The sequence below is a fragment of the Enterobacter cancerogenus genome, from assembly GCF_019047785.1.
GTDB lineage: Bacteria > Pseudomonadota > Gammaproteobacteria > Enterobacterales > Enterobacteriaceae > Enterobacter > Enterobacter cancerogenus.
This window is the reverse complement of sequence record NZ_CP077290.1, coordinates 3,545,817-3,661,159: the sequence shown is the minus strand read 5'-3', so window position 1 is coordinate 3,661,159 and position 115,343 is coordinate 3,545,817. Positions and strand designations below refer to the sequence as shown.

Genomic DNA, 115,343 nt, shown 5'->3' with positions numbered 1-115,343 from the left:
TCGAACGCGCTCATGTTGACGGTGATCGCCCCCAGCAGCAGCGGCTCGCGGATCGGTTTGATCATCTGGTTGCCGTGAATGCCGATCACCCAGAACAGCTGAGCCACGAACATCAGCAGCAGGATGCCAGGCAGGCTCTGCACCACGCGCTCCAGCGGCTGTTGCACCACCTGGTACACTGCGTCGTAGAGGTACATGCCGGTGGTTTGATGGAAAATAAAGCCAAAGGTCGCAATGGCCGTGGTGGTAATAATCGCCGGGATCAGTGCGGAGAACGAGGCCGCTACGTTAGGCGGTACGGTATCCGGCATCTTAATTTTTAGCCCTTTACGGTTTTCCAGCCAGCAATACACCTCTACGGAAAGAATGGCGATAAACATGCCGAGGAACAGGCTTCGGGTATCGGAGAACTGGCGCAGCAGCACGTCTTTCACCACGTGCATTTCGCCGTCCACCAGCATCTTGACCGTCGTCGGCGTAACGCAGATAAAGCAAATCACCGCCAGCAGCCCCGGGAACAGCGACTTAATGCCGTTAATGCGCCCGAGCTCCACGCCGATGAGAAACACCGCGCCAATGTTGAGGAAGTTCAGCGTGGCGTAGTTCAGCGCGCTGGTGATGGGCTTAAGTGCGGCGAGAAACGACAGCGACTGGAAGCTGGCCAGGCCGTTTTTTGGATCCAGCACCATGTTGGAGATCAGCACGGAGAAAGCCCCCACGATGATGACCGGCATGAGGGTGATAAAAGCGGATTTGATCGCCATGATATAGCGATAGCTGTTGAATTTGGTGGCGAAACTGCCCAGAGCGTCGATCAGTTTTTCCTGTAATGCCATAGGGTAATACCTCAGTAAAAGGGCTTTTATTGAAAAAGGTGTACAGCCGGCTACTATTGGCATACCAAAAATAGACGCATGACGGGTTTTGTTCTGTGATTCGGCTCTCAGTGCCGCCAGAGGTATTCCAGATTGCGATTTACTACCAATTTGGCATACCACTTACAGGCAATTATTCCGCTCAGGCAGATCGTTACCGAAAAGCGTGATCGTGATGGGGGTTTTGCCCTTGCCGCGTCGCTTATGCGCCGTGGGGTCTGTGTTAAACTGCAGGGCATTACGTGGAAGCAGGAATTACTCATGGCAACAATGCTGGATGTCTCATTACGCGCGGGCGTGTCGAAAGCCACCGTCTCGCGCGTGCTGAACGGCACGGGTCAGGTTAAAGAGAGTACGCGTCAGCAGGTGTTCACCGCGATGGAAGAGCTGGGCTATCGCCCGAACTTTCTCGCGCGTTCGCTGGCGAACCAGACCAGCAACAGCATTGGTCTGGTGGTCTCCACCTTTGACGGTTTTTACTTTGGTCGCCTGTTGCAGCAGGCCTCCCGGCAGACCGAAACGCACGGCAAGCAGCTGATCGTCACCGACGGTCATGATGCGCCCGAGCAGGAAGAGCAGGCCGTTCAGATGCTGGCGGATCGCAAGTGCGACGCCATCGTTCTCTATACACGCTACATGAGCGAAAAGGCGATCATGAAGCTTATCAACACGGTGCAAACCCCGCTGGTGGTGATCAACCGTGAGGTTAGCCAGGCGGCGGATCGCTGCGTGTTCTTCGAGCAGCAGGATGCCGCGTTTAAAGCCGTGGATTACCTGATAAGCCAGGGCCATCGCGAGATCGCCTGCATCACCGTTCCCATTCATACTCCTACCGGTAAAGCCCGCCTGATGGGCTACCGCAAAGCGCTGGAGAAGCACGGCATCCGTCTTGACGAACGACGGATTAAATACGGCGATGCGGGAATGACGCGGGGTTATGAGCTGTGCAAGGAGCTTATCGTCGACGCCGTGCCGTTCAGCGCGCTGTTTGCCTGTAACGATGATATGGCGCTGGGTGCGTTCAAAGCATTACACCAGGCCGGGCTGAAGATCCCGCAGGATATTTCGCTGTTTGGGTTTGATGATGCGCCGAGCGCGAAATGGCTGGAGCCCGCGTTGTCCTCGGTTTATCTGCCGATCGACAACATGATCGTCACTGCTATCGATCAGGCGATCCGGCTGGCGAAGAACCAGCCGGTGGAGGCGATCCCGCCGTTTACCGGCACGCTGGTCTTGCGCGACTCGGTGACGACGGGGCCGTATTTCACTCAGAACAGCTCCAGCGCCAGCAGTTCCTGAATGGTCTGGCGGCGACGGATCAATCTTGCCACGCCGCGATCAAACAGCACTTCCGGCAGCAGCGGGCGGCTGTTGTAGTTAGAGGACATCGACGCCCCGTACGCGCCGGTATCGTGCAGCACCAGATAGTCACCCGGCTTCACTTCAGGCAGCGCGCGGGTTTCCACTTTACCGCCCTCCTGCTGGGTGAACACGTCCCCGGATTCACACAGCGGACCGGCGACCACCGTCTCCACGCGCGGTGCGTTCAGCAGATCGCGCCCGTCGGCGGCGAGTGCCGTAATGTGGTGATAGCTGCCGTACATGGACGGGCGCATCAGATCGTTAAAGCCCGCGTCGATCAGCACAAAATGGCGCGATCCCATCTCTTTCACGCTGCGCACCTGCGCCACCAGCACGCCGGACTCCGCCACCAGGAAACGCCCCGGCTCAATTTCCAGCTTCACCGCGTGGCCCAGGTGGGCCGCAATTTTGTCGCGCGCGGCGCTCCACAGGCCGTAATAGTGATCGGTATCGATCGCCTCTTCGCCTTCGCGATACGGAATGGACAGGCCGCCCCCCGCGGAGATCGCCTCCAGATCCTGACCACACGCCAGCACCTGATCCACCATTGCGCCACACACCTGCTCAAGATGACCGTAGTCCACGCCGGAGCCGATATGCATGTGAATGCCAACCAGCTTCAGGCCGTAGCGCTGCAGTACCTCCAGCGCGGCAGGGAGATCGCCATGCCAGATCCCGTGCTTGCTGTTCTCGCCGCCGGTGTTGGTTTTTTGACTGTGGCCGTGACCAAAGCCTGGGTTGACGCGCAGCCAGACGCGATGGCCGGGTGATACCTGCCCCAACTGCTCCAGCATATCCACCGAACCGGCGTTAACGGGAATGCGCAGCTCATGAACGCGTGCGAGGGTTGCGTCGTCGATCAGATCGGCGGTGAACACAATCGCGTCGCTGTCGGATTGCGGATCAAACCCGGCCGCCAGCGCGCGCTCGATTTCGCCCAGCGAAACGGAGTCTACCTTTACGCCCTGTTCACGCATCAGTCGCAGAATATGAATATTGGAGCAGGCTTTTTGGGCGAAACGCACCACGTCAAACTGATGAAGGGCGGCAATTTTCTCGCGAATAATCTGTGCGTCGTAGACCCACACCGGGCAGCCAAATTCAGCGGGCAGGCGCAGCAGGTTGTCGGCGTTCAGATCGGTATCGGTCTGGTTGAGCGGGCGTGGCATGGTGGTACTCCGGATCATGACTGTTTTGTCCATTACGCCACAGCCGAAAGAGAATAAAAAATATCGTTTTATCGCGAGTCTATGCAAAAATGATATGGATAACGCTCAACGTTCAGGTGACTTATGCCCGCCGTTAACCTCCGCCACATCGAGATTTTTCACGCCGTGATGACGACTGGTAATCTCACCGAAGCCGCACAGATGCTGCATACCTCCCAGCCGACGGTCAGCCGCGAGCTGGCGCGGTTTGAGAAAGTGCTGGGACTGAAGCTGTTTGAACGCACACGCGGCAGGCTGCACCCGACGGTGCAAGGGCTGCGTCTGTTTGAGGAAGTTCAGCGCTCCTGGTACGGGCTGGATCGCATTGTCAGCGCGGCGGAGAGCCTGCGCGAGTTTCGCCAGGGTGAGCTGTCTATCGTCTGCCTGCCCGTCTTTTCCCAGTCCTTTTTACCCATGCTGTTACAGCCCTTTCTTGCCCGCTATCCCGAGGTCAATCTCACCATCGTGCCGCAGGAGTCGCCGCTGCTCGAAGAGTGGCTCTCTGCACAGCGTCACGATCTGGGCCTGACGGAAACGCTCGCTACGCCCGCCGGTACGGAACGCACGGAGCTGCTGGCGCTGGACGAAGTGTGCGTGTTGCCCGAAGGGCATCCGCTGGCCGCAAAAGAGGTGCTGACGCCTGCGGATTTCCAGGGGGAGAATTACATCAGCCTGTCGCAAACCGACAGCTATCGACAGCTGCTGGATACGCTGTTTGCCGAGCATCAGGTGAAGCGGCGGATGGTGGTAGAAACGCACAGCGCCGCCTCGATTTGCGCCATGGTGCGCGCAGGCGTGGGTATTTCGGTGGTGAACCCGCTCACGGCGATGGACTACGCCGGAAGCGGCATTGTGATCCGCCGCTTTAGCGTTTCCGTTCCGTTTACCGTGAGCCTGATCCGCCCGCTGCATCGCCCGGCGTCCGCGCTGGTCGAGGCTTTCACCGAACATTTAATTGAGCACGCGCGTCAGGTGGCGCTTCGCTTACCTGACCTACAGAACCCCTTATGACAGCATAAATTCCACCGCATCTGCGGCATGAATGGCGGCGGTATCAAACACCGGGATCGGGCTTTGCTCCACGGGAACCAGCAGGCCGATTTCGGTACAGCCGAAAATCACCCCTTCCGCCCCCTGACGCGCAAGCTTCTCAATGACGCTGACGTAATACGCGCGCGAGGTTTCGCTGAAAGTGCCAAGGCACAGCTCCTCAAAGATGCTCTGGTTGATGCGCCCCCGATCGGCTTCGTCCGGGATCAGGCTTTCAATGCCAAACGCGCTTTCTAAGCGGCCCCGGTAGAAATCCTGCTCCATGGTATAGCGCGTGCCCAGCAGCGCCACGCGCGACATCCCCGAAGCGGCAATCGCCCGCCCGGTCGCGTCGGCAATGTGCAGGAACGGCAGCGCACAGCGCGTCTCAATGTGGGACGCCACTTTGTGCATGGTATTGGTACAGAGCAGGATCCCCTCTGCGCCCGCACGTTCCAGCCCGAGCGCCGCCTGCGCCAGCATCTCTCCGGCTTTATCCCACTCCCCGCGAGACTGGCAGGCTTCAATGTCGTGGAAATCCACGCTGTGCAGCAGGAGGCTTGCCGAATGCAGTCCGCCCAGGCGTTGCTTGACCCCTTCATTAATCAGACGGTAATAGGGAATGGTCGATTCCCAACTCATGCCACCTAACAGACCGATCGTTTTCATAGACTCTCCTTAATGTTGCTCCCAGTGAAGCAAACTTGTGATCCTGTTTCCAGTTCTTTAGCAGCGCGTTTCTTTTTCATTTTTGCTGGGATAAATTAAATGAAACAATGTTTCACATTAAACCAAGGCGGAGATATGTTTGTTTTCCATAAAGAGACGACGCTGGACGATCTGGGCAACGGCGTCACGCGACGCATTCTGGCGCATAACGGTAAGATGATGGCGGTTGAGGTTAATTTTGAACAGGGCGCCATTGGCCCGATGCATAACCATCCGCATGAGCAGCTAACCTATGTTCTCTCCGGTGAGTTTGAGTTCACCATCGGGGAAGAGAAACGCGTGGTGACGGCGGGCGATACGCTGTACAAGGAGCCGCACATTATGCACGGCTGCGTGTGCCTGAAACCCGGCACGCTGCTGGATACCTTCACGCCGGTCCGCGAGGATTTCCTGAAATAAAAAGGGGCGCTGAAACAGCGCCCCTTCTCGTTATTACCGCAGGTTTATTCCGTGACCGGTTCAGGCAGCGGAGCGCGTGCAATCATGGCGCCGCGCAGCAGCACGCTGCCGCAGGCAAACAGGCCGCCAACCAGCGCGGCAAGAATCACAATCAACGCTTTACCCGGGCCGTCTTTTTTCACCGGCATTGACGGAGTAAGCTGATATTTAAACGGCTCCAGCTTGACGTCTTCAACGGACAGGTTTTGCAGCTGGGCCAGGAAGTATTCGCGGTTCTGGAAGTCGGCGTTCAGCTCGGCAACGTCTTTGAGGTTCTTTTCAATCTGCAGCTTTTGCGCGATACCGTCCGCCCCGAGCGCAACGGAATAATCCGGGTCATCTTTCACTGCCTGACCATTGCTGTAGACCGGTTTTTTGATGCCGGCCGCGTTCGCCACTTCCAGCGAATAGTTAAGACGCTGCAGATTAGTGTTATGCAGATTGGTCAGACGCACGCGATCCAGCGCCAGCTGCTGCTGCACCACTTTCGTTTTCAGCGCGATCTGGTTACGAATATTCTGCATCGTCTCCTGCTCAACGATATGGGTGATATAGTCAACGTAGCCCTCCAGCACCGTCTGCGCGTCACCTGCCGTCGGCGCGGTAAAGCTCAGCGTCCAGGAGACGTACGGCGCTTTATCCGCATCTTTCGCCAGGGTGTTATCCGTCGCTTTCATTTTTTCAGAGATATTCACCACCGCGCGGTGCAGTTCCAGCGGGTCCACGTTGGTGCCTTCCAGCTGCGACATCACATACGGGGAGTTCTTCATGTACTCTTCGAGCAGCGTCTGCGACTGAAACTTTTTGATGAACATATTAAATACGTCAGGACGGTCGACCTTCACGTCCACATCCAGTACCTGCAAGGCTACCATCATCTGTCGCAGCGGGTTCCACTGCGTCTGCTCGGCAGGGGTGATCACGGCTTTACTGGTCCACTTTTGCGGCATGAGATACGCAATGGCCAGGCCCGCCAGGGCAAAGGTAAACGTAATCGCAATGATGCGTTTTTTCGCCGCCAACAGGACGTCCAGCAGTCCCAGAAGGTCAATCTCTTTTGCGCTGTGAGCCGGGGAGGTATAGCGGGGGAAATCGAGGTCCGTATTTTTCTTGAAGTCCATTGCTGACATAACCGTTCTTCTTTTTAAGAGGCAGTAAATTTCTGCTCGATGGGTTCTCGTGAATCGATGATACAAGAAAGTAAGAATTATCTGAACGCGAGATTAGTCTAACTGTACACCGACTATCAGAATTAGTAGTTACCCTGTTCACAATTTCGTTGTTAATTATCCCTCCCTCATTTTTCGACCTTCCGCCGCAAAACTGGGTTCTGGGGCTTACTGAAAAGTCAAAAATGCCACCGCCCTCACCTTATTGAAACACCGTTTCGACATTGATCACATTTCCATCATTAAGCGAATGACGCGGAAACAAATCGCAATAAAATAAATTAAAACGACGCTTTAGTATTCAAAAACAGTGGTTCGTCTCTTTTGAAACTAAACCCGCGCGCAGCGAGCACAGCTCTACAAAATCCTTAAAAAACAATATGTCAATGAGTACAGCCGAGACGCGCAGCCCTAAGCATTCTCGCTCATGCCGCACTTAACAGGCGTGGGCGCGGTAACGAAACGCAGATTCCGTTTTAAACCATCGATCGCCAGGTAGGTATGTATGAATGAAAACAAGCTGCTGGGGTTAGCGTGGATATCGCCCTACATAATTGGGCTGATACTCTTTACGGCTTTCCCTTTTGTCTCATCGTTCTTTCTTAGCTTTACGGATTACGATTTGATGAGCCCGCCGGTGTTTAACGGCATTGAGAACTATCGCTACATGTTTACCGAAGACACGCTCTTCTGGAAATCAATGGGCGTGACGTTCGCGTATGTATTTTTAACCATCCCCTTAAAGCTCGCGTTTGCATTAGGAATAGCGTTTGTTCTGAACTTTAAATTACGCGGCATCGGATTCTTCCGTACCGCCTACTATATTCCCTCTATTCTCGGCAGTTCCGTCGCCATTGCGGTGCTCTGGCGCGCGCTTTTTGCTATTGATGGCCTGCTTAACAGCTTTATCGGGGTATTTGGTTTTGACCCGGTGAACTGGCTGGGCGAGCCGTCTCTGGCGCTGATGTCCGTGACGCTGCTGCGCGTCTGGCAGTTTGGCTCCGCGATGGTCATCTTCCTCGCGGCGCTGCAAAACGTGCCGCAGTCGCAGTATGAAGCGGCGATGATCGACGGGGCGTCAAAATGGCAGATGTTCATGAAAGTGACCGTGCCGCTGATTACCCCGGTGATTTTCTTCAACTTCATCATGCAGACGACCCAGGCGTTCCAGGAATTTACCGGGCCATACGTCATCACCGGCGGCGGGCCAACCTACTCGACCTACCTGTTCTCGCTCTACATCTACGACACCGCGTTTAAATACTTCGACATGGGGTACGGGGCGGCGCTGGCGTGGGTTCTGTTCCTGGTGGTCGCCGTCTTTGCCGGTATCGCCTTTAAGTCGTCGAAATACTGGGTGTTCTACTCCGCCGATAAAGGAGGCAAAAATGGCTGATATCCAACAACTCTCCACGGCGAGAAGCGTCGCCGAGCGCGAAGTGGCGCGCACCCTGCGCAAAGAGAAGATCAACGCCAGCATTCGCTACGTGATCCTGCTGTTTGTCGGCCTGCTGATGCTTTACCCGCTAGTGTGGATGTTCTCGGCGTCGTTCAAACCGAACCACGAGATCTTCACCACCCTGAGCCTGTGGCCTGCCCACGCCACCTGGGACGGCTTCGTTAACGGCTGGAAAACCGGGACCGAGTACAACTTTGGCCATTACATGCTGAACACCTTTAAGTATGTGATCCCCAAAGTGATCCTGACCATTATCTCCTCCACCATCGTGGCGTACGGCTTTGCCCGCTTCGAGATCCCGTGGAAGAAGTTCTGGTTCGCCACGCTCATCACCACCATGCTGCTGCCAAGCACCGTGCTGCTGATCCCGCAGTACCTGATGTTCCGTGAAATGGGCATGCTGAACAGCTACATGCCGCTGTACCTGCCGCTGGCCTTCGCCACGCAGGGGTTCTTCGTGTTCATGCTGATCCAGTTCCTGCGCGGCGTGCCGCGTGACATGGAGGAAGCCGCGCAGATTGACGGCTGTAACTCCATTCAGGTGCTGTGGTATGTGGTCGTGCCGATTCTGAAGCCTGCCATCATCTCCGTTGCCCTGTTCCAGTTTATGTGGTCCATGAACGACTTTATCGGGCCGCTGATCTATGTCTACAGCGTGGATAAATACCCGATTGCACTGGCTCTGAAAATGTCCATCGACGTCACCGAAGGGGCGCCGTGGAACGAAATTCTGGCAATGGCGAGCATCTCCATTTTGCCATCCATCATCGTCTTCTTCCTGGCACAGCGCTACTTCGTCCAGGGCGTGACCAGCAGCGGAATTAAAGGTTAAGAGGGAAATACCATGGCTGAAGTTATCTTCAACAAACTGGAAAAGGTCTACTCCAACGGCTTCAAAGCGGTACATGCTATCGACCTGAAAATCGCTGAAGGCGAGTTTATGGTGATCGTCGGGCCGTCCGGCTGCGCCAAATCCACCACCCTACGCATGCTGGCCGGGCTGGAAACCATCAGCGGCGGCGAAGTGCGCATCGGCGAGAAGATTGTGAACAACCTCGCCCCGAAAGAGCGCGGGATCGCGATGGTGTTCCAGAACTATGCGCTCTATCCGCACATGACGGTGCGTGAGAACCTGGCCTTTGGCCTGAAGCTCAGCAAGCTGCCGAAAGATCAGATTGAGTCTCAGGTGAACGAGGCGGCCAAAATCCTCGAGCTGGAAGAGTTGCTCGACCGTCTGCCGCGTCAGCTTTCCGGCGGTCAGGCACAGCGCGTGGCCGTAGGCCGTGCGATTGTCAAAAAGCCGGACGTGTTCCTGTTCGATGAGCCGCTGTCGAACCTCGATGCCAAGCTGCGCGCCTCCATGCGCATCCGCATCTCCGACCTGCACAAACAGCTTAAGGCGTCAGGCAAACCGGCCACCACCGTCTATGTGACCCACGACCAGACCGAAGCGATGACCATGGGCGACCGCATCTGCGTGATGAAGCTCGGCCACATCATGCAGGTGGATACCCCGGACAACCTTTATCACAAACCCAAAAACATGTTCGTGGCGGGCTTTATCGGCGCGCCGGAGATGAACATTCGCCCCTGCCGCCTGGTGGAAAAAGAGGGCCGACTGCATATCGCCATCGGGGCTGAATCCATGCCGTTAAACGCGGCCATGCAGGAGAAAGTCTCCGCTTATGCCGGGCAGGAGGTCTTCTACGGCGTGCGCCCGGAATTTGTTTCGCTCTCCGACGAGCCGTTCCCAAACGGCGGATGCAGCGGCGAGATGGTGCGCGTCGAAAATATGGGCCACGAATTCTTTGTGTACCTCAAAGTCGCGGACTACGAACTGACCGCCCGAATTCCTTCCGATGAAGCCAAACCGATGATTGATAAAGGCCTTCATCGCAAGGTGTACTTCACGTTTGACATGAATAAGTGTCATGTTTTTGACGCGAAAACCGAGCAGAACATCTCTCTTTAATGGAGTTATAAAAATGAAAAAAGTGCTTTTAAGCGCAGCAATCTCCGCGACTCTGGGCCTTACCGCATTGCCATCGATGGCGCAAAATGTCGATTTACGCATGTCCTGGTGGGGCGGCAATGGCCGTCACCAGGTCACCCTGAAAGCGCTGGAAGAGTTCCATAAACAGAACCCGGACATTAACGTCAAAGCAGAATACACCGGCTGGGACGGCCACTTATCGCGCCTGACGACCCAGATTGCAGGCGGCACCGAACCGGACGTGATGCAGACCAACTGGAACTGGCTGCCGATTTTCTCTAAAACTGGTGACGGCTTCTACGATCTGAACACGCTGAAAGACACCATTGACCTGACGCAGTTCGATCCGAAAGAGCTGCAGTCGACCACGGTTAACGGCAAGCTGAACGGCATTCCGATCTCCGTCACCGCGCGCGTTTTCTATTTCAACGACGAGACCTGGAAAAAAGCGGGCGTTGAATACCCAAAAACCTGGGACGAGCTGATGGCCGCCGGTAAGGCGTTCGAGAGCAAGCTCGGCAAGCAGTATTATCCGGTGGTGCTGGAACATCAGGACACCCTGGCGCTGCTGAACTCCTACATGATCCAGAAATACAACATTCCGGCGGTGGACGAGAAGACCAAAAAGTTCACTTATTCCAAAGAGCAGTGGGTTGAGTTTTTCCAGACCTACAAAAAGCTGATCGACAGTCACGTCATGCCGGACACCAAATACTATGCGTCGTTTGGCAAGAGCAACATGTATGAGATGAAGCCGTGGATCCAGGGCGAATGGGGCGGAACCTACATGTGGAACTCAACCATTAACAAATACTCCGACAACCTGAAGCCACCGGCAAAACTGGAGCTGGGTAATTATCCGATGCTGCCAGGCGCGACCGACGCAGGCCTGTTCTTTAAACCGGCGCAGATGCTGTCGATTGGTAAATCCACCAAGAACCCGCAGGCGGCGGCGAAGCTGATTAACTTCCTGCTGAACAGCAAAGAGGGGGTGGACACGCTGGGGCTGGAACGCGGCGTGCCGCTGAGCAAAGCGGCGGTGCAGTTCCTCACAGAGGACGGCACGATCAAGGAGAACGACCCGTCGGTTGCCGGCCTGCGCCTGGCGCAATCCCTGCCGACAAAACTCTCCGTTTCACCCTATTTTGACGACCCGCAAATCGTGGCGCAGTTTGGCACGTCGTTGCAGTACCTCGACTACGGTCAGAAAACCGTCGAAGAGACCGCCGCTGATTTCCAGCGTCAGGCGGAACGTATTTTAAGACGTGCGATGCGGTAAAAAAACAAAGCCGGGTGGCGCTTACGCTTACCCGGCCTACAGGCTATCGTAGGCCCGGTAAGCGTAAGCGCCACCGGGCAATAAAATCACACGCCTATGTTTTTTAACTTCTCCCCCGCCATCAGCTTGCGTTCAATGTGCTCCAGCGTCACCCCTTTGGTTTCTGGGATCAGCCAGAACGTTACGCCAATAAACGCCACGTTCAGCACCGTGTAGAGCCAGAATGTTCCCGCTGCACCAATGGCATCCAGCAGCGTCAGGAAGGTCGCACCGATAATCATGTTCGACACCCAGTTGGTGGTGGTGGAACAGGTGATACCAAAGTCGCGGCATTTTAGCGGCTGAATTTCAGAGCACAGGATCCACACCACCGGCGCGGCGCTCATTGCATAACCGGCAATGCACATCATGGTCATGCCGACGGAGAGCCAGGAAAGCCCGCTCGATGCCGTGCCCTGATCAAACTGCATCAGGCAGTAGCCGAGGATCAGCGTACCGAGCGCCATCACGCTAAAGCCAATTTTCAGCGCCGGTTTACGTCCGGCTTTATCGACGGTAAATACGGCAATAAAGGTGGCGAACATAAAGGTCAGCCCGACCACCAGGGTGGCGATCATCTGCTGCTCGGTCGTGGTGAAGCCCGCCATTTTAAAGATGCGTGGAGCGTAGTACATGATGATGTTCATGCCCGTAAACTGCTGCATCGCCTGCAGCAGCATCCCCAGAAACACGGCGCGGCGCACGTTGCGGTTGACCTTAAACAGCGCCCAGCCGCCCTGCTTCAGCTTCAGGCTTTCGCGGATCTCGTTCAACTCTTCACGCGCTTTTTCAGAGGTGTCACGTAGCATTCGCAGCACTTCTTCCGCCTCGACGTGGCGGCCTTTTTGCGCCAGCCAGCGCGGGCTATTCGGCAGAAAAATCACCAGCACCATCAGCAACAGCGCGGGCAACGCCAGCACGCCGAGCATGGCGCGCCAGTTACCGGTGTAGCTGAACCAGGTATCGGAAAGAAACGCCAGCACGATGCCGAGCGTCACCATCAGCTGATACATGCTGATCATCTTGCCGCGCACGTTCTCGCTCGCCATTTCGGAGATATACAGCGGCGCGGTGTAGGAGGCGATCCCCACCGCCACGCCAAGCAGCACGCGCGAGAGCAACAGCACCTCAACGCTTGTGGCAAACGCCGACCCCAGTGAACCGGCCACAAACAGGATCGCCCCGACCATCAGGCTGTACTTTCGTCCCAGGCGGAACGAGAGCCAACCGTTGAACAACGCCCCAATTGCGGCGCCCAGCATCATGCTGCTCACCACCCACTCCTGCAGGCGATTACTTAACGTAAAATGATCGGTGATAAACGGCAGCGCACCGGCGATAACGCCGATATCCAGCCCAAACAGCAGACCCGCTACGGCCGCCGCGACGGAGACAAACTGGTTCATGCGGCGGGTGTCGCGCAGCGCCGCGGGCATGAGGGTAGAGTCATTGAGAGATGTCATAGTTTCCTGCCTGAACAGCGAAATTCGTTCACTGAAATTACGAGATAGCGCGGAAAAGTGTCAGGCCGGAACTGGTGAAGATATGGATTATTTCGCTGCAAGGTAACGTTATGTGATGGACATTACACTTTCAACTAATCCTGAATAATCCTCTGCTTTTACTAATTTCTTAATTTACAACAGATTATAGTGTGACCAGCATCAACCCACATTTATCAATATGGATTTTTCATCTTTGGCGATATGGATAATGGGTATTTCGAGGCAAAAAAAACCTCCGCCCAAGGGCAGAGGTTATTACCGACTGGGGTATTAACGCGCCAGCCAGCCGCCGTCAACAGCCACGGTGTAACCGTTGATATAGTCAGACGCCGGGGAAGCCAGGAAGACAACCGGCCCCATCAGATCGCTCGGCAGGCCCCAGCGTCCCGCTGGGATACGCTCAAGGATAGCCGCGCTACGCTCTTCATCAGCACGCAGCTGCTGGGTATTGTTAGTCGCCATGTAGCCCGGTGCAATCGCGTTAACGTTGATGTTGTGCTGCGCCCACTCGTTCGCCAGCAGGCGGGTAACGCCCATTACCGCGCTTTTAGACGCCGTGTAGGATGGCACGCGAATACCGCCCTGGAAGGAGAGCATCGACGCGATATTAATGATCTTGCCGCCGTTGCCCTGGGCAATAAAGTGCTTCGCCGCCGCCTGAGACATAAAGAACACGCTCTTGATGTTCAGGTTCATGACGTCGTCCCAGTCGCGCTCGCTAAAGCTGATCGCGTCTTCGCGACGGATCAGGCCCGCGTTGTTGACCAGAATATCGATATGTCCGTACTCCGCCACCGCGCGCTCCAGCAGCTCCGGGATGACGTCAATTTGACGCAGGTCGGCGGTCAGGCTCAGGAAGCGGCGGCCCAGCGCGGTAACGCGCTCGATGGTTTCCGTTGGTTCAACGATGTTGATGCCCACGATATCGCAGCCCGCTTCCGCCAGGCCTAACGCCATCCCCTGACCCAGCCCGGTGTCACAACCGGACACGACAGCCACTTTACCCTGCAGAGAAAATGCATCCAGAATCATGTTTGTTCCTCACTCTATCAGCGCCTGTCACCAACAGGCAGGTTTAAACTTAACTGCCTGCGACTAGCGCAGATCTTTTACTGCGACGTGGTCCATGTCATCAAAGACCTGGTTTTCACCGACCATACCCCAGATGAAGGTATAGGCTTTCGTTCCCACGCCTGAATGAATCGACCAGCTCGGCGAAATGACCGCCTGTTCGTTATGCATCACGATATGACGCGTTTCTTGCGGTTGCCCCATCATGTGGAACACGCAGGCGTCGTCATCCATATTGAAGTAGAAGTAAACTTCCATGCGGCGTTCGTGGGTATGGCACGGCATGGTATTCCACAGGTTACCCGGCGCCAGCTCGGTCAGCCCCATGCTCAGCTGGCAGGTTTCCAGCACATCCGGCACAAAGTATTTGTTGATGGTGCGGCGGTTGCTGGTGAGGTCATCGCCAAGCGTGACCGGAGCCACGTCCGCCGGGGTCACTTTTTTGGTGGGATAAGAGGTATGGGCCGGGGCGCAGTTGTAGTAAAACTTCGCAGGTTTACCGCTATCGATGCTGGAAAACACCACCTCTTTGGCCCCTTTCCCCACGTACAACGCATCGCGATGGCCGATTTCGTAGCACTGGCCGTCGACGGTAATGGTGCCCGGCCCGCCGATGTTGATCACGCCCAGCTCACGACGCTCCAGAAAATAGCTCACGCCCAGCTGCTTACCCACTTCCCCGCCTACTGAGACGGTTTTTGCAACCGGCATGATCCCACCGACGATAATGCGGTCAATGTGGCTATACACCATGGTGTAGTTATCGGCTGTAAAAACCTGCTCAACTAAAAACTCACTGCGCAGCCCCTGGGTATCCAGCGTTTTTGCATGCGCACTGTGGATGCTTTGTCTGACGTCCACCTTAACCTCCAGAATTGATCGTGCCCGAAGGCAGAGATAATTAACGAAACGATGTTCCGTTTTGTTGATGAAGACATACTATCCCTTGAATCAGGGGTTTTCAATTACATTTAAAACAACGTTTCAATTTTTCTGTGAGTTTATAGCAAAAATGGCGTTCGGATCACGATTGTCCGCCACCAGCGAAATGAGACAAAGGGAACGAAATGAATATTTATGATAAGAAACAATGCATTATAAAACCTTGAACTTTTAACGCCGACAAAAACATTTCGCGTTAAAAATCAAAGATTGCGGCTTAGCAGTTACTCTTTATTACAAAGTGCGCGGCCAGTCACACACATTGAAACGATGTTTTGATAATTTAGAGGCAAGTTTTCAATTCAACTTTTCTCTTTTAAAGGAGTGCATTATGGCTAAAGGTATGCGGGTCAAGCTGAACTATGCGGTCAGCCGCGATCCGGATACGGGCGTGGAAGTCACCCGCCTGACCCCGCCCGAGGTAACCTGTCATCGCAACTACTTCTACCAGAAGTGCTTCTTTAACGATGGCAGCCATCTGCTGTTTGCCGGGGAATTTGACGGTCACTGGAATTACTACCTGCTGGATCTGAAAAATGCAGAAGCGGTGCAGCTGACGGAAGGTGCGGGTGATAACACCTTCGGCGGGTTCCTCTCGCCGGATGACACCTCGTTCTACTATGTGAAGAACGATCGCACGCTGCTGGAGGTGAATTTAAAGACCCTGGCCGAGCGCGAAGTGTACCGGGTCCCCGATGAGTGGGTCGGCTATGGCACCTGGGTTGCCAACAGCGACTGCACCAAACTGGTGGGGATCGAAATTGACAAAGCTGACTGGACGCCGCTAAACGACTGGAAAATTTTCCACGACTTTTTCCACAAAGGGCCGCACTGCCGCCTGCTGCGCGTGGACCTGAAAACCGGCGAAAGCACGACCATTCTCGACGAGAAAATCTGGCTCGGCCATCCGATCTATCGCCCGTTTGATGACAATACCGTGGCCTTCTGCCATGAAGGCCCGCACGACCTGGTCGATGCCCGCATGTGGCTGGTTAACGAAGACGGTAGCAACGTGCGTAAGGTAAAAGCGCACGCAGAAGGCGAAAGCTGCACCCACGAATTCTGGGTACCGGACGGTTCTGCACTGATATATGTCTCTTATTTAAAAGGGCAACAGGGGCGCACCATCAGCCGCTTTAACCCGGAGAGTGGCGTGAATGAAGAGGTGATGCAGATGCCCGCCTGTTCACACCTGATGAGCAACGCTGACGGCACCCTGCTGGTAGGCGATGGCTCCGGCACGCCGGTCGATGTGAAAGACACCGGTGGCTATACCATCGATAACGATCCGTATCTTTATGGCTTTAACGTGGCGGAAAAAGCCTGGTTCCGTATCGCCCGTCACGATACCTCCTGGGCGACGGTCGCGAACAGCCGCCAGGTCACCCATCCGCATCCCTCCTTTACGCCGGATGATAAGGCGGTACTGTACAGTTCCGATAAAGACGGCAAACCGGCGCTCTATATCGCGAAACTCCCCGAGCAACCCGACATGTTGCATGCATGATTTGAGTTTGTGTTTCTGTAACTGGCCTTGCCCTCCGCTACGGAGGGCTTTTTTTTAGCTGATTGCGCGATTATTTTTTGCCGGCCAGTGAAATGGAGGAAAAGAGCAGGCCGGGTAAGCGTTAGCACCACCCGGCGGTTTTTGGGGAAGGCGTTGAATGATTAGAACGAGTACGCCACGCCTAAACGGAAACGGGTCTGACGCTCATCGGTCTCTTTCACACCCACGTTGCCAACTTCAACATACGGCGCCCAGTTTTTATCCCATTTATACGCCAGCTTGGCGTTATATTCGTTGGAGTAATCTTTATTGTTATTACGAACCATGCCTTCTGAACTTTTCGCATAAACATAGTTCAGCTCGGTACGCCAGTCACCTAATACCCAGCCTACCCACGCATCGCCACGGTTAACTTTATCGTCTTCTTTATTTGCGCTGGACGGATAGCGAGTATATTCATAGCGGTAACGCGCAGCCACATAGAAGCCACTGTCGAAGCTATATTGCAGATGCAGATTCGGTTTATAGATAGTTCGGCTGTCATTGCTCTCAATAGTAAATGCAGGCGTCAGCGCAATATTGTCCGTGGCTTTCCAGCGCCAGCTAATTTGATCTTCATGACCGTTACCCACCATATCGGTAAATGGCCGGTCGGCCTTATCACCACCGGATTTCCATTTCGCTTCAACAGAAAAACCCAGGCCATTGGCAAAGCGATGCGAGACCGAGACGCGGTCCGCATTCGAGCCGCTATCGATGTATTCGTGGCGCAGGTCGACCGTGACGGCCTGTGCCGCGAATGACGCACCAATAAGGGAAGCAAGGACCAGAGATTGTTTAAACATGACAAAACCCTCAATTAAAATAACGTTTCGTTTTTATGAAACTGGAGTTTATTTTTTAAATAACGTTATTTTAGTGACCAGGATCGAAATTATTTGTTTCACTTTTTTTGGCAAGAATGGACGTGAAGCCCATCAACAAAACGCGGCGATTAAGGGTAAATTTCAGGAGAGAGATCACACAAAGCACTTAGCGGCGTTAATTATTTCGCGCGTAAGCGTTTTTAAATGCATCAGAAAGAGCTGATAAGGGTAAAAATAGATTTCCGGATGTCAAAAAAAAACCTCCCGGCAGGAGGTTTTCTCAGAGGCAGAACCGTCAGCGTTCAATCGCCAGCGCCACCCCTTGCCCACCGCCGATACAGAGCGTTGCCAGCCCTTTATGAGCGTTACGTTTTTTCATTTCGTGGACCAGGGAGACCAGAATGCGGCAGCCAGACGCGCCAATCGGATGACCGAGTGCGATTGCCCCGCCGTTAACGTTAACCCGCAGCGGGTCCCATTCCAGCATTTTGCCCACCGAAATCGCCTGCGCCGCAAAGGCTTCGTTAACCTCTATCAGATCGACGTCGGAAAGCTGCCAGCCCGCGCGCTCAAGGCAGCGTCGGGTGGCATAGACCGGGGCGATCCCCATCAGTGCAGGATCGACGCCTACGCTGGCAAAGGCTTTAATGCGCGCGAGCACAGGGAGATTCAGCTCCTGCGCTTTGCTTTCGCTCATCATCAGCACCGCCGCCGCACCGTCGTTAATGGACGAGGCATTGCCTGCGGTGACGGATCCAAGCGTTTCAAAAGCGGGATTGAGCATTGCCAGCCCTTCTGCGCTGGCGTCGGTGCGCGGCTGCTCGTCGGTGTCCACCGCAATGGCCTCGCCGTTCTGCCGCTGTGTGCTGACCGGGACGATTTCATCGCGAAAACGCCCGGAATCAATGGCGGCACGCGCCTTTTGCTGTGAACTCAGGGCGTAGGCGTCCTGAAGCTCACGGCTGATGCCGTATTCACGCGCCAGATTCTCTGCCGTTACGCCCATGTGATAGTCATTGAAGGCATCCCACAGCCCGTCATGCACCAGGCTGTCGAGCAGCTGGCTGTTGCCGAGTTGCGCGCCGGTGCGGCTGTCGGTCAGGACGTGCGGGGCGCGGCTCATGTTCTCCTGGCCTCCGGCAATCACCACCTCCGCTTCGCCACACTGAATGGCCTGAGTCGCCAGGTGGAGCGCCTTTAAGCCCGATCCACAGACATCGTTGATGGTTATCGCAGAGACGGTATTCGGCAAACCGCCCTTGAGCGCCGCCTGACGGGCAGGGTTTTGCCCCGCGCCCGCGGTCAGCACCTGGCCGAGGATCACCTCGTCTATTTCATGTGCGGCGATCCCGCTGCGTTCGACCAGCGCTTTGACCACCACACTGCCGAGATCGACCGCAGAGTGACGCGCAAGCGCTCCCTGAAAACAGCCGATAGCCGTACGCAACGCACCCACTATAACGACATCTTTCATCACGACCTCTGTGCAAAATGACAGGACGATAGTAGAGGATTGTTATCAACAATTGATGCAATTGTTTAAAAATAGTGAGTTTAATCACAAGGATTAGCGTGCGTCCTGCAAATACTGGCGCAGCCAGCTTCCCGCGACGCCAGGTGGCGATCGTTTATTCCACAGCAGATCGATGGCTATCGATCGCGGCCAGCCCGGCACGTTGAGTTGAACCAGCGATTTTGCGGCCGCGAATTCATCCACCAGCGCACAGGGCAACGCGCACCAGCCAAAACCCTGCACGGCCATACTCAGGAGTAACAGGTAATTCGGCGCGGACCAGACCGGCCCGCGCGCCCGCGTCGCCTCCCGCTCGAGGTAGGTGCTCAGCTGAAGCTCGCGCCAGCCGTGCAGCTCATCGGCTTTCGTCTCATGCTGACCCGCCAGCGGGTGGTTCGCCGAGACGTAGATTGCCATCCGGGTCTGCATGGGAAGCCGGGTCACGCCAATATCGGTCGGGTAGCTTTCCCGCGCTTCCGTCAGGCCAATCTGCGCCCGCTCCTTCTGCAGCAGGTCGATGACGTCCTCTTCCTCGCCAATCAGGCATTCGAATTCCGTATGGGGAAAACGCTGGTCGAACTGGTTCATCAGATCTTCCAGTACGTCCGGGTTGAGCGTATCGGAAAGCACGAACGTCAGGCGCGCTTCGGTCTGCGCGGTCAGCGACACCGCCAGCTCGTCCAGACGGGCGCTGGCGGCAAGAATCGACTGCACGTAGCCCAGCACCTGCTCACCCTGGCTGGTTAACACCGGCTGGCGCGCCGAGCGGTCGAAGAGATCAAACCCGAGGTCGGCCTCCAGGTTCGCTATCGAGGTGCTGATGGTGGACTGGCTTTTGCGCAGGCGGCGCGCGGCGGCGGAAAAAGAGCCGGCGGCAACGGTTTCAACAAAGGCGGTGAGAGCTTCGGGAGAGTAACGCATGAAGTATCTACTTTATCGATGGATACTATCTTTTATATATCATCTTTAGCGATAAAAATAGGCGGCATTAACGCCCCACCTGGCGAAATAACGAGGTCTAACGCTATGCAACATCAGGATGCACTCCAACGTAAACTGCCGGAGCGGATCTTTCATGCCGTCTGTTTTGAAGGGATTGCCACGGCGATCCTCGCCCCGACGGCGGCGTATTTTATGCAGCGCTCCGTCGTTGAAATGGGCGGGTTAACCATTATTCTGGCGACCACCGCGATGCTCTGGAACATTATCTATAACTTCGGCTTCGACCGGTTCTGGCCCGTTCACCGCATCAAACGCACGGCTAAAGTGCGCGCCCTGCACGCGCTGGGGTTCGAGTGCGGGTTTATCGTCATCGGCGTCTCCATCGTTGCTGCGGTGCTGGGCGTCACGCTGTGGCAGGCGTTGTCCCTGGAGATTGGGTTCTTCCTGTTCTTCCTGCCCTACACCATGTTTTATAACTGGGCGTATGACACTCTGCGCGAGAAAATCATCAAGCGACGCCAGCAGCGACGCGCCCTGGCAAACTGATTTCCCTCAGGCCGGCTTTCATCGCCGGCCAATCTCCTTCGAAGCAACTGCGCCCTCCGCTCACAATTATGGTAAATTGCACTTCTTTTTGTTCGTTTTACAGTTGATACGTTGCTCTAATGTCGAAAATTTGGTCAAAAGAAGAGACTCTCTGGAGTTTCGCCCTCTACGGCACTGCCGTGGGCGCAGGAACGCTGTTCTTGCCCATTCAGCTCGGCTCCGCAGGCGCACTCGTCCTGCTGATTACTGCCCTCGTGGCATATCCCTTAACCTACTGGCCGCATAAAGCGCTCGCGCAGTTTATCCTGTCCTCGAAAACCACAGGCAACGAGGGCATCACCGGCGCGGTGAATCACTACTACGGCAAGAAGATCGGTAACCTAATCACCACGCTCTATTTCATTGCCTTCTTTGTGGTGGTGCTGATCTACGCGGTGGCGATCACCAACTCCTTAACCGAACAGCTGGCGAAGCGCATGGCGATTACGCTCCCGGAGCGAATGCTGGTGAGCTTTGGCGTGGTGCTGGTGTTGAATCTGATCTTCCTGATGGGCCGCCACATCACCATCAAGGTCATGGGTTTCCTCGTCTTCCCGCTGATTGCCTATTTCCTGTTTGTGTCGCTCTATCTGACCGGCAGCTGGGAGCCAACGCTTCTGACCAGCCAGATGGCGTTCGATAAACATACGCTGCATCAGGTGTGGATTTCGATCCCGGTGATGGTTTTCGCTTTTAGCCATACCCCGATTATCTCGACGTTTGCCGTTGACCGTCGCGAAAAATACGGTGACGCGGCCATGGGTAAATGCAAAAAAATCATGAAGGTGGCTTACCTGATCATCTGCCTGAGCGTGCTGTTCTTTGTGTTCAGCTGCCTGCTCTCGATCCCGCCGTCCTATATCGTCGCCGCCAAAGAGGAAGGGGTCACCATCCTCTCTGCGCTGTCGATGATGCCTTCGTCTCCGGCCTGGCTGGGGGTCTCCGGCATTATTGTGGCGATTGTCGCGATGTCAAAATCGTTCCTTGGCACCTATTTCGGGGTGATTGAAGGGGCAACGGAGATCGTCAAATCGGGCCTGAATCAGGTGGGCGTAAAGAAAAGCCGCGCCTTTAACCGCGCGATTTCCATTCTGGGCGTGTCGCTGATCACCTTTGTGGTCTGCTGCATTAATCCGAATGCCATCTCGATGATTTACGCCATCAGCGGCCCGCTTATTGCCATGATCTTGTTCATCATGCCAACGCTTTCGACCTACCTTATCCCTTCGCTCAAGCCGTACCGCTCCATCGGCAACCTGCTGACGCTGATCGTCGGCGTGCTGTGTGTATCGGTAATGTTCGTCGGTTAAACACACGGTGTTCAGCGCCCGGCTGAACACCGCTTTTTATCAGAAGCGAATTTCCCCGCCCGCAATCCAGGTTCGGCCGCGCGCCGTGGTATTCAGCGACGCCCCTTCAACGGCATTGTCCAGACTCTGATTCATGCGGTTGAGCGCCTCGGAGTAATCGCGGTTAGTGACGTTCTGCACGCCCAGACGCAGCAGGACGTTATCCGTCACCTGATAGCTACTGTAGAGATCGACGATGGTCGGAATATCAGGCATGCTCTCTTTCGGGACCGTATTCGAATCAATACTGATGCCTTCGGTGCTCAGGCGTTTTGATTTCCCGGTGAATTTAAACAGGCTCCCCACCACCAGCTTTTCATCGAAAAAGCGAGCGCCAAGATCCAGCGTGGCGTAATAGTCAGGCAGATCGCTCATGTCGTCGTAGGCAAAGCTGTAGCTGGTGCTGGCGATAGAGGTAGGCTGATCCGTCTGCTGCTTGCTCCAGGTGACGTTGACATAGGCATAGCCGACATCGTATCCGGCTTCGATTTCATACCCCCGGGACGTTACCGGGGACGGCGTATTGATGTAGATATTGGCATTGAAGCCGCTCGCCGAGTTATCAATATCCTTGCAGCGCGACCCGTCGTAGCACAGGAAAAAGGATTCGCTGTTGATGTAATCTTTAATGCGCGACTCGTAGGCCAGCGCCTTCATGTGGAACGAATCCCTTTCCGTCAGCAGCCCCTCTTTGACGATATTGACGCCCGCCTGCCAGGTATCCGCCTTCTCCGGTTTCAGGAACGGGTTCATCGACGCGCCACCCTCGTTCGCGAAAAAGACCTCCTGCACGTTAGGCGCGCGGGAGGAGCGACTCCAGCCGACGAAAGGCTGCAGCCACGGCGTGACCTGGGCAGACAAGGTCGCGGACGGGTTGAGCGCTTTATCGTCCAGGTCGATCGTTGCCTCCCCCTGCGGGAAACATTTTTCGTTGGCGTCACAGGCCGGTTTTATGCCTGACACCTTGCTGCGGGTGTAGTTGAGGTTGAGATCGAGCTGGTAGATGCTTTTATTCAGGGTTAAGCCGGTATAAAGCGACGAAATCTTCTGCTTACCGGACGGCACAAAGGCGTTCCTGTCGGTATCGTTATCCTGCTCAAAACGGCGGGTGTATTCGGTGTCCATCAGCTTACCGCCGAACAGAAACGCGACGTCAATATCGGCGTAGCGGAACCGACTGGTGTTACTCATATCCAGCGCGTTCGATTTATTCTCCGTCGAGGCGTTATTAAAGTTGTACAGCGATTCCGGCTTGTAATCCTGCTCGGCACGGCTCGTGCTGGCCAGCAGGTTAAAATCGATCAGCTCGGTGAGCGGCGCAAAGTTGTAGCGCAGGTAATAATCGTCGCTGGTGATATCGCGTCGGGTAAAGACGTTTTGATAGTTACGCCCGGCAAACTCGATATGATGGTACGGATTAGGATCAAAGTTGAGCTTATACAGTTGGGAGCGTGGCTCCTGGCGCATATACTTCACGTCCTCGCCGATAAACTCACTGCTGCTGCGCCCGCCACCGTTATCGAAGGTGGCGTAGGTCCGGCTGCCGCTGATGCCCACCAGCGCGCCGATCAGCCCGCCGTTATCAAAGGGATCGGCCTTACCGGCCACCGTCACCATCCCGGTCCGCCCCAGGCCGTTATCGCCAACCGAAAAGCGCGAAAGGACGCCGGTTTGCCTTCCCGCTTTGATCACATCATCAATGCCCAGCGTGCGCATGTTGGCGCTGCCTGCCAGGGCGTTCACGCCTTGCGATCCGGCGCTGCTGCCGCGCGTGACGTCAACCCCGGCAAGAAAGTTAGGATCGATTAGCACGCCTGCGCCGTTATTTTGCCCGAAGTGATAGGTTGTGGGTGCCATACCGTAGTATGTCTGCGTCACGCCATCCACCATGGTATTAACGCGCCCCAGCCCGCTCATCCCGCGAATGTTAACGTTCACCGCCCCCTGTAGCGCATCGATTTGCGTATATGTCCCCGCCATGCTGCGCAACGAGGCGTCCAGGCTTTGCAGATTCTCGTTCAGCGTGCGCGAGCTGTAGGCACCCGGGCGCGTATAGGTTTCTGCCGACGAGCCGGGATGGTTCGTTTCTGCCTGTGCGTTATCCGTAATGGTCAATGTCGAAAATACCGATTCCCCTTCTTTCTCAGCGGAGAAGGTGGTAACGGGAACAATAAGACACCCTGTCAGCATATAGCCAACGACGTGTGTGCTTTTCAAAATACACCCCTTATTTATTTTTCTGGCTATCAACAAAAATGAGGAAACTAAACGCCTCGGCGGAGTCCTCAAGACGGGAATAACGACCGCTGCGGCCGCTATGCCCCGAATTCATATTGACGTTCAGGAGCTGAACGTTATTTTTTTGCGTATTGGTTGCGCGCAGACGCGCGACGTACTTTGCCGCTTCCCAGTAAGGCACGCGGGAGTCGTACAGCCCGGTGGTGACAAGCATCGTCGGCCAGGCGTTCGGCGTAATATTGTCGTAGGGGCTCCAGGCCCTGATGGCTTTGTAGTCTGCTGCCGTATTAGGATTGCCCCATTCGCCGTACTCCTGCTGAGTGAGCGGCAGGGTTTTATCCAGCATGGTGTTGAGCACGTCGACAAACGGCACCTGGAGCACCACGGCCTGGAAAAGATCCGGTGCCTGGTTCACCGCACCCGCAAGCAGCAGGCCGCCCGCGCTGCCGCCCATGCCGTAGACGCGACGGGCGTCGCCATAGCCCTGTTTCACCAGGCCCCGCGTGGCGTCGATAACGTCGTTGAAGCTGTTCTGCTTATTGGCTTTTTTGCCCGCCAGATACCAGCCCACGCCCTTCTCGCCGCCGCCGCGCACGTGCGCCAGCGCGAAGACAAAACCGCGATCCAGCAGGCTCATGCGCGGCACGCTGAACGCCGCGTCCAGGCTCATGCCGTAGGCCCCGTAGCCGTAAACCAGCAGCGGGTTATGTCCCTGCGTAAAGCGATCTTTTCGCCAGACAAGCGACACGGGAATGGACTCGCCGTCGCGCGCGGGAACAAAGATCAGCCTGCTGGTATAGGTGCCTTCCACCAGCCCGGGGACGGCTTTTTGATGGATGCGCGTGACCTTACCGCTCGCCAGATCCCAGGTGTAATACCCAAGCGGGCGGTCGAGCGAGGCGTAGATATAGTGAAAGACGGTGGCGCGGCCATCGCTATTATTGCCGGTCCGCGCCATATAGGTTTGATCCGGAAAATGTAATGACTGCCAGTGGTTGTCCGCAAAATTCAATTTGCGGTAATGGGTTTTCCCGTCGTAGCGCTCTGCGACCACTACCGCACGGTTAAATAAGGTAAACCCTTCCAGCTCATAATCTTTCTCAGGCGTCAGCACCCGCTGCCAGGCCGTTTTTCCGTCACCCTGATACAGGCCAAAGCATTTATTTTGGTGGTTACTGCGAATATAAAAGCGGCCATTGGCGTGATCGGCGTAATATTCCGTCCCGCTGCTGCGCGGGCGTAAGAGCTGCAAAGGCGCATCGCGATGATCTAAAGAGAGATAGCGCACTTCGGAAGTATCATTGGCGCTAAGGGTAATAAGTAAATACTTATCTGAGGCCGAACGCGCGATGCCGGTATAAAACTGGCCGTCTTTTTCCTGCCAGACGGCGTGCCTGTTTCCGGTCCTTAACTCCACGCGCATTACGTTGTCTGGCGTTAGCGTCTCGGGCTGAAGCGCCACGTAATAGAGCAGTTTGCCGTCGTTGCTGAAAACGATATCGTCAGAGGCCTGTTTAATTTGCGTTTTCAGCCATTGCCGATTCTGGCTGTCATAGACCGAAATACGGTACTGTCCGTCGCCGGTATAATCTTCCGCCAGCGCGATATAGCGATTATCTTCACTGACGGTAAAACGCCCCGGCGCATAATAGTCGTGATTTTTGCTGCGCCCGGCGGTATCCAGCACCAGTGCCCATTCCGTCTCGTCCTCTTTCTGGCGCAGGATCCGCGGGAAATTCGCCCCGCGCTGATAGTCGACTTTATAAAGGTAATGTCCCTTACGTACCGGCTGGGTATAATTATCCTCAACCTGTCGCGCCTGCATCTCTTTATATACCTGCGTTTTTAACGGCTGCCACCGGGCGGAAATATGCTGCGTGTAGAGATTCTCCTGACGCAGATAATCCAGCACCGTTTTATTTTGCCGGGTATCGTCGCGCATCCAGGCATAGTCGTCCTGACGCGTGTCGCCAAACATTTCCGTCGCATGGGGCACTTTTTTGGCCACCGGCGGCTGCGGCAGGTTTTGGGCAATAGCCCACTGTGCCGCAAGCAGAATGCCCGCGGCCATTAACCGGAAATAGTGCATTTGTCGTCCTTTCGGTTTTAAATCCTGAGAAGCGTAAACTCCACGGGTAACGTCACGTTATGAATACCGTTGCGCAAAATACTGGCCGGCGGCTGCGGGAGCGGCTGCGCTTTTTGCAGGGCATCCAGCGCGGCGCGGTCGAGCGACAGCGTGCCGGAGGAGTCCACCAGCCGACTGACCAGCACTTCACCCCGGCCATTCACGCTAAAGGCAATCACCACGGTGCCGGTGCGTTTGCGCCGTCGGGCATCTTCGGGGTAATTGCGCATGCGGTTGATTTTGCCTTTCACCAGCGCCTCCCAGCCGATTGTCTGGCGACTTTGCACGGCGGAGTCCGTATCAAGCGGCGCGGCGTTGCGCGTGCTGACGATGGCCTGCACGGGCGGTGCCGCGCGGCTGGTCAGGGTCGCGTTGCCCTTCTCTTCCCGCTGCTGCTGGTGAGATGTCTTTTTCACCTCGGTTTTTTTCACCGTTTTTTGCACGGGCTTGCGCGCCACCGTCTGGAATTCCGCCCCGTCGACGACCGGCAGCACCGGCATTTCTTTGCGCTGCGGCGCGTCTTCGGCGCTCATCGCCTCAACCTTCCGCTGCTGGCTGATGCCGGGGGGCAGCGTCGGGTGAAGCAGCGAGACTTCGAGCTCGGATGACCAGGCGACCATGACCGCCGCCGGGGAGGCCACCGGCGGCGGGCTGGCGAAATGCAGGATAAACGGCAGCGCAATGGCGGCGTGCGCAATGACGCTGGTGGCCGACCCTCTTACCCAGGGCGCGCGAATATCACAGTGCAGGTTCATGGTTTGCTGGCCGGCACAAACCAGACGTAATCCGCCTGCTTCGCCGTTATCGTGGTGCCTTCAGTCGCGAGCATCAGGACGACAGGCGCGGAGCCATTGAGATCCTGGATGTGCACTGGCACACCGATATCTTTCGCCGCATGGTAGCCACCGGCGAACAGAACGGCAGGCCTAGGCGCGTCGATCAGCGCCTGCGCCATCGCCCGATCGCGGTTTTTCTGGATAGCGACCATCGCCTGTATCTGCGCCGCCTGGATGTCGCCGCCGTGCATCAGGTAGATGATGGACGCCTGAGCGTCGCGGACAGTTTTCTGAGAGGAGTGTTCACCCGCCGGGAAAACGGGATTTTGGTAAATTTCGCCGATCCGTTCGCGCGTAATATTGGCCGCCAGCAAAGGGTAATCGGCCTTAAGCGCGGTCATCACCAGCGCGCCGTACAGCGGCCACGGCCACCCCGCGTTCCAGCGCAGCGCCTCCTGGATCCGCGGCTCGCGCATTGCGGCCCCGTCATGCAGCGCCTGTTTAACACGGTCAACCGCAGGCTGTTGGTCTGGGGTTAACATCTCCAGCAACACGCTGCCCTGCGGGCGTTTCTTGACCATGTTTTGCAAAAGCCAAAGCTCAATGGCGTGATGATCGGCGTTGGTGTGCTCTTCACCGACGATCGCCGTCGGCGCACGGCTCAGCACCGCCAGAAGTGCATCGGGCGTAAGCGTCTTGCCCGTTTGCGCATCAATAATGCGAGAGGTGAGAGGAAGTTGCGCAGCAAGCTGCGGTGGAGTATCCATTGACTGGCAGCCAGTCAGGACCAGAGTGCTACAGAACAGCAGCCATGCCGTAATACTTTTCTTTTTCATAGTGATCAATGTCTTACCTTCTATATTTGAAGGTTTCGCCCGTAAATTGAATAAACAACGAGCAAACATTAATGCCAATGAGAATGAATATCAAGATCATTCTCATTTACAATTAATCACCATGCTAATTAACAGGTCTTTATTTTTCAGGCTGTTACATGCGGATGGGTGTTGATGACGTCCCTGTCGACGGATCAGGCGCGAATATCGTCATACTCGCGGGTGTTATCAAACTCGTGTTTGGCAAACGGGCAGAGCGGGATGATTTTACGCTGCTCACCGCGCATTTTTTCCACCACTTTCGCCACCAGCTGTTTGCCAACGCCCTGCCCTTTCAGGCTTGGGTCAACGTCGGTATGCTCAATAATGCTAAGGTGCTCGCCGGTTGGCACGAAAACAATTTCGGCAACCTTATTCCCGTTCGCATCGTTCACGTAAAACATATTATGGCCTTCCAGAATATCCATGGTTCCTCACTTATTTTTGGCGATACTTCAGCGCACCGCTTGGGCAGGTATCAATGACGCGTACAACCGTTTCAGCGTCCACTTCATCAGGCATAATCCACGGTTTACGTTTCAGGTCGAACAGCGCCGCGCTGCCGCGCACGCAGTTTCCCGAGTGTTTGCAGATCCCTGTGTTAAAATAGACATCAATTTTTTCACCGGTATAGGCCCGGTACCCCGCTTCCAGGAGCTCTTTATCCATGACATTGCCTCTTCATTATTATGATGCAGGATGAAGCATAGCCTCAGGCGGTCGCTGTGGCTATAAGGTGGATAAACGTAAAGACAGTCACAATGCTGCTCACGTCGGATGCTTCATGTTTTTGTGCATATCATGCTCTGGTATGTTTCCTGCCTGACATTGTCAGACGGAACGAAAGGCAGGCATCATGAAGCGATATTTGATGCAGAAAAGCGCTTTTAAACAAGGCCTGGCGCAGGCGAAGCGGGGCGCCCACGGAGCGGGTTGTGAAAATGATTAGTGTATAAGTAGCTAAAGCCCTTTTTCTTATTATTATAAGCGAATTATCAGTATTGCTAATATCCAATTAAAATTTGTTGCTTGTCCTGTCAGCCACTACCTTACAAAACACCCCTCAAAATCATTACCACGTTAATAATCACATCTATAACAACAACCATGAAAATATACTTTGAGATTGCGGCACATCTTAGTGATGTGGATCGTCGTCGGCTGGATTTTTTGCCGGGCATGGATGCGAGGCTGCACTGGGGTATATAGGGGATACGAAAACAGCATTTACTTGTTTACGTTGGTGACTCGCTGGCAGTCCTGCCCGTACTCCAATACGTTTGGAACATCGGACAATGAAAAATAAAGAATTGCGGCGTGGAGTTTCAAGGTTTGATCATGTGTTCTTTCCGCTAAAATCAGATATTGGGAAATGTATTTCCTGTTGTCTCCGACCTTATTGCACGTAAAATGACCAGATACATTTAGGAAAGGAGGCTTTATGGATATCGCGCTGCTTAATAGGGGATGGAACAGAACATGGTCAGATACCATGGTGAATCTGGAAGCCCGGAAACTCGTCGAAACTGCAAACCGGCTGTCAGCATTCTATTTGCAAGATGGTCTTACGCGTATCAAGTTTGTTGGAGAGATAAAACAGGTTGTAGAGAAAGAATTTGAAACAGCACGACGAGCTAAAACCGATGAAGAATGCATTGTATGCATCAAAAATCTGCGTGCTGAAACAAACAGCTTGCTTGAACAAGAGCGTCTGTTAAGAACCAAGTCCGCACAGCTTTACGCGAAGGTCGAATTTGTTAAGAAAAATAATAAAATCGTCGGTTATGTTATATCCGCTGTAAATGTGGTGCTATCAGGCGTGGTTCTCTTTGGTGGCTTTATGATGTTATCCACTATGGGGCCGATTGGTATGCTGGCTGGGGCAGTCCTGATTGCCGATGGAATGAACGGATTAACGAAAGAAGTGCTCAACTTTGATCAGCCAGCAGGACATAAACCCTCGCAAGGTATCATTGCTGACTCCGCGATGCATACGGCCCAGTTCATGGGATTTAATCCTAACGCAGGCCTGGCTCTCTATAATGGTGTTACTCTTGGTGCCAGTGTGTACAGCATTGTAGGACTCGCTCGAAAAACTGGAGCCTGGAGATTATTCCGCTGGCTTCCACACGATTACTATCGCAAAGTCAGCACAATGAGCACTCCTAAGCTAACAATGAAGATTGTCGGTTATGGTGTTAAAGCAAAAGTGATTTTCGATCTGTTGACTACAGAAAATGGAACCAGTTAATCCTTGATAGTTTTTCGGTAACGCCAGGATTTATAGGAAATTACCGGCGGCTGTGCGAAAGACATAATGGCAGCCCCAAAGGTCATCGCCAGCCCCCATGCAACTGCTCTGTCAGGTGAGCTGAAGACGATAAGTAGCAGTAGGACTAAGGCACACACAGCCACCACTCCCGCCAAGGTAACAAATCGCCTAGCGAGGTCATTTATGGCCTCTCCAAGCGTTCCTCCATATTTTTCAATATTGCTTTTTATCTTCTGCAATTCGGGCTGCGTAAACCCTGAACGTAACAAAGCCTCATCAGTCACTTTCATATCGTCTCGTCCCTTATCTTCCAGAAGTGTTTTCCCAATCGCTTATTGTGCAAGCAATCATACTGATGAATTTTACAGCATTCCACATGATGTTTGTGCAATGTATCAGATTTCAGACAATAGCAGCATAAAGCCCCGTTAGTGGTCCAAGCAACAAGCGGAGCGTAGCGACTTCATCAGGCCAACCTGGTTGGTTTCGCTTTGCGAAAGTCACCAGTGACCAAATAAGATTTTCAGAGGGAGCACACCGTATCAGGATGCTCGTGTACCGTTAGGAGCGTGAGCGAAGCGCTGGCAGAGGCGGGCCTGTAACTACCGGATTACCACTATTCACCTGTTCACGTGGTTCATAGGGCCGCACATCGGGCTTGAAATGCATTGGATGAATCTGTCCAAAAGTAACTAACTGAGGGATAGTAAATTATTGATTTTCAGAAGACTGGAGCGGGCGAAGGGAATCGAACCCTCGTATAGAGCTTGGGAAGCTCTCGTTCTACCATTGAACTACGCCCGCTTTGAGGTGCGTAAGGCATTATAGACCTTACGCATTTTGAGACAAGCCTTCACAACGCTAACCGGCGATAAAATAATCACTTAGCACTTCGGTTTACTGCCCGGAGCCGGGAGATAACGCTGCGGATCGATGGCGGTGGCCTTATAGCGGATCTGGAAATGCAGTTTCACCGAGTCCGTTCCGGTGCTGCCCATCGTCGCGATCTTCTGCCCGGCCTTCACGTTTTGCCCGTTATTTACCAGCATCGTGTCGTTGTGCGCATAAGCCGTGATGTAGTCTTCACCGTGCTTAATCATGATGAGATTACCGTATCCGCGCAGCTGGTTGCCGACGTAAACCACCTTCCCGGCGCCGGACGCATAGACCGGGGTTCCGCGCGCCGCCGCGATATCAATGCCTTTATTGCCGCCCTCAGATAAGGAGTACGGCACGACCACTTTGCCGCTGGCTGGCCAAATCCAGCAGCGTTGCCCCACCGGCGGCCAGGAGGATTGCGGCACCGTGTAGGATGGCGTCACTTTGGCGGTTTTGCCTTTTGACGATCCCGATTTCTTTGCAGAGGAGCCGCCGTTAACCTTGAGCCTCTGCCCCACCTCAATGGTGTAAGGCGGCGAGATATTATTCAGACGCGCCAGTTCCTTCACGCTGGTACCCGTCGCACGCGAAATACGGTACAGCGTATCACCGCGCTTTACGGTATACACCGCGCCGGAATAACTGCCCATATCGGAGGATTTACTGCCGGAACATCCCGCTAACATTAGCGCAAGCGTCAGGCAGAAAACGGCGGTGATGGGCTTTCTGGTCAGGCTTCCTGCAAACAAATCAGATCCTCGTTCAGCGTGAATGGCGCACTATGATAACAGTCGATCCTCGTTTGGGTCATGCCCTTTTCCGCTCTGCGGGTCAAACCGTTCGTATAAGAATGCCGTATAATGATTCAGCCCTTTCCGGCAATTTGGTACTGGAGCAAGAATGAGTATTCAGGAACATGTGATTTTAGTGGACAATCAGGGAAAGACGATTGGCACGCAGGAAAAGTATGCCGCGCATACGTCAAACACGCCGCTACATAAGGCCTTCTCTTCCTGGCTGTTCAATAGCCGGGGTGAATGTCTCGTCACCCGACGCGCAATGAGCAAAAAAGCCTGGCCGGGGGTCTGGACCAATTCCGTATGTGGTCATCCACAAACGGGTGAAGAGATTGAACAAGCAATTATCCGCCGCTGCCGCTTCGAAGTGGGCGCAGAGCTCGTCGACATTACCCCCGTGGCAACGGAGTTTCGCTACTGCGAAACTGACCCTTCCGGGATCGTCGAGAACGAAATTTGTCCGGTCTATGCCGCGCGCGTTATTAATGACATCGCCCTCAACGACGACGAAGTGATGGACTGTCAGTGGGTTGAACTTGAGGCGCTGTTCCGCGCACTTGATGCCGCGCCGTGGGCCTTTAGCCCGTGGATGAACATGGAGGCAACGGTCGCGCGCGACGCGCTTCGGGCCTTCGCCGCACAATAAAAAAGCCCCGGCGAACATCGCTCGGGGCTTTTTTTAGTCTTTACGACTTATTTCACCGGACGCATCGCCGGGAACAGGATCACGTCACGGATGGTGTGGCTGTTGGTGAACAGCATAACCATACGGTCGATACCAATACCCAGGCCCGCAGTAGGCGGCAGGCCGTGCTCCAGCGCGGTCACGTAGTCTTCGTCGAAGAACATCGCTTCGTCATCACCGGCTGCTTTCGCATTTACCTGGTCCTGGAAGCGCTGCGCCTGATCTTCTGCATCGTTCAGCTCGCTAAAGCCGTTGCCAATTTCACGGCCGCCGATGAAGAACTCAAAGCGATCGGTGATTTCCGGGTTCTCGTCATTACGACGCGCCAGCGGAGAAACTTCAGCCGGATACTCAGTGATGAAGGTTGGCTGAATCAGGTGCGCTTCGGCCACTTCTTCGAAGATCTCGGTCACGATACGGCCCAGACCCCAGCTCTTCTCAACCTTGATACCAATACTTTCGGCGATCGTTTTCGCCGAATCGAAGTTATCCAGATCGGCCATCTCGGTTTCCGGACGGTATTTCTTGATCGCTTCACGCATGGTCAGCTTTTCAAACGGCTTGCCGAAGTCGAAGACCTCTTCACCGTAAGGCACTTCCGTGGTGCCCAGAATATCCTGCGCCAGGGTACGGAACAGGGATTCGGTCAGCTCGATCAGGTCTTTGTAATCTGCATACGCCATATAGAGTTCCATCATGGTGAACTCTGGGTTATGACGCACGGAGATGCCTTCGTTACGGAAGTTACGGTTGATTTCGAACACGCGATCGAAACCACCCACCACCAGACGCTTCAGGTACAGTTCCGGCGCGATACGCAGGTACATGTCGAGGTCCAGGGCGTTGTGATGAGTGATGAAAGGACGTGCAGATGCGCCGCCAGGGATCACCTGCATCATCGGGGTTTCCACTTCCATAAAGTCGCGATTCACCATGAACTGGCGGATACCGGCCATGATCTGAGAGCGAATTTTGAAGGTCTTGCGTGATTCATCGTTAGAGATGAGATCCAGATAACGCTGACGGTAGCGCGCTTCCTGATCCTGCAGGCCGTGGAATTTATCCGGCAGCGGGCGCAGGGCTTTGGTCAGCAGACGCAGCTCGGTGCAGTGGATAGACAGCTCGCCGGTCTTGGTTTTGAACAGCTTGCCTTTCGCGCCGAGGATATCGCCGAGGTCCCACTTCTTGAACTGCTCGTTGTAGATGCCTTCCGGCAGATCGTCACGGGAAACGTACAGCTGAATACGGCCGCCCACGTCCTGCAGCGTCACGAAGGAGGCTTTACCCATAATACGGCGGGTCATCATACGGCCAGCAACGGCCACTTCGACGTTCAGCGCTTCCAGTTCTTCGTTCTCTTTCGCGTCGAAGTCAGCGTGCAGTTGGTCTGAGGTGTGGTCACGACGGAAATCGTTCGGGAACGGCACGCCCTGCTCGCGCAGTGCAGCCAGCTTCTCGCGGCGGGTTTTCAGTTCGTTGTTAAGATCGACTACCGCGTCAGCGCCCTGTGATTGTTGTTCAGACATGTTGGTTCCTCATAACCCTGCTTTCAAACTTGCTTCGATAAATTGGTCCAGGCTGCCGTCCAGCACCGCCTGCGTGTTACGGGTTTCAACCCCGGTACGCAGGTCTTTGATGCGGGAGTCATCAAGGACGTAAGAACGGATCTGGCTGCCCCAGCCGATGTCGGATTTGTTATCTTCCATCGCCTGCTTCTCAGCATTTTTCTTCTGCATTTCCAGTTCATAAAGCTTCGCTTTCATCTGCTTCATGGCCTGGTCTTTGTTCTTATGCTGGGAACGGTCGTTCTGGCACTGCGTCACCAGCCCGGTTGGGATGTGGGTAATACGCACCGCAGATTCCGTACGGTTAACGTGCTGACCACCCGCACCGGATGCGCGGTAAACGTCGATACGCAGGTCCGCCGGGTTGATTTCGATATCGATATCGTCATTCACTTCCGGGTAGACGAACGCGGAGCTGAAGGAGGTATGGCGACGGCCGCCGGAGTCAAACGGACTCTTACGCACCAGGCGGTGTACGCCGGTTTCAGTACGCAGCCAGCCGTAAGCGTAATCGCCGATGATTTTAATGGTCACGGATTTCAGACCCGCAACTTCACCTTCGGACTCTTCGATGATTTCGGTTTTGAAGCCGCGCGCTTCCGCCCAACGCAGGTACATACGCGTCAGCATGCTGGCCCAGTCCTGCGCTTCGGTACCGCCGGAACCTGCCTGAATATCGAGATAGCAGTCTGCGCTATCGTATTCGCCGGAGAACATACGGCGGAATTCAAGCTGTGCCAGCTTCTCTTCCAGAACGTCGAGTTCTGCTACGGCTTCGTTAAAGGTCTCTTCGTCGTCGGCTTCGACGGCCAGCTCCAGCAGACCGGAAACATCTTCCAGACCCTGTGCCATTTGATCCAGCGTGTCTACGATGGCTTCGAGGGAGGAACGTTCTTTACCCAGCGCCTGCGCGCGTTCAGGTTCGTTCCAGACGTCCGGCTGTTCCAGCTCGGCGTTTACTTCTTCGAGACGCTCTTTCTTGGCATCGTAGTCAAAGATACCCCCTAAGAACGTCGGAGCGCTCCGTGAGGTCCTGAATGCGGTTTTTTACCGGATTAATTTCAAACATGGTCTGTTTTCTTTTATGAGCTTGTCAGAATGCGGTGATAAGAGCGGGATTGTACCGAATCCACGCCCTTTTTTGTAGCTTTACTGACGCTAAATTGGCCAGATATTGTCGATGATGATTTGCAGGGAGCGATTACCGCGAAACTCGTTAATATCGAGCTTGTAGGCCAGTTCTACCTCACGCACGCCGTTGTCCGGCCAGACGGAGGTGTCCACGTTAAACGCAATCCCGTCCAGAAGCGGGCCGCCGCCGACAGGCTCGACCATCACCTTGAGGTGACGTTCGCCGACAATGCGCTGTTGTAGCAGACGGAAGCGGCCATCGAACAGCGGTTCAGGGAACATCTGCCCCCACGGACCGGCATCGCGCAGCATCTGCGCCGTTTCCATGGTCATGTCGGCTGCCGGGAGTTCACCGTCAGAGACCACTTCACCGTGCAGTAGCGCCGGATCGATCCACGCGGTCACCAGTTCGCCAAACAGCCGCTGAAACTCGTCAAACTTCGCCTCTTCCAGCGACAGGCCCGCCGCCATTGCGTGGCCACCGAACTTAATCATCAGATTCGGATGAAGCGTGTGAAGACGCTCCAGCGCATCGCGCATGTGCAGCCCCTGAATCGAGCGGCCCGAGCCTTTCAGCGTGCCGTCTCCCGCAGGCGCAAAGGCGATCACCGGGCGGTGGAAGCGCTCTTTAATGCGTGACGCCAGAATACCGACAACGCCCTGGTGCCACTCGGGATGATACATTGCCAGCCCGCCCGGCAGCGTGTCGCCGCTGCGCTCCAGCTTTTCGCACAGGGTCAACGCTTCGGCCTGCATCCCCTGCTCAATCTCTTTGCGGGTCTGGTTCAGGGCATCCAGTTCGTTCGCCAGCACGCGCGCTTCGCCGATGTTGTCGCACAGCAGCAGCGCCACGCCGACGGACATATCGTCCAGCCGCCCCGCCGCGTTGAGACGAGGCCCAAGGGCAAAGCCGAGATCGCTGGCCGCCAGCTTGAGCGGATCGCGGTTAGAAATTTCCAGCAGCGCTTTGATCCCAGGACGGCACTTGCCCGCCCGGATGCGGCTTAAGCCCTGCCAGGTCAAAATGCGGTTGTTGGTGTCGAGCGGCACCACGTCCGCCACGGTACCGAGCGCCACCAGATCGAGATATTCCGCCAGGTTCGGCACGGCAATACCGCGCGATTCAAACCAGCCTTTATCGCGCAGCAGCGTGCGCAGCGCCAGCATCAGATAAAACGCCACGCCGACGCCTGCCAGAGATTTCGACGGGAAATCACAGTCGCGCAGATTGGGGTTAATGATGGCTTCTGCATCCGGCAGGGTATCCCCCGGCAGGTGATGATCGGTGACCAGTACTGGGATCCCCAACGCATGGGCACGATCGACGCCCGCATGGGAGGAGATCCCGTTATCCACGGTCATGATCATCTGCGCGCCGCGCGCGTGAGCCTGATCGACCACTTCCGGGCTGAGGCCGTAACCGTCTTCAAAACGGTTCGGCACCAGATACGCAACGTTATCGCAGCCCAGTGCGCGCAGGCTGAGAACGCTCAGCGCGGTGCTGGTTGCGCCATCGGCGTCAAAGTCCCCTACCACCACAATCCGCGTCCCTTCACGGAACGCGTTGTAGAGCATCTCAGTCGCTTTTTCGACACCGCTGAGCTGCTGCCAGGGCAACATGCCCTTGACGCTGCGCTCAAGATCTTCTGCCGCCTTGACACCACGGCTGGCATACAGCCGCTTTAACAGCGGCGGAAGATCGGCGGGTAAACCTGTCGTGTCAGCCGCGTCGCGGCGGCGCAATGTTATCGGGGCTTTCACGCGGATTATTTACCACCAGTCTGTTTCTGGTGCGCGTCGAGGAATGCTTTCATCTCTTTTGGCCCCTGATAGCCCGGCACAACGTAGCCGTTGCTCAGCACGATCGCCGGCGTACCGCTAACGCCAAACTGCACGCCAAGCGCGTAGTGATTAGCGATGTCGATATCACAGGTGGCAGGCTTAACGCCTTTACCGTTCATGGCATCATCAAACGCTTTGTTGCGGTCTTTCGCACACCAGATGGCCTTCATATCCTGCTCCGGCTGGCTCTGTACGCCAGCGCGCGGGAAGGCCAGATAGCGCACGGTGATCCCCAGGGCGTTGTAGTCTTTCATCTCTTCATGCAGCTTGTGGCAATAGCCACAGGTGATGTCGGTGAAGACGGTAATGACGTGTTTTTCCTGCGCAGCTTTATAGACAATCATCTCTTTTTCAAGCGCGTTCAGGTTTTTCATCAGCAGCTGGTTGGTCACGTTGATCGGCTGCGCGCCGCTCACGTCGTACATTGGGCCCTGGATGATGTGTTTACCGTCTTCGGTCACGTACAGCACGCCGCTGTTGGTCAATACCGTTTTCATCCCTGCAACCGGTGCAGGCTGAATGTCGCTGCTGGTCACGCCCAGTTTGGTCAGCGACTGTTTAATGGCGGCATCGTCAGCGTGGGCAAAACCGGTAAAAGAAGCTGCCAGCAAAGTGAACAGCGCGAAAGACTTTTTCATAGTTGATCCTGTTACAATTCGTCTGCACTCACGCACGAGGGTGGTGCTGTTGGTGTAGCTGCCGCAGGCGTTCCGTCGCGACATGGGTGTAAATTTGCGTCGTTGAAAGATCGCTGTGTCCTAACAGCATCTGCACCACGCGTAAATCCGCGCCGTGGTTTAACAGATGCGTCGCGAAGGCATGACGCAAAACGTGCGGCGACAGCTTTTCACTGTCTATACCTGCCAGTGTGGCGTAATGCTTGATGCGATGCCAGAACGTTTGTCGCGTCATCTGCTGCGCGCGCTGGCTCGGGAAGAGAACATCGATAGACACGCCGTTCAGAAGCCATGGCCGACCGTGTTCCAGATAGGTCTCCAGCCAGTACACCGCCTCTTCGCCCAGCGGCACCAGACGCTCTTTGTTACCTTTACCGATGACGCGCACCACGCCCTGACGCAGGCTGATATCGCTCATCGTTAGCCCAACAAGCTCAGAGACGCGCAGGCCGGTTGCATACAATAACTCAAGCATGGCTTTATCGCGTAACTCCAGCGGCAGGTCAACCGCGGGTGACTGTAATAATCTCTCAACTTGTGCTTCGCTGAGATCTTTAGGCAGCCTCTGCGGAAGCTTGGGTGATGCCAGCAGCGCGCTGGGATCGTCCGCGCGGATCTTCTCGCGGAAAAGATGCTGGAACAGGCGACGCATGGCGCTTAACAGGCGCGCAGAGCTGGTGGCTTTGTAGCCGCCGTCCACGCGCTCGCCCAGCAGCGCCTGCAGGTCGTCGTGTTGCACGGTCTCAAGTGAGAGTTTTCTGCGCGACAGCCATTCCACCAGCATGGTGAGGTCCCGTCGGTAAGCGCTGAGCGTATTTTCGGCCAGATTCTTCTCCAGCCACAGCGCATCAAGAAACTGTTCGACAAGTGCGAGATCCTTTTCCACATCGGCCCCTTTGATTCTGCAATCTTCCCATTATGCCTGATTGCCATCGGTTTCTGGTACACTACGCGCAATGTCATAGCAAGAATTGAGATAGTTACGCGATGAATATTGGTCTGTTTTACGGCTCCAGCACCTGCTACACCGAAATGGCGGCGGAAAAAATCCGCGACATCATTGGCCCGGAACTGGTGACGCTGCATAACCTGAAAGATGATGCCCCCGCGCTGATGGAGCAGTACGACGTGCTAATCCTCGGTATCCCGACCTGGGATTTCGGTGAGATCCAGGAAGACTGGGAAGCCATCTGGGACCAACTCGATACGCTCAATCTTGACGGCAAAATCATTGCGATGTACGGCATGGGCGACCAGCTGGGCTACGGCGAGTGGTTCCTGGACGCACTCGGAATGCTGCACGACAAGCTGGCACCAAAAGGGGCGAAATTTATCGGCTACTGGCCCACTGAAGGCTACGAGTTCACCAGTAAAAAGCCGATCGTCGCCGACGGCCAGCTCTTTGTCGGGCTCGCGCTGGATGAAACCAATCAGTACGATCTCAGCGACGAGCGCCTGCAAAACTGGTGCGAACAAATTTTGGGTGAAATGGCCGAGCAGTTCAGCTAGCGCGCCATTAATCCTGCGTCGGCTGCTGCAACATTGTCCGGCGCAGATCCCGCCACTCGGCAGCGTCCATACTGTCAGCCGCCAGCCACAGGTGCTGGCGACGCTCTCCATCCACGCTTCGCAAGCGCAGCATCATGCCGGAATTGAGCATCCACGGCGTACCGATGATGTCCCACTCTTTTCCCTGCCAGCGCAGGCGGGAATCCATCAGCAGTTTGATCTCACCCTGACGGGCATTAATCCGGCGCTGGCTGCGCACGCTGTCAAACACTACAAATGACAGCAGCAGCAACCACAGAGGCGTGTAGCTGAGGGGCCACGGCATCAGTAGTACAAAGGCCGCCACCAGGCCGTGGAGCAATAAAGACATCCACTGCGAGCGCCATGAGACGCGAAGTTCAGATTGCCACAGGACCACGTTCCCGATTCCGTGTTTGAATTAATTGCACCATCCGTTGCAACTCGGTGTCGGCGGGTTTGCCGTGATTCATCAGCCAGTTGAATAAATCCGGATCGTCTGATTCGAGCAGGCGCACAAAGAGCCGCTTATCGTCGTCGCTCAGGGTGTCGTACTCATACTCAAAGAACGGCATGATGGAGATATCAAGTTCACGCATACCGCGACGGCACGCCCAGTGGATACGGGCCTTGTTGTTAATATCCATGTTCTGTTTCCTGCATTACATTTGGCACAGTCGGTATCCCATTACAGGTGCTTTATTTCTTTGTGGGAACACTCGCTAGTGTAACGTGTTTTTGACCGTTTCTTTACTGGAATATTACGACCTGGAAGCGGGCTGCCAGATTATCCCCCACTAAGACAACGGATTACATAATTTTGCGTGGCACTACGCAGAAGTCTTCGATGGCACGAATGGCCTGCTGAAAGCACTTGCAATGCCGACAGTCTCTTTTACCATTAGGCATTATCAAAGCGTTAAGCAATTCAGGACATCCTTATGGCATTTACACCATTTTCTCCTCGCCAGCCTGCCGCCTCCGCGCGTCTGCCGCTGACGCTTATTAGTCTTGATGACTGGGCACTGGCGACGCTCACCGGTGCGGACAGCGAAAAATACCTGCAGGGTCAGGTGACGGCTGACGTCGCCCAGTTGACCGAGCATCAGCATTTGCTGGCGGCGCACTGCGATCCTAAAGGCAAGATGTGGAGCAACCTGCGTCTGTTCCGTCGTCAGGACGGTTTTGCCTTTATCGAACGCCGTAGCCTGCGCGATGCCCAGCTGGCCGAGCTGAAAAAGTACGCGGTCTTTTCCAAAGTCACCATCGCCCCGGATGATGAACATGTTCTGCTGGGCGTGGCGGGTTTCCAGGCGCGCGCCGCGCTGAAAAACCTGTTTGCCGCGCTTCCGGATGCTGACAAACCGCTGGTCAGCGAAGGCGTTACCTCCCTGCTGTGGTTTGAACATCCGGCCGAACGTTTTCTGCTGGTGACCGACGAGGCAACGGCTGAACGCGTTACCGAGGCCCTGCGCGGTGAAGCGCAGTTCAACAATAGCCAGCAGTGGCTGGCGCTGAATATCGAAGCGGGTCTGCCGGTAATCGACGCTGCAAACAGCGCCCAGTTTATTCCGCAGGCGACTAACCTGCAGGCGCTGGGGGGCATCAGCTTTAAGAAAGGCTGTTATACCGGCCAGGAAATGGTGGCTCGCGCTAAATTCCGTGGGGCGAACAAGCGCGCGCTGTGGACCCTGGCGGGACATGCCGGACGCGTTCCACAAGCAGGTGAAGATATTGAGCTGAAGATGGGTGAAAACTGGCGCCGTACCGGCACCGTATTAGCCGCCGTACAGCTGGACGACGGCCGCGTGCTGGTTCAGGTGGTCATGAATAACGATATGGAAGCCGACAGCGTATTCCGCGTGCGGGATGATGCCAATACCCTGAGCATCGAGCCGCTGCCGTATTCGCTGGAAGAGTAATGCCGTATCGCCCGGTGGCGCTGCGCTTACCGGGCCTGTGGTTTTGGTGTTCTCCCTCTCCCTGTGGGTGAGGGCAACCGCCCGGACGGTGTAAAAAAACTACACCTGCCCGACATACAAATAGATCGCCAGGAAGTGGCACACGCTGCCGCCCAGCACAAAGCCGTGCCAGATTGCGTGGTTGTACGGAATACGCTTGCAGACGTAGAAAATCACACCCAGCGAGTAGACCACGCCGCCCACGGCCAGAAGCGTCACGCCCCCTACCGCCAGCTTGATCGCCAGCTGATACACCACAATCAGCGATAGCCAGCCCATCGTCAGATAGGTCACCAGCGACAGCACTTTAAACCGGTGCGCGATGGTCAGCTTAAACAGGATCCCCAGCAGCGCCAGGCTCCAGATAACGATCATCAGCCCGCGCGACAGCGGCGAGTTTAATCCCACCAGCAGGAAAGGCGTGTACGTCCCTGCGATAAGCAGATAGATCGCGCAGTGGTCAAATTTCTTGAGCCAGGTTTTGGCGCGCTGATGCGGAACGGCGTGATACAGCGTCGAGGCCAGAAACAGCAGGATCATACTCCCGCCATACAGGCTGTAGCTGGTAATCGCCATCGCGCTGGCGTTGGTATCGACTGCCTGCACCAGCAGCAATACCAGTCCGACTATGCCAAACACCAGCCCGATGCCGTGGCTAATGCTGTTGGCTACTTCCTCAGCCAGTGAATATCCCTGTGCAATTGATGGTTTGCTCACCATAGGTAACTCCGGGAAAACGAAAGATGATTATTCATCGTGTAACCATGCTAACTGAGAATTTTTCCAGTGAACACCTGTTAGCTAAAATAAATGCACATTCCAGATTTATCTTTTAAAATCAGCGCAATGACAGATAATTTCACCTAACACTTGTTCTATTTATCGGTAAGCTATTGATAATCAATACCATAAAAGTGCATGCCCTCTCAGGGCTGCATGGTATGATTCTCATAAGATGTCTGAATATGAGTTTTACCATAGTGAGCATGTTTACCCACTCCGCCATAGCCAGCCTCAATAATCTTGAGATGATGGTCTACAACTATGTCATCAAAAATCGTGACAAAGTGATGTACATGACCATCCGTGAACTGGCGGATGCAGCTGGCGTATCCACGACCACCATCCTGCGTTTTTGCCGCAAGCTTAACTGTGAAGGCTACTCTGAATTCCGCGTGCGCTTTAAGCTCTATCTGGAGCAGAACGAACCGCAGCAGGCCAATTTCGGTGCCAGTGAAATCATCAGTTTCTTTAAGAGCGTAAATAACGAAGAATTCGACACCCTGTTAGATAATGCCGTGGATATTATTCTGACATCCGAGCGTATTATATTTGTCGGGGCAGGTACCTCTGGCTCGCTGGCTAAATATGGTGCTCGCTTCTTTTCTAATATTGGCAAATTCAGCAACCATATTGACGATCCTTATTTTCCGGTCACGAACGATATGGCAAAAAATGCCCTGGCAATCGTTCTGTCCGTTTCCGGCGAAACCGAGGAGATCCTCCGCTTTGCCAGCCAGTTCAGCCTGCACCGCTGCAAAGTGCTCTCCATCACCAGCCACGAACACTCCCGGCTGGCAAAGCTCGCCGACTTTAACCTTTCATGGCATGTGCCCCAGACGCGCATCGGCGGCGTGTACGATATCACCACGCAAATTCCGGTCATCTATATTCTGGAGTCACTCGGGCGCAAACTGGCGAAGAAATTAACGCAATAAAACACCCTGTTTTTTCGCTGTGACAAATCACATTTTGCTGAAATTGTTATATCGTGACATTTAATTTCGCTTTGCTAGACTCGAATTCAGTTGTCATTTATTGAGAATAGCATTGATGAAAAAATTGACCTTACCGAAAGACTTTTTATGGGGCGGCGCGGTTGCCGCTCACCAGGTTGAAGGCGGCTGGAACAAAGGCGGCAAAGGGCCGAGCATTTGTGACGTACTGACCGGGGGTGCCCACGGCGTCCCGCGCGAAATCACCCAGGACGTGGTGGAAGGAAAATACTATCCAAACCATGAAGCCATCGACTTCCACGGCCACTACAAAGAAGACATCAAACTGTTCGCCGAGATGGGCTTCAAATGTTTCCGCACCTCCATTGCCTGGACGCGTATCTTCCCGAAAGGGGATGAAACCCAGCCGAATGAAGAGGGGCTGAAGTTCTACGATGACATGTTCGATGAGCTGCTGAAATACAACATCGAGCCGGTGATCACCCTCTCCCACTTTGAAATGCCGCTGCATCTGGTGCAGGAATACGGCGGCTGGACCAACCGTAAAGTGGTCGACTTCTTTGTACGCTTCGCCGAAGTGGTGTTTGAGCGCTACAAAAATAAGGTCAAATACTGGATGACCTTCAACGAGATCAATAACCAGCGCAACTGGCGCGCGCCGCTGTTCGGCTACTGCTGCTCCGGCGTGGTCTATACCGAGCATGATAATCCGGAAGAGACCATGTACCAGGTGCTGCACCACCAGTTCGTGGCCAGCGCGCTGGCGGTGAAGGCAGCGCGACGTATTAACCCGGAAATGAAAGTCGGCTGCATGCTGGCGATGGTGGCGCTTTACCCGTTCTCATGCAAACCAGAGGACGTGATGTTTGCCCAGGAATCCATGCGCGAGCGCTATGTCTTTACCGACGTCCAGCTGCGCGGCTATTACCCGTCTTACGTGCTCAACGAGTGGGAGCGCCGCGGGTTCTCCATCAACATGGAAGCCGGCGACGAGCAGATCCTGCGCGAAGGTACCTGTGACTACTTAGGTTTCAGCTATTACATGACCAACGCGGTGAAAGCGGAAGGCGGCACGGGCGATGCCATCTCAGGTTTTGAAGGCAGCGTACCGAACCCGCACGTCAAGGCGTCTGACTGGGGCTGGCAGATTGACCCGGTGGGCCTGCGCTACTCCCTGTGCGAGCTGTATGAGCGCTATCAGAAGCCGCTGTTTATCGTGGAAAACGGCTTCGGCGCGTACGACAAGGTGGAAGAGGACGGCAGCATTAACGATGATTACCGTATCGACTACCTGCGAGCACACGTTGAAGAGATGATGAAGGCGGTCACTTACGACGGCGTCGACCTGATGGGTTACACCCCGTGGGGCTGCATCGACTGCGTCTCCTTCACCACCGGCCAGTACAGCAAACGCTACGGCTTTATCTACGTGAACAAGCACGACGACGGCACCGGCGATATGTCCCGTTCGCGTAAGAAGAGTTTTGAATGGTACAAAACCGTGATCGCCAGCAACGGCGAGCAACTTTAACGCCGTAACGCCGGGCGGCGCTACGCTTGCACCGGCCTACAAAACCTGCGAATCGTAGGCCGGGTAAGGCGAAGCCGCCACCCGGCGTTTATTTCCCGCCCGCCAGTTCAATAAAACTGCCCGTCACGTACGACGCCTTCTCGCTCAGCAGCCAGACAATCGCCTGCGCCACCTCTTCCGGCTGGCCGCCGCGCTGCATCGGCAGCATGGACTTGACCCGATCCACGCGTCCCGGCTCGCCGCCCGAGGCGTGAATATCGGTATAAATCAGGCCAGGGCGTACGCAGTTGACGCGAATGCCCTGTGCCGCCACCTCGAGCGATAAACCGGTAGTCAGCGAATCCACTGCCCCTTTGGAGGCCGCGTAATCCACATATTCACCCGGCGCGCCCAGACGCGAAGCTGCGGATGAAACATTCACTATCGCCCCGCCTTTGCCGCCATGTTTAAACGACATGCGTTTTACCGCTTCGCGACAGCAGAGAAAGTAGCCCGTCACGTTGGTGGCGAGCACGCGGTTGATGCGCTCGGCCGACAGGTTTTCGATGGTCGATTGTTCAAACAGTATGCCGGCGTTATTCACCAGCGCCATAAGCGGTTCGCCTTCGCGATCGATGCTGTCATACATGGCCAGCACCTGCGCTTCATCGCTGATGTCGGCGCGCACGGCAAAGGCTTTGCCGCCCGCCTCGACAATCTGATTGACCACGTCCGTCGCGGCCTGGATGTTGTGGTGAAAGTTCACCGCCACGGTGTAGCCCTCGCTTGCCAGCTGCAGCGCGGTGGCTTTACCAATCCCGCGGCTGGCGCCGGTAACCAGTGCAATTGCCATTGTCTTCTCCCAATAAAAAAGCCGGGTGGCGGCTTCGCCTTACCCGGCCTACGTTACTACAGCAACAGAATTACTGGTATTCGCTCATCGGCACGCAGGAGCAGAACAGGTTACGGTCGCCGTAGACATCATCAAGACGCTTCACGGTCGGCCAGTATTTGTTTGCCACGCCCGCCGGGAAGACCGCCAGCTCGCGGGAGTAACCGTGGTTCCACTCCGCCACCAGCTCGTGCTGAGTGTGTGGCGCGTTGACCAGCGGGTTGTCGTCGAGCGTCCACTCGCCGTCCTGCACGCGATCGATCTCCATGCGGATGGCCAGCATCGCGTCGATGAAGCGGTCCAGCTCGGCTTTGCTTTCCGACTCCGTTGGTTCCACCATCAGCGTGCCTGCCACCGGGAAGGACATGGTTGGGGCGTGGAAACCGTAGTCGATCAGGCGTTTAGCGATATCCAGCTCGCTGATGCCCGTCGCGTCTTTCAGCGGACGAATATCAAGGATGCACTCGTGCGCCACGCGGCCATCACGGCCGGTATAGAGCACCGGGAAGGCAGATTTCAGTCGCGTGGCAATGTAGTTGGCGTTGAGGATCGCCACCTGGCTTGCCTGCTTCAGCCCTTCCGCGCCCATCATGCGGATATACATCCAGCTGATAGGCAGGATAGAGGCGCTGCCGAACGGTGCCGCAGAGACCGCGCCCTGTCGGGTCAGCATCCCTTCAATCTGCACCACGCTGTGGCCCGGCACAAACGGTGCCAGGTGCGCCTTCACGCCGATCGGTCCCATACCCGGGCCGCCACCGCCGTGCGGAATGCAGAAGGTTTTGTGCAGGTTCAGGTGCGACACGTCCGCGCCGATAAAGCCCGGCGAGGTAATGCCCACCTGGGCGTTCATGTTCGCGCCGTCAAGGTAGACCTGGCCACCGAACTGATGCACCACTTCGCACACTTCGCGGATGGTCTCTTCATACACGCCGTGGGTCGACGGGTAGGTCACCATGATGCAGGAAAGTTTCTCGCCCGCCTGCTCGGCTTTCGCCCGCAGGTCGGTGAGATCGATGTTGCCGTTTTTGTCACAGGCGACCACCACCACGTCCATACCTGCCATCTGGGCTGATGCCGGGTTGGTGCCGTGCGCGGAGCTTGGGATCAGGCAGATATCGCGATGCCCTTCGTTGCGGCTTTCATGATAATGGCGAATCGCCAGCAGACCCGCGTATTCCCCCTGCGCGCCGGAGTTAGGCTGCATGCACAGCGCGTCGTAGCCGGTCAGCTTCACCAGCCAGTCGGAGAGCTGGTTGATCATCAGGTGATAGCCTTCCGCCTGCTCAGCCGGGCAGAACGGGTGCAGTTCAGAGAACTCAGGCCAGGTGATAGGGATCATCTCGGCCGCGGCGTTCAGCTTCATGGTGCAGGAGCCGAGTGGGATCATCGCCTGGTTCAGCGCCAGATCTTTGCGCTCCAGCGAGTGCATATAGCGCATCATCTCGGTTTCGCTGTGATAGCGGTTAAAGACCGGATGCGTCAGGATGGCATCATTGCGCAGCATGCTCTCCTGAATGGAGCGGCTGTCGTGCGCGACGTCTTTGTCCAGCGCGTCGATGTCCAGGCCGTGTGCATCGCCCAGCAGTACGTTAAACAGGTTAACGATATCGTCACGGGTGGTGGTTTCATCCAGCGTAATGCCGACCGCGTTGTGGATGTCGCTGCGCAGGTTGATTTCTGCAGCATCGGCACGCGCCAGCACCGCTGCTTTATCAGCGACGTCAACGCACAGGGTGTCGAAATAGTGCGCGTGGCGCAGCGTCAGGCCTTTCTGCTGCAGGCCGCAGGCCAGAATGTCGGCCAGACGGTGAATGCGGCTGGCAATGCGTTTCAGCCCAGCCGGGCCGTGGAAGACGGCATACAGGCTGGCGATGTTGGCCAGCAGCACCTGTGAAGTACAGATGTTGGAGTTCGCTTTCTCGCGGCGAATGTGCTGCTCGCGGGTCTGCATCGCCATGCGCAGGGCGGTGTTACCGGCCGCGTCTTTCGACACGCCGATAATGCGGCCAGGCATGGAGCGTTTGAATTCATCTTTTGCAGCGAAGAAGGCTGCGTGCGGGCCGCCGTAGCCCATCGGCACGCCGAAGCGCTGGGCAGAGCCAAAGACAATGTCTGCGCCCTGTTTGCCAGGCGCAGTCAACAGCACCAGCGCCATAAAATCAGCCGCGACGCTGACAATCACTTTGCGGGATTTCAGCTCGGCGATCAGCGCGCTGTAGTCATGCACTTCCCCGGTGGTGCCTACCTGCTGGAGCAGCACGCCAAAGACCTCCTGGTGATCCAGCACTTTATCGGCATCGTCGACAATCACGTCAAAACCGAAGGTTTCCGCACGGGTGCGCACCACGTCCAGCGTCTGCGGATGGACGTCTGCCGCCACGAAGAAACGGTTGGCATTTTTCAGCTTGCTCACGCGTTTTGCCATCGCCATCGCTTCGGCTGCGGCAGTGGCTTCATCCAGCAGAGAAGCGGAGGCAATGTCCAGTCCGGTCAGGTCCAGAGTTACCTGCTGGAAGTTCAGCAGCGCTTCCAGACGGCCCTGAGACACTTCCGGCTGATAAGGGGTATAAGCGGTGTACCAGCCCGGGTTTTCCAGCATGTTGCGCAGGATAACCGGCGGTAACTGCACGTTGGTGTAGCCCATGCCAATATAAGACTTATAGCGCTTGTTGAGGCCGGCAATCGCCTTCAGCTCCGCCAGCGCGGCGAACTCCGTCGTGGACTCCCCCACCTGAGGCGGCGTGGCAAGCTGGATGTCTTTCGGCACGATCTGGCCGATCAGTGCGTTTAATGAATCCGCGCCAACCGTCTCCAGCATCTCCTGCTGTTGCTGAGCGTCCGGCCCAATGTGACGTTCAATGAAAGCGCCACGGTTTTCAAGCTGGCTTAAAGTCTGTGTCATGAGCGATGGTTCCTGAAACGTGCAGTGAATTTAAGTTCCCTCACCCTCCGGGAGAGGGTTAGGGTGAGGGGAAAATGGATACCCTCACCCCGGCCCTCTCCCAAAGGGAGAGGGAGAAAAACGGTTATTCGTCTTCCAGTAATGCTTCGTACGCGGTGGCATCCAGCAGCGCGGCTACCTGCGCTTCATCGCTGGCTTTGATCTTGAAGATCCAGCCGCCTTCATACGGCTCGCTGTTCACCAGCTCCGGCGAATCGCTCAGCGCGTCGTTCACGGCGACGATTTCACCGCTTACCGGGGCATAAATATCAGAGGCCGCTTTAACGGACTCCGCCACGGCGCAGTCGTCGCCTGCGCTCACGGTGGTGCCTACGTCGGGCAGATCAACAAACACCATATCGCCTAGCAACTCTTGCGCATGCTCGGTGATCCCTACGGTGTAAGTGCCGTCCGCCTCTTTGCGCAGCCACTCGTGTTCTTTGCTGTATTTCAGTTCTGCTGGCACATTGCTCATAAAATTTCTCCTGATAAAAAGCGTTAAGCGACCGGCTTACCGGCGCGAACAAAAATCGGTTTGGTCACGTTGACCGGCATCTCGCGGTTGCGGATCTGCACCACCGCCGTGTTGCCAATGCCCGCCGGGACGCGCGCCAGGGCAATACTGTAGCCAAGCGTCGGGGAGAAGGACCCGCTGGTGATCACCCCCTCGCGGTGATTGCCGTCGGCATCGGTGAAGCGTACCGGCAGCTCGCCGCGCAGCACGCCCTTCTCGGTCATCACCAGGCCAACCAGCTGGTCGGTGCCCTTCTCGCGCTGCATCTCCAGCGCTTCACGGCCAATAAAGTCGCGGTCAGCCGGTTCCCAGGCAATGGTCCAGCCCATGTTAGCCGCCAGCGGCGACACGCCTTCGTCCATCTCCTGACCGTAGAGGTTCATACCGGCTTCCAGACGCAGCGTATCGCGCGCGCCCAGGCCCGCAGGCTTCACGCCCGCCTCTACCAGCGCTTGCCAGAACCCTGCGGCTTTCTCATTCGGCATCGCAATTTCATAACCCGCTTCACCGGTATAGCCGGTGGTCGCGATGAACAGATCGCCCGCCTGCACGCCGAAGAACGGCTTCATGCCTTCGGTAGCGTGGCGCTGTTCATCGGTAAACAGCGTGGCGGCTTTCGCCTGCGCGTTCGGCCCCTGCACGGCGATCAGCGACAGATCGTCACGCACGGTGATGTCGATGGCGTAAGGTTCGGCGTGTTGGGAAATCCAGGAGAGGTCTTTTTCGCGGGTGGCGGAGTTTACAACGAGGCGGAAGAAATCTTCGGAGAAGTAATAGACGATTAGGTCATCAATCACGCCGCCGGAGGCATTAAGCATGCCGGTATAAAGCGCTTTGCCCGGCGTTTTTAGCTTCGCGACGTCGTTTGCCAGCAGATAACGCAAAAACTCCCGGGTGCGGCTGCCGCGCAGGTCGACAATGGTCATGTGGGATACGTCGAACATCCCGGCATCCGTGCGCACCGCGTGGTGCTCATCAATTTGCGAGCCGTAGTGCAGCGGCATCATCCAGCCATGGAAATCCACCATGCGTGCGCCGCATAACACGTGTTGTTCGTACAAAGGAGTCTGTTGAGCCATCTTTTCCTCGTTGAATAAGCAGGGCTGTCTTGCGTTTCACAGGCAACAACATTGCCACGAAACCCGGCGCCGACCTCCGTTTCAGACGCCGACGCAAACGTTCTCTTTTACCTGAACTTACCACCGAAACCGGCGGTTAACCATAAGGTAAAACGGGTCATCACATTAGCTTATGGCCAAAAAACGCTAAAAAGCCTACAGAGTTATTCACTGGGAAAATGCGATTAAACCCGCATAAAATTAACAATGATCTAACAGTATTTAGCAGATGGTGATATTTCGTGCGGAAAAGCGGGCCGATTTTCCGTTCCAAAAAAAACGTAAGATTAGATTATCTAATGCGAAAAACGGCGTGAAATTAGATTATTTCAAACGAGGAGATTTTCCCGGCGTCAGCGCCGGGAAAATAAAGTGTGACGGGGGTCAAAATTAGCGTTTAGCGAAGCCAGTGAGGGAGATCGTTAAGGCCCATCGCCTGACGAAGAAGCTGAGGCTTAACGCCGGGAAGCGCGTCGGCGAGTTTCAGGCCAATGTCGCGCAGCAGTTTTTTCGCCGGGTTCGCCCCGGCAAACAGCTCGCGGAAGCCCTGCATTCCCGCCAGCATCATGGCCGCGCTGTGCTTACGGCTGCGCTCGTAGCGACGCAGATACATATGCTGACCAATATCCTTGCCTTCGCGGTGCAAACGGCGCAACTCTTCAACCAGCTCGGCCGCATCCATAAAGCCCAGGTTGACCCCCTGGCCGGCCAGCGGGTGAATGGTATGCGCTGCATCGCCAACCAGCGCCAGACGGTGCGCGGCAAACTGGCGGGCGTAACGGCCCGTAAGTGGGAAGACCTGACGCTCGCTTTCAAGCATGCACAGTCCAAGGCGGTTATCAAACGCGATGCACAGCGCCTGGTTAAAGGCATCGGGCGTCGCGTCCTGCATCTGCTGAGCTTTTTCAGGCACCAGGGACCAGACAATCGAGCAGAGATGCGGATCGCTGAGCGGCAGGAAGGCCAGTATGCCGTCGTTATGGAAAATCTGACGCGCTACGCCGCCGTGCGGCTCGGTGGTGCGGATCGTGGCCACTAACGCATGGTGGTGATAATCCCAGTACGTCAGCGGGATGTCAGCTTTATTGCGCAGCCAGGAGTTGGCGCCGTCGGCCCCGACCATCAGACGCGCGGTCAGCATATCGCCATTTTGCAGGGTGATAAACGCTTCGTTTTCACCCCACGCCACCTGCTGAAGCTGTGCGGGTGCAATCAGCGTAACGTCGCTACAGGCCTGCGCCTTTTGCCACAGCGCGTGGTGAACCACCGCGTTTTCGATGATATGGCCGAGATGGCTATAGCCCAGGCTTTCATCATCGAAAGTGATGTGACCAAAGCTGTCTTTGTCCCACACTTCCATACCGTGATAACAGCTGGCGCGCTGGGCCACAATATCTGACCAGACGCCAAGATGAGTCAGCAACTTCTCGCTCGCCGCATTAATGGCCGAGACGCGGAGTTCCGGCGGCGCATCCTGCGCGACGGGCTGAGGCTGATTTTGCTCAAGCACGGCCACACGCAGGCCGCTGCCCTGCAGCCCACAGGCCAGCGCCAGTCCAACCATTCCGCCGCCAACGATAGCGACATCAACATTTTGCACGGTGATAACTCCTTAACGCGCGACCCAACCAAGAGTCCGCTGCGCCAGCACGTCGCGTGCCGGAATGAACAGTTCCATCGCCATCAGCCCGAGGTTACGACCCGCAACCAGCGGCCCCCAGCGATTAGCAAACAGGTGTACCAGGCCATCGGTGACGCCAATGGTCGCCTCTTTATCGGCCCGGCGGCGGTTTTGGTAATGGCTCAACACGGCATAGCCGCCGACGTCTTTTTGCTCAGACCATGCCTGCGCCAGCGATTCCGCCAGGCTCATGACGTCGCGCAGCCCCAGGTTGAAGCCCTGCCCCGCAATCGGATGCAGCGTCTGCGCGGCGTTGCCGACCAGCGCCACGCGATGCGAAATACATTGTGATGCGGTGGTTAACGATAGCGGATAAACCGCACGTTTGCCTGCATGCGTGATGCGTCCGAGTCGCCAGCCAAAGGCTTTTTGCAGCTCGTTGCAGAAACGGTCGTCTGTCCAGCCGAGCACCTCGTCCGCCTTCTCCTGCGGATGGCACCACACCAGCGAGCAGCGCCCGTGCGACATCGGCAGCATCGCCAGCGGTCCGTGCTGCGTGAAGCGCTCGAACGCTCTGCCGTTGTGCGCACCCGCCGTGGAGACATTGGCAATCACGCCGACCTGCCCGTACGGCTCCTGCTGCCATTGCACGCCAAACCGGGTGGCAATGGCGGAGCGGGAGCCGTCCGCCGCCACCAGCACCTGGCCTTCAAGCGTGGTACCGTTCTCTAACGTCACGCTGACCGCCTCTTCACTGCGGCTCACGTTCGCCACGCGGGCCGGGCAGTGCAAGGTTACGCCCGGCGCGTCCTGCAACAGACGGAACAGCCGCAGCCCGACGTCGTGCAGTTCGACAACCTGGCCCAGAGCATCAATGCGATAATCATGGGCATCCAGGGTTACAAACCCGGCGTGTCCGCGGTCGCTGACGTGAACGGTCTTGATCGCTGTCGCACACTCGGCGATAGCCTGCCAGATGCCAATGCGTGAAAGTTGCTGACACGTCCCCTGCGCCAGCGCAATGGCACGCGAATCAAACCCGGGGTGGTTCGTCGTCTGCGGCGCCACGGCCTCGACCAGATGCACCGGCAGCTGGCCCTGGGTCAAATGCGAAATGGCCAGCGCCAGCGTGGCGCCATTCATGCCTCCGCCAACGATAATCACGCTCATCCGCGTGCCGCCGCCATCAGCGCCTCGATGTCGTCGGCATTTTTCACGACGCTCGCGGTCAGGTTTTCGTTGCCGGTTTCGGTGATGACGATGTCATCTTCTATACGAATGCCGATCCCACGGTATGCGTCTGGCACATCGGCATCCGGCGCGATATACAGCCCCGGCTCGACGGTTAGCACCATACCCGGCTCCAGCACGCGTGAACGATCCGGGCCGTATGCGCCGACATCATGAACGTCCAGCCCCAGCCAGTGGCTCAGGCCGTGCATAAAGTACGGACGATGGGCATTTTCGGTAATCAGTGTGTCCACGTCGCCTTTCAGGATGCCCAGCTTCACCAGGCCGGTAATCATGATGCGAACCACTTCCCCGGTGACCTCCTGAATAGAGGTCCCCGGACGGAACAGCGTCAGGGCGGTATTCAGTGATTCGAGCACGATATCGTAGATTTCGCGCTGCGCGGGCGAGAATTTGCCGTTCACCGGGAAGGTGCGTGTAATGTCTCCGGCATAGCCGAGGTATTCACACCCGGCGTCGATCAGCACCAGTTCACCGTCGCGCAGTTCGCTTTCGTTTTCGGTGTAGTGCAGGATGCAGCCGTTTTCGCCGCCGCCCACGATGGTGTTATAGGACGGGAAGCGCGCGCCGTGACGGTTAAATTCGTGGTGAATTTCACCTTCGAGCTGATATTCAAACATCCCCGGACGGCATTTTTCCATCGCGCGGGTGTGCGCCAGCGCGCTGATTTCGCCGGCCCGACGCATCACGTTCAGCTCTTCTTCTGACTTAAACAGGCGCATCTCGTGCACCACCGGACGCCAGTCGGTCAGCGTGGCGGGCGCGGACAGGTTCTGACGCGCGCCCTTACGCAGCTTGTCCAGCGCGGTGAAGACGATCTCATCGGCGTAGGCGTATTCGCCCTGAGCATGGTAGAGCACGTCCAGACCGTTCAGCAGCTGGTAAAGCTGCTGGTTGATTTCGCTGAACGCCAGCGCACGGTCAACGCCCAGTTTCGCAGGCGCCGCCTCCTGGCCGAGGCGGCGACCAAACCAGACTTCTGCGGTCAGATCGCGCACGCGGTTAAAAATGACGCTGTGGTTGTGGGTGTCATTGCTTTTGATCAGCACCAGTACCGCTTCCGGCTCGTTAAACCCGGTGAAGTACCAGAAATCGCTGCTCTGGCGATAGGGGTATTCACTGTCGGCGCTGCGCGTCACTTCGGGCGCGGCAAAAATCAGCGCGGCGCTGCCCGGCTGCATCGTTGCCAGCAGCGCCTGACGACGGCGAGAATACTCTTGAGTAGACATAACCATGACACCCTCCTGTGCGTTGTTTTTCTTAATGTAAGGTTGGCTTGCGCACTTCCGGCGCGGTGGGCTGCGAGCGTGTGAAGTTGTCGTGGCACAGCAGTGACGCTACGCGAACGTATTCAATGATCTCTTCGAGGGACATCTCCAGCTCTTCCTGATCTTCGTCTTCTTCGTAGCCCAGCTGCGCGATATTACGCAGATCGTCGATGGCCTCACCCGCTTCGCCGGTCACTTTATCCAGTTTAGGTTGGGTTACGCCCAGCCCCAACAGATAGTGGTTGACCCAGCCAGCGAGCGCATCGGCGCGATCGAACACGCTGACATCGTCGCCTTCAGGCAGATAAAGCTGAAAAAGGAAACCATCGTCTTCCAGTGAATCGCTGGTTGCCGCATGCATTTTACGCAGAGCTTCCGCCAGCTCATGACCAAAGGCCAGCCCTTCGTTCGTCAGGTCGTGGATCAGCGGCTGCCATGAGCTGTCGCTGTTTCCGCCGCACAGTATGCCACTGATCAGACCGTGCATTTCGGCAGGGGTTAAACCGACTCCCTGCTGGTTCAGTAACTGGTTTAAATCCTTGTAACCAGGCATTTCGTTCTGTATAGACATACGCATTCGTCATCAAAGGGAGGATATTCATGATATGCTACCACTTTGGACCCTGGTGATACCAGAAAAGGGCTTGTATCTTCACATCAGGGTAGCTATAGTGTCGCCCCTTCGCAGCCCCCGGGGCAGTAAGCGAAGGCAGCGCAGTCAATCAGCAGGAAGGTGGCATGTCTGCACAACCCGTCGATCTCCAGATTTTTGGCCGTTCACTGCGAGTGAATTGTCCACCTGAACAAAGGGATGCCCTGAATCAGGCTGCGGACGATTTGAATCAGCGGTTGCAAGATCTCAAAGAACGCACTAGAGTCACAAATACTGAGCAGCTGGTCTTCATCGCCGCGTTGAACATCAGCTATGAACTGACTCAGGAAAAAACGAAGACCCGCGACTACGCGGCAAGCATGGAGCAGCGCATTAAAATGCTCCAGCAGACCATTGAACAGGCGTTGCTTGATCAGGGTCGCAATCCCGAAAGACCGGGACCAAAGTTTGAATAACACTTCTCAGTTGACTATGGTAGAGTAACTGTGAAGACAAAATTTCTCTGAGATGTTCGCAAGCGGGCCAGTCCCCTGAGCCGATATTTCATACCACAAGAATGTGGCGCTCCATGGTTGGTGAGCATGCTCGGTTCGTCCGAGAAGCCTTAAAACTATGACGACACATTCACCTTGAACCAAGGGTTCAAGGGTTACAGCCTGCGGCGGCATCTCGGAGATTCCCTCTCTCTTCTCTACCGACTACCATGACACAATTCCCTGAAGTACCCGCGTCTCGCCAGGCTATTCGTCAGCTTATCCGTCAACGTCGTCGTGCGTTAACCCCCGAACAGCAAGCGCTTTTTTCCCAGCAGGCCGCCGCGCGTATGATGGCGTATCCCCCTGTTGTGATGGCGCATACGGTCGCGCTGTTTCTCTCTTTTGATGGCGAACTGGATACCCAACCGCTTATCGACCAGCTCTGGCGCGCCGGAAAGAAGGTGTACCTGCCTGTGCTACACCCGTTCAGCAAGGGCAACCTGCTGTTTTTGCACTACCATCCGCGCAGCGAACTGGTGGTGAATCGTCTGAAAATTACCGAACCCAAACTCGACGTCCGCGATGTGCTGCCGCTGGCAGATCTGGACGTGCTGGTCACGCCGCTGGTGGCGTTTGATGAGCAGGGTCAGCGCCTGGGTATGGGCGGGGGATTTTATGACAGAACGCTGCAAAACTGGCAGCATCATGGCTTTCAGCCGGTAGGGTATGCGCATGATTGTCAGGCTGTAGAGGCCTTGCCGGTGGAGAAATGGGATATCCCGTTGCCTGCGGTGGTGACGCCCGGCAAAACCTGGACCTGGTAGAATAAAGCCGGGTGGCGCTCACGCTTACCCGGCCTACATAACTCCCCGGACCTTCCAGGTCGGGTAAGCGTAAGCGCCACCCGACACCACAGCCCGCACTATCAGTACAGCAGACGCGCGCGGATCGTCCCCGGAATCGCCTTCATGCTCTGCAGTGCTTTCTCAGCGACATCTTCATCCGCTTCAATATCAATAACCACATAACCCATCTGCGAGTTAGTTTGCAGATACTGTGCGGCAATGTTCACGCCCTGCTCGGCGAAGATCTGGTTGATGGCAGTCAGCACGCCCGGACGGTTTTCATGGATGTGCAGCAGACGGCGGCCACCGTGCAGCGGCAGAGATACTTCCGGGAAGTTCACGGCGGAAAGCGTCGAACCGTTGTCAGAGTATTTGCTCAGCTTGCCCGCCACTTCCAGGCCGATATTCTCCTGCGCTTCCTGGGTAGACCCGCCGATATGCGGCGTCAGGATCACGTTGTCGAACTCGCACAGCGGAGAGGTGAACGGATCGCTGTTGGTCGCAGGCTCGGTCGGGAAAACGTCGATGGCAGCGCCCGCCAGGTGTTTACGCTTCAGGGCATCTGCCAGCGCCGGAATATCCACTACGGTGCCGCGCGCGGCGTTGATCAGCAGGGAGCCCGGCTTCATCAGCGCCAGCTCTTCCGCCCCCATCATGTTTTTGGTTGACGCATTTTCCGGCACATGCAGGCTCACCACGTCGCTCATGTTCAGCAGATCGGACAGATGTTGTACCTGGGTAGCATTGCCGAGCGGCAGCTTGCTTTCGATATCATAGAAGAAGACGTGCATCCCCAGCGACTCAGCCAGGATCCCCAGCTGCGTGCCGATATGACCGTAGCCGATGATCCCGAGCTTCTTGCCACGCGCTTCGAATGAGCCGGACGCCAGTTTGTTCCACACGCCACGGTGCGCTTTGGCGTTCGCTTCAGGGATACCGCGCAGCAACAGCAGCAATTCACCAATGACCAGTTCCGCCACGGAACGGGTGTTGGAGAACGGGGCGTTAAAGACCGGAATACCGCGTCTGGCGGCTGCGTTCAAATCCACCTGGTTGGTACCGATGCAGAAACAGCCGATAGCCACCAGCTTTTCCGCCGCAGCAATAACGTCTTCAGTCAGGTGGGTACGGGATCGCAGACCGATGAAATGGGCATCACGGATGGACGCTTTCAGCTCGTCGGTGTCGAGCGCCCCTTTGTGAAATTCGATATTGGTGTAGCCTGCCGCACGAAGACTATCGATGGCTTTCTGATGCACGCCCTCGACCAGCAGGAATTTAATCTTGTCTTTCTCCAGTGATACCTTTGCCATTTACCCGACCCTGTTTTTGTCTGAACTGATGTTGTGCTGGATATGCATCCGCTCCAGCCAACATATCAAAAAAAACTATTGCAGCAATATGAACGTTTGCGTCGGCACTCTGAAGAAAAGTCATACAGGGCAAAATGGCAGAGGAAAATGCTAAGGAAGATTGCGAAAGCGGCAGGATCGGCAAAACAGGCGTAAAAACGTGACACAAGTCACCGAATTTAGCAGTTCAAAATTTTTTTAGTGGGGGGAAGGCTCCCCCCGTCAGATCATTTTACGATGGTTTTCACGCCGTCAGCGGTTCCGATCAGCGCCACATCCGCGCCACGGTTGGCGAACAGCCCGACCGTCACCACGCCGGGGATGCCGTTGATGGCGTTTTCCAGCGCCCCCGCATCGAGGATCTCCAGGCCGTGCACGTCGAGGATCACGTTGCCATTATCCGTCACCACGCCCTGACGATATTCCGGACGACCACCCAGCTTCACCAGCTCGCGCGCCACTGCGCTGCGTGCCATTGGGATCACTTCGACCGGCAGCGGGAAATTACCCAGAATATCGACCTGCTTGGACGCATCGGCAATGCAGATAAATTTGTCCGCAACGGAGGCAATGATCTTTTCACGCGTCAGCGCCGCGCCGCCGCCTTTGATCATCTGCATATGGCCGTTGATTTCATCCGCGCCGTCAACGTAGATGCCGAGACGGTCCACTTCGTTCAAATCAAAAACGGTAATACCAAGGCTTTTCAGCTTTTCCGTGGAAGCATCGGAGCTTGATACCGCGCCCTCGATCTGCCCTTTCATCGTGCCCAGGGCATCGATAAAGTGTGCCGCCGTTGACCCCGTACCAACACCCACAATGGTACCTGGCTGTACGTACTGGAGAGCGGCCCATCCTACTGCTTTTTTCAGTTCATCCTGCGTCATGATCGTTTTGCCTGTGGTGTGAAAACTCAGGCCGCATTATAGAACACGCGGAATGGATTTCGTCTGTCACGAGGGGAAAATTGTGTCATAGTGCAGAATAAGTAAAATTCAGGAGTATTGACCCGCAATGAAACGTCCGGATTACAGAACATTACAGGCCCTTGATGCCGTCATTCGCGAACGTGGTTTTGAACGCGCGGCGCAGAAGCTGTGCATCACCCAATCCGCCGTGTCACAGCGTATCAAACAGCTTGAAAACATGTTCGGACAACCCCTGCTGGTGCGTACCGTGCCACCACGCCCGACCGAGCAGGGTCAAAAGCTGCTCGCCCTGCTGCGCCAGGTTGAGCTGCTGGAAGATGAATGGCTGGGTGATGAACAGACCGGTTCCACGCCGCTGCTGCTGTCGCTGGCGGTGAACGCCGACAGCCTGGCAACCTGGCTGCTGCCTGCCCTTGCGCCGGTGCTGGCCGACTCCCCTATCCGGCTCAACTTGCAGGTAGAAGATGAAACCCGCACCCAGGAGCGTTTGCGTCGCGGTGAAGTGGTCGGCGCGGTCAGTATTCAGCCTCAGGCGCTGCCAAGCTGTCTGGTCGATCAGCTGGGTGCGCTGGACTACCTGTTTGTTGGCTCAAAAGCCTTTGCCGAACGCTACTTCCCGAACGGCGTAACGCGCGCCGCGCTGCTGAAAGCGCCCGCCGTGGCATTCGACCATCTCGACGATATGCATCAGGCCTTCCTGCAGCAAAACTTCGACCTGCCGCCGGGCAGCGTGCCGTGCCACATCGTGAACTCGTCGGAGGCCTTTGTGCAGCTTGCGCGTCAGGGAACCACCTGCTGCATGATCCCGCATTTGCAGATTGAGAGAGAGTTGAAAAGCGGTGAGCTGATTGATTTAACGCCGGGGCTGTATCAGCGCCGGATGCTCTACTGGCACCGTTTTGCACCGGAAAGCCGCATGATGCGCAACGTCACCGACGCGCTGCTGGCATTTGGTCACAAGGTGTTGAGACAGGATTAATCGCCTGAATTCCCTCTCCCTGTGGGAGAGGGTCAGGGTGAGGGCAAATTACTGCGCCTTAGCCGCCTCAGTTTGCTGAGTCTGCGTTGGCTCCAGCTGGAACACCACATCAACCTGATCGTCGAACTGGATCGTCGGCTGTTCGTACGTTTCCTGCGCGGATACCGGTGCCGCATCGGCCTTCATCATACGCACCATCGGGCTTGGCTGATAGTTAGAGACGTGGTAGCGCACGCTATACACCGGGCCGAGTTTGCCTTTGAAGCCGGACGCCAGCTGCTGCGCCTGATGAATGGCGTCATCAATAGCGGCTTTACGCGCTTCGTCTTTGTATTTTTCCGGTTGCGCAACGCCCAGAGAGACGGAACGGATTTCGTTCAGCCCCGCTTTCAGCGCGCCGTCCAGCAGCGAGTTCAGCTTATCCAGCTGGCGCAGGGTGACTTCCACCGTACGCACGGCGCGGTAGCCTTTCAGAATGCTTTTACCGTTCTGGTAGTCATAATCCGGCTGGGTGCGCAGGTTCGCGGAGTTGATATCTTTTTTCGCCACGCCGTTCTGCTCCAGGAAAGAGAGATATTGCGCAACGCGATCGTCCGCCTGCTTCTTCGCGGACGCGGCATCTTTTGCCGCGACGTTCACTTCAATCGCCAGGGTTGCGACATCCGGTACCGCATCCACGCTTGCGGTGCCTGACGTGACGATGTGCGGACCCGCAGGCAGTTCATTCGCCTGCGCCGAAACCGCACCTAAACTCACTAACGCCGCCAGGGCTATCACGTTAAACTTCACTGTTATTCCTCCATGTTGCGAAGAGTGCCCTAACAACAGGGCTCATGCCAGCAAGCTTAGCGGGTCTTATTCAGATGTCCATAAGACAACGCTTAGTTGAACAATGCCTGAACATGGTGAACGCCCTCTTTCGCCAGCTGGAACGCGATAAACCACATCACCAGCCCGACCAGCGTATTAATGATGCGCTGGGCTTTTGCCGTACGCAGCCTCGGTGCCAGCCACGCAGCCAGAATGGCGAGGCCAAAGAACCACAGGAATGACGCGCTCACGGTTCCCAGCGCAAACCAGCGCTTAGGCTCCACGTCGAGCTGTCCGCCAAGGCTACCCAGCACCACAAAGGTATCGAGGTAAACGTGGGGGTTCAGCCACGTTACGGCCAGCATGGTGGCAATAATTTTCCAGCGCCCCTGCTTCATCACCTCGGCGCTGGCGAGTTCCAGGTTGCTGCTCATCGCCGTTTTCAGCGCCCCAAACCCATACCAGAGCAGGAATGCGACGCCGCCCCAGGTCACCAGCGCCAGCAGCCATGGCGACTGCATCAGCAGTGCGCTGCCGCCAAAAATGCCGGCGCAGATCAGCAGCAGGTCGCTCACCGCGCACAGCAGGGCAATCATCAGATGATACTGGCGGCGAATGCCCTGGTTCATGACAAACGCATTTTGCGGGCCGAGAGGAAGGATCATTGCTGCGCCTAGCGCAAGCCCTTGAAAATAGTAAGATAACATTACATAACTCTCATCAGGTTTTCTCTATGTGCAGACTATACTGCGAGCCTGCCATTAGAGAAAATTGATAATTTTAATGATTAATTAGAATAATTAATAAAACCCTGTGCAAGGTGCAATATTCAGATTTTATCAAGTCCCCTGCTCCATTAACCGGCGTATCCTTATGCGATCCCTGACTCACTAAACTTCTCCTGGAAAACTATGAAGCATCAAGGCCTTGCAGCGTTCGTCTATGCCACATTCGCGCTGTTATCTGCCTTTCCGGCCACCGCGAGCGCGGAAAAGATCCTGCGGTACACTGACCACGAACCGTACGGCAATATGCGCACTCAATTTATCAAACAGGTTTTCTTTCGTGAGATCGAAAAAGAGTCGCAAGGCCGCCTGAAAATTGATGCCCACTGGAACGGGGAAATATCAAGTAGCTACAATGCGCTAAGGACGTTGAGTCAAGGTAAAGAAGCTGACATCGGCATTGTCGTGCCCGAATATACGGCTGAACAACTTCCGCTGCATCAGATATTTAAAAGCTTCCCTCTGGGGCCAGATAACGGTGATGCACAGGTGACGTTCTTTCATCGCGTCTTCGGGCAACATCCACAGTTTGCCCAGGAACTGGAGCAAAATAACCTGGTAAATTTGCAGTTCTTCCTGGGTTATCCGGTAGGTTTTTTTACGCGTCAGCCAGGTGTGAAGTTAAGTCAGTTAAAGGGAACAACGTGGCGAACCGCCAGCTTCTGGCATCAGTCATTTTTACGCAACGCTGGCGCAACCACCCTGGCAATGCCCTGGAACGACAACATTACCGACGCGTTGCGCGCCGGACAGTTGAACGGGCTGATGGTCAACCTCGACAGCGGGTATGACATTCATGCTCAGCGCGAGGCACCCTATATTTACTCTTCTCCAGCGCTCTGGCTTGGACATGTCTATCTTCTGGTGATGAATAAAGACACCTGGAACGCCATGTCCGGGCAGGATCGACAGGCTATTTATCGTGCGGCTAACATCGCAGAGAAACAGCTCGGCGCGACCCTGGACAAGGGGCTGGCATCTCTGATCGCTACGCTGGAAAAGGAAGGCGCTCAGTTTCATCTTCTTAGCCGTGGCGAGCTGGAGAAATGGCAGAGAGTGACGCAGTATCAAGCGGTACAACGTGAGTGGGTGATTCAGCAGGAAAGTAAAGGTAATGCGGACGCGGGCACATTGATGCGCGAGGTAAGCCAGCTTCTTGAGGGAAGCGCGCGTAAACAGCCATAAAGCACAACGCCCGCTTTTCCGGCGGGCGTTGACTGAATCGACACGCGTTATTCGGCTTCTTTTACGCGCTTAAAGTTCACGTCCATCTGCGGATACGGGAAGCTGATGCCGTTGGCGTCAAAATCACGTTTGATGCGCTCAAGCACGTCCCAGTAAACGTTCTGCAGATCGCTGCTCTTGCTCCAGATACGCACCACGAAGTTAATTGACGATGCGCCCAGCTCGTTCAGACGTACGGTCATTTCGCGATCTTTCAGGATACGTTCGTCAGACTCGATAATATCGGTGATGAGCTTTTTAACCAGCTCGGTATCGGAATCGTAACCCACGCCAATCACCAGTTCATTGCGGCGAACCGGCTCACGGGAGAAGTTGGTGATGTTCCCGTCGATGACTTTCTTGTTCGGCACAATAACGATTTTACCGTCCGCCGAACGCAGCGTGGTGGAGAAAATCTGCACATTCAGCACAGTGCCCGCCGTGCCGCCCAGATCGACATATTCACCCGCGCGGAACGGACGGAAGGTGACCAGCAGAACGCCAGCCGCCAGGTTAGCGAGCGAGCCCTGAAGCGCCAGACCAACGGCCAGACCGGCGGCACCCAGCACGGCAATAACGGAGGCGGTCTGAACGCCAACCCGGCCTAATGCCGCAATGAGGGTAAACGCGATAATGCCATAGCGCACCAGCGCTGACAGGAAATCAGCAACCGTGGCGTCAATGTGGCGAGTGAGCATGACGCGATTGATGGCCCGGGAAACGGTACGGGCAACAATCATCCCCACGACAATAATGGCAATTGCCGCCGCAATATTCACAGCGTAGCTGATGAGCAGCGCCTGATTACGCACCAGCCAGGAGCCAGCGTTATTGATGCTATCTACAACACCGAGATCTTCCATTTATCTTTCCTTATGCTCTTATAAACAACAAAAACCATCCCATAGCGAGACAGGCAGGTCAGTAAAGGGTAAACAAAAAGTATGCGTATTGCCAAGCAGATCACAAAAACGGGTATTGCAGGATATTGAAAAAGCATAAAAAAAGGCCCGCGATTGCGGGCCTTATAACGCTTTCAGCAGCTCAAATTACAGAACGTCAACCGCGTTCAGTTCTTTGAATGCCTGCTCCAGACGCGTAATCATTGAAGTCTGTGCAGCACGCAGCCATACGCGTGGATCGTAGTATTTCTTGTTCGGCTGGTCTTCGCCTTTCGGGTTGCCCAGCTGGCCCTGCAGGTAAGCTTCGTTAGCTTTGTAGTAGCCCAGGATACCGTCCCATGTTGCCCACTGGGTATCGGTATCGATGTTCATTTTCACTACGCCGTAGCTGACGGAGTCTTTGATTTCCTGAGCAGAAGAACCGGAACCGCCGTGGAAGACGAAGTTCAGGCTGTTGTGCGGCAGGTTGTGTTTCTTGGACACATATTCCTGAGAATCACGCAGGATAGTTGGCGTCAGAACCACGTTACCTGGTTTGTAAACGCCGTGTACGTTACCGAAGGACGCTGCAATGGTGAAGCGTGGGCTGATTTTGCTCAGCTCGGTGTACGCGTAATCAACGTCTTCTGGCTGGGTGTACAGGGCAGAAGCGTCCATGTGGCTGTTGTCCACGCCGTCTTCTTCACCACCGGTGCAACCCAGTTCGATTTCCAGGGTCATGCCCATTTTGGCCATGCGCGCCAGGTATTTGGAGCAGATTTCGATGTTTTCGTGCAGTGACTCTTCAGACAGGTCGATCATGTGAGAAGAGAACAGTGGCTTACCGGTCGCGGCGAAGTGTTTTTCACCCGCGTCCAGCAGACCGTCGATCCACGGCAGCAGTTTCTTCGCGCAGTGGTCAGTGTGCAGGATAACTGGAACACCGTAGTGCTCAGCCATCTGGTGTACGTGATGTGCGCCAGAGATAGCACCCAGGATGGCAGCACCCTGAGGAATGTCAGTTTTCACGCCTTTGCCTGCGATGAACGCAGCACCACCGTTAGAGAACTGAACGATAACCGGTGCTTTTACTTTAGCAGCGGTTTCCAGTACGGCGTTGATAGAGTCGGTACCGACGCAGTTAACTGCTGGCAGAGCAAAGTTGTTTTCTTTAGCTACCTGGAACACTTTCTGTACGTCATCACCAGTGATAACGCCAGGTTTTACGAAATCAAAAATTTTAGACATGTTGCTTAGTCCTGTATCTTCGGCCGTTAGAAAAGGTGCGTGCTCTTATAAGCGCGCTGAAAATTGGGCAGGTTTCCCTGCCCTTGAATGGCTTACTGCTTAGCGCGCTCTTCGAGCATTGCTACTGCTGGCAGAACTTTGCCTTCCACGAATTCGAGGAATGCGCCGCCACCAGTGGAGATGTAGGAAATTTTGTCAGCGATACCGAACAGGTCGATTGCTGCCAGGGTGTCACCACCGCCTGCGATAGAGAACGCTTCGCTGTCTGCGATAGCATTAGCAACGATTTCAGTCCCTTTACGGAAGTTCGGGAATTCGAACACGCCAACTGGACCGTTCCACAGGATGGTTTTTGCGTTTTTCAGGATTTCAGCCAGTTTCTGTGCAGAAACGTCGCCCAGGTCCAGAATCTGCTCGTCATCTTTGATGTCGTTGACAGATTTCAGGGTCGCGGTTGCGGTTTCGGAGAACTCGGTCGCCACGCGAACGTCAGTTGGAACCGGGATATCACAGGTAGTCAGCAGGCGTTTCGCTTCGTCAACCAGGTCTGCTTCGTACAGGGATTTACCCACGTTGTGGCCCTGAGCCGCCACGAAGGTATTGGCGATACCGCCACCGACGATCAGCTGGTCAGCGATTTTGGACAGAGAATCCAGAACGGTCAGTTTGGTGGAGACTTTAGAACCGCCGACGATAGCCACCATTGGACGTGCTGGCTCTTTCAGTGCTTTACCCAGCGCTTCCAGTTCGTCAGCCAGCAGTGGACCTGCACAAGCTACGTCTGCGAATTTACCGATACCGTGGGTAGAAGCCTGAGCGCGGTGCGCCGTACCGAATGCATCCATCACGAATACGTCACACAGCGCAGCGTATTTTTTGGACAGCGTTTCGTCGTCTTTCTTCTCGCCTTTGTTGAAGCGAACGTTTTCCAGAACAACCAGTTCACCGGCAGCAACTTCTACGCCGTCCAGGTAATCTTTTACCAGGCGAACCGGGCTGGACAGTTTGTCTTTGAGGTAATTAACAACTGGCAGCAGGGAGAACTCTTCGTTGTACTCGCCTTCAGTTGGACGACCCAGGTGGGAGGTGACCATCACTTTTGCACCTTGTTTCAGTGCCAGTTCGATGGTTGGCAGAGAAGCACGGATACGCGCATCGCTGGTCACTTTGCCATCTTTAACCGGTACGTTCAGATCGGCACGGATGAAAACGCGTTTACCTGCCAGATCCAGATCGGTCATCTTAATTACAGACATGGTGAATCCTCTCGTTGATTCTTAAAGTTTTGCAAGCGCAACGTGCGCTCTACCTGAAACCTTTCGCGGCCATTGCTAACGTGGTGTCGAGCATCCGGTTAGCAAAGCCCCATTCGTTGTCACACCAGACCAGCGTCTTGATAAGGTGTGCGCCACTGACTCGCGTTTGTGTGCCATCAACAATGGCACTGTGCGGGTCATGGTTAAAATCTACTGAGACCAACGGTAATTCCGTATAGTCAACTATACCATGAAATGAACCCTGTGCCGCTTTTTGCAGCAACAGGTTGACTTCACAGGCTTTTACCGGTTTTTTCACCGTCACGCTGAGGTCGATTGCGGTCACGTTAATGGTGGGAACGCGCACGGCAATCGCTTCAAAACGGTCATTAAACTGCGGGAAAATTCGGGTGATCCCGGCCGCCAGCTTGGTATCAACCGGAATGATGGACTGGCTCGCCGCACGGGTGCGCCGCAAATCCGGGTGATACGCGTCGATAACCTGCTGATCGTGCATAGCGGAGTGGATTGTGGTCACGGTACCGGACTCAATGCCATACGCATCGTCTAACAGTTTAATGACCGGAATAATGCAGTTGGTGGTACAGGAGGCATTGGAGACAATGCGGTGTTCGGCCTGCAGCTCGTGCTGGTTGACGCCGAAAACGACAGTGGCATCGAGGTCGTGACTGCCGGGATGGGAAAACAGCACCTTTTTCGCACCGGCGTTCAGATGTGCTTCACCGTGCTCACGGTTGCCGTACACGCCGGTACAGTCCAGCACGACGTCCACCCCCAACTCGCGCCAGGGTAGCGACTCAAGAGCAGGCTCGTGCAGCACGCGAATGACATCGTCGCCGACAAACAGCTGCTCCCTCTCCTGGCGAACGTCCCAGGCAAAGCGCCCATGGCTGGTGTCGTATTTCAATAAATGCGCCATGCCCGCAGCATCCGCCAGTTCATTGATTGCCACCACGGTGATTTCCGCACGACGCCCGGATTCATATAAAGCACGAACCACGTTACGTCCGATGCGACCGAAGCCATTAATCGCTACGCGTACGGTCATAGATCTCCTGCAAAGCTATCCCTGGGTTTGAGGTGGCTGAAAGAGTAATCCAGCTACGTTCTGAGGGGAATCCTTGCCTGTCACAAACTGCGATTGATTGGTCATTTGTCGAACATTTAATCGACTGAAACGCTTCAGCAAGAATAAGCGAAACGGGGAATAAAAGGAACGTTCCGCCGGATAGATTCGCCATTTATCTGACTTGCGTCACATTTTCATGACCCAAAGCGCGCCGTATTATTCCATTCAGGCAAACCGGTATTCACCTGCTTCCGTCATGCGCAACAGCGCATCGGCCTGGCGACTATGGCCCAGCACGCGCTCAACATTCGGCCCATCCGTACGTAAATAAAAGGCCTGCGCCTCCTCCTGCGATAACCCCCCTGCGACCTTGCGCTGCACAAGGCGCTCACGCAGCGCTGACGCAGGTGCAGTAATAAAAATGGAGAAATCACAGAACGCCCCCAACGCCTTCCACCTATCGTCATCCAGCAAAAGCCAGTTTCCTTCGACGATAACAATGCTGGCCGTAACCGCAATCGCCGCTTCAACAGGGTCGTGTTTTTGTCGGTCATATTGAGGCCAGACTGCGGTCTCCTCGCCCAGTTGGCGCAGATTATTTGCCAGCTTCGCCACATCGAAGGTTTCCGGTGCGCCTTTATAAGGACGCAGTTGGTTTGCAACCAGCCAGTCATTGTAATGATGGAATCCATCCATCGGGAGAGTTTGTATATCAGGCAGACCGGGCTCCCGCTGCGAGAGATATTCCCAGAACGTCGTTAATGTGGACTTGCCTGTTCCCGGCGGAGCACTGAGAAAAACAACGGTCCTTCTTTTACCGCCACGTCTGTGCAGCTTCGCGATATCCTGTAACAGAGGGAGATGGACGTTTTGTATCTCATCTTCGCCATACTGCGCTTCAACCGGTAATCCATTCACTGTCAGGCTAATTTTCACGGTTCTAATTCCTTGAGTATCGTCGTTACCGCCAGCGTCATTGCCGTCTTGACCATGCCAGTAAAGCGAACCTCAGACCATGCAGCAAAATCGGCAAATTTCATCGATTTAAGGGCATTAAATAAGGTTGCATTACGGGTAATGCTATTTACGTTGCTGATAAAATCCCAGGTGATGTCATCCGCGAACCCCGGAATATCACTCTGTTCGCTCAGATACTGACTGAACTGGGAGAAATGGGTGATATCGGCATAAAGCCATTTATCCATTTTTCCCAGCGCGTAAATCAAACGCAACGCCACGCTAATATCGTCAAGCGGCCCGCTTTGCGCGAGTAACGGCTTCACTGCATATTCCACGATCTCTTCATCATTATTCACGAACAGCGACGGCAGAAAACGTCTGATCCCCAGCAGCAAAATCTCATTTGCCGTTGTCATAAACGAAAGTAAATCCAGCTGAGCATCCAGTCGCTCAATTACGTCGTCTTCGGTTAGCGTCGTCATTCGTTTCTCGATAAATCACCATGAATGCAGGGAGTCTATTATATTACACGTTCGGTCGGCGCCGCAGATGAGCAAAGTTTGCGTGCGCACCCCCTTCGCAACCTGCTGAACACCCGTCACCAGATCGCCGCCCGTCACGCCTGTCGCGCTGAAGAGAATGTCATCTCCCTCCACCAGTTCGTTAAGGGTGTAGACCCGATTGACCTCTACGCCCATCTCCGCACAGCGCCGGTACTCCTGCTCGGCCACAAGACGGTTCTCGGGGCTTTCCCCCTTCGCTTCACAAAAATCGATCAGCGCCGCCTGCATGTCGCCGCCCAGCGCTTTTACCGCGCAGGCGGAGATCACCCCTTCTGGCGCGCCGCCGACGGTGTACATCAGATCGTAGGGATTATCCTGTAAGCAGGTCAGTACGCTGGCCGCGACATCACCATCGGGCAGAGCAAAAACTTTGACGCCCAGCTGTGTCGCCTCGGCGATAGCAGCGTGCAGGCGTGGTTTATCCAGTGTGACCATCCGTAAACGTTCAAGCGGCTTGCCCAGCGCCCGCGCAACGTTGCGGAGGTTCTCCGCCAGCGGCAGTGCAAGGTTGATTGCCCCCGCCGCCGCCGCGTTAACCACCAGTTTCTTCATATACATATCAGGCGCGTGAAACAGGCTGCCCTGCGGAGCGAATGCCATGACTGCCAGCGCATTGCTTTGCCCCATCGCCACCATTCGGGTGCCCTCAATGGGATCGACGGCAATATCCACTGCCGGGCCGATGCCGCGTCCAACCTCCTCGCCAATCCACAGCATTGGCGCATGATCGATCTCACCTTCGCCGATAACAATACGCCCGCAAATCGCTATGTCGTTCAGCGCTTCGCGCATGGCGGTGACGGCCAGCCCGTCAATCCGATTTTTATCGCCGCACCCGGTTTGCGGCCAGGCAGCCAGCGCCGCCTGTGCCGTAACGCGAGAGAGCGGCCATGCCAGAGACATCATGCCGCGGCCTCCCCGATATCCACGCCAAACTGCGCCAGCAGATAGCGCTCTGCTTTTTCATTCCAGATGCCGTGCGTCTCCTCCACCAGCCTCGCCAACTCCCGGAACAGCGGATCGGTTTTCCCTTTTTCGGCAAAATCGGCAATCGCCGTTAACGGCATGGTGACGCCGTTATAGATAAGTTTTTTGCCGCCGGGAATGTCAGGCAGGTTGAGTACCGTATGCGGCACCGCATCGAGGCCGCCGATGTGGGTCACCATAAACGAGGGCTGAAGCTGGCCCGTCGCACTCAGCGCAATGGCTTCTTTCATGTCATCCGTCGAGCTGCCGGAGGTGCCTACCACATGCGTACTGTTGTAATGAACATTGTAAAAATTAAACGGCACCTTGAAATTGCTGTCCGTTGGTCCGGCAAAGAAATTCAGGCACCCATCCTCGGCGAGCAGTTCGTCCGCCAGTTCGATGACCGCCGGAACCGCAGCATAGACAAACACGTCATCAAACCCGGCATTATCGGTTAATGCGCGTAACGCAGCGGCAGGGTTCTCACTACCGGACGTATTCACATAGATAAGTTCAATGCCCTTTTGAGCGGCAAGCTCAACCGGCAGCAATTTTTTTGCCTGCGCGAGGCGTGCGTCATCAATATCCACCACCACGACGCGAGACGGCTGGATGCCACCGTTAATCGCGTAATCAATGGCGCCAATTCCCATTGGCCCGGCACAGGCCAGAAGCGCAATATTGCCGCCCGGTTTAACCCCCATCCGGTGTTCATAAACATACTGCGTCGTATGATAATTAGCGTTATACGCACCAATAATGCAGCACATCGGTTCCGCCAGCGAAGCCGCGGCAAAATAAGAGCCGTGATAGGGTAAAACGCAGCCCAGATTAATTGCGACCTCCGGGATGATCATATAGGTCGCATTACCGCCAAAATATTCATAGCTGTAGCCGGCAGAATAACCGCTCGGCAATCCCATTGCCGGTTGTAAAACAAAGCGCTGACCTTTTTTATATTTATCGGTCAGGTTTTTTCCGACCTCAACAATCACCCCTGCGCATTCATGCCCGGTAATCACCGGATGATTTTCCAGATCGTCCGGCACACGTTTATGTTCACTGCCTAATGTTGCCGCTTTCCAGGTGGATAAACAGACGCTGTCGGAAATAACGCTCACCAGCAGTTCATTTTCACCTGTTTCAGGCAGATCAAATTCACGGATGCGGACATCCCGCTTGCCATAAATGGCAGCCACTTTCGTTTTCATATTTACTCCAGAAACCCGATATATTAATTCGTGGTTAAACGCTTAAAGAGATCGTCAAGCTGCGGGTCGCCGATATAGTTCTTTATCAGCACTAACGGTTTGTCACTGACTCTTTTAGCGCGCGCCTCCAGACTGGCATGGGTAACAATAAGGTCGGCGTCGTCAGGCACATTTTCGATGGCGTAATGTTTAACATCGATAGCTCGCCCGGCTTTTTCCAGTCGTCTACGGAACGTTGTTGCGCCCATAGCGCTTGATCCCATTCCCGCGTCGCAGACAAAGGCGATACGTTTGACGTCTCCCCAGGAAAACTTACCTTCCTGTTTCATGGCTTTTACGGCTTTGGCAGAATCACTGAAGGTATCTTCCGTTTCAGCTTCGTTATTTTTATCCAACTTTAAGATAAAGGCGGCGACAGCAAAGGTCACCAGCGTGCCCGCCGTGACGCCCGCAATGGTTGCCAGAAAAGCGCCTTTTGGCGTTAAGGCGAGGTAGGCAAAAATCGAACCCGGGCTTGGGCCAGCAACCAGTCCGCCGCCTAGCAGATTAAATACCCACGTCCCGCTCATGCCGCCAGCGATCATCGCAATCAGCGTCAGCGGTTTCATCAGTACGTAAGGGAAATAAAGTTCATGAATGCCGCCCAGGAAATGGATAATCATCGCGCCAGGCGCTGACTTCTTTGCCATCCCTTTACCGAAAAAAGCAAAAGCCAGCAGCAGACCTAAACCCGGCCCGGGATTAGAAGCCACCATAAAGAAGATCGACTTACCCGTCTCTGAGGCCTGCTGCATCCCCAGCGGGTAATAAACGCCCTGATCGATGGCGTTATTCAGAAACAGGATTTTTGCCGGTTCGTTAATCAAAGACAGCAGCGGCAAATAGCCCGCATGTACCAAAGATTCAATACATCCTTTGATAAAGTTATTGGCAATCGACACCGCAGGGCCGATCACCTCAAACCCCAGCAGGCAGAGGAGCATGCCAGCGATACCCAGCGAGAAGTTATTGATAACCATCTCAAAGCCCGCGGGAATGCGCTTTTCCAGCAGCCGGTCAATATGCTTGATCACCAGACCGCCGAGTGGCCCCATGATCATTGAGCCGAGGAACATTGGAATATCCGCGCCGATAATCACGCCGATAGTGCCGATCCCCCCCATCACCGCCCCACGTTTGCCACCGACCAGGTGCCCACCCGTAGAGCCAATCATCACGGGCAATAAATAGGTTATCATCGGGCCGACAATTTTGGCGAAGTGCTCATTCGGCATCCAGCCAGTCGGAATAAATAAAGCGGTAATAAAACCCCAGGCAATAAAGGCGCCAATATTCGGGATGACCATTGCAGTCAAAAAGCCCCCAAAAGCCTGGACCTTCGCACGAGCAGACTTGTGTTCCATAATAATGTCCTGTAAAGGAAAGAATAGTTATGCGCGAGCGATAATATCCGCCAACTGTTTTTCTGATTTAGCGGTTAACAACGCTGTCAGCATATCCTCTTCACATAATAATTCGCTTAATGCCTGAATAGCGCCGATATGTGAATCCGCATCTGCCGCCGATAAACCAATCAGCAATTTAACCGGTTGATCGTCTTCGGCAAAGTGCACCTCCTGCTTCAGAAGCGTTAAAGACATACCTGTTTTTAACGCACCGCATTCCGGGCGGGCATGGGGCATTGCAACGCCCGGTGCCAGAATATAATAGGGACCATTAGTGAGCGTCGAGGTTTTAATCGCCGCAATATAATCAGCATTAATATAATGATTGTGCAGCAAAGACGACATGGAAAAGTCAATGGCTTCCTGCCAGTTCTTTGCTGCGGGTTTTATTGAGATAGAGGATTCAGGGAAGTAATCAATCAACCGCATATATAATCCTTATTTTATTTTTAGGGTACAACGTCTCGCTAAAAACAAAATACGCCTGCGGTAAAATGAAATCAATTGGGGAGAAAATAGCGAGAGCATTAGCCTGCCATTTATTAATGCGAAGAAAAACAACTTGTTATATAGATAGAATTAAAAAGCAAGCCTGAATTTGTGATATCCATTGCACATTACTAATATGACAACATTCCGTTTTTGTGATAACAATCACTAAAAAGGCATTGTTAAAAACAAAAAAAAGTAGTCTGGAGATATAAAAACGGGTCGCCTGTGCGACCCGTTTTGCCTCTCGGAGAGGATTACAGCAGTTCTTTCGCCTTAGCGACAACGTTCTCAACGGTGAAGCCGAACTCTTCGAACAGCAGCTCTGCCGGAGCAGATTCACCGAAGGTGGTCATACCGACGATAGCGCCGTTCAGGCCCACGTATTTGAACCAGTAGTCCGCGATACCGGCTTCCACCGCCACGCGAGCGGAAACCGCTTTAGGCAGTACGGATTCACGGTATGCCGCATCCTGCTTGTCGAACGCATCGGTAGACGGCATGGATACCACGCGCGCCTTCACGCCTTCGGCAGTCAGTTTTTCCCATGCCGCAACGGCCAGTTCAACTTCAGAGCCGGTAGCAATGAAGATCAGCTCAGGCTGGCCTGCGCAGTCTTTCAGCACGTAACCACCGCGCGCGATATTCGCCAGCTGCTCAGGCGTACGCTCCTGCTGTGCCAGGTTCTGACGGGAGAGGATCAGCGCGGTCGGGCCGTCCTGACGCTCAACACCGTATTTCCACGCTACCGCGGATTCAACCTGGTCACATGGACGCCATGTAGACATGTTCGGGGTCACGCGCAGGGACGCTACCTGCTCAACCGGCTGGTGAGTTGGGCCATCTTCGCCCAGACCGATAGAGTCGTGGGTGTAGACCATCACCTGACGCTGTTTCATCAGCGCAGCCATACGCACGGCGTTACGCGCGTACTCAACGAACATCAGGAAGGTTGAGGTGTATGGCAGGAAACCGCCGTGCAGTGAGATACCGTTGGCAATCGCGGTCATACCGAATTCACGTACACCGTAATGGATGTAGTTACCGGCAGTGTCTTCGTTGATTGGCTTAGAACCAGACCACAGAGTCAGGTTAGATGGCGCCAGATCAGCGGAGCCGCCGAGGAATTCAGGCAGCAATGGACCGAACGCTTCGATCGCATTCTGGGACGCTTTACGGCTCGCGATTTTGGACGGGTTCGCCTGCAGCTTAGCGATAAACTCGTTGGCTTTCGCATCGAAGTCAGACGGCATATCGCCTTTCATACGACGGGTAAACTCAGCAGCTTCCTGTGGGAAGGCTTTCGCATAGGCAGCGAATTTCTCGTTCCACGCAGACTCTTTCGCCTGACCCATTTCTTTCGCATCCCACTGCGCATAGATTTCAGACGGGATTTCGAATGCTGGGTAGTTCCAGCCAAGTTGCTCACGGGTCAGTGCAATTTCCGCGTCGCCCAGAGGCGCACCGTGGGAATCGTGGGTGCCCGCTTTGTTCGGAGAGCCGAAGCCGATGATGGTTTTACACATCAGCAGGGACGGTTTGTCCGTTACTGCGCGTGCTTCTTCTACTGCACGTTTAATCGAGTCAGCATCGTGACCATCAACGCCACGCACCACGTGCCAGCCGTAGGCTTCGAAACGTGCAGCGGTGTCATCGGTGAACCAGCCTTCAACGTGACCGTCGATGGAGATACCGTTGTCGTCATAGAACGCAACCAGTTTGCCCAGCTTCAGGGTACCGGCCAGGGAGCACACTTCGTGAGAAATGCCTTCCATCATGCAGCCGTCGCCCATGAAGGCGTAGGTGAAGTGGTCAACGATGTCGTGACCAGGACGGTTGAACTGCGCTGCCAGCGTCTTCTCAGCAATCGCCATACCCACAGCGTTGGCAATACCCTGACCCAGCGGGCCGGTGGTGGTTTCAACGCCTGCGGTGTAACCCACTTCCGGGTGACCTGGAGTTTTAGAGTGCAGCTGACGGAAGTTTTTCAGCTCTTCAATAGGCAGATCGTAGCCGGTGAGGTGCAGCAGGCTATAGATCAGCATAGAGCCGTGGCCGTTGGACAGCACGAAACGGTCACGGTCAGCCCATGCTGGGTTCTGCGGATTGTGGTTAAGGAAATCACGCCACAGGACTTCGGCGATGTCTGCCATGCCCATAGGGGCACCCGGGTGGCCGGATTTGGCTTTCTGTACTGCGTCCATGCTCAGCGCACGAATAGCATTAGCAAGCTCTTTACGTGAGGACATTTTAACTCCAGATCGGACTGTTAAAGGCCATGCCCTTGACGACAGCGCGTTTTGGGCTACGCCGGAAAAAAGTGCCAACAATGTAACCCAAGCCGTAGGGCATGTACATGGACCATTCTTTTGCCGCTTAAGAAATCTCTGGAACATGCTCGCAAGTTGCGCAATCTTCTCGCCCGCCCCTGCAGATATTCCTTATACTTAGCGCGACACCGGCTTCGCTGACGGTGCATTTTTCGGATTTAATTCATGTTAACGAGTACGGAAGCAACATCATGAAAATGCGTGCAATAGTGCTGGCCCTGGGAACAACGCTCCTGCTAAGCGGCTGTCAGAATATGGACTCTAACGGCCTGATGAGCTCAGGCGCAGAGGCCTTCCAGGCATACTCCCTGAGCGACGCGCAGGTGAAAGCGCTGAGCGACGAGGCCTGTAAAGATATGGATGCAAAAGCCACTATCGCCCCGGCTAACAGCACCTACACGCAGCGTCTGAACAAGATTGCTTCTGCGCTTGGTGACAACATCAACGGCCAGCCGGTGAACTACAAGGTTTACGTGGCAAAAGACGTGAACGCCTTCGCAATGGCGAACGGCTGCATCCGCGTCTATAGCGGGCTGATGGACATCATGACCGACAACGAAGTGGAAGCGGTTATCGGCCACGAAATGGGCCACGTTGCGCTCGGCCACGTCAAGAAAGGGATGCAGGTCGCGCTCGGAACCAACGCGGTTCGCGCGGCGGCAGCCTCTGCGGGCGGGATCGTCGGCAGCCTATCCCAGTCGCAGATTGGCGATATGGGTGAAAAACTGGTGAACTCCCAGTTCTCCCAGCGTCAGGAGTCTGAGGCCGACGACTACTCCTACGATCTGTTGCGCAAACGCGGAATCAATCCATCAGGCCTGGCCACCAGTTTTGAAAAACTGGCGAAGCTGGAAGAGGGTCGTCAAAGCTCAATGTTTGACGATCACCCGGCCTCCGTTGAACGTGCGCAGCATATTCGCGACCGGATGGCGGCAGACGGAATTAAATAATCCTGAAAGGAGGCGTAATGGCCTCCTTTTTATTTCGCATGAATTGCTAATATAACCGCACGTATCGGTAACGCCCCTCAACACCGCGCCACGCCTGCCCTCGCCCGCTGAAACGCCTGGTCACTTATTGATTGCAATCGTAAACCTTTCCGGTAATTATCCAATGTGCAGCAATACAAATTAATATATCCAGACAGAGACGCTCCCTCCGTGAAAAAAGAATTATCGTTAATCGCATTAAGTTTATTTTCGGCCCTTCCCGCCGTAGCAAGCCAGCAGTCTGACAGCCAGGGTTTTATTGATGACAGCCATCTGGACCTGTTTTTCCGTAACGCGTACATCAGCCGGGACTACCATCAGGGCCAGCAGGACAAAGCTGAATGGGGTCAGGGACTCATCGCGACCTTTGAATCCGGTTATACCGAAGGGCGGGTAGGATTTGGCGTCGACGGTATCGCCCAGTACGGCGTGCGTCTCGACGGCGGGCGTGGCAAGAGCGGCGCGGGCGGTATCGACTTCTTCAGACAGGAAGACGATGGCCGGGCAAAATCCGACCTGGCAAAATTTGGCGCCACGGCAAAAATGCGTTTTTCAAATACCGTGCTGAGCTACGGCAACCAGCGCCCGGCGCTGCCGATTGTCACCGCCGACAGCTCGCGTCTGCTGTTTGAAAGCTACACCGGCACGATGTTGACCTCGAAAGAGATCGACGGCCTGGACCTGAACGCTGGCTACTTCACTGACCAGCAGCGTAAAAGCGATGACCGCCACGACAGCGGCCTGAAAAGCCTGACCTTCGGCGGCGCAAGCTACCAGTTCAACGACCAGTTCAGCGGCGCACTGTATGCCTCTCACAACGAAGAGGTGATGAATAAACAGTATCTGGGCATGAACTTCAAACAGCCGTTCAGCACCGGGCAGCAGTTGATTCTGGACTTTAACGGCTATAACTCGCGTCTGGATCAACGCTACGCGGACAGCCTCGACACCGGGCGCAGCAATACCATCTGGAGCCTGGCGGCGAGCTACATTTGGGACGTTCATACCTTTAAGGTGGCGTATCAGCAGAGCAGCGGCAGCACCGGCTACAACTACGGTGGCTATCGCAATCGCGGCGGCGTGGGCGACGGCGGTAACACCATCTGGCTGGCGAACTCCTACTGGTCTGACTTTAACGGGGAAGATGAACGCTCATGGCAGGCGTCTTACGGCCTGGACTTCGCCGGACTCGGCCTGCCGGGCCTGAGCTGGACCACGGCCTACGTGCGCGGCGATAACATCAAAACGTCTGAAACCAGCAACGGTAAAGAGCACGAGTGGTTTAACCAGGTCCAGTATCAGGTGCAGGACGGCCCGGCAAAAGACCTGACGCTGAAGCTGCGCTACTCCGTGCTGCGCGTCTCCAGCAACGCCAGCGACTATAACGTCGGCGGGGATGAGATCCGCGCTTATGTGGAATATCCGTTTAAGGTGTTCTGAGTTTGTCCCCTCACCCTAACCCTCTCCCAAAGGGAGAGGGAACGCGATCACCCTCTCCCTTTGGGAGAGGGCCGGGGTGAGGGAAAACGGTCCGCACCTCAACAAACGTAGGCCCGGTAAGCGCAGCGTCACCGGGCGATATCCACCATATCAATACAGCGACTTCTGCGGCGGCCCGGCAAACTTCAGCGCGCCAATCTGCCCCATCCGCACCTCCACCACCGATGGCCCCGGCATTGACAGCGCCTCCGTCATCACCGCGTCAAAATCCTCGGCCCGCTCCACGCTCCACGCCTGCAGGCCAATCGCCTGCGCCAGCAGGGTAAAGTCCGGTGTGTGCAGTTCGTTGTAATATTGACGACCACCGAAATACTTATCCTGAATACCGCGCATCACGCCGTAGCCGCCGTCGTTCATGATCAGCAGCGTCACGTTCGCTTTCTCCTGGGCAAGCGTTGCCAGTTCCCCCAGGTTAAGGCTCAGGCCGCCGTCGCCCACCAGCCCCACCACCTTGCGCTGCGGGTTGGCAATCGCGGTGCCGATCGCCATCGGCAGCCCCATACCAATCGCCCCCGCCAGAGAGTGAATGTTCATCAGCGGGCCGTTAGCGCGGAACAGACGGCTGCCCCACAGGCTGCCGGAAACGGTGATATCCCGCACCAGCAGGCCGTCGTTCGGCAGCGCCTTTTCAATCGCATCGTTGAGCTTCGCATACGCCCCGCATTGCTCGCGCAGCCCCTGCTCTGCTGTTGCCACCGCCTGCTGAACCTGCCCATCCCACTGGGCATTGCCCCATTCGCGCCCCTGCGCTTTGTTCGCCAGCGCCGCCAGCAGCACAGAACAGTCGGCGACCAGGGTGTTATCCATCAGATAGTTACGGCTCGCCGCCGCCGGATCGATATCAATCTGCACGCGGGGATGCGGCAGCTCGAGCGTCCATGAGCGGGTTTCGTTACTGCGCAGGCGCGAGCCTGCCACCAGCGTAAAGTCGCACCGGGCAATCAGCGCCTCGACCGACGGTGAATTATGGAACGCCCGCAGGCTGGCGCGATGGCTGTCCGGCAGCACGCCGCGCGCGTGGGTGCTGGAGATTACCGTGAAGCCCGCATCCGCCAGTTTATGCACGGCATCAGCGCTTCCCAGCGCCCCGCCGCCCAGCCACAGCAGAGGCTGTTTCGCCTGCTTAAGCTGCGCCCAGAGCGCCTCGACCACAGCGTTATCAACGGTGTCCGGCGCGGAGGATTTCACCGGTGCCGTCACCAGCGAGGCCGGGATCTTCGCCCCCTGAATATCAATCGGAATTTCCACCGAAACCGGCCCGCACGGCGGCGTCTGCGCCTCCTGAATGGCCTTATGGAGAATAGCGACCGCCTGGTGAGCATTGCTGATGCGCCAGGCCCGTTTCGAGCTGGCCTTGAGGAAGGTCAGCTGATCGCGGGTTTCGTGGATAAACCCGGTGTCGGCATCCAGCCAGGCTTTTTCAACCTGGCCGGTCAGGTGCAGCAGCGGCGTACAGGCGTTCATGGCTTCCACCAGCGCCCCCACCGCGTTGCCCGCCCCTGCGCCGGTGCTGGTCAGCGCCACGCCAAGGCCGGAAAAGCGTCCGTGGGCGTCGGCCATGGTGACAGAACCCGCTTCGCCGCGCGCGGGCACAAAGCGGATGTTGCCCCGCTGCCCCACCGCATCCGCGATTGGCAGGTTGTGGATAGAGATGACGCCGTAGATGGCCTCAACCTGATACTGCTCCAGCGTTCTGGCGATGGCGTCGCCGACGGTTATCATTTCGCTCATTGCTCACCCTTTCTCAGTCGCACCAGTGGTTGACGCTATTACCCGTCGCCAGATAAATGCTCTTTTGCTGCATCCAGGCTTTCAGCCCCTGAATGCCCTTTTCGCGGCCCAGACCGCTCTCTTTAAAGCCCCCAAACGGGGTCGAAATCGCAAACACTTTGTAGGTGTTGATCCACACGGTGCCCGCTTCCAGTTGCTCGCTCAGGCGCAGGGCGCGTCCGGTATCGCGCGTCCAGATGCCCGCCGCCAGGCCGTACACCGAGTCATTGGCCTCGCGGATTAGCGCCGCCTCGTCACTGAACGGCATCGCCACCAGCACCGGGCCGAAGATCTCCTCCTGACAGGCGCGGGCGGCGTTGGTCAGACCCTCGATGATTGTTGGCTGGAAGAAGCTTCCGCCGGCAAGCGCCGGATCGGCCGGGATCTCCCCGCCGCACAGCACGCGGCCTCCTTCGCGTTGCGCCAGCTCTACGTACGCCTGCACGCTCTGGCGATGCCTGTCGTTAATCAGCGGCCCGATATGCGTACCGTCGGCAAACGGATGCCCGACGCGCAGGCCGCGCGTGAGTTCCAGCAGCCGCGCCATCAGCGGAGCGTAAATGCTCTCGTGGATAAACAGTCGTGAACCGGCAATGCACGCCTGCCCCGCCGAGCTGAAAATGCCGTAGCAGATCCCGCGCGCGGCCTGCTCGACGTCCGCATCTTCCAGCACGATGGTCGGGGATTTCCCGCCCAGTTCCAGCGACGCCGGGATCAGCTTTTCCGCCGCCACGTGCGCCAGATGCCGCCCCGTGGTCGTGCCGCCGGTAAAGGAAATTTTCCGCACGCGAGGGTGGCGCGCCAGCGCGTCGCCAACCACCGAGCCTTTGCCCGGCAGCACGCTCAGCAGCCCGGCGGGCAGCCCGGCCTGTTCAAAAATACGCGCCAGCTCCAGTGCCATCAGCGGCGTGGCCTCGGCAGGTTTGAGGATCACCGCATTTCCGGCGGCAATGGCCGGAGCAACCTTCTGCATTTCGCTGGCAATCGGCGAATTCCACGGCGTGATGGCCGCCACCACGCCGAGCGGCTCGTAGCGGCTCAGCGTCAGGAGATCGGGCTGGCGCGGCGTGGGCAGTTCGCCTTCCAGCAGCTCGCAGGCGGCGGCGAAATAGCGCGCCGTGCCCGCCGCACTCATCACCAGGCCACGCGCTTCCGCCAGCGGCTTGCCGTTGTCGCGGCTCTGCATCTGCGTCAGTTCATCGACGCGGGATTCAATCAGATCGGCCACCTTGTGCAGGATCTTCGCCCGCATATGCGGCAGTCGGTTGCGCCAGTCCGGATCGCGCCACGCGCGTTCGCCTGCGTCGATGGCGTCCTCCAGATCGTCCAGGCTTGCGGCGTTAAGCGTCGCGTTGATTGAGCCGTCCGCCGGGAACTGGCTCTGCATCAGGTTGCCGCCGCCGTGTCGCCAGTGGCCACCGATAAAAATCTTCAGATCGTCCATCGTGACTCCTCAGCTCAGGGCCAGCTCGCGGCAGGCGCGCACCGCGCTCAGTGCCGCCAGGGTGGAGGTTTTGGGGTTGCTGGCAAGCGGCAGGCCGCTCAGCTCCAGATGAAACTCGCCAAACAGCCCTTCGACGTGCAGCGTGTGGGTGTTGCGCGTCGTCGCCGGGTCGACCATCAGCTGCACGCGGGTGTCATCCATCCCGACGCCGCCGAGCGCCACGGTCGCCGCCACGTTGGCGTTCGCCGGGAACAGCCGCGCCGCCTCGCGGGCGCTGCCCTCAAAAAACACCTGCGCCTGCGACACCGCGTTAAGATCGATAAGCTGCTCGGCGTAGCTGCCGCGCCAGCTGGCCGGGCTTTTGCGCGACCGATAGGTCACACGCTCCAGGCCGCCCTCTTTGGCGGCGGAGAGCCCGTCGATGCCCGCCACCGCGCCGGAGAGCAGCGTGAGTTTTCCACCCGCGCTGAGCAGACGCTGTTCCAGCGCGCTGTCCGCCAGCGCGCCGGTGGATATCACGGCCAGATGCCAGCCGCGATGCAGTATCTCTTCGCCGTACTGCGCCACCGCCTGCTGGCTGGCGCACTCCAGTACCAGGCCAGGCGCTTCAGCGCAGTCCACCGGCGAGGCCAGCGCCGCTACCGCACCGCCGAACTGCGCACGAATGGCCTCGTGGTGAGCCTCGCGCGCTACGATCCAGCCAATGCTGACGCCATCAGGCAGGCGCTCAATTACCGCCTGCGCCATCGCGCCAAAGCCAATTAACATGATTTTTTTCATGATGCGTCCTTACAGGTGACGGCAGAAGCCGCCGGAAACGTCCAGCGCGGCACCGGTGGTAAACGAGGCCAGCGGCGAGGCGAGAAACAGCAGCGCCTGTGCAGGCTCCTGCGGCTTGCCGAGGCGCGCCATCGGTATGCCCCGCTTGCGCGCAATATCCGCCGTCCACGCCGCCCAGCTCTGGCTTTTATCCGCCCGGTTCTCAAAGCGGCGCTGCCACTGGCCGGACTCCACCATGCCGAGCAAAATGGAGTTGACGCGAATACCTTTGCCCACCAGCTCCTTTGAGAGTGTCAGCGTCATGTTCAGCAGCGCGGCGCGGGCGGCGGAGGTGGCGATCATGTGCTCCTCCGGCTGCAATGCCAGCAGGGAGTTGACGCAGGTGATCGAGGCGATATCGGACTGCTCCAGCAGAGGCTGAAACGCCTGCACCGGGTTGATCACCCCAAACAATTTCAGCTCGGCTTCGTGCAGCCACGCCTCGCGCGGGGTGTCGTTGAAGTGCGCCACGTAGCCCTGCCCGGCGTTATTGATCAGCATATCCGCCGCGCCAAAGCGCGCCTGAACCGCCTGGGCAAAAGCCTGCACCTCATCGGCGTTGAGCACGTCGCAGCGGTAAGCGAAGATCTCCCCGTCGGGGTAGTCGTTTTGCAGCGCCGCGTGTGCGCTGGCGAGCCGGTCCGGATCGCGGCCACAGAAAGCCACTTTTGCCCCCTCGCCCAGCAGCAGGCGCAGCGTTTCAAAGCCAATGCCGGACGATCCGCCGGTGACTACCGCTACGCGTCCGTCAATGTGTGCATTCATCGCCTACCTCCTGGTGAATACGTAAAAGCTGTTGATTAAAAAACGCCGCGTTATCGAGATAGCTGGCGTGTCCGGCCTGCGGAATGGCGGTGAACGGCATGCCGTAGCGCAGCGCCAGCCCCTGCACCAGCTCGGGTTGGGTGATGGCATCCTGCTCGCCGCACCAGACTTCAAAGGTGCCCGAATAGCGCGTCAGCCAGCCGTGTATATCGTCGTGCGCCAGCATCCACGCGGCGGCGAGATAGCCTTCCGGGCGCAGGGCACGCATGCCCGTCGCAACGGTCGCGATGTCCTCCGCGCGCGCGCCGGGGCGCAACAGCTTCGCCGCGCGGGTCTGGGCGAGTATGTCGCCGCCCAGCGCGATCTGCTGCTCGCGGTTGCGCCACACCTGCTCGCGCTGCTCCGGCGCGGCCTGGCCGTAGCCCTGCGCCGCGTCCGCCAGCACCAGATGCAGCACGCGTTGCGGAAACTTCGCGGCAAAGGCGCTGGCGACCAGCGCCCCCAGCGAGTGCCCGACCAGCACCGCCTGCCAGACGCCCGCGCGATCGAGCATTGCTGCCAGCGCGTCGGCGTAATCGCCCGCGTTCGCGCGTTCGGTCGCCAGCATTGGACTTTCGCCATAACCGGGCATGTCCCACGCCAGCACGCGAAAACCGCTCAGCGCCATCTGCTTATGCCAGGAGGCCGCGCCGGAGCTGATACCGTGCAGCAGCATCAGCGGGGTGCCGCTTCCCTGTTCGCGAAAGCCCGTCATCCCGCCCCCTTACCCGCGCTTCACTTTAGAGAGCGGATGATCGGCCGGATAGGTTGGGATTTCCGGCTTGTTGGTTCCCAGCATCACGCACATCAGCGCCTCTTCTTCGCCGTGGTTAAACAGCCCGCGGTAGATACCCGGCGGAACGGAGATCAGGTCGCGCTCGCGCAGTACGGTTTCGGTGTAGTTGTCGCCGTCCTGAATCATCAGGGTGATCTGCCCTTTGAGCATGAAGAAGACCTCTTCCACGTCGTCGTGCAGGTGCAGCGGCCCTTCGCACTTCGACGGCAATACCATGGTGGAGAAGGTGAAGTGGTCGGCCTGAACGGTATTGGTGTCGTTCGCCACGCCGGTTGCGCCGGTGCCGATATAGCGCATCTGCGCGCGGCGGTATTTCGGGTCATAGTCGGCCTGGAACTTCAGGGCGTTCCAGTCATACTTGCGGCCTTCAAAGCGCGCAATGCGCGACTCGACCCACTCTTCCATGGTCAGATGCTCAGGCTTAACGCCCGGTTTTGCAGTTACGGTTGAATCAGTCATGACACTCTCCTCAGTAACGTCTCAGCAGCGGCAGTAACAGGACGCAGCCCACCGCCGCCATCACCGCCAGAAAAATCAGCCCGGAATCCATGCTGTGGGTGAAGGCGATAAGCCCCCCCATCACCGCGGGCGACAGCGCCCCGGCAAAGTTTCCCAGCCCGTTGAAAATGCCGCCCGCCGTCGCGCTCACCCGGGGATGGGTGGCCTTCGCCAGCAGGGCAAAAATGTTCGGCGCGCCCGTGCCCCACATAAAGGTGCTAAAGCTCATCGCCGCGATAATCGTCAGGGGTGTATCAAGGTGCATCACCGCCGTCAGCCCGACGGCTGCGCCCGCCATGGAGATAAAACAGGCCGCCGCACGCTTATCGACGCGGTCCGAGAGCCAAGCGCCAATCACCTCGCCCGCCAGCATGGCGATAAACGGCATCGACGACAGCCAGCCCGCGTGCTCCAGATGAATGCCCTTGCCCTTGATCAGGTAGCCCGGCAGCCAGCCGTTGATCCCCCACAGGTAGGTGAGAAACGCAACGTTAAAGACGCAGATTACCCAGAAGTGCGGGCTGACAAACAGCTCGCGCCGGGCCGCACGCCGCTCGTCCCGTGACGCCTGCGCGGTTGCCGGCTTCACGTCGAGACGAATACCGCGCAGGCCAATGCGCACAAAGATCAGCACCGGAACGGTGAGCATCGCCATGACAAAGAAGGTGCTTTGCCAGCCGAAGGTGTTGAGCAGCCAGAGGGAGAGCGGGAAGCCAATTGCCGCCCCCACCGGCGTGCCGAGCAGCCACAGCATGGTGGCGCGCGCCTGCAGATGCTGCGGGAAGTTATGGCGCACGATGGCGAACGCCAGCGGGAACAGCGGCCCTTCGGCGATGCCCAGCAGAATGCGCAGGACAATCATCACCGTGTAGTTATGGGTGAAGCCCATCGCCACCATCAGCACGCACCACACCGCCATCATGCCGGTGAGCAGGCGCAGCGGCGGGATTTTGTCCCCCAACCCGCTGAGCAGGACCGATGAAAAGCCGTAGCTCAGAAGAAAGGCGCTCATCAGGATGCCAAGGCGCGTGGTGTCGAAATCGATGCCCATCGCCTGCTGGAAATGGTCATCGGAAAACAGCGCCGCGATGCTGATTTTGTCGAAAAACGCCAGCAGTACACAGGCCAGCAGCGACAGCGGGATAGCCCAGCGCACCGCGTTTTCAGGCGTGCGGGTCCCCTCGCCGCTCGCCTCTGCGGGCGCGGCGTTGGTCTCGAATGTGGTCATGTCTCCCCCTACGGGTGCGGGTTAGCTATCGCAGTGACATCAGTGAAAAGGCCGGGTCGCTCAGCGGCACGTCCGACAAGTCTCGTCCCGCCGCCATCCAGCGCTTCGCCAGCTTGACGGTACGCGCGTCGTTAAAGGCCACCAGCTGCGTCAACCGTCCGCCGTCGTCCAGCGAGAAGAACAGCGCGTTATCACGAACGACGGTTTTGCCGCCAGGCTGCGGAATGCCGAGGATCTGAATGTTGTGCTGATATTGATCCGACCACAGCCACGGCGCGTCGTCGTAGCCCGGCGCGTCGGGGTTAAGCATCGCTTTCGCCGTCGCCACCGCCTGATTCTGGGCGAAGGCCCACGACTGGATACACAGCCCGTAGTGGTGATGCTGCGCCACATCGCCCGCGGCAAAGATGGCCGGATCCGACGTGCGTCCCTGCGCGTCGACCACGATCCCGCGGTCGGTGTTCAGCCCGGCGTCGCGGGCCAGCTCAAGGTTCAGATCGACGCCGATCCCCACCACTACCGCATCGAAGGTTTCGCGTTTGCCGTCGCAGTGGATCACCGGCAGACCGTGGTGATCGTCAAGCTCCAGCGCGCCGCAGCCGGTGCGGATATCCACGCCCTGCTCGCGGTGGATCCGCTCCAGCTGTCGGGACACCTCGCCGCTCACCGAGCGCATGCACAGGGCAGGCTGCTGCTCGAACAGCGTGACCGCCACGCCGCTTTTGCGCGCCGAGGCGGCAATCTCCAGGCCGATCCAGCCGCCGCCGACAATCGCCAGGGTGTTGCTTTGCGCCAGACGCGTTTTCAGGCGCTGCGCGTCCTGCCAGTGGCGCAGGGTGTAGACCTGCGGATGTTTTCCCCACGCCTCGCCCGGCAGACGCGCCCGCCCACCGGTCGCAATTAAAAGGATGTTGTAACTAAGAAGCTCGCCGTTGCTTAAATGCACCCTTTTCGCGGCGCGATCGATCTGCGTGGCGCGCAAGGGGCGGTACCAGGTCAGATTCAGCGCCTGCTGAGCGTCTTCCGAAAACAGGCGCGGCAGTGCGGCATCGGCGTCCAGCAACGCGGCTTTCGAGAGCGGCGGACGTTCATAAAAATCCCACTCCTCTTCCGCCACCACGCAAATCTCGCCGTCGAAGCCCTCGTCGCGCAGGGTTTTCGCCGCCCAGCCACCCGCCTGGCCGCCGCCGATAATGACAATGCGCGAGGTCATACCGCCTCCGGCTTTTTCTGCTGGCGGCGCGTGTCATGGTCAATCCCGCCCTCTACCGCCCATTCGGTGAAGGAGATCAGGGAGTGCTCCAGCTCGCGCGGCTGCCAGTTTTCGGTCAGGTAGTCGTCGTTGGTGTAGTATTCAAACGCGCCGCCGGTCGGGCTGTTGACGTACCAGAAGTAGGCAGACGACACCGGATGGCGGCCCGGCCCGATAAAGGTGCTCCAGTCGTTTTTATTCATCGCAATGCCGCCGCCGATCACCTCATGAATGTCGCGCACGGTAAAGGCGACGTGGTTCAGGCCGCGCTTGCGGTTCGGTAGCTGAAGCAGGAACAAATTGTGATGGCCACCGCGCGGGCCACAGCGCAGGAACACGGCGCGGTTGATGTAGCGGTCGGAAACCTGGAAGCCGAGCACTTCGCGGTAGAACTGTTCTACCGCCGCCAGCTCCTCGACGAAGAACACCACGTGGCCGACGTTGATCGGCTGGGCGCGGTCATACACCGGGCTTGGCGTGTCGATGCGGCGGGCGTCGCCCCACTGGTTAATCGGCTCGACGTTCAGCTCAACCGGCACCTGCTGGCTCACCTGTACGCGCAGGGTCATGCCGTTCGGATCGCGGCACTCCAGCGCATCGCCCACCTGGCGAAAACCGGGCTGCTGCGCCAGCGTCGGGCGCAAGGCATCCAGCTCGTCCTGAGTTGTCACCGCCCAGGTCATGCGGCGCAGGGTGTTGCCCGCTTCAAACGCCGGCGGCAGGTCGGGGCTGTCAATCGGGTTTAGCTCGACGCGCGCGCCGCTCAGGGTGGTAAAACGCTGGCCGCTGGCATCGCCCGTCAGGCCAAAATCACGCATGAATTTGGCGCAGTGCGTCAGGTTGTCGACGCCAAATTCCAGCTTTTCAATTCCGGTTACACTCATCGTTCGTTGCCTCATCTGGCCCAAATTGGGCGTAAAACATGCCCGACGCAGCAAAGCGCCTGACGTTAACTCACTGATTTAACTGGCCTGTGACAAATACCCTAAGAAGCCAGAGATTTTATCCGCCGCCAGACGGACCTCGTTTTGCAGGCGCTCGCGGTCGGGCTGGGGGATCTCCTCCGACGGCACCAGAATGCTGACCACCGCTGCCACCCGTCCACTGCGGTCATACACCGGATAGACGATGGAGGAGATACCGTGACGGAAGAAAGATTCGCCGATGACAAACCCGCGGGCTTTGTCCTGCTGCACCATCTGCCACAGCGCTTCGCGGTCGTGAAGCTGCCCCGGCGTGTTGCCCGGCAGGCGCTCGTGCGGGAACAGGTGTTCAAAGTCAGCGCGCGAAATGTCGGTCAGCAGCATGCGGCCAAGCGAGGTGCAGTGCACCGGCAGGCGGGTGCCAATGCTCACCTGGTTGATGCGCGAACCGGCAGCGCTGACGCGGGCGACGTAGATGATGTCGCGCCCGTCGCGGATCGCCAGATGGCTGCTGCACTGGCTGACGTCGCGCAACTGTTCGATAACCGGCTGGCCGACCTGGGCCACATCCAGCGAGGCGATGTATTCAAAGCCCAGGCGCAGCACGTTCATGCCGAGCGAGAAAGTATTGGTGCGCGCGTTGCGCTCCAGAAAGCCCATGTATTCCAGCGTCTGCACCACGCGGTAGGCGGTGGCTTTTGGCATGTCCACCAGCCGGTGCAGCTCGGCAAAGGTCAGATCGCGGTGCTGCTCGCCGAAGGCCAACAGCAGCTGGAGACCGCGCTCCAGCCCCGGCACGAGATACTTCACTTCACGATCGTTTTCCATATTCATCAGGCCTCAGTTAAAGACAAAACCGCCGTTGACCGGAATCAGCTGCCCGGTAATGAACCGCGACAGATCGCTTAACAGCCAGACCACGCTGCCCGTCACATCGTCCGGCTGCTGCGCGCCGGTTAACGCGCGGCCATTTTCGTACAGCTGATGGCGTTCGGCGGGCACATACTCGGTCGCCTCGACGCGGGTTAGCCCCGGCGCGATGGCATTGATGCGGATACGTTTTTCACCCAGCTCACGGGCCATCGAGCGGGTCATGGCAATCACCGCGCCCTTGCTGGCGACATAGGCCATCAGGCGCGGCGCGCCCCACAGCGCGGTGTCGGAAGCGACGTTCACAATCCCGGCCCCCTCGCGCAGCAGCGGCACGGCGGCGCGCGTCACCAGCCAGGTGCCCTTGACGTTCACGCTCATCACCCGATCCCAGAGATCCGGATCGTAATCGAGCATGTTTTTGCCCCCCACGCCGGTCGCCATGGCCGCGTTATTCACCAGCCCGTCAATCTGTCCCTGCTCGCCAATGGCGCTGAACACCTGCTCAATGGCGTGCGGATCGGCCAGATCGATAATGTGGGATTCGATCGCGTAGCCCTGCTCACGCAGTCCGTGCGCGTTTTCGGCCAGCTCGCCTTTCAGGATGTCGCACATCACCACCGCCGCCCCCTGCTCCGCGCAGGCTTTGGCGAAGTGATAGCCCAGGCCGCGCGCGGCACCGGTCACGACGATGCGCTTCCCGTTTAGCAGGCCGTTCATCAGGCGGCTCCCTGCTGTTCTTCACGCATCGCCAGCTGCTCTTTCGCCGCCTTTTGCATCATACGGCGCAGGCGGGAGAGACCGACGTCGTGCTGGTACAGGTATTCATGCTCGCGGGCGTTCGGGGCGAGGCTTTCGAGCACCACGCGGTCCTGCTCGAGAACTTCCCAGTGCAGTTTCTCCAGGCGGTTGCGGTACATGAAGCGCCACATGTCGCGCTGCCAGCCCTGCACCCGGCGGATACGCCAGAAGAAGACGCGGCAGTTGTCGTTATCTTCCGGCACCACCATGCCGACGATGAAGAAGTGGCCGCCCGGCCCGAAACGCTTCTTATAAGGAATGGACAGGCGCATCCAGCAGGTGCCACTGTTGCCCAGCTCCACCCAGTCGAAGTTGATGCCGCTCTGCCCTTTTTTCTCAAAGATGAAGCCGGTTTTGGTCGGCTGCAGCACCATGTCCGCCTTGCGGTCCCCTTCCGCCATCGAGTGCGACGACGAGTGCAGATAGGTACCGTGCATCGGGTCCATCACGTTTTCCAGCGCGTACTGGTAGTTGCATTTCCACCCGGCGGTGCAGAGGAAGTTGCTGAAATTGTCGGTGTCGGCGAGTTCATCCGGGAAGCTCAGCTCGTCCGGCTGCTGGTCAGCGGTAACGCCGAACCACAGGAAAATGGCCCCGTGCGCCTCCTGCACGTTGTAGCTGCGCACGCACTGCTGGCCGACCAGCGGGCATTTGTCCACCGCAGGCACATCTTTCACCTCGCCGTTACCCGCCACTTCCACGCCGTGATACCAGCAGGCGATGCGGTCGCCGAGATTCCAGCCCATCGACAGCCGTGCGCCGCGGTGGGGACAGCGATCTTCCAGCGCCTGTACCTGGCCGTCTTTGTTACGCCAGACCACAATCTGCTCGCCGAGGCGGGTAATGCCCACCGGCGCAGACTGCACTTCCCAGCTCGCCAGAACCGGATACCAGAGGCCGCGCAGACCTTTATCAAGATAGTGTTGTACGGGAGTCGTCATCGCGTTGTCCTCAGTAGCCGTTAACCTGTAAGAATGCCTGGAAGCTGTTCTCGCTCCAGGGCTCGCCCTGCTGGTCGTGCAGGCGGACGGCGTTCAGGCCGTTCACCAACTCCGGCAGGGTTTCCGCGCCCTGCTCAAACAATTCTTCCAGGGTGGCGATAAGGTGGAGCTCCCAGTTTTCCGGCTCGCGACTGCGGGTCTGCCAGATAAGGTTCTGGTATTCACCCGGCTTGTGGATCGCGCCGTTACCGCCCTCTGCCGGAGGGGTAAACTGGCGGCTTTCCGGCAGCGCCGGGTTAAAGTTCAGGGTCTCGCTCATGCCACGGTCTCCTCGACAAAGGTAATCTGGATTTGGTTTTCAAAGACCCGAACCGGGTAGCGGTTGAGGTTGCGACCGCCGGGGCCGTGCAGGCACTGGCCGGTTTTGACGTCAAAAACCGCCTCATGCAGCGGGCACTCCACTTTGCCGTCTTCCACAAAGCCCTGGCTCAGCAGCGCGTAAGCGTGCGGACATACGTCTTCCAGCGCGTAATATTCACCGTCAATTAAATAAACGCCGATCTCTTTGCCCTCGACGTTGCCGCTAAATGGGAAATCTTCCTGTACTTGTTCTGCGTCACATACGCCTATCCAGCTCATCACGATCCTCCAGGCTTTTGTTTCATATATGAAACTCTGTTTCTTATTTAATACGGTCAATATAAAAGCGATGAATCTTTCGTCAAGCGCCAATGTGACGAAATTGTTAACCGAATGGCAATTAATTAACTAAGTGTGCAAAGGATCACGAAAAAATGCAGCGATATGAAATTTTCATTATTCAGGCGTGAGGGAATACGTTTTAGTGATGGGAAGAAATGTTCTCTGAAAGATATTGACTTATTTTATCTTTGATCATTAGAAATAAATAAAAGGGACAACCCCGGTGTTTCACCCGTGAAACGAATTTTTAATTTACTGTTTATAAACAACGAGTTTCACTGGTGAACCATTTTACCTGCGTGACAATCACTTTAATAAAAAATCAATTCATAAGGCGGGCATGATGACGGCAAGATGGCAAGGTACGATGGCATTGTTATTGCTGATTATTATTTCGTATGTCGACAGGGTAAATATTTCGGTGATGATTTTAAACCCGGAATTTGCCGAACACTTTCAGTTAAATGAAAACAGAATGTTACAGGGAATGCTGATGACGTGCTTTCTCCTGGGCTATGGTTTTTCCGCGTTACTCTTAACGCCGGTTATCGAAAGCAAACTGCATTATCGGCAGGGTTTGCTGGTCAGCATTGCCATCTGGGCTGCGGTGTGCGCCATTTCACCGCTGCTCGGATCGCTGATGGGAATGCTCATCGCGCGCGTAATTTTAGGGGTTGCCGAAGGGCCGCTCTTTTCACTGAAAACGCGCTTTATCAGCGATAACTTCTGCGCGGAGGCGATCGGCAAACCCAACGCCGTGACCGCCCTGGGCGTTTCGCTGGGGCTGGCGATCGGTTTTCCGCTGGTCACCTGGCTAATGGCGCACCTCGGCTGGGCCGGATCGTTTTACGCGCTGGCGGCAATCAACCTGGTGCTGGGCGGCGGCGCGGTCTGGCGTTTTCTGCCCGCGCCGCGTGAGGTGAAGGCCATCCAAAAACCGGGTTTTATGCAGACTTTTACGCTCGCCTGGCAAACCCCGCTGCTTGGCCTGATCCTGCTGGTTGAAATCGCCACGCTGAGCTATCTCTGGGGCAGCAGCGCGTGGCTCCCCGCCTGGCTGCGCGATGAGCATCACTTCTCGCTGCACGCGACCGGGTTGCTTGCCGCGGTCCCCTTCCTGTTAAGCCTTGGCTCAAAATTTCTCGGCGGCGTGCTGCTCGATAAAATGCGCCCGGAGCAGGCCCCGGTGCTGTTTGTGGTGGGCGGCTTGCTGACGGCGTTGTCCGTCATCGCGCTGATGCTGAGCCACCAGCCGGTGTGGCTTGCGCTGTTTATGCTCTCGGCAAATATCTTCTGGGGACTTCAGGGGGCGGCCATTCCTGCGGTGATCCAGCATCACGCGGCGCGGGAGGCAGTCGGCAGCGCGTACGGCATTATTAATGGCATCGGTAATCTCTGCGCCGCTTTTATTCCGCTGCTGATGGGGATGGTGATGAAATCGATGGGGTCGGTCAGCTCGGGCTTTTCGGTGCTGGTCGTGTCGCAGGCGATCACTCTGCTGGCGGGCGGCGTGTTGCTGCTGCGCATGCGTCGCGCAGCAGCACTCAGCGCGTAAAGGTTATTCGCCTTTTTTCGCGGCCTGGATGTAAAGCATTTCCAGCGCCAGGGTCGCCGCGGCCAGCGCGGTGATCTCGGACTGATCGTATGCCGGTGCAACTTCCACCACGTCCATGCCCACGATGTTCAGATCTTTCAGGCCGCGCACCAGCTTGATGGCGCGGTCGGAGGTCAGCCCGCCGATGACCGGCGTACCGGTACCCGGTGCAAACGCCGGATCCAGACAGTCGATATCAAAGGTCAGGTACACCGGCATATCGCCAACGATCTGCTTCACCTGGGCGATGATGTCGTCCACGCCGCGATCGTTCACCTGGCAGGCATCAAGCACGGTGAAACCATTGTCTTTATCGAACTCGGTACGGATACCGATCTGCACGGAATGATTCGGGTCGATCAACCCTTCTTTCGGCGCGGTGAAGAACATGGTGCCATGATCGAATTCACAGCCGTTCGCGTAGGTGTCGGTATGCGCATCGAAGTGCACCAGCGCCATTTTACCGAAGTGTTTGGCGTGGGCGCGCAGCAGCGGCAGGGTTACGAAGTGGTCGCCGCCGAAGGAGAGCATGCGCTTACCGGCAGCCAGCAGCTTCTCGGCGTGTGCCTGCAGCTTTTCGCTCATCTCACGCGCGTCACCAAAGGCATACACCAGATCGCCGCAGTCCACCACGTTCAGGCGCTCGCGCATGTCGAAGTTCCACGGGAAACGGTTGTGCTCCCAGGCCAGGTTAGTGGATACCTGACGAATTGCCGCCGGGCCGTGACGGCCACCGGCACGACCGGAGGTGGCCATGTCGAATGGAACGCCGGTGATGACCCAGTCAGCGTCGCTGTCGTACGGCTGGAAGTTCATTGGTAAACGTAAAAAACCAAACGCGTTAGATACCAGGGAGTTATCGTACTGATGACCTAAAGTGCTCATGTCCTGACCTCTTATAAAGTCGTTGCATTAGATACAGATGAAAAAAAATCCCCTCCGCGTCGTTAAACCCGACGAGGAAGGGATTGATGTCCTTACTGCTTTTGCCTAATGCTAGCCTCTGGAAGGTTAAGATTCAAGCTCACTTTTCAAAACAGAAATCAATCGTGTCACCAGACTTATACGGCCCCAAAATATTCACCACACAAATAAAATTCATTTTTATAATTTATATTTTCTAAAGCCAGCGATTTCTTCACATCATTTGTGCTTAAACGTCCGAAGCAAAACTTAATTCATAAATTAAACAAATATATCATTTTAAAACTAGGAATATATTTAGGCCTGGACGATAGCGGTGGAGGAGATGACCTATATACAATACCCCCCCCAATGACATGATATGGATATTTTTATGAATAAGTTGTCTAAGCTGGCAATCCTGGCCGTTCTTTCAACCATCGGTACCGCCGCGGCAGCAGAAGATGGCACTATTACTTTTGAAGGTACTATCAGCGACGCCACCTGTACTATTACCGGCGGCGACGCACAGGGCGAATCTTCTACCCCTGATTTTACCGTTCATTTACCTTCTATTAGTGCAACCGCGCTTGCAGCGGATGGACAGCGCGCAGGCGACACACCATTCCACATTACCTTAAGCGGCGCAAACTGCACCAATGGCAAAATTGCCAACGTATTTTTCGAACTGGCGCAAAGCACCAATATTGATGCCACCACCGGTAACCTGAAAAATACCGTGGCGAAAGCGTCTGGCGGTGCGGAGAAAGTTCAGGTTGGTTTACTGGATTCTTCAAAAGCTATTCTGAACCTGAATACCGCAAACAATAACGCTCAAACCGTTACGGTTTCCGGTAATACGGCTCGCTTTGATTACTGGGCACAATATGTCGCTACGGGCGGGGCATCTACTGCCGGTCAGGTATCAACCGACGTTATTTACTCTATTAAATATCAGTAATCGCGCATTTAGCGGGATGAACCGCTGAGAGTATCACCTAAAGGATTAGGCCAGATGTTAAAAAAACTTGTTATATCTTCTGTATTCATGACGACGCTGGCCTTTTCCTTTGCGGCCAGTGCAACGATTCAAATTATGACGACCCGTGTGGCATTTAACGCCGGGGAGAAAGAACAAACGATTCGTATTAACAACGTCAGCAAAACGCCCGAACTGGTTCAGGTGTGGCTTTCCAGCACCGATAAGACTGACGGCATCGCCAAAGAAGATGTGCCTTTCTTTATCACCCCACCGGCGGCCAGAATTAACGGCCAAAAGGGGAAAGTTTTCCGCATATTCCAGACGGAAGGCGTAGCGGCGAAATATCCAAAAGATCGTGAGACGGTACTGTGGCTCAACGTCCTGGATATTCCACCTGAAATGGCAGAAGACGCGGATAAAAATCAGCTAAAAATGGCGTTCAGAACGCTGATTAAATTTTTCTATCGTCCGGTTGGCCTGAAGGGTAACCCGATGAAAGCGGCGGACGAATTAACCTGGCAATTGAAAAAAACGGCCAAAGGTTATGACGTCGTTGGAACAAATAATTCTCCTTTCCATGTAAGCATGACGAACGTCTGGCTCAGAGATGCTCAGGGCAAAGATGTCATGATTGATGGAGAGATGATCGCGCCATATAGCACGATGGTGTATCACTTCCCGCAGGTGAATGCCGTGCAGGGAAAAGGGACATTCCAATACAATTATATTACCGATCTGGGTGCCTATATTAAGCGCACGTATAACTTCTGATTAGCAAGGATATTGACCAGGACGGTGATATGTCGATGTTTTTCAAAAAAACTAACACTCTGTGGGTGATGAGTGGCTTTGTCATTTCGGTGACAATCGCGCCACCCGCAGTTTTTGCCAGTGATACCAGTAAGCCGATGACATTTTCTCATGGGTTTATGAAGTATTACGATAGCGGAATCGATCTGACCCAATTTGACGGCGTAGAAAAAATACAGCCGGGTAAATATACGCTTGAGGTTTACAGCAATCTCAAGCCTGTTGATACCTGGTCCGTCACCTTTGTGGCGGCAAATAATGAGCAGGGATTTAACGCCTGCATGACGCCCGAAATGGTCGTCCGCTTTGACGTCGACACATCAAAACTTCCCCCTGACTGGAAGCAGAAGAGTTGTATTATTCTTCCTGAGCTGATTAAAGGCGCGACGGTTAATTATAACGCGGTAGAAGAACAGCTGGATGTCACTATTCCCCAGGCGATGCTGCTTAATACGCCTGCGGGTTACGTCAGCCCGGAGTTATGGGATAACGGCGTGCCGGCGCTGATGTCCTCCTATACGCTGAGCGCCACCAGTTCACGTTATCGCCCCACCCAGGATAACGCGACCTATCTCTACAGCAATTTGCACAACACTCTTGCGCTGGGCGCGTGGCGCTTTACGACTTACGACAGCCTGAGTTCCGGCAGTGACACTGAAAATACCGGCGTACAGCATATCCAGGCCTATGCAGAGCGGGCGATTGCGCCGCTGCAATCGCAGATTGTGCTGGGCGATATGAATACCACTGGTGATTTTTTTGACACCACTGCCCTGCGCGGCGTTCGTCTCGCCACGGACGATCGCATGCTTCCCGACTCCGTACGCAACTATGCTCCGGTGGTGCGCGGCATCGCCAACAGCAATGCCACGGTGACCATCAAGCAGGCTGGCAACACCCTGTATGAAAAGGTGGTGCCGCCAGGGGAGTTCGCCATCAGCGATCTCTATGCGACCGGCTATAACGGCGATCTTGAGGTCACCGTTAAAGAGACCAACGGCAAAGAGACCTACTTCGTGGTCCCCTACTCCAGCGTGCCGCAGCTGCTGCGCGAAGGTTACTCCCGCTACTCTGTGGCTGCGGGTGAAATTCGCGATACCTGGCTGAAAGAGGACCCGAAAGCGGTTGAGGGCACGTATCAGTACGGCTTATTCAATAACTTTACCGGATACGTTGGCGGACAGAGCGCGTTCGAAGGCGACTACTCGGCGCTGATGACCGGTTTTGCGATTAACACCCGTCTGGGCGCGCTTGGCGTGGACGTGACGCGCTCCTTCACCCGCTTCGAGGGACAGCCGGACACCGCCGACTGCGGCACCTTCTGCAATATGAGCCTGCGCATTAGCCTGGCGAAGACGCTCCCGACCACCGGGACGAACTTCAGCCTGATTGGCTATCGCTACTCCAGCGCGAACTTCTACTCCCTGAGCGATGCGGTCAGCCTGAAGCGCTCGATTGAAGCCGATGAGGATGACTATCTCCCGGAACGCTACCGCGAGCGCCTGGAAGCCAACATCAACCAGACGCTTCCCGCCGGTTGGGGAAGCTTCTACGTCAGCGGTTTTGTGGGCAACGTCTGGAACAACGAGCAGGGCCGGAATGAAAAGTCGAACTTCGTGCTGGGCTATAACAACCAGTTTGGCATCACGACCTGGGGGATCTCTCTTGGCCGGACCAACAACGACGATGGCGGCCACGAAGATACGCTCTATCTGAACATGAGTATGCCGCTCGGCCACCACTACGAGAAGCAGGCTCGCCTGGGGGCGAACTTCAGCTATAACAGCGATGAAGCTAACTTCCGTACCTCGCTAAACGGCTCCGCCGGGGAACGCTCGCAGTTTGGCTTTGGCGGCTATTTCAGCCAGTCCAACACGCCGGAAACCAACTTCGGCATGAACCTCTCCTACACGGGCGAAAGCGCCTCGGGCGGGATGACCTACAGCCAGTCCCGGGATTCCTTTATGGGTGGGGTCAACCTGAACGGCGGCGTGGTGGTGCATGAAGGCGGCATCAACTTTGTGCCGACCCTGGCAGACACCATCGGCATTGTAGAAGCAAAAGGCGCAGAAGGCTCCCGCATCTACCCGGATTCTCAGGCCGTCATCAAAGACAACGGCTACGGCATTGTCGGGTATCTGGTGCCTTACAAGTACAACGAGGTGTACGCCGACCCGAAAGGCACCGCGTATACCGTCGAGGTAGACGATACCCGCCGAACCATCGTGCCTACCTCCGGCGCGGCCGTGCTGATCAAAATGGACACCCAGGCCAATAGCCAGAGCTTTGTGCGCTTTGTGCAGCCTTCCGGGGAGGTGATCCCCTTCGGTGCGTCGGTGCTGGATGCATCGCACAACGCCATCGGCATGGTCGGACAAAACGGCGTGGCGATGGTGTCGCTCAAGGAAGGCCAAAACGACTTCACCCTCCAGTGGAAGAAAAATAAACAGCCCGCACAGTGCGTTGCGCGTTATGTGAAACAAGGCGCTGAGGATCAGCCATCCGAGGAAGAGGCGTTTAAGGCTACTGAAATTACCTGCATCAATAACGGGGCAACACCATGAGACGGATCTTTACGGCTGCGCTGATTCTTTTATCCACGGCGTTTTTATCTTTAACGTGCACCAGCGCCTATGCGGCGTTGTGCACCCGCACGTCCCCTCTGGCGACGCTCAATATCATGGACGACATCACGCTTAACGTCATTAAGCAGCGTGAGGTCGGCAAAGTTTTATGGAGCAAAACCTACCAGGTGCCGGACGTTAGCTACACCTGTGACGCCTCCACACAATCCTCATGGCATTCAAGCTATTCGCGAAGCTATATCCGTTCGCAGCTTGATCATGTCTATAACACCGAAATCCCGGGGATTGGCATTCGCATGCGCTGGCCTACGCAGACCGAATCTTCCTGGCTGCCGGGTAACTCGGGTTCACCGACCACCTGCTCCACCGGTTGTGGGGTGAGAAACAGCACGGTGCTGGTGGAAATGGTCCAGACCGGTGCGATGCCTGAAGGGGAATACGTTATTCCAGCCGGTAAGGTGGCTGAAGCAGTGGTGATCCCGACCGCCGATGCGAGCGAAAAACTGCCGATTATGGCCATCAACTTTGGTGTTGCCATTAAGGTGATTACCGCCGCGTGCACAATCTACCCCTCGGCAACAAACATCGATTTGGGCACCTATAACATCGCCGATTTTCAAAACGACGATAGTTTTCAGGGTGTTAAAAAGGATTTCACTATCACCGTGGGTTGCCCTTCTACGGAACAAATTGGCATCACCTTCAACTCCTTAATTAACACCCCATTAGGCGAGTTGTCCGGCGTAATCGGCGTTGAAAGCGGCGACGGTTATGCAAGCAATTTTAGTATTCGCCTTTTTGAGAAGAACGGAGCCGCGATCTCGCTGGGTAATGAGAAGATCTATACCGCCTCCACGCTCACCAAAAAATATCAGGCGTATATCTATGTTGGCGGTGGGGTCGATCGTAAGACCGCCCTCACCCCCGGCAGAGTTGTCGGCGCCGTTCAATACACCGTTCGCATTAAATAACGCTCAGGGAGAGAGAGATGCGTTGTCATTTTAAAATGAAAAAAGTCCTGTTCTTACTGCCTTTACTGCAGGTGGCCCATGCCGCCACGCTGCCCTCTGTCCAGAACAAGCAGGAGCTTGATCGCCTGGAGCGGCAGAGCAACCAGTATCTGATTGAAGAGGCGAAAAGAACGGAAGCGTTGCTGCAACAACAGCGCGCCAGTCGTGGAGAAGACGCGGAGACCGGCCTGCCGGCTGACTCATCGTGGAAGTTCAACGTAACCCACATCGAGATCCTCGACGATCACCTGTTCGACGGATCGCCGCAGCGCGAGGAGATCGTCCAGCGCTATCTGGGTAAAGATCTGGGCAAATCTGACATTTTCACCTTAGTGAAAGAGTTAACGGATTTTTATATTTCCCGTGGCTATGCCACCACCCTGATCAGCATCGATCCCGGCAACATCAAAAGCGGTACGCTCAAGCTTCGCGTGCTGTGGGGAAAGATCAACGCTTTTAAGGTTAACGGCCAGGCTCCGGGGCTGCGTGATAGCACGCGTCTTTTTACCGCCTACCCGTTTGCCAAAGACAAGATCCTGAATATGCAGGATGTCGACCAGATGGTTGAGAACCTGATGCGGGTATCACAGGGGGATAATATTCACGTTGAGCCCTCAATCATTAATGGTTATTCCGATCTTAACCTGATTCATCAGCCCTCATTCCCGCTTGACGCGGCCGCGGGGTTAAATAACTCCGGGAATAAATCAGACGGCTGGCAACAATATTACGGCAGCCTGACGGCAAAGAATATTGCCGGGTTGAACGACATCTTTAATGCGTATTACTCCTGGAACGACCTGAAAAATAGTAATGATAAGCAGGACTCCTGGTCATTTAGCTACAGCGTGCCGCTGGGCTATTGGGGTTTTGATACCAGCTATTACAAATCTGAATACGAAAAAGGCATCGACGGCGGTTTCGGCATTTACGATTCCGATGGTACCTCCGAACGTGCATCCCTGCGTATCAGTCGCATGCTGGTGCGTGGCGCAACGGGTAAAACCAGCGCCTGGATGAAGGTCGAACGCCGGGATAACTACAACGGCATCGAAAACGCGCGCATTGACGTTAGCTCAAAAACCTACACCTCGCTGGCGTCGGGCCTGACCTACGTTGGCGCAATGGGCGGCGGCTGGTTCTATGGCGATCTGAGCGTCACCGCGGCGGTGCCGTGGTTTGGTTCCGCCCGCGACGGCGATAAAGACCTGGAAGGTTTCGACGTCGATTACATGAAGTACAACGGCATTGCCTCCTGGACGCGCCCGCTCGCTAAGTTCGGCAGACTCGGCATGACCTATGAGCTGAACAGCGGTTTTCAGTACACGCCGGATGTGCTGGTGAGTGATGCCAAGGTCACTATCGGCGATGAATACACCGTTCGTGGTTTCAAAGACGACAACGTGATGAGCGACAACGGCGCATGGATTGCCAACAGCCTGCAGTTTCCTTTCGATATTGGACTGGCCGGTATTTACCAGCTGACGCCTTATATTGGCTACGACTTTGGCTTTACAAAAGATAATTGCCCGAAAGGCGTCAATGTCTGCGACAGCCAATTCATGATGGGCGCATCCGTGGGTGTTAAAGCCACTGGCAGCCATTTCTCTTCCTACGTGATGGCAGGGTGGCCCGTTAAAAAACCAGACTCAATGGAAGAAGAAACCATCGATAACACGGTGGTTTATTACAAAACGGAAATTAACTTCTAACAAAGGGAAGAATAATGAAAAACAAAAACACACGCAGCGGAAAAATAACCACGCGCAATTTGCATAAGCGGCTCTGTCCTTTATATCTGTCTTTGGCAGGCATTTTCTCGGCCACCGCCGATGCGGCAACAACGCCTGATAATCGTCAGTCGAAAGGCCCGACCATGGGCCAGGCGGCCAACGGCACGCCGGTGGTCAATATTGCCGATCCTAATGCGAAAGGCATCTCCATGAATAAATTCAACGAATTTAACGTTGAAAAACAGGGGATGATCTTTAACAACAGCATGCAGGACGGCGTGACGAAAATTGGCGGCTATGCGGTAAAAAACGCCCAGCTGCAGCACGAAGCCAGCGCCATTATCAGCGAAGTGACGGGCGCGAAAGCATCCTACATTAACGGCACGATGGAAGTTTTCGGGAAAAAGGCCGACATCATCATTGCCAACGAAAACGGCATTAGCGTGAACGGCGCAACCACCATCAATGCCAACAGCCTGACCCTCAGCACCGGTAAAGTGCAGGCAAATAACGACGGTTCCTATAAGCTGGCAGTTGAAAAAGGGGCGGTATCCGTCACCGGTCAGGGCATTAATACCGACGGGCTGGGCTACTTCGACATCGTAAGCCGCAGCGCGCAGCTGGAAGGCGAAATTGCCGGTAAAGCAGACATCAAAGTGCTGGCGGGCCAGAACGATTACGATCTTGCGACCCGCAGCCACACCGTGCGTAACAAAGGCGATGGGCGGGGTCCGGCCGTTGCTATCGACGGTAGCGCGCTTGGCTCCATGTACGGCGGCAAGATCCAGCTGATCAGCACCGAATCCGGCGCGGGCGTCCGCCATGCTGGCGGCATTATCGCCAGCAGCGACCTGGACATCAGCGCGGATGGCGACATTACGCTCGCCAGCCTGTCGAGCGAGAAGAACCTGTCGCTCTCCGGCAAGAATATCACCCTGAACAAGTCCACTTCCGGCGTTCAGGCGAAAAACGACATTATCATGAACGCCCTGGCGGGCATCACGCTGAATAACGACGTGATCGCCTCAACCGGCAAAATCCGCATTGATGCCAGCTCGCTGGTGCAAAACGCCGCCTCGCTGGTGACCAACAACACCACCACCACCGTTCCGGCGATTCAGATTAACGTGGCGGGCCAGTATACCCTGAACGGCAAACTGCAGGCACTGGACGCCAACGGTAAGGTCATTGCCGGCGGCGTAGTGACGCTGAAAAACGGCGATTTCGTCGTGAAGGTCAACGGCGCTGAAGTGCCGTTTGCCTCGCTGATCTCGGATACGCAGGTGACCAGCCACAGCGGTGATGTGCAGATTACCGCAGGCAGCATGAATAACAGCGGCGGTAGCGTCCTGGCGAAAAAAGGCACCCTGCAGTTCACCCTGAAAGAGGCCTTTGTGAACAGCGGTTCCGTCAGCGCGACGGGTGATCTGACGATTGCGTCCGGCTCACTGAAAAATGACGGCGTGCTGTACGCGTCTAACAACCAGACGCTGCGCGTCGGGAACCTGGACAACAGTGGCCGCATCTTCGCAGAAAAACGGCTGGTGATGAACGCCAGCGCGCTGAACAACCGTGGAAACATCGGGGCGACCCGTGACGCACTGCAGATCACCACGACCGGCAATGTCACCAACAGCGGCACCCTCGTGGGTGATTCGGCGACCGTCAGCCTGAACGTGGGCGGCGACGTCGACAACAGCGGAAACATCATCAGCAACGAAAAAGATGTCACCCTCGCAGCCAGCGGTAAATCCATCAAGAACCAGGGCAAGATCGAGGGGAAAAACGTTACCCTGACCGCCTCCAACGCCGATGCGACGCTTGAAAACAGCGGTACGCTGAATGCCAGACAAAAAGCGCAGGTGAAGGCGGCGAAGCTGAATAACAACGGCGGCACCCTGAGCGCAGCGGGCGATATCGCGCTGAACGTCAGCAAGCAGCTGAACAACACCCACGGCGGCGCGATCCTGGCGGGCGAAAACCTCGCACTGGACGGCGCGCATACGACCGCTCTGACCAACGACAACAGCCGGATCCAGGGGGAAAACATTTCCCTGACCAACATGGCGACGCTCAGCAACACCGGCGACGCCGTTCTGCTCGCCAACGGGGCGATGGACCTGTCCGGCGCGACAACGCTGACCAACTCGGCCTCCGGCATTCAGGCAACGTCCATCCTGCTGGATCACATCGGCACGCTGACTAACACCCGCGATGCCACTGTCTACAGCAGCGGCAATCTCACCCTGTCCAACATTGGCACCCTCACCAACGATGCGTCACAGCTGGTGGCAGACGGTGCGCTGGCGATGCTGAATATCACCAACGTATCGAACACGAACAGCGCCGCAATGGTCGGCAGCGGCAGCGTGACGATCGACACGGTGAATACGCTCAACAACAGCAACAGCGCGGTGATCCAGTCTGAGCATGCCCTCAGCATCAAGAACGTGGGTACGCTGAACAACAGCACTGACGCGGCGATCCTCGCCTCGGGCAACATGACCCTGGACGGCGTGAATACGCTGAACAATGCCTCGGTGATCCTCAGCGACGGCAGCATTACCGTGCAAAACGGCGACACGCTGCACAATAACGGCGTGGTGCAGGCGGGCACCGATCTGATTATCCGCAATATCCGAAGCCTGGTGAACGACGGGAGCGACCATGTGCTCATGGCCCTGCGTAACCTGACGATCGAGGATGTGGATTCCCTGACCAACTCCCACCAGGCGGTGATCACGGCCAGCATGAACACGGTGCTGAACGCCGTTGGCGTGCTGACTAACCTCTCCGGCGGGGTGATTCAGGCCGTTGACGGTGCGTTAACCGTCGCGGCAAATTCCCTGCTCAACAGCGGCAGCGAAAACGGTTCAAACTCCACCCTGGTGGCGGGCGGCGATGTGACCGTGACGTCAGAAAATGTGACCAACGAGAGCGGCGCGGCCATTGTCTCGACGGATAACAACCTGACGCTGAACGTGGCGAGCAACCTGAACAACAGCGATGAAGCCGTGCTCGCCGGGGCCAAAACGACCTCGCTGAATGTTCAGAAAGGCAACATTAAAAACACCACTAACGCAGTGATTGCGGGCACTAACATTGCGGTTGCGACCAAAAACCTGCAAAACGATGCCAACGCCTCCATCACCGCCGACCGGGATCTGCAGCTGACTCTCGCTAGCCTGAACAACACGGCCGGTATCCTTGAGGCCGGACGCGATCTCTCGCTCAGCGTCGACAATAGCCTGACCCTCGACGCCAATAACCAGAACATCTATGCCGGACGCGCGATGGCGATCACCACGCACGGCGACTTTACCAATAGCACCCAGATGGAAGCGATTGGCGATTTGACGTTGAATGCAGACGGTAACTTCACCAACGCCATGTCTATCGTGACCGGGGGCGATCTCAACGTCACCGCGGGCAACATCACCAACAATGCCGGTAGCCTGCTGTGGACGATGGGCGATCTGAGTCTGGATGCCCGTAACGGTAATTTCTTCAACGGCGTGTCGGGTAACGTGCTCAGCATGGGCGATATGTCGATTATCGCGAAGGAGATCTATAACCAGGCCGGGATCATTCGCGCTGAGAAGGACGTCAATTTAGACGCGGAATCCATCAGAAACGAAAGTAGCTACACCGGCGACGAAATCTCCATGACGGGGTATCAGAACGCCAGTGCGGTCTATAACACCGTTGAGCATCTCGCGACCAAATCTCAAACCCTGATTAACTTCTCAATGCCGATTGTGACCTCGGGACTGAAACTTGACCATCAGGCGGAGATCAGCGCGGGCGGCAACATTAATATCAACCAGCGCAATATCTTTGACAGAAAACAGATCACGAACAAAGGCGGTCTGATTCAGGCGGCGAAAGATATTACGGTTACCGGTGATATCTACAACTCACCGGAATACGGTGAAATGTCCATTTATGATTATCTGCAGCTGCCGTTAGAGACGCAGGGCGGGATCACCTATCAGTGGCATTTAGGCGCCTACCATACGTCAACGTGGAATTTTGATACCCTTTATCAGTTCCTCGACTTCGAGTTTAGCAATGGCGCAGCAGCCGGTAAGTCAGGCAGTGACGATCCTGAAAAAGCGATCTGGTACAACGCCGTCGTGATGACCGGAAACGAGTCCACGCTTTTCAACAAAATGATGTCCGACATCTTCGGTGAAACCTGGCAAACCACCGACTACGGTACGATGCGCACTATCTGGGCGAGCGTCACGGCGACCAATAATGAAGCATTAAAAAACAATAAAACCTACTTCGTCCCGTCTGAAAAAGGCGAGATCACCGCTGGCGGTAACTTTACGCACAAAGGCGGCAAGCTGGATAACGGTATTGCAGGCGCCGGGGTGGTTAACAGCCACAGCAACGTGAGCGATATCGACGTGGGCGAATACACCGTCGATACGGTGATTGCCGGTTACGATGTCCAGGTCAATACCAAAAAAATTGACGAGCTGGCGATGGGCATTAGCCCGATGCCAACCATCAAGGACATGGTCTCTATTCCGGGCATGTTTGAAGTCTCGACCGACTTTAAGAAAACCGCCGAAGCAGAAAAAAATGGCACCGCTTATCCGGGGCCAGCCAACAATATCGTTCCGATCTTTGAAACGCGTCCGTCAATGATCGATCAGAGCGCGTATACCGGATCGGATTACTTCTTCGATCAGGTGGGTTATGACCCGCAGAAGCCGGTTAACGTGATTGGGGATAACTACTTCACCTCAGAATTGATCCGCCGTGAGATCAGCAGCTCAGTCGGCAGCTTCTTTGCGATCCGTGATGGTCTGGAAGGCGACGCGCTGGTGCAGGCCCTGATGGACAATGCAGGCGTGGCGGCACAGGACAGCGAGCTGGGGCTGGTTGTCGGTCAATCCCTGACCGAGGAGCAGCGCAACGGGCTGGACTCCGATATCGTCTGGTTCGTTAATCAGACGGTGAACGGCGTGGACGTGATGGTTCCGGTCGTGTACCTGTGCCCTGAAACGCTTCGTCAGATGGAGAGCGGAGACGTTAACGGCGGCACCGCGACCATTCATGCTGGCGGCGATATGAACGTCGATGCGGACAGCATCAATAACGCCAACGGTACGATCTCATCCAAAGGCGACATGACGCTGGTCTCTGATGGCGATATCAACAACATCAGCAACGGCATGAGCGCGGGTATCTCTGCGGGCGGCGACATCAATATGTCCAGCACCAGCGGCAATATCAATAACAACGGCGCGGCGATCAACGCAGAGGGCGATGTGAACATGTCCGCGGCGGAAGGTGATATCACCATGACGGCCAGCGTAGGACGCGATGAGAGCGGCAAGCAGGTGATCCACGCCTTTGAGGACGGCGTCACCGCGGGCGGCAGCATTAACATGGAGGCCAAATCGATCACCTCCAACGCGTCGGATATTACGGCGGGCCAGGATGTGAGCATGAAGGCCACCGACGGCGACGTCACCTTCAATGACCTGCATGAAATTGACGCCACGCGCATCATTGATAACGACGTCAGAAGCGCGCTCAACTTCACGATGTCTGATACCTCAACCACCACGGGCAAAGCCATTGGTGCGAATGTTTCCGCTGGCGGCAACATGAGCATCGACGCCAAAAACGACGTGGTGATGGAAGGCGGTACTTACAACGCTCAGACCGGCAGCATTACCGCTGAAAATGACGTGACGATCAAAACGTCCCAGGATGTGGCTCACGAAGAGCAGCACAGTTCGTCACGCGAGTTTGTCATCAGCGCGGGCGTCAGCGGTGGCGGCCAGTCGGTTAACACCAGCTACGGCACCATGGACGGCGGCAGCACCGAAACCACGTCCGGCGACTATGTCAGCGCAGGGTCAGAATCCGACACCTCCGCTATCGGCAAGAAGCCTGGCCGTGCGCCGGTCAATGATACGGCTGGCTTTACGTTTGGTATGAGCACCTCCAGCGACTCGTCCGTCACCGACAGCAAAAAGAACACCAATGCCGCAATCAACTTCGGCCAGTCCGGGACGATTGAAGCAGGTAAAACCGTTGATATCGGCGGGGCAGATCTCAGCGCGGGCGACTCACTGACCATCAACGCCGAGGACGTCGCGACCACGAAATATGAAGATGAGATGAAAAACACCTCATCCCATAAAGAAACGTCGTTTGGCATCAAGGGTGAGGCCCACAGCACCATTGTGGATACCATTGATAAAGCCGGTAACCTGATTGAAAAAGGCACCGAAGGCCAGTCAGCCAACGCCGGAACAACGGCAGCGGAAGTGCTGGGCGAGGCCTCTAACCTGCTGCTCAACGATCTGGCGGGCGGTTCCGTTACCATTGGTGGCAGTTCGTCTAAATCACACTCGACCTCCACCTCTACGGCAGAAAACATTAACCACATCAACGCGAATAACGTTTCGATCAACACCAAAAAAGACACCACGTTGAACGGGACAGACATTAGCGGCCAGAACGTTGAAATTAACGCAGGCGGCGATGTGACCATGAACGCGGCGAAATCCACAACCAGCTATAGCAACACCACCGAGGAGCACTCGGCGGGCATCACGGCTGGCGTGGGCGTGGATCTCTCCGGCGTGAGCGGCGGCGCGTCTGTTGACTATAGCGGCAGCAAAGAGACCGGAACAGGCAACAGCACCAGCTACACCAACAGCACCATTACGGCAGGCGACGTCAAAATTAAGTCCGGCGGCGACATGACCATGAGCGGTGCCAACATTGACGCCAATACTGCGGATGTAGATGTTGCAGGTGACATGACCGTTAACTCCCTCCAGGACACGGTTCACACGGATAACGAGCGTGCCAACTGGGGCGCATCCGTAGGGGTTGCCGTATCGGCTAAAGGCGTGATGCCTACCGGGGCCGTTAACGGCGGCGGCGGTTCAGAGGCTCACGACTCAGCAACCACCGCGAAGCAGTCCGGCATTCACACCACGGGCGACGTGCAGGTGAAAACAGGCGGCGACCTGAACATGGCGGGTGCCAATATCGTCTCGGATAATGGCACCGGTGAGGTCAAAGTTGCGGGCAATATCAACGCCAAAGACCTCCAGGATACCGTTGAGCAGGACGGCCTGTACGGCGGTGGCGGCGTAGGTATCGGCGGTCTGCCGGGTAAAAAAGGCGGCATTCCATCGGCTAACATCTACGTGGATACGGTCGATGAGATCCACCGTAACGAAACGCAGAAATCCACCATTTCAGTGGGGGGCACCACCAGCAAAGGTACGACTGGCGAGATCAACACCAACAAGGATGAGATGTCCGTTGTCACCCGTGATGAAAAAGAAGCGGGTAACAATATCTCCTATACCCTTGCGGATCCTGGCATCGGTAAGAAGAAAAAAGGCAACTACGACGTCGACACGCCGAACGACCACCACAATGGCGGCGGATCGTCGAAGCATTCGAGCGATGGCAAGAAGAAGAAAGAGTTTACGCCAGCGAAACCTGCGCACAGCGAAGATGTGCCAGCCGTTACGCCGTCGAAAGCCGACACTCTGAAGCCTGCGCCGAAACCGGCTGACAGCACGAAGAAGGCGGACACCACCCCGTCTGGGACCGCGCACAGCGAAGAGGTGCCTGCCGTTAAGCCATCGAAAGCCGATGACCTGAAGCCTGCGCCGAAACCGGCTGACAGCACGAAGAAGACGGATACCACCCCGTCTGAAACTGCGCACAGCGAAGAGGTGCCTGCCGTTAAGCCGTCGAAAGCGGACGATCTGAAGCCTGCGCCGAAACCGGCTGACAGCACGACGAAGACGGACACCACCCCGTCTGAAACCGCGCACAGCGAAGAGGTGCCTGCCGTTAAGCCGTCGAAGGCCGATGACCTCAAGCCTGCGCCGAAACCGGCTGACAGCACCACACCGAAGAAAAAATGGGACGTTCCGAATACGAACTACCCAACGCTTTCTCCGGGATCTGCAACCGGTAAAACCGGCAAGGATATGCCGAAAACGCCTGAGCACAGAAAGTGGAACGGCGATATGACCAACGGCGTGACGCCGTCGAGCAATCCAAAAGGCACCGACGTTAAGCTTTCGCCAGGCTCGTCCACCGGTCAGACCGGCATGGACATGCCGAAAACGCCTGAGCACAGAAAGTGGAACGGCGATATGACTAACGGCGTGACGCCGTCGAGCAATCCGAAAGGCACCGACGTCAAGCTTTCGCCAGGTTCGTCCACCGGTCAGACCGGCATGGACATGCCGAAAACACCTGAGCATAAGCAGTGGAACGGCGATATGACCAACGGCGTGACGCCGTCGAGCAATCCGAAAGGCACCGACGTTAAGCTTTCGCCAGGCTCGTCCACCGGTCAGACCGGCATGGATATGCCGAAAACGCCTGATCACAAGCAGTGGAACGGCGATATGACCAACGGCGTGGCGCCGTCGAGCAATCCGAAAGGCACCGACGTTAAGCTCTCGCCAGGCTCATCCACCGGTCAGACCGGCATGGACATGCCGAAAACGCCTGAACACAAGCAGTGGAACGGCGATATGACCAACGGCGTGGCGCCGTCGAGCAATCCGAAAGGCACCGACGTCAAGCTCTCGCCAGGCTCATCCACCGGTCAGACCGGCATGGATATGCCGAAAACGCCTGAGCACAAGCAGTGGAACGGCGATATGAGCGCAACAGCACAGCCGAAGCAGTGGCTGCCGCTGATGACGGAAACGCCAATTGATATCTATGCGAAGGTGACCATTGCGTTCCAGGACGAACAGCTGAGTTAACCGCCCTCCCCCCGTCGTTCACCGGCGGGGTTTTCATGTAGCCATAAAAAAGGGTCTGACCGTGGTCAGACCCTTTTCTTATTCAGCAGGCGGGATAATTACTCGTCTTCGAGGTAGGTATACCCGTACAGACCCGCTTCAAACTCTTCGAGGAACTGCTGTTGCAGCGCATCGTCCAGACCGGTGTTTTTCACCTGATCGCGGAACTGAGTCAGCAGCTTGCCCGGATCGAGCTGAACGTACTGGAGCATATCCGCTACGGTATCCCCTTCATCAGACAGCTCAACCTCCACGCTGCCGTCAGGGAAGACAAACACGTCAACCGCTTCGGTATCACCGAACAGGTTGTGCATGTTGCCGAGGATCTCCTGGTACGCACCGACCATAAAGAAGCCCAGCATCGGCGGGTTCTCCGGATCGTACTCCGGCATCGGCATGGTGGTGGCGATACCGTCGCCGTCCACGTAGTGATCGATAGCACCATCGGAGTCACAGGTGATGTCCAGCAGCACCGCACGACGTTCCGGGGCGTGGTTCAGCCCTTCCAGCGGCAGAACCGGGAACAGCTGATCGATACCCCAGGCATCCGGCATCGACTGGAACAGCGAGAAGTTGACGTAAATCTTATCCGCCATACGCTCCTGCAGCTCGTCGATAATCGGACGGTGCGCGCGGTTGCTCGGGTCGAGCTGCTTCTGCACTTCATGGCACATGTTCAGATAGAGCTGCTCTGCCCACGCGCGCTCCTGCAGGCTGAAGGTGCCTGAAGAGTAGCCGACGTGAATGTCGTGCAGATCCATCTGGCTGTCGTGCAGCCATTCGCGCAGCGAGCGGCGCGTGCCCGGCTCGTGCATCTCCTGCCAGGTTTCCCACATGCTTTGCAGGGAACGAGGCGCATCTTCCTGCGGCGGCGTCGCTTCGGAAATTTCGCTACGCTCAACGCCAATAATGTTGGAAACAAGCACGGTATGGTGCGCGGTCACCGCGCGGCCCGACTCGGTGATCACCGTCGGATGCGGCAGGCCGTGCTCTTCACAGGCATCGCCAATCGCCCAGATAATGTTGTTGGCGTATTCGTTCAGGCCGTAGTTAACAGAGCAGTCGGACTGTGAGCGGGTTCCTTCATAGTCCACGCCCAGACCGCCGCCGACGTCGAAGCACTGAATGTTGACGCCCAGCTTGTGCAACTCAACGTAGAAACGCGCCGATTCACGCACGCCGGTGGCGATGTCGCGAATGTTCGCCATCTGCGAACCGAGGTGGAAGTGCAGCAGCTGGATGCTGTCCAGACGACCGCGCTCGCGCAGAATTTCTACCAGCTGCAGCACCTGGTTCGCCGCGAGGCCGAACTTGGATTTTTCGCCACCGGAGGACTGCCATTTACCGGAACCCTGAGACGCCAGACGCGCACGCACGCCGAGGCGTGGGATCACGTTCAGACGCTCCGCCTCTTCCAGCACAATTGCGATTTCGGTCATCTTCTCGATAACCAGATAGACCTTGTGGCCCATCTTCTCGCCAATCAGCGCCAGACGAATGTATTCACGGTCTTTATAACCGTTACAGACAATCACCGACCGGGTCATGCCCGCGTGCGCCAGAACGGCCATCAGCTCCGCTTTGGAACCGGCTTCCAGCCCCAGCGGTTCGCCGGAGTGGATCAGGGATTCAATAACGCGGCGGTGCTGGTTCACCTTAATCGGGTAAACCAGGAAGTAGTCGCCTTTATAGCCATAAGATTCGCGCGCGCGCTTGAACGCGGCGTTAATCGAACGCAGGCGATGTTGCAGGATCTGCGGGAAGCAGAACAGTGCAGGCAAACGCTGGCCCTGCGCTTCGCGAGCTTTCACCAGTCTGGCGAGATCCACGCGCGCATCGGGGACGTCCGGATCGGGGCAAACGCTAATGTGGCCCAGCTCATTGACGTCGTAGTAGTTATTGCCCCACCAGGCAATATTATAAGTGCGCAGCATCTTGCTGGCTTCCTGGGAGCTCATCGCAACCTCCTGCATGGAACGTAGTACACCCTGTTCGCCCGCTGACGAAGGCGAAACTGAAGACATGTCGTCAGACATAGCGAACCTCAACTCTTTGTATTAAGTGTAAAACAGTTGACTACTATCGCAGCGTTATACGGCGATAACAACCCATAAACGGCTCCATCTCCCAGCAGAGTATGCTGAAATCCAGACCGTGCGACCGGTTTCTTATTCATATCATTGTAAAACACGTAACCGAACTGTGTATGACAAGGTTCGGCGAAACCACGAGATAACTCTTGTATTAACAAGAGCGCCCTTGTTCAGTTTTCACAAAGCGTGACCGGCCCTGGAATCCTGAGAAGCGCCGAGATGGGTATAACATCGGCAGGTTTGCAGACTAGAAATGCGGGTTGCGGGAATCAAATGCGCGCCAGAACGGCTGCGCTGAATTAGCGGAAAACGATGGTTCATTATCTCGTATCACCTCCACGGCCGCCTCTGCTGAAACGGACCCCAAGCCAAAGCTGAAAGTTCACTGCTTAACCCGGCTGGAAGTGGCAACACGATGAGTTCATCGAGCGCTTTTTTTTAGAAGCCGCGCGCCGCGTTTTATACCGAGAAGGGGGCTAAAATGCAAAACAAAAATGCGCGCGTTGCCAGCGGCGTCAGGAAATATTTCCAGCTGCGTTTTCAACGCAGTGAGAGGTGAGTCAAAAAAAACTGGAAATCGGTCTAAGAAGTGACCTAAAATAGCCGTCCAGATGTTAATCCATCCATACTGATTAACACTCAGACTGCCAGTGTCAAAACCCGTCGGCCTTGGTAGAATTATCTCCCTTGGCTATTCCACACAGCAGCTTGAGCTAACCAAATTCCTCTTAGGTGAAATATAACATGGCAAAACACCTGTTTACGTCCGAGTCCGTATCAGAAGGACATCCTGATAAAATTGCTGACCAAATCTCCGATGCGGTGCTGGATGCGATCCTGACCCAGGATCCAAAAGCGCGCGTAGCGTGCGAAACCTATGTCAAAACCGGCATGGTTCTGGTGGGCGGTGAGATCACCACCAGCGCATGGGTTGATATCGAAGAAATCACCCGTAACACGGTGCGTGAGATCGGCTATGTGCATTCTGATATGGGCTTTGATGCCAACTCCTGTGCGGTACTGAGCGCCATCGGCAAACAGTCTCCGGACATCAACCAGGGCGTTGACCGTGCCGATCCGCTGGAACAGGGCGCGGGCGACCAGGGCCTGATGTTCGGCTACGCCACCAACGAAACCGACGTGCTGATGCCAGCGCCAGTCACCTACGCACACCGTCTGGTGCAGCGTCAGGCTGAAGTGCGTAAAAACGGCTCCCTGCCGTGGCTGCGCCCGGATGCAAAAAGCCAGGTGACCTTCCAGTACGACGACGGCAAAATCGTTGGTATTGATGCGGTGGTTCTGTCTACCCAGCATTCCGAAGAGATTGACCAGAAAGCGCTGCAGGAAGCGGTGATGGAAGAGATCATCAAGCCGGTTCTGCCCGTTGAGTGGCTGAACTCTGCAACCAAATACTTCATCAACCCAACCGGACGCTTCGTTATCGGCGGCCCAATGGGCGACTGCGGCCTGACCGGTCGTAAAATCATCGTTGATACCTACGGCGGCATGGCGCGTCACGGTGGCGGTGCGTTCTCTGGTAAAGACCCGTCTAAAGTTGACCGTTCTGCGGCATACGCAGCACGTTATGTTGCGAAAAACATCGTGGCTGCAGGCCTGGCCGACCGCTGTGAAATTCAGGTTTCTTATGCCATCGGCGTGGCGGAACCAACGTCAATCATGGTGGAAACCTTTGGTACGGAGAAAGTGCCATCCGAGCAGCTGACGCTGCTGGTGCGCGAGTTCTTCGACCTGCGTCCTTACGGCCTGATCCAGATGCTGGATCTGCTGCACCCAATCTATAAAGAAACCGCTGCGTACGGTCACTTTGGTCGCGAACATTTCCCATGGGAAAAAACCGACAAAGCCGCCCTGCTGCGTGACGCTGCCGGTCTGAAATAATCGACCGACCGTAGCGTTAAACAGGCCAGCCTTTGCGCTGGCCTTTTTTTATGTCCGGTGGCGGCTGCGCCTTACCCGACCTACAAAATCCTCGGACCCGTAGGTCGGGTAAGGCATTGCCGCCACCCGACGACAGACCGCACCCTTTGAAACCGTTTACACCGCATCAAATATATCCTGCTTTCAGATTATTCCCTTTGCATGATCGCATTTCTTCTGCTGTTACATTTCCTTTCAGTTAAGTCTGAAATGTGTACATTCTCGATGCATATCACCTCGTTTACCTCTATATTTTCAAAGCTTTAATATTATTTACGTAGTCAATGTTGTGTAACCGATTACACCGTTGTGATTTGTCTCACATATTTTTACGCACTACTCACCTACTCTTAACATCGTAAAAACTGATAACCCAACTGGAGGGCATAATGCCTGACAATAAAAAACAGGGGCGCACGTCCAATAAGGCGATGACCTTCTTTGTCTGCTTCCTCGCAGCCCTGGCAGGATTACTCTTTGGCCTGGATATCGGCGTTATCGCCGGTGCGTTACCTTTCATCACCGATGAATTCCAGATTTCTTCACACACTCAGGAGTGGGTGGTCAGCTCCATGATGTTCGGTGCCGCCGTGGGTGCGGTGGGCAGCGGCTGGCTCTCCTTCAAGCTCGGGCGTAAAAAGAGCCTGATGATCGGCGCGATCCTGTTCGTGGCCGGGTCATTGTTCTCTGCCGCCGCACCAAACGTTGAGGTGCTGCTGGTGTCACGCGTACTGCTCGGCCTGGCCGTTGGCGTGGCGTCTTACACCGCGCCGCTGTACCTGTCTGAAATCGCGCCGGAGAAAATCCGTGGCAGCATGATTTCGATGTACCAGCTGATGATCACCATCGGTATTCTGGGCGCTTATCTTTCCGATACGGCGTTCAGCTACAGCGGTGCATGGCGCTGGATGCTCGGCGTGATCATCATCCCTGCGGTGCTGCTGCTGATTGGCGTCTTTTTCCTGCCGGACAGCCCGCGCTGGTTCGCCGCCAAACGCCGCTTCCACGATGCCGAACGGGTTTTACTGCGCCTGCGTGATACCAGCGCAGAGGCGAAAAACGAGCTGGAAGAGATCCGCGAAAGCCTGAAGGTAAAACAGTCCGGCTGGGCGCTGTTTAAAGAGAACAGCAACTTCCGCCGCGCGGTGTTCCTGGGCGTGCTGCTGCAGGTAATGCAACAGTTCACCGGGATGAACGTCATCATGTACTACGCGCCAAAAATCTTCGAACTGGCGGGTTACACCAACACCACCGAGCAGATGTGGGGCACGGTAATCGTCGGTCTGACCAACGTGCTGGCGACCTTTATTGCCATTGGTCTGGTAGACCGTTGGGGACGTAAACCAACGCTGACGCTGGGCTTCCTGGTGATGGCCGTCGGGATGGGCGTCCTCGGTACGATGATGCATGTGGGCATTCACTCCCCGTCTGCACAGTACTTTGCCGTGGCCATGCTGCTGATGTTTATCGTCGGTTTTGCGATGAGCGCCGGTCCGCTGATCTGGGTGCTATGCTCGGAGATCCAGCCGCTGAAAGGGCGTGATTTTGGTATCACCTGCTCCACCGCGACCAACTGGATCGCCAACATGATTGTCGGCGCAACGTTCCTGACCATGCTCAACACGCTGGGCAATGCGAACACCTTCTGGGTTTACTCCGGCCTGAACATCTTCTTCATTGTTCTGACCATCTGGCTGGTTCCAGAAACCAAACACGTTTCGCTGGAACATATTGAACGTAACCTGATGAAAGGTCGTCCGCTGCGTGAGATTGGCGCACACGACTGAGTGTTCTGCCGGGGAGGTGCCGCTTGCACCTCCCCGCTTCCCGCTTTATGCTCTGCCCCTATGAAAGCTCCCCGTCTCCCCATCGCCCTTCAGCAAGCCGCTATGCGCAGCCTGCGGGAAAAACTCGCCCAGGCAAACCTGAAGCTCGGGCGCAATTATCCTGAACCCAGGCTGGTGTACCACCAGCGCGGCACTGCAGCAGGCACCGCCTGGCTGGAGTCCTGGGAGATCCGCTTAAACCCGGTGCTGATGATGGAAAACCAGCAGGCATTTATCGAAGAGGTGGTGCCTCACGAGCTGGCGCATCTGCTGGTGTGGAAACATTTTGGCCGCGTAGCGCCCCACGGCAAAGAGTGGAAATGGATGATGGAGGCGGTGCTCGGTGTGCCCGCTCGCCGCACGCACCAGTTCGAGCTTGTATCAGTACGCACCAATACTTTCCCCTACCGCTGCTCGTGCCAGCAGCATCAGCTCACCGTGCGCCGTCATAACCGCGTGGTGCGTGGCGAAGCAACCTACCGCTGCGTGAAGTGCGGCGATCCGCTGGTTGCGGAATGATCAAATGAACAATCAGGAACTTTCCTGATCTGACTGATTGCATACAGGAACAACATCCGCTACGTTGCCGGCTCGTTTTGACACGGAGTGTAAGATGTCCCGTAATTTCTCCCTCACCGTCGCCTTTCTGACGACGGCGCTCTCCGGCCACGCGCTGGCCGACGGTATCCATAGTTTTTCCCAGGCAAAAACCGCAGGCGTCAAGATTAACGCTGACGCGCCGGGCGATTTCTACTGTGGCTGTAAGATTAACTGGCAGGGCAAAAAAGGCGTCGTTGACCTCGCATCCTGCGGCTACAAAGTCCGTAAAAATGAGAACCGCGCCAGCCGCATCGAATGGGAACATGTCGTTCCGGCATGGCAGTTCGGCCATCAGCGCCAGTGCTGGCAGGATGGCGGGCGTAAAAACTGCGCCAAAGACCCGGTCTATCGCCAGATGGAAAGCGATATGCACAACCTGCAGCCAGCGGTAGGCGAAGTGAACGGCGATCGCGGCAATTTCATGTACAGCCAGTGGAACGGCGGTGAAGGCCAGTACGGACAGTGCGCCATGAAGGTGGATTTCAAAGAGAAAGTCGCCGAGCCGCCAGCCCGCGCGCGCGGCAGCATTGCCCGCACCTACTTCTACATGCGCGACCGTTACTCGCTTACGCTTTCACGCCAGCAGAC

At 56.2% G+C, this 115,343-nt stretch carries 100 protein-coding genes, 1 tRNA gene and 1 other RNA gene (2 of these 102 cut by a window edge); 34 read left to right on the top strand and 68 right to left on the bottom strand.

Annotated features, from left to right (window positions below; all coding sequences use genetic code 11):
* Positions 1–836, bottom strand: partial view of a PTS sugar transporter subunit IIC gene (locus I6L58_RS17280; protein WP_088208603.1) — the 5' portion only. Its footprint begins 490 nt before the window's first position; only the first 836 of its 1,326 coding nucleotides appear in the window; it begins with the start codon at positions 834–836; its stop codon lies beyond the left edge, outside the window.
* A 300-nt stretch (positions 837–1,136) separates the two neighbouring features.
* On the opposite strand from I6L58_RS17280, the gene I6L58_RS17275 reads away from it, so the two are divergent.
* Complete coding sequence (locus I6L58_RS17275) at positions 1,137–2,174, top strand: LacI family DNA-binding transcriptional regulator (RefSeq protein WP_088208683.1); 1,038 nt, start codon at positions 1,137–1,139, stop codon at positions 2,172–2,174.
* Here the strand turns inward: I6L58_RS17275 and lysA are convergent.
* A complete protein-coding gene (gene lysA / locus I6L58_RS17270; RefSeq protein WP_088208602.1) occupies positions 2,144–3,406 on the bottom strand; it encodes a diaminopimelate decarboxylase in 1,263 nt (420 codons plus the stop codon). The two genes, I6L58_RS17275 and lysA, sit on opposite strands and share 31 nt — an antisense overlap.
* Before the next feature lie 123 nt (positions 3,407–3,529).
* On the opposite strand from lysA, the gene I6L58_RS17265 reads away from it, so the two are divergent.
* Positions 3,530–4,456 (top strand): LysR family transcriptional regulator, encoded by a 927-nt coding sequence (locus I6L58_RS17265; RefSeq protein WP_088208601.1) that lies wholly within the window; start codon positions 3,530–3,532, stop codon positions 4,454–4,456.
* Here I6L58_RS17265 and I6L58_RS17260 read toward each other — a convergent pair.
* Complete coding sequence (locus I6L58_RS17260) at positions 4,451–5,143, bottom strand: aspartate/glutamate racemase (RefSeq protein ID WP_088208600.1); 693 nt, start codon at positions 5,141–5,143, stop codon at positions 4,451–4,453. The two genes, I6L58_RS17265 and I6L58_RS17260, sit on opposite strands and share 6 nt — an antisense overlap.
* Positions 5,144–5,278: 135 nt before the next feature.
* On the opposite strand from I6L58_RS17260, the gene I6L58_RS17255 reads away from it, so the two are divergent.
* Positions 5,279–5,602 (top strand): cupin domain-containing protein, encoded by a 324-nt coding sequence (locus tag I6L58_RS17255; RefSeq protein WP_088208599.1) that lies wholly within the window; start codon positions 5,279–5,281, stop codon positions 5,600–5,602.
* A 44-nt stretch (positions 5,603–5,646) separates the two neighbouring features.
* On the opposite strand, the gene wzz(fepE) is transcribed toward I6L58_RS17255, so the two are convergent.
* Complete coding sequence (gene wzz(fepE), locus I6L58_RS17250; RefSeq protein WP_058608567.1) at positions 5,647–6,771, bottom strand: LPS O-antigen length regulator Wzz(fepE); 1,125 nt, start codon at positions 6,769–6,771, stop codon at positions 5,647–5,649.
* 544 nt (positions 6,772–7,315) lie between these two features.
* Between wzz(fepE) and I6L58_RS17245 the strand changes: the two genes are divergently transcribed.
* Genes I6L58_RS17245 through I6L58_RS17230 form a run of 4 tightly spaced genes read left to right on the top strand, consistent with a single transcriptional unit; the run spans position 7,316 to position 11,541 of the window.
* Entirely contained in the window at positions 7,316–8,206 is an 891-nt protein-coding gene (locus tag I6L58_RS17245; RefSeq protein WP_006811834.1) for a carbohydrate ABC transporter permease, read from the top strand.
* On the top strand, positions 8,199–9,101 hold the full coding sequence (locus tag I6L58_RS17240) for a carbohydrate ABC transporter permease (RefSeq protein ID WP_006178334.1): 903 nt from the start codon (positions 8,199–8,201) through the stop codon (positions 9,099–9,101). The genes I6L58_RS17245 and I6L58_RS17240 overlap by 8 nt, the downstream gene beginning before the upstream one ends.
* A 12-nt stretch (positions 9,102–9,113) precedes the next feature.
* Positions 9,114–10,241, top strand: a complete 1,128-nt coding sequence (locus I6L58_RS17235; RefSeq protein WP_006178336.1) for an ABC transporter ATP-binding protein — start codon at positions 9,114–9,116, stop codon at positions 10,239–10,241.
* Between the two features lie 13 nt (positions 10,242–10,254).
* Entirely contained in the window at positions 10,255–11,541 is a 1,287-nt protein-coding gene (locus I6L58_RS17230) for an ABC transporter substrate-binding protein (RefSeq protein ID WP_088208598.1), read from the top strand.
* An 86-nt stretch (positions 11,542–11,627) separates the two neighbouring features.
* Here I6L58_RS17230 and araE read toward each other — a convergent pair whose 3' ends face one another.
* The 3 genes from araE to kduI form a co-directional block, all read right to left on the bottom strand.
* The gene (araE, locus tag I6L58_RS17225) at positions 11,628–13,043 is read right to left on the bottom strand and encodes an arabinose-proton symporter AraE (protein WP_088208597.1); all 1,416 of its coding nucleotides are present in this window, start codon (positions 13,041–13,043) and stop codon (positions 11,628–11,630) included.
* Positions 13,044–13,355: 312 nt separating this feature from the next.
* On the bottom strand, positions 13,356–14,117 hold the full coding sequence (gene kduD / locus I6L58_RS17220; protein WP_006178340.1) for a 2-dehydro-3-deoxy-D-gluconate 5-dehydrogenase KduD: 762 nt from the start codon (positions 14,115–14,117) through the stop codon (positions 13,356–13,358).
* Positions 14,118–14,180: 63 nt separating this feature from the next.
* Complete coding sequence (kduI, locus tag I6L58_RS17215; protein WP_088208596.1) at positions 14,181–15,017, bottom strand: 5-dehydro-4-deoxy-D-glucuronate isomerase; 837 nt, start codon at positions 15,015–15,017, stop codon at positions 14,181–14,183.
* A 412-nt stretch (positions 15,018–15,429) separates the two neighbouring features.
* On the opposite strand from kduI, the gene I6L58_RS17210 reads away from it, so the two are divergent.
* Positions 15,430–16,605 carry an oligogalacturonate lyase family protein gene (locus tag I6L58_RS17210; RefSeq protein WP_006178342.1) on the top strand — a complete coding sequence of 392 codons (1,176 nt, stop codon included), beginning with the start codon at positions 15,430–15,432 and terminating at the stop codon, positions 16,603–16,605.
* A 161-nt stretch (positions 16,606–16,766) separates the two neighbouring features.
* Here I6L58_RS17210 and I6L58_RS17205 read toward each other — a convergent pair whose 3' ends face one another.
* The 3 genes from I6L58_RS17205 to I6L58_RS17195 all read right to left on the bottom strand — a co-directional run bounded on the left by I6L58_RS17205 (position 16,767) and on the right by I6L58_RS17195 (position 19,905).
* Positions 16,767–17,450 carry an oligogalacturonate-specific porin KdgM family protein gene (locus I6L58_RS17205; RefSeq protein ID WP_006178343.1) on the bottom strand — a complete coding sequence of 228 codons (684 nt, stop codon included), beginning with the start codon at positions 17,448–17,450 and terminating at the stop codon, positions 16,767–16,769.
* 316 nt (positions 17,451–17,766) lie between these two features.
* On the bottom strand, positions 17,767–18,945 hold the full coding sequence (locus I6L58_RS17200) for an acetyl-CoA C-acetyltransferase (RefSeq protein ID WP_006178345.1): 1,179 nt from the start codon (positions 18,943–18,945) through the stop codon (positions 17,767–17,769).
* Positions 18,946–19,038: 93 nt separating this feature from the next.
* On the bottom strand, positions 19,039–19,905 hold the full coding sequence (locus I6L58_RS17195; RefSeq protein ID WP_006178346.1) for a LysR family transcriptional regulator: 867 nt from the start codon (positions 19,903–19,905) through the stop codon (positions 19,039–19,041).
* A gap of 105 nt (positions 19,906–20,010) precedes the next feature.
* On the opposite strand from I6L58_RS17195, the gene I6L58_RS17190 reads away from it, so the two are divergent.
* Positions 20,011–20,472, top strand: a complete 462-nt coding sequence (locus I6L58_RS17190; RefSeq protein WP_042321875.1) for a multidrug/biocide efflux PACE transporter — start codon at positions 20,011–20,013, stop codon at positions 20,470–20,472.
* Positions 20,473–20,591: 119 nt separating this feature from the next.
* Positions 20,592–21,821, top strand: coding sequence for an amino acid permease (locus tag I6L58_RS17185; protein WP_006178348.1), 1,230 nt, complete (start codon positions 20,592–20,594; stop codon positions 21,819–21,821).
* Between the two features lie 39 nt (positions 21,822–21,860).
* Here I6L58_RS17185 and I6L58_RS17180 read toward each other — a convergent pair whose 3' ends face one another.
* From I6L58_RS17180 to yjdI, 6 genes are all read right to left on the bottom strand, one after another.
* Complete coding sequence (locus I6L58_RS17180; protein ID WP_052302325.1) at positions 21,861–24,077, bottom strand: TonB-dependent receptor domain-containing protein; 2,217 nt, start codon at positions 24,075–24,077, stop codon at positions 21,861–21,863.
* Positions 24,078–24,087: 10 nt separating this feature from the next.
* Positions 24,088–26,187, bottom strand: coding sequence for a S9 family peptidase (locus I6L58_RS17175; RefSeq protein WP_088208594.1), 2,100 nt, complete (start codon positions 26,185–26,187; stop codon positions 24,088–24,090).
* Between the two features lie 17 nt (positions 26,188–26,204).
* Positions 26,205–26,981: an energy transducer TonB gene (locus I6L58_RS17170; protein WP_088208593.1), complete on the bottom strand. Its 777-nt coding sequence runs from the start codon at positions 26,979–26,981 to the stop codon at positions 26,205–26,207.
* The gene (locus I6L58_RS17165; protein ID WP_088208592.1) at positions 26,978–27,838 is read right to left on the bottom strand and encodes a ChaN family lipoprotein; all 861 of its coding nucleotides are present in this window, start codon (positions 27,836–27,838) and stop codon (positions 26,978–26,980) included. The genes I6L58_RS17170 and I6L58_RS17165 overlap by 4 nt, the downstream gene beginning before the upstream one ends.
* A 194-nt stretch (positions 27,839–28,032) precedes the next feature.
* Positions 28,033–28,305, bottom strand: coding sequence for a GNAT family N-acetyltransferase (locus I6L58_RS17160; protein WP_088208591.1), 273 nt, complete (start codon positions 28,303–28,305; stop codon positions 28,033–28,035).
* A gap of 10 nt (positions 28,306–28,315) precedes the next feature.
* The gene (gene yjdI / locus I6L58_RS17155; protein ID WP_006178359.1) at positions 28,316–28,546 is read right to left on the bottom strand and encodes a 4Fe-4S mono-cluster protein YjdI; all 231 of its coding nucleotides are present in this window, start codon (positions 28,544–28,546) and stop codon (positions 28,316–28,318) included.
* A 772-nt stretch (positions 28,547–29,318) separates the two neighbouring features.
* On the opposite strand from yjdI, the gene I6L58_RS17150 reads away from it, so the two are divergent.
* Complete coding sequence (locus I6L58_RS17150) at positions 29,319–30,128, top strand: DUF4225 domain-containing protein (protein WP_088208590.1); 810 nt, start codon at positions 29,319–29,321, stop codon at positions 30,126–30,128.
* On the opposite strand, the gene I6L58_RS17145 is transcribed toward I6L58_RS17150, so the two are convergent.
* The 3 genes from I6L58_RS17145 to actS form a co-directional block, all read right to left on the bottom strand.
* Positions 30,125–30,439 carry a hypothetical protein gene (locus I6L58_RS17145; RefSeq protein WP_006178362.1) on the bottom strand — a complete coding sequence of 105 codons (315 nt, stop codon included), beginning with the start codon at positions 30,437–30,439 and terminating at the stop codon, positions 30,125–30,127. The two genes, I6L58_RS17150 and I6L58_RS17145, sit on opposite strands and share 4 nt — an antisense overlap.
* 440 nt (positions 30,440–30,879) lie before the next feature.
* A tRNA-Gly gene (locus I6L58_RS17140) sits at positions 30,880–30,953 on the bottom strand.
* A gap of 80 nt (positions 30,954–31,033) precedes the next feature.
* A complete protein-coding gene (actS, locus tag I6L58_RS17135; protein WP_140418809.1) occupies positions 31,034–31,777 on the bottom strand; it encodes an amidase activator ActS in 744 nt (247 codons plus the stop codon).
* A gap of 151 nt (positions 31,778–31,928) precedes the next feature.
* On the opposite strand from actS, the gene idi reads away from it, so the two are divergent.
* Complete coding sequence (gene idi / locus I6L58_RS17130) at positions 31,929–32,471, top strand: isopentenyl-diphosphate Delta-isomerase (RefSeq protein ID WP_006178364.1); 543 nt, start codon at positions 31,929–31,931, stop codon at positions 32,469–32,471.
* 47 nt (positions 32,472–32,518) lie between these two features.
* On the opposite strand, the gene lysS is transcribed toward idi, so the two are convergent.
* The 5 genes from lysS to xerD form a co-directional block, all read right to left on the bottom strand.
* Positions 32,519–34,036 carry a lysine--tRNA ligase gene (gene lysS / locus I6L58_RS17125; protein ID WP_088208588.1) on the bottom strand — a complete coding sequence of 506 codons (1,518 nt, stop codon included), beginning with the start codon at positions 34,034–34,036 and terminating at the stop codon, positions 32,519–32,521.
* Positions 34,037–34,045: 9 nt separating this feature from the next.
* A protein-coding gene (prfB, locus tag I6L58_RS17120) for a peptide chain release factor 2 (RefSeq protein ID WP_101737028.1) occupies positions 34,046–35,144 on the bottom strand; the annotation gives its coding sequence in 2 pieces (ribosomal slippage) (positions 34,046–35,068 and positions 35,070–35,144; 1,098 coding nt in all).
* A gap of 89 nt (positions 35,145–35,233) precedes the next feature.
* The gene (gene recJ, locus I6L58_RS17115) at positions 35,234–36,967 is read right to left on the bottom strand and encodes a single-stranded-DNA-specific exonuclease RecJ (RefSeq protein WP_088208587.1); all 1,734 of its coding nucleotides are present in this window, start codon (positions 36,965–36,967) and stop codon (positions 35,234–35,236) included.
* 5 nt (positions 36,968–36,972) lie between these two features.
* A complete protein-coding gene (gene dsbC / locus I6L58_RS17110; RefSeq protein WP_006178371.1) occupies positions 36,973–37,686 on the bottom strand; it encodes a bifunctional protein-disulfide isomerase/oxidoreductase DsbC in 714 nt (237 codons plus the stop codon).
* A gap of 28 nt (positions 37,687–37,714) precedes the next feature.
* Positions 37,715–38,611, bottom strand: coding sequence for a site-specific tyrosine recombinase XerD (gene xerD / locus I6L58_RS17105; RefSeq protein ID WP_006178372.1), 897 nt, complete (start codon positions 38,609–38,611; stop codon positions 37,715–37,717).
* Positions 38,612–38,712: 101 nt separating this feature from the next.
* Between xerD and fldB the strand changes: the two genes are divergently transcribed.
* Positions 38,713–39,234 carry a flavodoxin FldB gene (gene fldB, locus I6L58_RS17100; protein ID WP_006178373.1) on the top strand — a complete coding sequence of 174 codons (522 nt, stop codon included), beginning with the start codon at positions 38,713–38,715 and terminating at the stop codon, positions 39,232–39,234.
* 7 nt (positions 39,235–39,241) lie between these two features.
* On the opposite strand, the gene I6L58_RS17095 is transcribed toward fldB, so the two are convergent.
* Both I6L58_RS17095 and sdhE read right to left on the bottom strand, forming a co-directional pair.
* Positions 39,242–39,652, bottom strand: a complete 411-nt coding sequence (locus I6L58_RS17095) for a protein YgfX (RefSeq protein WP_058608592.1) — start codon at positions 39,650–39,652, stop codon at positions 39,242–39,244.
* Positions 39,633–39,899, bottom strand: coding sequence for an FAD assembly factor SdhE (gene sdhE / locus I6L58_RS17090; protein ID WP_006178375.1), 267 nt, complete (start codon positions 39,897–39,899; stop codon positions 39,633–39,635). The genes I6L58_RS17095 and sdhE overlap by 20 nt, the downstream gene beginning before the upstream one ends.
* 294 nt (positions 39,900–40,193) lie before the next feature.
* On the opposite strand from sdhE, the gene ygfZ reads away from it, so the two are divergent.
* Positions 40,194–41,174 (top strand): tRNA-modifying protein YgfZ, encoded by a 981-nt coding sequence (ygfZ, locus tag I6L58_RS17085; RefSeq protein ID WP_088208586.1) that lies wholly within the window; start codon positions 40,194–40,196, stop codon positions 41,172–41,174.
* A gap of 99 nt (positions 41,175–41,273) precedes the next feature.
* Here ygfZ and trhA read toward each other — a convergent pair whose 3' ends face one another.
* Positions 41,274–41,933, bottom strand: a complete 660-nt coding sequence (gene trhA, locus I6L58_RS17080) for a PAQR family membrane homeostasis protein TrhA (RefSeq protein ID WP_006178378.1) — start codon at positions 41,931–41,933, stop codon at positions 41,274–41,276.
* Between the two features lie 266 nt (positions 41,934–42,199).
* On the opposite strand from trhA, the gene I6L58_RS17075 reads away from it, so the two are divergent.
* On the top strand, positions 42,200–42,931 hold the full coding sequence (locus I6L58_RS17075; protein ID WP_088208682.1) for a MurR/RpiR family transcriptional regulator: 732 nt from the start codon (positions 42,200–42,202) through the stop codon (positions 42,929–42,931).
* A gap of 115 nt (positions 42,932–43,046) precedes the next feature.
* Positions 43,047–44,480, top strand: a complete 1,434-nt coding sequence (locus I6L58_RS17070; protein ID WP_058608594.1) for a 6-phospho-beta-glucosidase — start codon at positions 43,047–43,049, stop codon at positions 44,478–44,480.
* Positions 44,481–44,568: 88 nt separating this feature from the next.
* Here the strand turns inward: I6L58_RS17070 and I6L58_RS17065 are convergent, their stop codons facing one another.
* The 8 genes from I6L58_RS17065 to I6L58_RS17030 all read right to left on the bottom strand — a co-directional run bounded on the left by I6L58_RS17065 (position 44,569) and on the right by I6L58_RS17030 (position 54,638).
* Positions 44,569–45,312 carry an SDR family oxidoreductase gene (locus I6L58_RS17065; protein WP_088208585.1) on the bottom strand — a complete coding sequence of 248 codons (744 nt, stop codon included), beginning with the start codon at positions 45,310–45,312 and terminating at the stop codon, positions 44,569–44,571.
* Positions 45,313–45,382: 70 nt separating this feature from the next.
* A complete protein-coding gene (gcvP, locus tag I6L58_RS17060) occupies positions 45,383–48,256 on the bottom strand; it encodes an aminomethyl-transferring glycine dehydrogenase (RefSeq protein ID WP_088208584.1) in 2,874 nt (957 codons plus the stop codon).
* Positions 48,257–48,380: 124 nt separating this feature from the next.
* Positions 48,381–48,770 carry a glycine cleavage system protein GcvH gene (gene gcvH, locus I6L58_RS17055; protein ID WP_006178383.1) on the bottom strand — a complete coding sequence of 130 codons (390 nt, stop codon included), beginning with the start codon at positions 48,768–48,770 and terminating at the stop codon, positions 48,381–48,383.
* A 23-nt stretch (positions 48,771–48,793) separates the two neighbouring features.
* A complete protein-coding gene (gene gcvT, locus I6L58_RS17050; RefSeq protein WP_088208583.1) occupies positions 48,794–49,888 on the bottom strand; it encodes a glycine cleavage system aminomethyltransferase GcvT in 1,095 nt (364 codons plus the stop codon).
* Positions 49,889–50,324: 436 nt separating this feature from the next.
* Positions 50,325–51,527 (bottom strand): FAD-dependent 2-octaprenylphenol hydroxylase, encoded by a 1,203-nt coding sequence (ubiI, locus tag I6L58_RS17045; RefSeq protein WP_088208582.1) that lies wholly within the window; start codon positions 51,525–51,527, stop codon positions 50,325–50,327.
* A gap of 12 nt (positions 51,528–51,539) precedes the next feature.
* Positions 51,540–52,718 carry a 2-octaprenyl-6-methoxyphenyl hydroxylase gene (gene ubiH, locus I6L58_RS17040; RefSeq protein ID WP_088208581.1) on the bottom strand — a complete coding sequence of 393 codons (1,179 nt, stop codon included), beginning with the start codon at positions 52,716–52,718 and terminating at the stop codon, positions 51,540–51,542.
* Positions 52,715–54,028 carry a Xaa-Pro aminopeptidase gene (pepP, locus tag I6L58_RS17035; protein WP_042322301.1) on the bottom strand — a complete coding sequence of 438 codons (1,314 nt, stop codon included), beginning with the start codon at positions 54,026–54,028 and terminating at the stop codon, positions 52,715–52,717. Before pepP ends, ubiH begins: the two co-directional genes overlap by 4 nt.
* Positions 54,029–54,059: 31 nt before the next feature.
* The gene (locus I6L58_RS17030) at positions 54,060–54,638 is read right to left on the bottom strand and encodes a YecA/YgfB family protein (protein WP_072208719.1); all 579 of its coding nucleotides are present in this window, start codon (positions 54,636–54,638) and stop codon (positions 54,060–54,062) included.
* Positions 54,639–54,805: 167 nt separating this feature from the next.
* Between I6L58_RS17030 and zapA the strand changes: the two genes are divergently transcribed.
* From zapA to I6L58_RS17015, 3 genes are all read left to right on the top strand, one after another.
* Entirely contained in the window at positions 54,806–55,135 is a 330-nt protein-coding gene (gene zapA, locus I6L58_RS17025; protein WP_006178390.1) for a cell division protein ZapA, read from the top strand.
* A gap of 41 nt (positions 55,136–55,176) precedes the next feature.
* Positions 55,177–55,360, top strand: a non-coding RNA gene (gene ssrS / locus I6L58_RS17020) — 6S RNA.
* A 23-nt stretch (positions 55,361–55,383) separates the two neighbouring features.
* Complete coding sequence (locus I6L58_RS17015) at positions 55,384–55,980, top strand: 5-formyltetrahydrofolate cyclo-ligase (RefSeq protein WP_088208580.1); 597 nt, start codon at positions 55,384–55,386, stop codon at positions 55,978–55,980.
* 101 nt (positions 55,981–56,081) lie between these two features.
* Here I6L58_RS17015 and serA read toward each other — a convergent pair whose 3' ends face one another.
* Entirely contained in the window at positions 56,082–57,314 is a 1,233-nt protein-coding gene (gene serA / locus I6L58_RS17010; protein ID WP_006178392.1) for a phosphoglycerate dehydrogenase, read from the bottom strand.
* Positions 57,315–57,580: 266 nt separating this feature from the next.
* Positions 57,581–58,240: a ribose-5-phosphate isomerase RpiA gene (gene rpiA, locus I6L58_RS17005; RefSeq protein ID WP_088208579.1), complete on the bottom strand. Its 660-nt coding sequence runs from the start codon at positions 58,238–58,240 to the stop codon at positions 57,581–57,583.
* Positions 58,241–58,367: 127 nt separating this feature from the next.
* On the opposite strand from rpiA, the gene argP reads away from it, so the two are divergent.
* Positions 58,368–59,261, top strand: a complete 894-nt coding sequence (argP, locus tag I6L58_RS17000; RefSeq protein ID WP_006178395.1) for a DNA-binding transcriptional regulator ArgP — start codon at positions 58,368–58,370, stop codon at positions 59,259–59,261.
* 48 nt (positions 59,262–59,309) lie between these two features.
* Here argP and I6L58_RS16995 read toward each other — a convergent pair whose 3' ends face one another.
* Together I6L58_RS16995 and argO are read right to left on the bottom strand one after the other, a co-directional pair.
* Positions 59,310–60,050, bottom strand: coding sequence for an oxidative stress defense protein (locus I6L58_RS16995; protein WP_006178396.1), 741 nt, complete (start codon positions 60,048–60,050; stop codon positions 59,310–59,312).
* A gap of 92 nt (positions 60,051–60,142) precedes the next feature.
* Positions 60,143–60,778 carry an arginine exporter ArgO gene (argO, locus tag I6L58_RS16990; RefSeq protein WP_006178397.1) on the bottom strand — a complete coding sequence of 212 codons (636 nt, stop codon included), beginning with the start codon at positions 60,776–60,778 and terminating at the stop codon, positions 60,143–60,145.
* A gap of 204 nt (positions 60,779–60,982) precedes the next feature.
* On the opposite strand from argO, the gene dctP reads away from it, so the two are divergent.
* Complete coding sequence (gene dctP / locus I6L58_RS16985; protein WP_088208578.1) at positions 60,983–62,041, top strand: TRAP transporter substrate-binding protein DctP; 1,059 nt, start codon at positions 60,983–60,985, stop codon at positions 62,039–62,041.
* Between the two features lie 47 nt (positions 62,042–62,088).
* Here the strand turns inward: dctP and mscS are convergent, their stop codons facing one another.
* From mscS to tkt, 11 genes are all read right to left on the bottom strand, one after another.
* Positions 62,089–62,943 carry a small-conductance mechanosensitive channel MscS gene (gene mscS / locus I6L58_RS16980; RefSeq protein WP_006178399.1) on the bottom strand — a complete coding sequence of 285 codons (855 nt, stop codon included), beginning with the start codon at positions 62,941–62,943 and terminating at the stop codon, positions 62,089–62,091.
* A 186-nt stretch (positions 62,944–63,129) separates the two neighbouring features.
* Positions 63,130–64,209, bottom strand: a complete 1,080-nt coding sequence (fbaA, locus tag I6L58_RS16975; protein WP_006178401.1) for a class II fructose-bisphosphate aldolase — start codon at positions 64,207–64,209, stop codon at positions 63,130–63,132.
* Positions 64,210–64,301: 92 nt separating this feature from the next.
* The gene (gene pgk, locus I6L58_RS16970) at positions 64,302–65,465 is read right to left on the bottom strand and encodes a phosphoglycerate kinase (RefSeq protein ID WP_006178402.1); all 1,164 of its coding nucleotides are present in this window, start codon (positions 65,463–65,465) and stop codon (positions 64,302–64,304) included.
* 49 nt (positions 65,466–65,514) lie between these two features.
* Positions 65,515–66,534, bottom strand: coding sequence for an erythrose-4-phosphate dehydrogenase (gene epd, locus I6L58_RS16965; RefSeq protein WP_006178403.1), 1,020 nt, complete (start codon positions 66,532–66,534; stop codon positions 65,515–65,517).
* Positions 66,535–66,780: 246 nt separating this feature from the next.
* Entirely contained in the window at positions 66,781–67,491 is a 711-nt protein-coding gene (locus tag I6L58_RS16960) for a nucleoside/nucleotide kinase family protein (RefSeq protein WP_088208577.1), read from the bottom strand.
* Positions 67,488–67,997, bottom strand: a complete 510-nt coding sequence (locus I6L58_RS16955; RefSeq protein ID WP_006178405.1) for an MltR family transcriptional regulator — start codon at positions 67,995–67,997, stop codon at positions 67,488–67,490. The genes I6L58_RS16960 and I6L58_RS16955 overlap by 4 nt, the downstream gene beginning before the upstream one ends.
* Positions 67,998–68,012: 15 nt before the next feature.
* Complete coding sequence (glpX, locus tag I6L58_RS16950; RefSeq protein WP_088208576.1) at positions 68,013–68,984, bottom strand: class II fructose-bisphosphatase; 972 nt, start codon at positions 68,982–68,984, stop codon at positions 68,013–68,015.
* Positions 68,981–70,258, bottom strand: a complete 1,278-nt coding sequence (locus tag I6L58_RS16945; RefSeq protein ID WP_088208575.1) for a zinc-binding dehydrogenase — start codon at positions 70,256–70,258, stop codon at positions 68,981–68,983. The genes glpX and I6L58_RS16945 overlap by 4 nt, the downstream gene beginning before the upstream one ends.
* Before the next feature lie 23 nt (positions 70,259–70,281).
* Positions 70,282–71,661 (bottom strand): PTS mannitol transporter subunit IICB, encoded by a 1,380-nt coding sequence (locus I6L58_RS16940; RefSeq protein WP_006178408.1) that lies wholly within the window; start codon positions 71,659–71,661, stop codon positions 70,282–70,284.
* A gap of 27 nt (positions 71,662–71,688) precedes the next feature.
* Positions 71,689–72,132, bottom strand: coding sequence for a PTS mannitol transporter subunit IIA (cmtB, locus tag I6L58_RS16935; protein WP_088208574.1), 444 nt, complete (start codon positions 72,130–72,132; stop codon positions 71,689–71,691).
* Positions 72,133–72,449: 317 nt separating this feature from the next.
* Positions 72,450–74,441, bottom strand: coding sequence for a transketolase (gene tkt, locus I6L58_RS16930; RefSeq protein WP_006178410.1), 1,992 nt, complete (start codon positions 74,439–74,441; stop codon positions 72,450–72,452).
* Positions 74,442–74,713: 272 nt separating this feature from the next.
* Between tkt and loiP the strand changes: the two genes are divergently transcribed.
* Both loiP and I6L58_RS16920 read left to right on the top strand, forming a co-directional pair.
* Complete coding sequence (gene loiP, locus I6L58_RS16925) at positions 74,714–75,472, top strand: metalloprotease LoiP (protein ID WP_006178411.1); 759 nt, start codon at positions 74,714–74,716, stop codon at positions 75,470–75,472.
* Positions 75,473–75,682: 210 nt separating this feature from the next.
* Entirely contained in the window at positions 75,683–76,951 is a 1,269-nt protein-coding gene (locus I6L58_RS16920) for an OprD family outer membrane porin (RefSeq protein ID WP_088208573.1), read from the top strand.
* 150 nt (positions 76,952–77,101) lie between these two features.
* Here I6L58_RS16920 and I6L58_RS16915 read toward each other — a convergent pair whose 3' ends face one another.
* The 14 genes from I6L58_RS16915 to I6L58_RS16850 all read right to left on the bottom strand — a co-directional run bounded on the left by I6L58_RS16915 (position 77,102) and on the right by I6L58_RS16850 (position 89,796).
* The gene (locus I6L58_RS16915) at positions 77,102–78,742 is read right to left on the bottom strand and encodes a thiamine pyrophosphate-binding protein (protein WP_088208572.1); all 1,641 of its coding nucleotides are present in this window, start codon (positions 78,740–78,742) and stop codon (positions 77,102–77,104) included.
* A gap of 13 nt (positions 78,743–78,755) precedes the next feature.
* Positions 78,756–80,225 carry an aldehyde dehydrogenase gene (locus I6L58_RS16910; RefSeq protein ID WP_088208571.1) on the bottom strand — a complete coding sequence of 490 codons (1,470 nt, stop codon included), beginning with the start codon at positions 80,223–80,225 and terminating at the stop codon, positions 78,756–78,758.
* Positions 80,226–80,234: 9 nt separating this feature from the next.
* Positions 80,235–81,005, bottom strand: a complete 771-nt coding sequence (locus I6L58_RS16905) for an aspartate dehydrogenase (protein WP_088208570.1) — start codon at positions 81,003–81,005, stop codon at positions 80,235–80,237.
* Between the two features lie 9 nt (positions 81,006–81,014).
* Complete coding sequence (locus tag I6L58_RS16900) at positions 81,015–81,809, bottom strand: SDR family oxidoreductase (RefSeq protein WP_088208569.1); 795 nt, start codon at positions 81,807–81,809, stop codon at positions 81,015–81,017.
* Positions 81,793–82,563 carry an alpha/beta fold hydrolase gene (locus I6L58_RS16895; RefSeq protein ID WP_088208568.1) on the bottom strand — a complete coding sequence of 257 codons (771 nt, stop codon included), beginning with the start codon at positions 82,561–82,563 and terminating at the stop codon, positions 81,793–81,795. The genes I6L58_RS16900 and I6L58_RS16895 overlap by 17 nt, the downstream gene beginning before the upstream one ends.
* Positions 82,564–82,572: 9 nt before the next feature.
* Positions 82,573–83,103 carry a cupin domain-containing protein gene (locus I6L58_RS16890; protein WP_006178420.1) on the bottom strand — a complete coding sequence of 177 codons (531 nt, stop codon included), beginning with the start codon at positions 83,101–83,103 and terminating at the stop codon, positions 82,573–82,575.
* A gap of 10 nt (positions 83,104–83,113) precedes the next feature.
* Entirely contained in the window at positions 83,114–84,370 is a 1,257-nt protein-coding gene (locus I6L58_RS16885; RefSeq protein WP_088208567.1) for an MFS transporter, read from the bottom strand.
* A 25-nt stretch (positions 84,371–84,395) separates the two neighbouring features.
* A complete protein-coding gene (locus tag I6L58_RS16880) occupies positions 84,396–85,583 on the bottom strand; it encodes an NAD(P)/FAD-dependent oxidoreductase (protein WP_088208566.1) in 1,188 nt (395 codons plus the stop codon).
* Entirely contained in the window at positions 85,580–86,506 is a 927-nt protein-coding gene (locus I6L58_RS16875) for a VOC family protein (protein ID WP_058608611.1), read from the bottom strand. Before I6L58_RS16875 ends, I6L58_RS16880 begins: the two co-directional genes overlap by 4 nt.
* Before the next feature lie 78 nt (positions 86,507–86,584).
* Positions 86,585–87,373 (bottom strand): IclR family transcriptional regulator, encoded by a 789-nt coding sequence (locus I6L58_RS16870; RefSeq protein WP_058608646.1) that lies wholly within the window; start codon positions 87,371–87,373, stop codon positions 86,585–86,587.
* A gap of 12 nt (positions 87,374–87,385) precedes the next feature.
* On the bottom strand, positions 87,386–88,135 hold the full coding sequence (locus tag I6L58_RS16865; RefSeq protein ID WP_088208565.1) for an SDR family oxidoreductase: 750 nt from the start codon (positions 88,133–88,135) through the stop codon (positions 87,386–87,388).
* Entirely contained in the window at positions 88,135–89,157 is a 1,023-nt protein-coding gene (locus I6L58_RS16860) for an aromatic ring-hydroxylating oxygenase subunit alpha (RefSeq protein ID WP_006178426.1), read from the bottom strand. The genes I6L58_RS16865 and I6L58_RS16860 overlap by 1 nt, the downstream gene beginning before the upstream one ends.
* 10 nt (positions 89,158–89,167) lie before the next feature.
* Positions 89,168–89,476, bottom strand: coding sequence for a recombinase-like helix-turn-helix domain-containing protein (locus tag I6L58_RS16855; protein WP_006178427.1), 309 nt, complete (start codon positions 89,474–89,476; stop codon positions 89,168–89,170).
* Positions 89,473–89,796 carry a Rieske (2Fe-2S) protein gene (locus I6L58_RS16850; RefSeq protein WP_013098654.1) on the bottom strand — a complete coding sequence of 108 codons (324 nt, stop codon included), beginning with the start codon at positions 89,794–89,796 and terminating at the stop codon, positions 89,473–89,475. The genes I6L58_RS16855 and I6L58_RS16850 overlap by 4 nt, the downstream gene beginning before the upstream one ends.
* Before the next feature lie 406 nt (positions 89,797–90,202).
* On the opposite strand from I6L58_RS16850, the gene I6L58_RS16845 reads away from it, so the two are divergent.
* A complete protein-coding gene (locus tag I6L58_RS16845) occupies positions 90,203–91,414 on the top strand; it encodes an MFS transporter (RefSeq protein WP_042321915.1) in 1,212 nt (403 codons plus the stop codon).
* A gap of 3 nt (positions 91,415–91,417) precedes the next feature.
* Here I6L58_RS16845 and speB read toward each other — a convergent pair whose 3' ends face one another.
* The gene (gene speB, locus I6L58_RS16840) at positions 91,418–92,338 is read right to left on the bottom strand and encodes an agmatinase (RefSeq protein ID WP_058608614.1); all 921 of its coding nucleotides are present in this window, start codon (positions 92,336–92,338) and stop codon (positions 91,418–91,420) included.
* A gap of 412 nt (positions 92,339–92,750) precedes the next feature.
* Here speB and I6L58_RS16835 point away from each other — a divergent pair, with 412 nt between their 5' ends.
* From I6L58_RS16835 to I6L58_RS16810, 6 genes are read left to right on the top strand one after another with little or no spacing between them, the layout of a single operon-like run.
* Positions 92,751–93,317 (top strand): fimbrial protein, encoded by a 567-nt coding sequence (locus I6L58_RS16835; protein ID WP_227658121.1) that lies wholly within the window; start codon positions 92,751–92,753, stop codon positions 93,315–93,317.
* Positions 93,318–93,371: 54 nt separating this feature from the next.
* Positions 93,372–94,109, top strand: coding sequence for a fimbrial biogenesis chaperone (locus I6L58_RS16830; protein ID WP_088208564.1), 738 nt, complete (start codon positions 93,372–93,374; stop codon positions 94,107–94,109).
* A gap of 29 nt (positions 94,110–94,138) precedes the next feature.
* Positions 94,139–96,712: a fimbria/pilus outer membrane usher protein gene (locus I6L58_RS16825; protein WP_006178433.1), complete on the top strand. Its 2,574-nt coding sequence runs from the start codon at positions 94,139–94,141 to the stop codon at positions 96,710–96,712.
* Positions 96,709–97,704, top strand: coding sequence for a fimbrial protein (locus tag I6L58_RS16820; protein WP_088208563.1), 996 nt, complete (start codon positions 96,709–96,711; stop codon positions 97,702–97,704). The genes I6L58_RS16825 and I6L58_RS16820 overlap by 4 nt, the downstream gene beginning before the upstream one ends.
* 17 nt (positions 97,705–97,721) lie before the next feature.
* Positions 97,722–99,455, top strand: coding sequence for a ShlB/FhaC/HecB family hemolysin secretion/activation protein (locus tag I6L58_RS16815; RefSeq protein WP_088208562.1), 1,734 nt, complete (start codon positions 97,722–97,724; stop codon positions 99,453–99,455).
* Between the two features lie 14 nt (positions 99,456–99,469).
* A complete protein-coding gene (locus I6L58_RS16810; protein WP_254082129.1) occupies positions 99,470–108,259 on the top strand; it encodes a two-partner secretion domain-containing protein in 8,790 nt (2,929 codons plus the stop codon).
* 98 nt (positions 108,260–108,357) lie between these two features.
* Here I6L58_RS16810 and speA read toward each other — a convergent pair whose 3' ends face one another.
* From speA to I6L58_RS23125, 3 genes are all read right to left on the bottom strand, one after another.
* On the bottom strand, positions 108,358–110,334 hold the full coding sequence (gene speA, locus I6L58_RS16805; RefSeq protein WP_042321927.1) for a biosynthetic arginine decarboxylase: 1,977 nt from the start codon (positions 110,332–110,334) through the stop codon (positions 108,358–108,360).
* 8 nt (positions 110,335–110,342) lie between these two features.
* Positions 110,343–110,474 carry an acid stress response protein YqgB gene (gene yqgB / locus I6L58_RS16800; RefSeq protein WP_127463540.1) on the bottom strand — a complete coding sequence of 44 codons (132 nt, stop codon included), beginning with the start codon at positions 110,472–110,474 and terminating at the stop codon, positions 110,343–110,345.
* Positions 110,475–110,568: 94 nt separating this feature from the next.
* A complete protein-coding gene (locus tag I6L58_RS23125) occupies positions 110,569–110,712 on the bottom strand; it encodes a hypothetical protein (protein WP_418250466.1) in 144 nt (47 codons plus the stop codon).
* A 423-nt stretch (positions 110,713–111,135) separates the two neighbouring features.
* Here I6L58_RS23125 and metK point away from each other — a divergent pair, with 423 nt between their 5' ends.
* The 4 genes from metK to endA all read left to right on the top strand — a co-directional run.
* A complete protein-coding gene (metK, locus tag I6L58_RS16785; protein ID WP_006178439.1) occupies positions 111,136–112,290 on the top strand; it encodes a methionine adenosyltransferase in 1,155 nt (384 codons plus the stop codon).
* A 428-nt stretch (positions 112,291–112,718) separates the two neighbouring features.
* On the top strand, positions 112,719–114,116 hold the full coding sequence (gene galP / locus I6L58_RS16780; protein WP_006178440.1) for a galactose/proton symporter: 1,398 nt from the start codon (positions 112,719–112,721) through the stop codon (positions 114,114–114,116).
* A gap of 60 nt (positions 114,117–114,176) precedes the next feature.
* Positions 114,177–114,674, top strand: a complete 498-nt coding sequence (locus tag I6L58_RS16775) for a SprT family zinc-dependent metalloprotease (RefSeq protein ID WP_058608620.1) — start codon at positions 114,177–114,179, stop codon at positions 114,672–114,674.
* Between the two features lie 94 nt (positions 114,675–114,768).
* Positions 114,769–115,343, top strand: partial view of a deoxyribonuclease I gene (gene endA, locus I6L58_RS16770; RefSeq protein ID WP_006178442.1) — the 5' portion only. 133 nt of this gene lie beyond the right edge of the window; 575 of the gene's 708 nt are visible here — the first part of the coding sequence; it begins with the start codon at positions 114,769–114,771; its stop codon lies beyond the right edge, outside the window.

Coding starts and splice junctions, on each gene's coding strand:
- lysA (WP_088208602.1), bottom strand. CDS start 3,406: ATGCCACGCCCGCTCAACCAGACCGATACCGATCTGAACGCCGACAAC.
- pgk (WP_006178402.1), bottom strand. CDS start 65,465: ATGTCTGTAATTAAGATGACCGATCTGGATCTGGCAGGTAAACGCGTT.
- ygfZ (WP_088208586.1), top strand. CDS start 40,194: ATGGCATTTACACCATTTTCTCCTCGCCAGCCTGCCGCCTCCGCGCGT.
- zapA (WP_006178390.1), top strand. CDS start 54,806: ATGTCTGCACAACCCGTCGATCTCCAGATTTTTGGCCGTTCACTGCGA.
- loiP (WP_006178411.1), top strand. CDS start 74,714: ATGAAAATGCGTGCAATAGTGCTGGCCCTGGGAACAACGCTCCTGCTA.
- I6L58_RS16865 (WP_088208565.1), bottom strand. CDS start 88,135: ATGAACGGCCTGCTAAACGGGAAGCGCATCGTCGTGACCGGTGCCGCG.
- I6L58_RS16945 (WP_088208575.1), bottom strand. CDS start 70,258: ATGAAAACGAAAGTGGCTGCCATTTATGGCAAGCGGGATGTCCGCATC.
- gcvH (WP_006178383.1), bottom strand. CDS start 48,770: ATGAGCAATGTGCCAGCAGAACTGAAATACAGCAAAGAACACGAGTGG.
- fldB (WP_006178373.1), top strand. CDS start 38,713: ATGAATATTGGTCTGTTTTACGGCTCCAGCACCTGCTACACCGAAATG.
- I6L58_RS17015 (WP_088208580.1), top strand. CDS start 55,384: ATGACACAATTCCCTGAAGTACCCGCGTCTCGCCAGGCTATTCGTCAG.
- I6L58_RS17265 (WP_088208601.1), top strand. CDS start 3,530: ATGCCCGCCGTTAACCTCCGCCACATCGAGATTTTTCACGCCGTGATG.
- I6L58_RS16860 (WP_006178426.1), bottom strand. CDS start 89,157: ATGACGACTCCCGTACAACACTATCTTGATAAAGGTCTGCGCGGCCTC.
- I6L58_RS16870 (WP_058608646.1), bottom strand. CDS start 87,373: ATGGAAAACGATCGTGAAGTGAAGTATCTCGTGCCGGGGCTGGAGCGC.
- I6L58_RS16875 (WP_058608611.1), bottom strand. CDS start 86,506: ATGAGTGTAACCGGAATTGAAAAGCTGGAATTTGGCGTCGACAACCTG.
- gcvT (WP_088208583.1), bottom strand. CDS start 49,888: ATGGCTCAACAGACTCCTTTGTACGAACAACACGTGTTATGCGGCGCA.
- I6L58_RS17070 (WP_058608594.1), top strand. CDS start 43,047: ATGAAAAAATTGACCTTACCGAAAGACTTTTTATGGGGCGGCGCGGTT.
- idi (WP_006178364.1), top strand. CDS start 31,929: ATGAGTATTCAGGAACATGTGATTTTAGTGGACAATCAGGGAAAGACG.
- I6L58_RS17185 (WP_006178348.1), top strand. CDS start 20,592: ATGTCGAAAATTTGGTCAAAAGAAGAGACTCTCTGGAGTTTCGCCCTC.
- I6L58_RS16850 (WP_013098654.1), bottom strand. CDS start 89,796: ATGAGCTGGATAGGCGTATGTGACGCAGAACAAGTACAGGAAGATTTC.
- I6L58_RS17065 (WP_088208585.1), bottom strand. CDS start 45,312: ATGGCAATTGCACTGGTTACCGGCGCCAGCCGCGGGATTGGTAAAGCC.
- argP (WP_006178395.1), top strand. CDS start 58,368: ATGAAACGTCCGGATTACAGAACATTACAGGCCCTTGATGCCGTCATT.
- I6L58_RS17200 (WP_006178345.1), bottom strand. CDS start 18,945: ATGAAAGATGTCGTTATAGTGGGTGCGTTGCGTACGGCTATCGGCTGT.
- I6L58_RS16775 (WP_058608620.1), top strand. CDS start 114,177: ATGAAAGCTCCCCGTCTCCCCATCGCCCTTCAGCAAGCCGCTATGCGC.
- I6L58_RS16895 (WP_088208568.1), bottom strand. CDS start 82,563: ATGACGGGCTTTCGCGAACAGGGAAGCGGCACCCCGCTGATGCTGCTG.
- I6L58_RS16890 (WP_006178420.1), bottom strand. CDS start 83,103: ATGACTGATTCAACCGTAACTGCAAAACCGGGCGTTAAGCCTGAGCAT.
- serA (WP_006178392.1), bottom strand. CDS start 57,314: ATGGCAAAGGTATCACTGGAGAAAGACAAGATTAAATTCCTGCTGGTC.
- speA (WP_042321927.1), bottom strand. CDS start 110,334: ATGTCTGACGACATGTCTTCAGTTTCGCCTTCGTCAGCGGGCGAACAG.
- metK (WP_006178439.1), top strand. CDS start 111,136: ATGGCAAAACACCTGTTTACGTCCGAGTCCGTATCAGAAGGACATCCT.
- galP (WP_006178440.1), top strand. CDS start 112,719: ATGCCTGACAATAAAAAACAGGGGCGCACGTCCAATAAGGCGATGACC.
- argO (WP_006178397.1), bottom strand. CDS start 60,778: ATGTTATCTTACTATTTTCAAGGGCTTGCGCTAGGCGCAGCAATGATC.
- araE (WP_088208597.1), bottom strand. CDS start 13,043: ATGACATCTCTCAATGACTCTACCCTCATGCCCGCGGCGCTGCGCGAC.
- I6L58_RS23125 (WP_418250466.1), bottom strand. CDS start 110,712: ATGAACCATCGTTTTCCGCTAATTCAGCGCAGCCGTTCTGGCGCGCAT.
- rpiA (WP_088208579.1), bottom strand. CDS start 58,240: ATGACGCAGGATGAACTGAAAAAAGCAGTAGGATGGGCCGCTCTCCAG.
- I6L58_RS16810 (WP_254082129.1), top strand. CDS start 99,470: ATGAAAAACAAAAACACACGCAGCGGAAAAATAACCACGCGCAATTTG.
- dsbC (WP_006178371.1), bottom strand. CDS start 37,686: ATGAAAAAGTCTTTCGCGCTGTTCACTTTGCTGGCAGCTTCTTTTACC.
- ubiH (WP_088208581.1), bottom strand. CDS start 52,718: ATGAGCGTGATTATCGTTGGCGGAGGCATGAATGGCGCCACGCTGGCG.
- I6L58_RS17190 (WP_042321875.1), top strand. CDS start 20,011: ATGCAACATCAGGATGCACTCCAACGTAAACTGCCGGAGCGGATCTTT.
- I6L58_RS16845 (WP_042321915.1), top strand. CDS start 90,203: ATGACGGCAAGATGGCAAGGTACGATGGCATTGTTATTGCTGATTATT.
- I6L58_RS16815 (WP_088208562.1), top strand. CDS start 97,722: ATGCGTTGTCATTTTAAAATGAAAAAAGTCCTGTTCTTACTGCCTTTA.
- dctP (WP_088208578.1), top strand. CDS start 60,983: ATGAAGCATCAAGGCCTTGCAGCGTTCGTCTATGCCACATTCGCGCTG.
- I6L58_RS17240 (WP_006178334.1), top strand. CDS start 8,199: ATGGCTGATATCCAACAACTCTCCACGGCGAGAAGCGTCGCCGAGCGC.
- I6L58_RS17255 (WP_088208599.1), top strand. CDS start 5,279: ATGTTTGTTTTCCATAAAGAGACGACGCTGGACGATCTGGGCAACGGC.
- I6L58_RS16940 (WP_006178408.1), bottom strand. CDS start 71,661: ATGGAACACAAGTCTGCTCGTGCGAAGGTCCAGGCTTTTGGGGGCTTT.
- I6L58_RS17165 (WP_088208592.1), bottom strand. CDS start 27,838: ATGAAAAAGAAAAGTATTACGGCATGGCTGCTGTTCTGTAGCACTCTG.
- pepP (WP_042322301.1), bottom strand. CDS start 54,028: ATGTCTACTCAAGAGTATTCTCGCCGTCGTCAGGCGCTGCTGGCAACG.
- I6L58_RS17075 (WP_088208682.1), top strand. CDS start 42,200: ATGTTTACCCACTCCGCCATAGCCAGCCTCAATAATCTTGAGATGATG.
- I6L58_RS17150 (WP_088208590.1), top strand. CDS start 29,319: ATGGATATCGCGCTGCTTAATAGGGGATGGAACAGAACATGGTCAGAT.
- I6L58_RS16830 (WP_088208564.1), top strand. CDS start 93,372: ATGTTAAAAAAACTTGTTATATCTTCTGTATTCATGACGACGCTGGCC.
- I6L58_RS17230 (WP_088208598.1), top strand. CDS start 10,255: ATGAAAAAAGTGCTTTTAAGCGCAGCAATCTCCGCGACTCTGGGCCTT.
- I6L58_RS17275 (WP_088208683.1), top strand. CDS start 1,137: ATGGCAACAATGCTGGATGTCTCATTACGCGCGGGCGTGTCGAAAGCC.
- yjdI (WP_006178359.1), bottom strand. CDS start 28,546: ATGGATAAAGAGCTCCTGGAAGCGGGGTACCGGGCCTATACCGGTGAA.
- I6L58_RS16880 (WP_088208566.1), bottom strand. CDS start 85,583: ATGACCTCGCGCATTGTCATTATCGGCGGCGGCCAGGCGGGTGGCTGG.
- I6L58_RS16825 (WP_006178433.1), top strand. CDS start 94,139: ATGTCGATGTTTTTCAAAAAAACTAACACTCTGTGGGTGATGAGTGGC.
- I6L58_RS17030 (WP_072208719.1), bottom strand. CDS start 54,638: ATGTCTATACAGAACGAAATGCCTGGTTACAAGGATTTAAACCAGTTA.
- sdhE (WP_006178375.1), bottom strand. CDS start 39,899: ATGGATATTAACAACAAGGCCCGTATCCACTGGGCGTGCCGTCGCGGT.
- I6L58_RS17245 (WP_006811834.1), top strand. CDS start 7,316: ATGAATGAAAACAAGCTGCTGGGGTTAGCGTGGATATCGCCCTACATA.
- glpX (WP_088208576.1), bottom strand. CDS start 68,984: ATGATGTCTCTGGCATGGCCGCTCTCTCGCGTTACGGCACAGGCGGCG.
- I6L58_RS17160 (WP_088208591.1), bottom strand. CDS start 28,305: ATGGATATTCTGGAAGGCCATAATATGTTTTACGTGAACGATGCGAAC.
- I6L58_RS16955 (WP_006178405.1), bottom strand. CDS start 67,997: ATGACGACGCTAACCGAAGACGACGTAATTGAGCGACTGGATGCTCAG.
- epd (WP_006178403.1), bottom strand. CDS start 66,534: ATGACCGTACGCGTAGCGATTAATGGCTTCGGTCGCATCGGACGTAAC.
- mscS (WP_006178399.1), bottom strand. CDS start 62,943: ATGGAAGATCTCGGTGTTGTAGATAGCATCAATAACGCTGGCTCCTGG.
- I6L58_RS17170 (WP_088208593.1), bottom strand. CDS start 26,981: ATGAACCTGCACTGTGATATTCGCGCGCCCTGGGTAAGAGGGTCGGCC.
- I6L58_RS16820 (WP_088208563.1), top strand. CDS start 96,709: ATGAGACGGATCTTTACGGCTGCGCTGATTCTTTTATCCACGGCGTTT.
- I6L58_RS17195 (WP_006178346.1), bottom strand. CDS start 19,905: ATGCGTTACTCTCCCGAAGCTCTCACCGCCTTTGTTGAAACCGTTGCC.
- I6L58_RS16855 (WP_006178427.1), bottom strand. CDS start 89,476: ATGAGCGAGACCCTGAACTTTAACCCGGCGCTGCCGGAAAGCCGCCAG.
- tkt (WP_006178410.1), bottom strand. CDS start 74,441: ATGTCCTCACGTAAAGAGCTTGCTAATGCTATTCGTGCGCTGAGCATG.
- I6L58_RS17175 (WP_088208594.1), bottom strand. CDS start 26,187: ATGCACTATTTCCGGTTAATGGCCGCGGGCATTCTGCTTGCGGCACAG.
- I6L58_RS17205 (WP_006178343.1), bottom strand. CDS start 17,450: ATGTTTAAACAATCTCTGGTCCTTGCTTCCCTTATTGGTGCGTCATTC.
- I6L58_RS17235 (WP_006178336.1), top strand. CDS start 9,114: ATGGCTGAAGTTATCTTCAACAAACTGGAAAAGGTCTACTCCAACGGC.
- I6L58_RS16885 (WP_088208567.1), bottom strand. CDS start 84,370: ATGACCACATTCGAGACCAACGCCGCGCCCGCAGAGGCGAGCGGCGAG.
- trhA (WP_006178378.1), bottom strand. CDS start 41,933: ATGGTGAGCAAACCATCAATTGCACAGGGATATTCACTGGCTGAGGAA.
- speB (WP_058608614.1), bottom strand. CDS start 92,338: ATGAGCACTTTAGGTCATCAGTACGATAACTCCCTGGTATCTAACGCG.
- yqgB (WP_127463540.1), bottom strand. CDS start 110,474: ATGAATAAGAAACCGGTCGCACGGTCTGGATTTCAGCATACTCTGCTG.
- fbaA (WP_006178401.1), bottom strand. CDS start 64,209: ATGTCTAAAATTTTTGATTTCGTAAAACCTGGCGTTATCACTGGTGAT.
- I6L58_RS17210 (WP_006178342.1), top strand. CDS start 15,430: ATGGCTAAAGGTATGCGGGTCAAGCTGAACTATGCGGTCAGCCGCGAT.
- I6L58_RS16900 (WP_088208569.1), bottom strand. CDS start 81,809: ATGAATGCACACATTGACGGACGCGTAGCGGTAGTCACCGGCGGATCG.
- I6L58_RS16915 (WP_088208572.1), bottom strand. CDS start 78,742: ATGAGCGAAATGATAACCGTCGGCGACGCCATCGCCAGAACGCTGGAG.
- lysS (WP_088208588.1), bottom strand. CDS start 34,036: ATGTCTGAACAACAATCACAGGGCGCTGACGCGGTAGTCGATCTTAAC.
- cmtB (WP_088208574.1), bottom strand. CDS start 72,132: ATGCGGTTGATTGATTACTTCCCTGAATCCTCTATCTCAATAAAACCC.
- I6L58_RS16905 (WP_088208570.1), bottom strand. CDS start 81,005: ATGAAAAAAATCATGTTAATTGGCTTTGGCGCGATGGCGCAGGCGGTA.
- I6L58_RS16910 (WP_088208571.1), bottom strand. CDS start 80,225: ATGGACGATCTGAAGATTTTTATCGGTGGCCACTGGCGACACGGCGGC.
- kduD (WP_006178340.1), bottom strand. CDS start 14,117: ATGATTCTGGATGCATTTTCTCTGCAGGGTAAAGTGGCTGTCGTGTCC.
- I6L58_RS16835 (WP_227658121.1), top strand. CDS start 92,751: ATGAATAAGTTGTCTAAGCTGGCAATCCTGGCCGTTCTTTCAACCATC.
- I6L58_RS17260 (WP_088208600.1), bottom strand. CDS start 5,143: ATGAAAACGATCGGTCTGTTAGGTGGCATGAGTTGGGAATCGACCATT.
- gcvP (WP_088208584.1), bottom strand. CDS start 48,256: ATGACACAGACTTTAAGCCAGCTTGAAAACCGTGGCGCTTTCATTGAA.
- I6L58_RS17145 (WP_006178362.1), bottom strand. CDS start 30,439: ATGAAAGTGACTGATGAGGCTTTGTTACGTTCAGGGTTTACGCAGCCC.